At 62.0% G+C, this 112,771-nt stretch carries 104 protein-coding genes and 3 tRNA genes (2 of these 107 running past the window's edge); 39 read left to right on the top strand and 68 right to left on the bottom strand.

Going from position 1 to position 112,771, the window contains the following annotated elements:
* Positions 1 to 329, bottom strand: partial view of an HIT family protein gene (locus ACMGGN_RS02885; protein WP_237860880.1) — the 5' portion only. It extends 91 nt beyond the left edge of the window; the window shows 329 of its 420 coding nt (coding positions 1–329); its start codon is at positions 327 to 329; its stop codon lies off the left edge, out of view.
* 758 nt (positions 330 to 1,087) lie between these two features.
* Here ACMGGN_RS02885 and ACMGGN_RS02880 point away from each other — a divergent pair.
* From ACMGGN_RS02880 to ACMGGN_RS02870, 3 genes are all read left to right on the top strand, one after another.
* Positions 1,088 to 2,371, top strand: coding sequence for an OprD family porin (locus tag ACMGGN_RS02880; RefSeq protein WP_174142332.1), 1,284 nt, complete (start codon positions 1,088 to 1,090; stop codon positions 2,369 to 2,371).
* A 160-nt stretch (positions 2,372 to 2,531) separates the two neighbouring features.
* Positions 2,532 to 4,247 carry a proline--tRNA ligase gene (locus tag ACMGGN_RS02875; protein WP_046787972.1) on the top strand — a complete coding sequence of 572 codons (1,716 nt, stop codon included), beginning with the start codon at positions 2,532 to 2,534 and terminating at the stop codon, positions 4,245 to 4,247.
* Positions 4,248 to 4,267: 20 nt separating this feature from the next.
* Positions 4,268 to 5,221, top strand: a complete 954-nt coding sequence (locus ACMGGN_RS02870) for a hypothetical protein (RefSeq protein ID WP_115274059.1) — start codon at positions 4,268 to 4,270, stop codon at positions 5,219 to 5,221.
* Between the two features lie 30 nt (positions 5,222 to 5,251).
* On the opposite strand, the gene dinB is transcribed toward ACMGGN_RS02870, so the two are convergent.
* Positions 5,252 to 6,310: a DNA polymerase IV gene (dinB, locus tag ACMGGN_RS02865; RefSeq protein ID WP_161872653.1), complete on the bottom strand. Its 1,059-nt coding sequence runs from the start codon at positions 6,308 to 6,310 to the stop codon at positions 5,252 to 5,254.
* A gap of 220 nt (positions 6,311 to 6,530) precedes the next feature.
* Here dinB and ACMGGN_RS02860 point away from each other — a divergent pair.
* The 5 genes from ACMGGN_RS02860 to ACMGGN_RS02840 all read left to right on the top strand — a co-directional run bounded on the left by ACMGGN_RS02860 (position 6,531) and on the right by ACMGGN_RS02840 (position 11,216).
* Positions 6,531 to 6,607: transfer RNA gene (locus ACMGGN_RS02860), tRNA-Met, on the top strand.
* 136 nt (positions 6,608 to 6,743) lie between these two features.
* Positions 6,744 to 6,820 (top strand) — tRNA-Met (locus ACMGGN_RS02855).
* 138 nt (positions 6,821 to 6,958) lie between these two features.
* Positions 6,959 to 7,035: transfer RNA gene (locus ACMGGN_RS02850), tRNA-Met, on the top strand.
* Positions 7,036 to 7,281: 246 nt separating this feature from the next.
* Positions 7,282 to 9,924: a bifunctional lysylphosphatidylglycerol flippase/synthetase MprF gene (gene mprF, locus ACMGGN_RS02845; protein WP_414156451.1), complete on the top strand. Its 2,643-nt coding sequence runs from the start codon at positions 7,282 to 7,284 to the stop codon at positions 9,922 to 9,924.
* On the top strand, positions 9,924 to 11,216 hold the full coding sequence (locus ACMGGN_RS02840) for a virulence factor family protein (protein WP_414156450.1): 1,293 nt from the start codon (positions 9,924 to 9,926) through the stop codon (positions 11,214 to 11,216). The genes mprF and ACMGGN_RS02840 overlap by 1 nt, the downstream gene beginning before the upstream one ends.
* A gap of 38 nt (positions 11,217 to 11,254) precedes the next feature.
* Here ACMGGN_RS02840 and ACMGGN_RS02835 read toward each other — a convergent pair whose 3' ends face one another.
* Complete coding sequence (locus tag ACMGGN_RS02835; protein WP_414156449.1) at positions 11,255 to 13,153, bottom strand: potassium transporter Kup; 1,899 nt, start codon at positions 13,151 to 13,153, stop codon at positions 11,255 to 11,257.
* Between the two features lie 236 nt (positions 13,154 to 13,389).
* Between ACMGGN_RS02835 and rimO the strand changes: the two genes are divergently transcribed.
* The 5 genes from rimO (at position 13,390) to tsaA (ending at position 17,304) form a co-directional block, all read left to right on the top strand.
* Positions 13,390 to 14,721, top strand: coding sequence for a 30S ribosomal protein S12 methylthiotransferase RimO (rimO, locus tag ACMGGN_RS02830; protein WP_414156448.1), 1,332 nt, complete (start codon positions 13,390 to 13,392; stop codon positions 14,719 to 14,721).
* 84 nt (positions 14,722 to 14,805) lie between these two features.
* The gene (locus ACMGGN_RS02825; protein ID WP_046787965.1) at positions 14,806 to 15,261 is read left to right on the top strand and encodes a GNAT family N-acetyltransferase; all 456 of its coding nucleotides are present in this window, start codon (positions 14,806 to 14,808) and stop codon (positions 15,259 to 15,261) included.
* 121 nt (positions 15,262 to 15,382) lie between these two features.
* Positions 15,383 to 16,093, top strand: coding sequence for an rRNA pseudouridine synthase (locus tag ACMGGN_RS02820; RefSeq protein WP_046787964.1), 711 nt, complete (start codon positions 15,383 to 15,385; stop codon positions 16,091 to 16,093).
* Positions 16,094 to 16,140: 47 nt separating this feature from the next.
* The gene (locus ACMGGN_RS02815; protein WP_115274053.1) at positions 16,141 to 16,602 is read left to right on the top strand and encodes a DUF1456 family protein; all 462 of its coding nucleotides are present in this window, start codon (positions 16,141 to 16,143) and stop codon (positions 16,600 to 16,602) included.
* A gap of 6 nt (positions 16,603 to 16,608) precedes the next feature.
* Positions 16,609 to 17,304: a tRNA (N6-threonylcarbamoyladenosine(37)-N6)-methyltransferase TrmO gene (gene tsaA / locus ACMGGN_RS02810; protein ID WP_046787962.1), complete on the top strand. Its 696-nt coding sequence runs from the start codon at positions 16,609 to 16,611 to the stop codon at positions 17,302 to 17,304.
* A gap of 246 nt (positions 17,305 to 17,550) precedes the next feature.
* Here the strand turns inward: tsaA and fpr are convergent, their stop codons facing one another.
* Positions 17,551 to 18,330 (bottom strand): ferredoxin-NADP reductase, encoded by a 780-nt coding sequence (fpr, locus tag ACMGGN_RS02805; RefSeq protein WP_012315841.1) that lies wholly within the window; start codon positions 18,328 to 18,330, stop codon positions 17,551 to 17,553.
* A gap of 117 nt (positions 18,331 to 18,447) precedes the next feature.
* Between fpr and finR the strand changes: the two genes are divergently transcribed.
* Positions 18,448 to 19,374, top strand: coding sequence for a LysR family transcriptional regulator FinR (finR, locus tag ACMGGN_RS02800; protein ID WP_046787961.1), 927 nt, complete (start codon positions 18,448 to 18,450; stop codon positions 19,372 to 19,374).
* On the opposite strand, the gene ACMGGN_RS02795 is transcribed toward finR, so the two are convergent.
* From ACMGGN_RS02795 to ACMGGN_RS02780, 4 genes are all read right to left on the bottom strand, one after another.
* Positions 19,371 to 19,733 (bottom strand): diacylglycerol kinase, encoded by a 363-nt coding sequence (locus ACMGGN_RS02795; protein WP_046787960.1) that lies wholly within the window; start codon positions 19,731 to 19,733, stop codon positions 19,371 to 19,373. The two genes, finR and ACMGGN_RS02795, sit on opposite strands and share 4 nt — an antisense overlap.
* Before the next feature lie 73 nt (positions 19,734 to 19,806).
* On the bottom strand, positions 19,807 to 20,457 hold the full coding sequence (gene erdR / locus ACMGGN_RS02790; RefSeq protein WP_012315844.1) for a response regulator transcription factor ErdR: 651 nt from the start codon (positions 20,455 to 20,457) through the stop codon (positions 19,807 to 19,809).
* 178 nt (positions 20,458 to 20,635) lie between these two features.
* On the bottom strand, positions 20,636 to 21,346 hold the full coding sequence (locus ACMGGN_RS02785; protein WP_414156447.1) for a tRNA-uridine aminocarboxypropyltransferase: 711 nt from the start codon (positions 21,344 to 21,346) through the stop codon (positions 20,636 to 20,638).
* A gap of 81 nt (positions 21,347 to 21,427) precedes the next feature.
* Entirely contained in the window at positions 21,428 to 21,571 is a 144-nt protein-coding gene (locus ACMGGN_RS02780; protein ID WP_158621143.1) for a hypothetical protein, read from the bottom strand.
* Here ACMGGN_RS02780 and ACMGGN_RS02775 point away from each other — a divergent pair.
* Complete coding sequence (locus tag ACMGGN_RS02775; protein ID WP_414156446.1) at positions 21,570 to 21,989, top strand: quorum-sensing-regulated virulence factor family protein; 420 nt, start codon at positions 21,570 to 21,572, stop codon at positions 21,987 to 21,989. The genes ACMGGN_RS02780 and ACMGGN_RS02775 overlap by 2 nt on opposite strands.
* Here the strand turns inward: ACMGGN_RS02775 and ACMGGN_RS02770 are convergent, their stop codons facing one another.
* Positions 21,990 to 22,193, bottom strand: coding sequence for a hypothetical protein (locus tag ACMGGN_RS02770; protein WP_046787958.1), 204 nt, complete (start codon positions 22,191 to 22,193; stop codon positions 21,990 to 21,992).
* 302 nt (positions 22,194 to 22,495) lie between these two features.
* Here ACMGGN_RS02770 and ACMGGN_RS02765 point away from each other — a divergent pair, with 302 nt between their 5' ends.
* The gene (locus ACMGGN_RS02765) at positions 22,496 to 23,614 is read left to right on the top strand and encodes an LOG family protein (RefSeq protein WP_115274051.1); all 1,119 of its coding nucleotides are present in this window, start codon (positions 22,496 to 22,498) and stop codon (positions 23,612 to 23,614) included.
* A 25-nt stretch (positions 23,615 to 23,639) separates the two neighbouring features.
* Here ACMGGN_RS02765 and recX read toward each other — a convergent pair whose 3' ends face one another.
* The 5 genes from recX to ACMGGN_RS02740 form a co-directional block, all read right to left on the bottom strand.
* Complete coding sequence (gene recX, locus ACMGGN_RS02760) at positions 23,640 to 24,110, bottom strand: recombination regulator RecX (protein WP_046788328.1); 471 nt, start codon at positions 24,108 to 24,110, stop codon at positions 23,640 to 23,642.
* Between the two features lie 17 nt (positions 24,111 to 24,127).
* On the bottom strand, positions 24,128 to 25,195 hold the full coding sequence (recA, locus tag ACMGGN_RS02755) for a recombinase RecA (protein WP_046788327.1): 1,068 nt from the start codon (positions 25,193 to 25,195) through the stop codon (positions 24,128 to 24,130).
* Positions 25,196 to 25,298: 103 nt separating this feature from the next.
* On the bottom strand, positions 25,299 to 25,781 hold the full coding sequence (locus ACMGGN_RS02750; RefSeq protein ID WP_012315851.1) for a CinA family protein: 483 nt from the start codon (positions 25,779 to 25,781) through the stop codon (positions 25,299 to 25,301).
* Between the two features lie 106 nt (positions 25,782 to 25,887).
* Positions 25,888 to 26,223 carry a phage holin family protein gene (locus tag ACMGGN_RS02745; RefSeq protein ID WP_115274050.1) on the bottom strand — a complete coding sequence of 112 codons (336 nt, stop codon included), beginning with the start codon at positions 26,221 to 26,223 and terminating at the stop codon, positions 25,888 to 25,890.
* A 202-nt stretch (positions 26,224 to 26,425) separates the two neighbouring features.
* Positions 26,426 to 27,172 carry a S24 family peptidase gene (locus ACMGGN_RS02740; RefSeq protein WP_046788325.1) on the bottom strand — a complete coding sequence of 249 codons (747 nt, stop codon included), beginning with the start codon at positions 27,170 to 27,172 and terminating at the stop codon, positions 26,426 to 26,428.
* 139 nt (positions 27,173 to 27,311) lie between these two features.
* Here ACMGGN_RS02740 and mutS point away from each other — a divergent pair, with 139 nt between their 5' ends.
* Both mutS and fdxA read left to right on the top strand, forming a co-directional pair.
* Positions 27,312 to 29,885 (top strand): DNA mismatch repair protein MutS, encoded by a 2,574-nt coding sequence (gene mutS / locus ACMGGN_RS02735; protein WP_237860060.1) that lies wholly within the window; start codon positions 27,312 to 27,314, stop codon positions 29,883 to 29,885.
* Positions 29,886 to 30,025: 140 nt separating this feature from the next.
* Positions 30,026 to 30,349 (top strand): ferredoxin FdxA, encoded by a 324-nt coding sequence (gene fdxA / locus ACMGGN_RS02730; RefSeq protein WP_012315871.1) that lies wholly within the window; start codon positions 30,026 to 30,028, stop codon positions 30,347 to 30,349.
* A 498-nt stretch (positions 30,350 to 30,847) separates the two neighbouring features.
* Here the strand turns inward: fdxA and rpoS are convergent, their stop codons facing one another.
* The 8 genes from rpoS to ACMGGN_RS02690 all read right to left on the bottom strand — a co-directional run bounded on the left by rpoS (position 30,848) and on the right by ACMGGN_RS02690 (position 38,070).
* Positions 30,848 to 31,855 (bottom strand): RNA polymerase sigma factor RpoS, encoded by a 1,008-nt coding sequence (gene rpoS, locus ACMGGN_RS02725; protein ID WP_012315872.1) that lies wholly within the window; start codon positions 31,853 to 31,855, stop codon positions 30,848 to 30,850.
* Between the two features lie 108 nt (positions 31,856 to 31,963).
* Positions 31,964 to 32,821, bottom strand: coding sequence for a peptidoglycan DD-metalloendopeptidase family protein (locus ACMGGN_RS02720; protein ID WP_046788323.1), 858 nt, complete (start codon positions 32,819 to 32,821; stop codon positions 31,964 to 31,966).
* Between the two features lie 186 nt (positions 32,822 to 33,007).
* A complete protein-coding gene (locus tag ACMGGN_RS02715) occupies positions 33,008 to 33,646 on the bottom strand; it encodes a protein-L-isoaspartate(D-aspartate) O-methyltransferase (protein ID WP_182445319.1) in 639 nt (212 codons plus the stop codon).
* Positions 33,647 to 33,684: 38 nt separating this feature from the next.
* The gene (gene surE, locus ACMGGN_RS02710; protein ID WP_039601868.1) at positions 33,685 to 34,434 is read right to left on the bottom strand and encodes a 5'/3'-nucleotidase SurE; all 750 of its coding nucleotides are present in this window, start codon (positions 34,432 to 34,434) and stop codon (positions 33,685 to 33,687) included.
* Positions 34,422 to 35,480 carry a tRNA pseudouridine(13) synthase TruD gene (gene truD / locus ACMGGN_RS02705; protein ID WP_414156445.1) on the bottom strand — a complete coding sequence of 353 codons (1,059 nt, stop codon included), beginning with the start codon at positions 35,478 to 35,480 and terminating at the stop codon, positions 34,422 to 34,424. Before truD ends, surE begins: the two co-directional genes overlap by 13 nt.
* A complete protein-coding gene (gene ispF / locus ACMGGN_RS02700; RefSeq protein WP_046788321.1) occupies positions 35,477 to 35,950 on the bottom strand; it encodes a 2-C-methyl-D-erythritol 2,4-cyclodiphosphate synthase in 474 nt (157 codons plus the stop codon). Before ispF ends, truD begins: the two co-directional genes overlap by 4 nt.
* Before the next feature lie 144 nt (positions 35,951 to 36,094).
* Entirely contained in the window at positions 36,095 to 36,949 is an 855-nt protein-coding gene (fghA, locus tag ACMGGN_RS02695) for an S-formylglutathione hydrolase (protein ID WP_115274045.1), read from the bottom strand.
* Between the two features lie 8 nt (positions 36,950 to 36,957).
* The gene (locus ACMGGN_RS02690) at positions 36,958 to 38,070 is read right to left on the bottom strand and encodes an S-(hydroxymethyl)glutathione dehydrogenase/class III alcohol dehydrogenase (protein WP_046788319.1); all 1,113 of its coding nucleotides are present in this window, start codon (positions 38,068 to 38,070) and stop codon (positions 36,958 to 36,960) included.
* 107 nt (positions 38,071 to 38,177) lie between these two features.
* Between ACMGGN_RS02690 and ACMGGN_RS02685 the strand changes: the two genes are divergently transcribed.
* Complete coding sequence (locus tag ACMGGN_RS02685) at positions 38,178 to 39,074, top strand: LysR substrate-binding domain-containing protein (protein WP_115274044.1); 897 nt, start codon at positions 38,178 to 38,180, stop codon at positions 39,072 to 39,074.
* Positions 39,075 to 39,208: 134 nt separating this feature from the next.
* Here ACMGGN_RS02685 and ispD read toward each other — a convergent pair whose 3' ends face one another.
* The 22 genes from ispD to rpsB form a co-directional block, all read right to left on the bottom strand.
* Complete coding sequence (ispD, locus tag ACMGGN_RS02680; RefSeq protein WP_115274043.1) at positions 39,209 to 39,916, bottom strand: 2-C-methyl-D-erythritol 4-phosphate cytidylyltransferase; 708 nt, start codon at positions 39,914 to 39,916, stop codon at positions 39,209 to 39,211.
* Positions 39,913 to 40,194, bottom strand: coding sequence for a cell division protein FtsB (gene ftsB / locus ACMGGN_RS02675; RefSeq protein WP_012315882.1), 282 nt, complete (start codon positions 40,192 to 40,194; stop codon positions 39,913 to 39,915). Before ftsB ends, ispD begins: the two co-directional genes overlap by 4 nt.
* A 162-nt stretch (positions 40,195 to 40,356) precedes the next feature.
* Complete coding sequence (eno, locus tag ACMGGN_RS02670; RefSeq protein ID WP_012315883.1) at positions 40,357 to 41,646, bottom strand: phosphopyruvate hydratase; 1,290 nt, start codon at positions 41,644 to 41,646, stop codon at positions 40,357 to 40,359.
* A gap of 195 nt (positions 41,647 to 41,841) precedes the next feature.
* Positions 41,842 to 43,470 carry a CTP synthase gene (locus ACMGGN_RS02665; RefSeq protein ID WP_115274042.1) on the bottom strand — a complete coding sequence of 543 codons (1,629 nt, stop codon included), beginning with the start codon at positions 43,468 to 43,470 and terminating at the stop codon, positions 41,842 to 41,844.
* A 269-nt stretch (positions 43,471 to 43,739) separates the two neighbouring features.
* On the bottom strand, positions 43,740 to 45,020 hold the full coding sequence (tilS, locus tag ACMGGN_RS02660; RefSeq protein WP_237860063.1) for a tRNA lysidine(34) synthetase TilS: 1,281 nt from the start codon (positions 45,018 to 45,020) through the stop codon (positions 43,740 to 43,742).
* A 55-nt stretch (positions 45,021 to 45,075) separates the two neighbouring features.
* The gene (gene accA, locus ACMGGN_RS02655) at positions 45,076 to 46,023 is read right to left on the bottom strand and encodes an acetyl-CoA carboxylase carboxyl transferase subunit alpha (RefSeq protein WP_042111686.1); all 948 of its coding nucleotides are present in this window, start codon (positions 46,021 to 46,023) and stop codon (positions 45,076 to 45,078) included.
* 105 nt (positions 46,024 to 46,128) lie between these two features.
* Complete coding sequence (dnaE, locus tag ACMGGN_RS02650) at positions 46,129 to 49,653, bottom strand: DNA polymerase III subunit alpha (protein ID WP_174142342.1); 3,525 nt, start codon at positions 49,651 to 49,653, stop codon at positions 46,129 to 46,131.
* Positions 49,654 to 49,742: 89 nt separating this feature from the next.
* Positions 49,743 to 50,366, bottom strand: a complete 624-nt coding sequence (gene rnhB / locus ACMGGN_RS02645; RefSeq protein WP_046788313.1) for a ribonuclease HII — start codon at positions 50,364 to 50,366, stop codon at positions 49,743 to 49,745.
* 1 nt (position 50,367) lies between these two features.
* Positions 50,368 to 51,495, bottom strand: coding sequence for a lipid-A-disaccharide synthase (gene lpxB, locus ACMGGN_RS02640; protein WP_414156444.1), 1,128 nt, complete (start codon positions 51,493 to 51,495; stop codon positions 50,368 to 50,370).
* Between the two features lies 1 nt (position 51,496).
* Positions 51,497 to 52,273, bottom strand: coding sequence for an acyl-ACP--UDP-N-acetylglucosamine O-acyltransferase (lpxA, locus tag ACMGGN_RS02635; RefSeq protein ID WP_012315890.1), 777 nt, complete (start codon positions 52,271 to 52,273; stop codon positions 51,497 to 51,499).
* The gene (gene fabZ / locus ACMGGN_RS02630; protein ID WP_012315891.1) at positions 52,270 to 52,710 is read right to left on the bottom strand and encodes a 3-hydroxyacyl-ACP dehydratase FabZ; all 441 of its coding nucleotides are present in this window, start codon (positions 52,708 to 52,710) and stop codon (positions 52,270 to 52,272) included. Before fabZ ends, lpxA begins: the two co-directional genes overlap by 4 nt.
* A gap of 113 nt (positions 52,711 to 52,823) precedes the next feature.
* A complete protein-coding gene (gene lpxD, locus ACMGGN_RS02625; protein WP_012315892.1) occupies positions 52,824 to 53,879 on the bottom strand; it encodes a UDP-3-O-(3-hydroxymyristoyl)glucosamine N-acyltransferase in 1,056 nt (351 codons plus the stop codon).
* 1 nt (position 53,880) lies between these two features.
* Positions 53,881 to 54,384 carry an OmpH family outer membrane protein gene (locus ACMGGN_RS02620; RefSeq protein WP_012315893.1) on the bottom strand — a complete coding sequence of 168 codons (504 nt, stop codon included), beginning with the start codon at positions 54,382 to 54,384 and terminating at the stop codon, positions 53,881 to 53,883.
* Between the two features lie 44 nt (positions 54,385 to 54,428).
* Positions 54,429 to 56,774 carry an outer membrane protein assembly factor BamA gene (gene bamA / locus ACMGGN_RS02615; RefSeq protein ID WP_115274039.1) on the bottom strand — a complete coding sequence of 782 codons (2,346 nt, stop codon included), beginning with the start codon at positions 56,772 to 56,774 and terminating at the stop codon, positions 54,429 to 54,431.
* Positions 56,775 to 56,844: 70 nt separating this feature from the next.
* Positions 56,845 to 58,197 (bottom strand): RIP metalloprotease RseP, encoded by a 1,353-nt coding sequence (rseP, locus tag ACMGGN_RS02610; RefSeq protein WP_414156443.1) that lies wholly within the window; start codon positions 58,195 to 58,197, stop codon positions 56,845 to 56,847.
* A 61-nt stretch (positions 58,198 to 58,258) separates the two neighbouring features.
* The gene (gene ispC / locus ACMGGN_RS02605; protein WP_196996932.1) at positions 58,259 to 59,461 is read right to left on the bottom strand and encodes a 1-deoxy-D-xylulose-5-phosphate reductoisomerase; all 1,203 of its coding nucleotides are present in this window, start codon (positions 59,459 to 59,461) and stop codon (positions 58,259 to 58,261) included.
* Positions 59,446 to 60,261, bottom strand: a complete 816-nt coding sequence (locus ACMGGN_RS02600; protein WP_046784286.1) for a phosphatidate cytidylyltransferase — start codon at positions 60,259 to 60,261, stop codon at positions 59,446 to 59,448. Before ACMGGN_RS02600 ends, ispC begins: the two co-directional genes overlap by 16 nt.
* Positions 60,261 to 61,016 carry a polyprenyl diphosphate synthase gene (uppS, locus tag ACMGGN_RS02595; RefSeq protein WP_046784287.1) on the bottom strand — a complete coding sequence of 252 codons (756 nt, stop codon included), beginning with the start codon at positions 61,014 to 61,016 and terminating at the stop codon, positions 60,261 to 60,263. The genes ACMGGN_RS02600 and uppS overlap by 1 nt, the downstream gene beginning before the upstream one ends.
* Before the next feature lie 15 nt (positions 61,017 to 61,031).
* A complete protein-coding gene (frr, locus tag ACMGGN_RS02590; protein WP_008094910.1) occupies positions 61,032 to 61,589 on the bottom strand; it encodes a ribosome recycling factor in 558 nt (185 codons plus the stop codon).
* The gene (pyrH, locus tag ACMGGN_RS02585) at positions 61,586 to 62,329 is read right to left on the bottom strand and encodes a UMP kinase (protein WP_008094912.1); all 744 of its coding nucleotides are present in this window, start codon (positions 62,327 to 62,329) and stop codon (positions 61,586 to 61,588) included. Before pyrH ends, frr begins: the two co-directional genes overlap by 4 nt.
* A gap of 176 nt (positions 62,330 to 62,505) precedes the next feature.
* Entirely contained in the window at positions 62,506 to 63,369 is an 864-nt protein-coding gene (tsf, locus tag ACMGGN_RS02580) for a translation elongation factor Ts (protein ID WP_008094914.1), read from the bottom strand.
* A gap of 185 nt (positions 63,370 to 63,554) precedes the next feature.
* The gene (gene rpsB, locus ACMGGN_RS02575; RefSeq protein ID WP_012315900.1) at positions 63,555 to 64,292 is read right to left on the bottom strand and encodes a 30S ribosomal protein S2; all 738 of its coding nucleotides are present in this window, start codon (positions 64,290 to 64,292) and stop codon (positions 63,555 to 63,557) included.
* A 304-nt stretch (positions 64,293 to 64,596) separates the two neighbouring features.
* Between rpsB and map the strand changes: the two genes are divergently transcribed.
* From map to dapC, 3 genes are read left to right on the top strand one after another with little or no spacing between them, the layout of a single operon-like run.
* Complete coding sequence (gene map, locus ACMGGN_RS02570; protein ID WP_004375406.1) at positions 64,597 to 65,379, top strand: type I methionyl aminopeptidase; 783 nt, start codon at positions 64,597 to 64,599, stop codon at positions 65,377 to 65,379.
* 36 nt (positions 65,380 to 65,415) lie between these two features.
* The gene (locus ACMGGN_RS02565) at positions 65,416 to 68,118 is read left to right on the top strand and encodes a [protein-PII] uridylyltransferase (protein WP_039601208.1); all 2,703 of its coding nucleotides are present in this window, start codon (positions 65,416 to 65,418) and stop codon (positions 68,116 to 68,118) included.
* Between the two features lie 30 nt (positions 68,119 to 68,148).
* Complete coding sequence (dapC, locus tag ACMGGN_RS02560; protein WP_404601825.1) at positions 68,149 to 69,345, top strand: succinyldiaminopimelate transaminase; 1,197 nt, start codon at positions 68,149 to 68,151, stop codon at positions 69,343 to 69,345.
* Positions 69,346 to 69,405: 60 nt separating this feature from the next.
* Here the strand turns inward: dapC and ACMGGN_RS02555 are convergent, their stop codons facing one another.
* Positions 69,406 to 71,052 (bottom strand): Na+/H+ antiporter, encoded by a 1,647-nt coding sequence (locus tag ACMGGN_RS02555; RefSeq protein WP_115274034.1) that lies wholly within the window; start codon positions 71,050 to 71,052, stop codon positions 69,406 to 69,408.
* 316 nt (positions 71,053 to 71,368) lie between these two features.
* Between ACMGGN_RS02555 and ACMGGN_RS02550 the strand changes: the two genes are divergently transcribed.
* From ACMGGN_RS02550 to ACMGGN_RS02535, 4 genes are all read left to right on the top strand, one after another.
* Positions 71,369 to 71,716 carry an ArsC family reductase gene (locus ACMGGN_RS02550; RefSeq protein ID WP_075043977.1) on the top strand — a complete coding sequence of 116 codons (348 nt, stop codon included), beginning with the start codon at positions 71,369 to 71,371 and terminating at the stop codon, positions 71,714 to 71,716.
* A gap of 42 nt (positions 71,717 to 71,758) precedes the next feature.
* Positions 71,759 to 72,793: a 2,3,4,5-tetrahydropyridine-2,6-dicarboxylate N-succinyltransferase gene (gene dapD / locus ACMGGN_RS02545; protein WP_046784321.1), complete on the top strand. Its 1,035-nt coding sequence runs from the start codon at positions 71,759 to 71,761 to the stop codon at positions 72,791 to 72,793.
* A gap of 82 nt (positions 72,794 to 72,875) precedes the next feature.
* On the top strand, positions 72,876 to 74,081 hold the full coding sequence (locus ACMGGN_RS02540; protein WP_237860070.1) for a cysteine desulfurase: 1,206 nt from the start codon (positions 72,876 to 72,878) through the stop codon (positions 74,079 to 74,081).
* Entirely contained in the window at positions 74,078 to 74,488 is a 411-nt protein-coding gene (locus tag ACMGGN_RS02535; RefSeq protein WP_414156442.1) for a SufE family protein, read from the top strand. Before ACMGGN_RS02540 ends, ACMGGN_RS02535 begins: the two co-directional genes overlap by 4 nt.
* A 21-nt stretch (positions 74,489 to 74,509) precedes the next feature.
* On the opposite strand, the gene tcdA is transcribed toward ACMGGN_RS02535, so the two are convergent.
* A complete protein-coding gene (gene tcdA / locus ACMGGN_RS02530) occupies positions 74,510 to 75,319 on the bottom strand; it encodes a tRNA cyclic N6-threonylcarbamoyladenosine(37) synthase TcdA (protein ID WP_039601802.1) in 810 nt (269 codons plus the stop codon).
* A gap of 132 nt (positions 75,320 to 75,451) precedes the next feature.
* On the opposite strand from tcdA, the gene ACMGGN_RS02525 reads away from it, so the two are divergent.
* The 4 genes from ACMGGN_RS02525 (at position 75,452) to ACMGGN_RS02510 (ending at position 80,507) form a co-directional block, all read left to right on the top strand.
* The gene (locus ACMGGN_RS02525; RefSeq protein ID WP_046784325.1) at positions 75,452 to 78,043 is read left to right on the top strand and encodes a glycosyltransferase; all 2,592 of its coding nucleotides are present in this window, start codon (positions 75,452 to 75,454) and stop codon (positions 78,041 to 78,043) included.
* A 105-nt stretch (positions 78,044 to 78,148) separates the two neighbouring features.
* A complete protein-coding gene (gene dapE, locus ACMGGN_RS02520; RefSeq protein WP_115274031.1) occupies positions 78,149 to 79,300 on the top strand; it encodes a succinyl-diaminopimelate desuccinylase in 1,152 nt (383 codons plus the stop codon).
* A complete protein-coding gene (locus tag ACMGGN_RS02515; RefSeq protein ID WP_115274030.1) occupies positions 79,300 to 80,112 on the top strand; it encodes a putative RNA methyltransferase in 813 nt (270 codons plus the stop codon). Before dapE ends, ACMGGN_RS02515 begins: the two co-directional genes overlap by 1 nt.
* A gap of 17 nt (positions 80,113 to 80,129) precedes the next feature.
* Complete coding sequence (locus ACMGGN_RS02510; protein ID WP_115274029.1) at positions 80,130 to 80,507, top strand: hypothetical protein; 378 nt, start codon at positions 80,130 to 80,132, stop codon at positions 80,505 to 80,507.
* Positions 80,508 to 80,606: 99 nt separating this feature from the next.
* Here ACMGGN_RS02510 and ACMGGN_RS02505 read toward each other — a convergent pair whose 3' ends face one another.
* On the bottom strand, positions 80,607 to 80,816 hold the full coding sequence (locus ACMGGN_RS02505) for a cold-shock protein (RefSeq protein ID WP_012315914.1): 210 nt from the start codon (positions 80,814 to 80,816) through the stop codon (positions 80,607 to 80,609).
* Positions 80,817 to 81,047: 231 nt separating this feature from the next.
* Between ACMGGN_RS02505 and plsB the strand changes: the two genes are divergently transcribed.
* The 3 genes from plsB (at position 81,048) to ACMGGN_RS02490 (ending at position 84,731) form a co-directional block, all read left to right on the top strand.
* On the top strand, positions 81,048 to 83,534 hold the full coding sequence (plsB, locus tag ACMGGN_RS02500) for a glycerol-3-phosphate 1-O-acyltransferase PlsB (RefSeq protein WP_414156441.1): 2,487 nt from the start codon (positions 81,048 to 81,050) through the stop codon (positions 83,532 to 83,534).
* 75 nt (positions 83,535 to 83,609) lie between these two features.
* The gene (locus tag ACMGGN_RS02495; protein WP_046784329.1) at positions 83,610 to 84,008 is read left to right on the top strand and encodes a YbaY family lipoprotein; all 399 of its coding nucleotides are present in this window, start codon (positions 83,610 to 83,612) and stop codon (positions 84,006 to 84,008) included.
* A 33-nt stretch (positions 84,009 to 84,041) separates the two neighbouring features.
* Positions 84,042 to 84,731 carry a DUF4197 domain-containing protein gene (locus tag ACMGGN_RS02490; protein WP_046784330.1) on the top strand — a complete coding sequence of 230 codons (690 nt, stop codon included), beginning with the start codon at positions 84,042 to 84,044 and terminating at the stop codon, positions 84,729 to 84,731.
* Positions 84,732 to 84,767: 36 nt separating this feature from the next.
* Here ACMGGN_RS02490 and ACMGGN_RS02485 read toward each other — a convergent pair whose 3' ends face one another.
* Both ACMGGN_RS02485 and ACMGGN_RS02480 read right to left on the bottom strand, forming a co-directional pair.
* Positions 84,768 to 87,833, bottom strand: a complete 3,066-nt coding sequence (locus ACMGGN_RS02485) for an efflux RND transporter permease subunit (RefSeq protein WP_174142365.1) — start codon at positions 87,831 to 87,833, stop codon at positions 84,768 to 84,770.
* 6 nt (positions 87,834 to 87,839) lie between these two features.
* Positions 87,840 to 88,940 (bottom strand): efflux RND transporter periplasmic adaptor subunit, encoded by a 1,101-nt coding sequence (locus ACMGGN_RS02480; RefSeq protein ID WP_012315919.1) that lies wholly within the window; start codon positions 88,938 to 88,940, stop codon positions 87,840 to 87,842.
* 181 nt (positions 88,941 to 89,121) lie between these two features.
* On the opposite strand from ACMGGN_RS02480, the gene ACMGGN_RS02475 reads away from it, so the two are divergent.
* Entirely contained in the window at positions 89,122 to 89,751 is a 630-nt protein-coding gene (locus ACMGGN_RS02475; RefSeq protein WP_046784333.1) for a TetR/AcrR family transcriptional regulator, read from the top strand.
* Positions 89,752 to 89,864: 113 nt separating this feature from the next.
* A complete protein-coding gene (locus ACMGGN_RS02470; RefSeq protein ID WP_115274025.1) occupies positions 89,865 to 90,830 on the top strand; it encodes an RHS repeat-associated core domain-containing protein in 966 nt (321 codons plus the stop codon).
* Positions 90,831 to 90,869: 39 nt separating this feature from the next.
* Here the strand turns inward: ACMGGN_RS02470 and ACMGGN_RS02465 are convergent, their stop codons facing one another.
* Positions 90,870 to 91,646, bottom strand: coding sequence for a class I SAM-dependent methyltransferase (locus ACMGGN_RS02465; protein ID WP_046784334.1), 777 nt, complete (start codon positions 91,644 to 91,646; stop codon positions 90,870 to 90,872).
* Between the two features lie 104 nt (positions 91,647 to 91,750).
* On the opposite strand from ACMGGN_RS02465, the gene ACMGGN_RS02460 reads away from it, so the two are divergent.
* Positions 91,751 to 92,371 carry a hypothetical protein gene (locus ACMGGN_RS02460; protein WP_046784335.1) on the top strand — a complete coding sequence of 207 codons (621 nt, stop codon included), beginning with the start codon at positions 91,751 to 91,753 and terminating at the stop codon, positions 92,369 to 92,371.
* A gap of 2 nt (positions 92,372 to 92,373) precedes the next feature.
* Here ACMGGN_RS02460 and ACMGGN_RS02455 read toward each other — a convergent pair whose 3' ends face one another.
* From ACMGGN_RS02455 to ppc, 7 genes are all read right to left on the bottom strand, one after another.
* Positions 92,374 to 93,060, bottom strand: a complete 687-nt coding sequence (locus tag ACMGGN_RS02455; RefSeq protein WP_119687680.1) for an extensin family protein — start codon at positions 93,058 to 93,060, stop codon at positions 92,374 to 92,376.
* A 6-nt stretch (positions 93,061 to 93,066) separates the two neighbouring features.
* Positions 93,067 to 93,897, bottom strand: a complete 831-nt coding sequence (locus ACMGGN_RS02450) for an isocitrate lyase/PEP mutase family protein (protein WP_119687681.1) — start codon at positions 93,895 to 93,897, stop codon at positions 93,067 to 93,069.
* 29 nt (positions 93,898 to 93,926) lie between these two features.
* A complete protein-coding gene (locus tag ACMGGN_RS02445) occupies positions 93,927 to 94,796 on the bottom strand; it encodes a DUF72 domain-containing protein (protein ID WP_237860079.1) in 870 nt (289 codons plus the stop codon).
* 3 nt (positions 94,797 to 94,799) lie between these two features.
* Positions 94,800 to 95,087 (bottom strand): hypothetical protein, encoded by a 288-nt coding sequence (locus ACMGGN_RS02440; RefSeq protein WP_115274020.1) that lies wholly within the window; start codon positions 95,085 to 95,087, stop codon positions 94,800 to 94,802.
* Positions 95,088 to 95,216: 129 nt separating this feature from the next.
* On the bottom strand, positions 95,217 to 95,891 hold the full coding sequence (gene tsaB / locus ACMGGN_RS02435; RefSeq protein WP_046784340.1) for a tRNA (adenosine(37)-N6)-threonylcarbamoyltransferase complex dimerization subunit type 1 TsaB: 675 nt from the start codon (positions 95,889 to 95,891) through the stop codon (positions 95,217 to 95,219).
* 87 nt (positions 95,892 to 95,978) lie between these two features.
* Positions 95,979 to 96,629, bottom strand: a complete 651-nt coding sequence (gene adk, locus ACMGGN_RS02430) for an adenylate kinase (RefSeq protein ID WP_012270800.1) — start codon at positions 96,627 to 96,629, stop codon at positions 95,979 to 95,981.
* A gap of 257 nt (positions 96,630 to 96,886) precedes the next feature.
* Positions 96,887 to 99,514 carry a phosphoenolpyruvate carboxylase gene (ppc, locus tag ACMGGN_RS02425; RefSeq protein ID WP_404601794.1) on the bottom strand — a complete coding sequence of 876 codons (2,628 nt, stop codon included), beginning with the start codon at positions 99,512 to 99,514 and terminating at the stop codon, positions 96,887 to 96,889.
* 170 nt (positions 99,515 to 99,684) lie between these two features.
* On the opposite strand from ppc, the gene ACMGGN_RS02420 reads away from it, so the two are divergent.
* The 3 genes from ACMGGN_RS02420 to ACMGGN_RS02410 all read left to right on the top strand — a co-directional run bounded on the left by ACMGGN_RS02420 (position 99,685) and on the right by ACMGGN_RS02410 (position 101,553).
* The gene (locus ACMGGN_RS02420; protein WP_251961863.1) at positions 99,685 to 100,029 is read left to right on the top strand and encodes a pilin assembly protein; all 345 of its coding nucleotides are present in this window, start codon (positions 99,685 to 99,687) and stop codon (positions 100,027 to 100,029) included.
* Positions 100,030 to 100,300: 271 nt separating this feature from the next.
* Positions 100,301 to 100,714, top strand: coding sequence for a DUF4398 domain-containing protein (locus ACMGGN_RS02415; RefSeq protein WP_012315930.1), 414 nt, complete (start codon positions 100,301 to 100,303; stop codon positions 100,712 to 100,714).
* A gap of 50 nt (positions 100,715 to 100,764) precedes the next feature.
* Positions 100,765 to 101,553: an OmpA family protein gene (locus tag ACMGGN_RS02410; protein ID WP_115274017.1), complete on the top strand. Its 789-nt coding sequence runs from the start codon at positions 100,765 to 100,767 to the stop codon at positions 101,551 to 101,553.
* Between the two features lie 71 nt (positions 101,554 to 101,624).
* Here the strand turns inward: ACMGGN_RS02410 and ACMGGN_RS02405 are convergent, their stop codons facing one another.
* The 11 genes from ACMGGN_RS02405 to ACMGGN_RS02355 form a co-directional block, all read right to left on the bottom strand.
* A complete protein-coding gene (locus ACMGGN_RS02405) occupies positions 101,625 to 101,951 on the bottom strand; it encodes a hypothetical protein (RefSeq protein WP_323614760.1) in 327 nt (108 codons plus the stop codon).
* Positions 101,948 to 102,871: an alpha/beta hydrolase gene (locus ACMGGN_RS02400; protein ID WP_161872000.1), complete on the bottom strand. Its 924-nt coding sequence runs from the start codon at positions 102,869 to 102,871 to the stop codon at positions 101,948 to 101,950. Before ACMGGN_RS02400 ends, ACMGGN_RS02405 begins: the two co-directional genes overlap by 4 nt.
* Positions 102,843 to 104,120: a flavohemoglobin expression-modulating QEGLA motif protein gene (locus ACMGGN_RS02395; RefSeq protein ID WP_039602209.1), complete on the bottom strand. Its 1,278-nt coding sequence runs from the start codon at positions 104,118 to 104,120 to the stop codon at positions 102,843 to 102,845. The genes ACMGGN_RS02400 and ACMGGN_RS02395 overlap by 29 nt, the downstream gene beginning before the upstream one ends.
* A 71-nt stretch (positions 104,121 to 104,191) precedes the next feature.
* Positions 104,192 to 104,740, bottom strand: coding sequence for a hypothetical protein (locus tag ACMGGN_RS02390; protein ID WP_115274015.1), 549 nt, complete (start codon positions 104,738 to 104,740; stop codon positions 104,192 to 104,194).
* A gap of 29 nt (positions 104,741 to 104,769) precedes the next feature.
* Positions 104,770 to 105,474 (bottom strand): TetR/AcrR family transcriptional regulator, encoded by a 705-nt coding sequence (locus tag ACMGGN_RS02385; protein ID WP_046784346.1) that lies wholly within the window; start codon positions 105,472 to 105,474, stop codon positions 104,770 to 104,772.
* Between the two features lie 143 nt (positions 105,475 to 105,617).
* Entirely contained in the window at positions 105,618 to 107,120 is a 1,503-nt protein-coding gene (gene lysS / locus ACMGGN_RS02380; protein WP_046784347.1) for a lysine--tRNA ligase, read from the bottom strand.
* Between the two features lie 89 nt (positions 107,121 to 107,209).
* A protein-coding gene (prfB, locus tag ACMGGN_RS02375; RefSeq protein WP_115274014.1) for a peptide chain release factor 2 occupies positions 107,210 to 108,305 on the bottom strand; the annotation gives its coding sequence in 2 pieces (ribosomal slippage) (positions 107,210 to 108,232 and positions 108,234 to 108,305; 1,095 coding nt in all).
* A gap of 91 nt (positions 108,306 to 108,396) precedes the next feature.
* Positions 108,397 to 109,401 carry a Wsp signal transduction system regulator diguanylate cyclase WspR gene (wspR, locus tag ACMGGN_RS02370; protein WP_046784348.1) on the bottom strand — a complete coding sequence of 335 codons (1,005 nt, stop codon included), beginning with the start codon at positions 109,399 to 109,401 and terminating at the stop codon, positions 108,397 to 108,399.
* A 51-nt stretch (positions 109,402 to 109,452) separates the two neighbouring features.
* Positions 109,453 to 110,466, bottom strand: a complete 1,014-nt coding sequence (locus ACMGGN_RS02365) for a chemotaxis response regulator protein-glutamate methylesterase (protein WP_414156440.1) — start codon at positions 110,464 to 110,466, stop codon at positions 109,453 to 109,455.
* Positions 110,463 to 112,730, bottom strand: coding sequence for a hybrid sensor histidine kinase/response regulator (locus ACMGGN_RS02360; RefSeq protein ID WP_119687684.1), 2,268 nt, complete (start codon positions 112,728 to 112,730; stop codon positions 110,463 to 110,465). The genes ACMGGN_RS02365 and ACMGGN_RS02360 overlap by 4 nt, the downstream gene beginning before the upstream one ends.
* Positions 112,727 to 112,771, bottom strand: the 3' portion of a protein-coding gene (locus ACMGGN_RS02355; RefSeq protein ID WP_119687685.1) for a chemotaxis protein CheW. The gene runs 621 nt beyond the window's last position; 45 of the gene's 666 nt are visible here — the last part of the coding sequence; its start codon lies off the right edge, out of view; the stop codon is at positions 112,727 to 112,729. The genes ACMGGN_RS02360 and ACMGGN_RS02355 overlap by 4 nt, the downstream gene beginning before the upstream one ends.

Raw genomic sequence — 112,771 nt, 5'->3', positions numbered from 1 at the left:
TTGCCCCAGACCGGCGCCGGCCAGGCGGCATCCCCATGGCGACGGACAATCACGTGCATGTGCAGCTGGCCGACCACATTCCCCAGCGTGGCAACGTTCATCTTATCCGCCGCGAACTCGCCCTTGAGCGCTTCGGCCAGGCAGGTTGTTTCTTTCCACAGCTGCGCCTGATCGTCCTGGCTCAGGTCGAACAGTTCGCTCACGCCGGCACGCTTGGGCACCAGGATGAACCAAGGGTAATTGGCATCCTTGCTAAGCAGCAGACGGCACAGCGGAAAATCCCCAAGAATCAAAGAGTCCTGCTGCAAACGCGAATCCATCTCAAACACTGAAAACCTCCACCAACGAAAGGGCCCCGGCGTGCGGGTCAATGCCGCAAGGATACCCTGCTTCGTCTGCGCAAGCATGCTGCACGCCCTCTGGCTGCACCCTTATAGCTCAGGAATTGATCAGGCTGCACAGGGGCGGTAACACATCGCTACTTTTCGCACCAAAATGAGGCCGCAAACGAGTACACCACTACGCATCGACACACACAAATGACTCAACTTGAACAGTGGGCGGTAACACCTTGACTTGCAAGGCAGCTTTTTAGTTTGCAACCGGACTGCGGCCCGGCACACCGCCAGACGGGGGCCGGCCTGTATTTACGGGCACTTTCGAGCTGCGCCGGCGGAATTTGTGAAAATTTCATGAACCGTTGTTAATTTTGAGCACGCTTGTTGCATTCTCCCCACACCAAGTCGGCACGACATCTGCATAAAGCGATGGACGCAACAAATAACAACAGCCGCTTTGGATCCACCAGGGAGTTTCCCCAACCGAAATCGATAGTTACAGAATCGTTACGGTGACAGGAACAGCGCTGGCGTTGTACGGACCGATTAATCGGGGCGTGATTTGCGACATGGAACTACCTGAAAGCGACATGGCCGTAAACTTCTCGAAACGTTGTATATGCCCATATCGCCAACAACAGTCTGCGTGCTATACATTTCCGCCGACATAACAAGAAAGAGCTGCCCCATATAACTAAAAGACTTGGGCGCAGCGGTACTCTTCCTAAAAACCAAAGGAGCAAATCACGATGCGCGTGATGAAGTGGAGCATGATCGCCCTGGCCGTTTCGGCAGGGACCTCGCAGCTGGCCTTTGCCTCTGCACAGGACGAATCCAAGGGTTTCATCGAAGACAGCCAGCTGAACGTCAAGACTCGCATGCTGTACTTCAGCCGTGACGCTCGCAACAATGATCGGGACCCTATTACCGGCGATCGCCAGAGCCGCACGGAAGAAACCGGCCTCGGTTTCCTCGGCACCTTTGAATCGGGCTTCACCCAAGGCGCTGTAGGCTTCGGCGTCGATGCCATCGGCATGCTCGGCCTGAAACTGGACAGCGGCAAAGGCCGTGCCGGTACCGGCCTGTTCCCGGAAGGCTCCGACGGCCGCTCGCAAGACGACTACTCCGAAGCCGGCGGCGCTGTGAAAATGCGCTTCTCCAACACTGTGCTGAAGTACGGTAACCAGTTCACCGCCCTGCCGGTATTCGCTACCGACGACAGCCGACTGCTGCCGGAAGTTGCCGAAGGCACCTTGATCACCAGCGACGAGATCGAAGGCCTGACCCTGCACGCCGGCCACTTCACCGGCATGAACGCCCAGGCCCAGACCTACCGCGACAGCCTGCGCCTGACTGAAGCCAACATCGTCGGTGGTACCTATGCCCTGACCGACAGCCTCAGCACCAGCCTGTACTACTCCAAGGTCGAAGACTACTGGCGCAAGTACTACGGCAATGTCAACTGGGCACTGCCGATTTCGGACAAGCAAGGCCTGGTGTTCGACTTCAACATCTATGACACCAAGAGCGAAGGCAGCGCCCTGTACAAAGCGTACGACGGCGACAAGCTCGACAACACCGCTTTCAGCCTTTCGGCTGCGTGGAATATCGGCGCTCATACCTTCACCATCGTGCATCAGCGCGTTCACGGTGATGGTGACTACGGTTATGGCGTCGACGGCGGCGGCACGGTCTTCCTGGGTAACTCCGTTGCACGTTCCGACTTCAACGCTGAAGACGAGAAGTCCTGGCAAGCCCGCTACGACCTGAACTTCGCTGAGTTCGGCGTACCCGGCCTGACCTTCATGACCCGTTACGTGCGCGGTACCGACGCCAATGTCGAAGGCACCACCAACGGCAAAGAATGGGAACGCGACATCGACATCAAGTACGTGATGCAGGAAGGCCCCGCCAAGGACCTCAGCTTCCGCGTCCGTCAGGCCACCTACCGCTCCTCCGACGGCGTCTACTACGGCTCCCCGTCGCTGGACGAACTGCGCCTGATCGTCGAGTACCCGCTGAGCATCCTGTAAGCCACGCTTATAGTGCCCCGCACCTGAAAAAGCCCGGCACGCTTGCCGGGCTTTTTCTTGGCTGACATTTGCCACGCCCTGGGGCATCCTGTACGCCTTCGTTTCGCCCCCGTACAATGCGGGGTCATTTCAATGTCTTAGGCAATCGACACGGCTAACCATGCGCACCAGTCAATATTTGCTCGCCACCCAGAAAGAAACCCCTGCCGACGCAGTGGTCATCAGCCATCAGCTCATGCTGCGTGCCGGCATGATCCGCAAGCTGGCTTCCGGCCTGTACACCTGGCTGCCGATGGGCTTGCGGGTAATGCGCAAGGTCGAAGCCGTGGTGCGCGAGGAAATGAACGCCGCCGGCGCCCTGGAAGTGCTGATGCCCAGCATCCAGCCCGCCGAGCTGTGGCAGGAGTCCGGCCGCTGGGAACAGTACGGCCCTGAGCTGCTGCGCCTGAAAGACCGCCACCAGCGCGACTTCTGCGTCGGCCCGACCCACGAAGAGGTCATCACCGACCTGGCCCGCAATGAGCTGTCCAGCTATAAACAGCTGCCGCTCAACATGTACCAGATCCAGACCAAATTCCGTGATGAGATCCGCCCACGTTTCGGCCTGATGCGCGGCCGCGAATTCATCATGAAGGACGCCTATTCCTTCCATGCCGACCAGGCTTCCCTGCAGGAAACCTACGACCGCATGCACCAGGCGTACAGCAACATCTTCACCCGCCTGGGCCTGGACTTCCGCCCAGTGCAGGCCGACACCGGCTCCATCGGCGGCAGCTACTCGCATGAATTCCACGTATTGGCCGAGTCAGGCGAAGACGACGTGATCTTCAGCGACAGCTCCGATTATGCCGCCAACATCGAGAAGGCCGAGGCCATCCCGCGCGAAACCGCGCGCCCGGCCCCAACGGAAGAACTGCGACTGGTCGATACCCCGGACGCCAAGACCATCGCCCAGCTGGTCGAGAACTTCGGCCTGCCGATCGAAAAGACCGTCAAGACCCTGATCGTGCGCGGTGCCGAGGAAGGCAAGCTGGTCGCCCTGATCGTCCGCGGCGACCACGAGCTCAACGAGATCAAGGCCGCCAAGCTGGAACAGGTCGCCGACCCGCTGGTCATGGCCACCGATGCCGAGCTGCGCGAAGCCATTGGTGCCGGCGCCGGCTCCCTCGGCCCGCTGAACCTGCCGCTGGAATGCATCATCGACCGCTCGGTTGCCCTGATGAGCGACTTCGGCATCGGTGCGAACATCGATGACAAGCACTACTTCGGCGTCAACTGGGAACGCGACCTGCCGGTCCCACAGGTTGCCGACCTGCGTAACGTCGTCGAGGGCGACCCGAGCCCGGATGGCCAAGGTACCCTGGTGATCAAGCGCGGCATCGAAGTCGGCCACATCTTCCAGCTCGGCACCAAGTACAGCGAGGCACTCAAGTGCCAGGTACTGGGCGAGAACGGCAAGCCAGTGGTGCTGTCCATGGGTTGCTACGGCATTGGCGTATCCCGCGTGGTCGCCGCCGCCATCGAGCAGAGTTATGACGACAAAGGCATCATCTGGAATGACGCCCTGGCCCCGTTCCAGATCGCCCTGGTACCGCTGCGCTACGAAACCGACGTGGTTCGCGAGGCCACCGACAAGCTCTACGCCGAACTGACGGCCGCAGGCTTCGAAGTGCTGCTGGACGACCGTGACAAGAAGACCAGCCCAGGCATCAAGTTCGCCGATATGGAGCTGATCGGTATTCCGCACCGCATCGTCGTCAGCGACCGCGGCCTGGCCGACGGCAACCTGGAATACAAGCACCGCACCGAACAGGATGCTCAAGCGCTGCCACTCAATGAAGTGCTGACCTTCCTGCAGGCCCGCGTTCGCCGCTGATAATCAATGCACGAGTGATCATGTCCAAGCGAAGTACCTTTACCCTGGGGGGCGCCGCACTGTGCGGCGCCCTGCTCCTCAGCGGCTGCGCCAACCAGATGTCCCAGCGCAGCGAGCACGAAGAGCGCGTCGAGCGCAAGCTGCTCGAACACACACTGCAGATTGATGTCGGCGAGCCCAAGGTGATGGAGCTTCCGCAGCGACGTGTACGCGTCAATGAACAGAGGCGCTTCGAGGTCACCGAGTTCGAAGTTACCCGCCGCTATGACCGGTATACGCCCTACCAACCCTGGCGGGAAGTCTACGAAATCCCGCTGGGCGCGGTGGCGGTGGTGGCCGGCGTAGGCGCCAACGTGGTCAACGTGTTTGCATTGGGCAACCTGCCGCAGAGCATCACGCACGACTGGCTCAGTTATGGCGTGGCCGGGCTCAACCCGTTCATGAACGTGCAGTCCAACGGTCGCGCCCAGCAGAACCTGGCAGGGATCAGTGAGCTGCAAAAGGACAAGCGCGAGGAGTTCACCAGCCTGCCCTGGAGCGAACGCCTGGTCGAGGTAAAGGCCGGCAAGATGACCCACGCGCTGACCACCGACAGAAACGGCGTGCTACGCCTGAACCTGCTGGACAGCCCATTCTCGGAGCAGCACCTGAACCACGTCGGCACCCTGCACCTGCAAGTGGTCGATGAAGACAACGCAGTGCGGGGCGACGCCAGCCTGCTGGTCAGCGCCACCCTGCGCAACAAGCTGCGTGAAGCCCATGAGTTGATTTTCGATGACCTGGAAGACGACGATGTCGGCCAGTGGGTTCACCGGGTCAAGCGCCTATCGGAGCTAGGCCTGGAAGAGGAAGCCAGTGAGATGGAGCAGAGCCTGATCGAGCTGACCCGCAACGATCCGGAGCTGCAGCAGGAGTTTCTGCAGGCACTGACCAAGGCTACCGGCCGGTTGGTGGCTGACCCAGGCGCACATTAATGAAAGAGGGGCTGCAATGCAGCCCCTCTTTCATTTGTCCGCGAACAACTCTAATTGCTCGTGAGCCCCACGCAAGTCGCGCAACCTCACCCCTACCCCTAGCAATCTCACCGGCTTGCCACCCCGGGCGAATGCTTGCCGTAGCAACTGCCGGTAGCTGTCCAGATCCCTACCCGCCCCTGCCTGCTCCAGGGTGGTCTGGCTGAAGTCATGGAATTTGACCTTGACGAAAGGTTTGTCCGGCCGATAGCTACTGTCCATACGAGCGATCCGCTCATTCAGGCTGTTCAGCAGTTCAGGCAAGCGCTCCAGACAACTGGCCAGATCCGGCAGATCCGTATCGTACGTATTCTCCACGCTTACAGACTGCCTACGGCTATCGTTGTGCACGGCGCGATCATCGATACCCCGCGCCAACCCCCAGAGGCGTTCACCGAAACTGCCGAATTCACGCATCAGCGCCAACCGCGACCAGTCACGCATGTCCAGGCAGGTGTCGATACCCAGCCGGGCAAGCTTGTCTGCGGTAACCTTTCCGACACCATGCAGCCTGGCGACAGGCAATGCGGCGACAAAGGCCTCCACCTGATCAGGCGTAATCACGAAAAGACCGTTGGGCTTGCGCCAGTCACTGGCGATCTTGGCCAGGAACTTGTTGGGCGCCACCCCAGCCGAGACAGTAATGTGCAGGGTGCGCGCAACACGCCTGCGAATATCTTCGGCGATGCGCGTGGCGCTGCCGGCGAACCATTGGCTGTCGCTCACATCCAGATAGGCCTCATCCAGTGACAATGGCTCGATCAGTTCGGTGTAGTCGCGGAAGATGCCGTGGATCTCGCGCGATGCTTCGCGGTAGGCCTCGAAACGCGGTTTGACGATCAGCAAGTCAGGGCAAAGCTTCAGTGCATGGCGGGAGGACATGGCCGAGCGCACCCCATAGGCACGCGCTTCATAATTGCAGGTGGCAATCACCCCTCGATGATCCGGCGAACCACCCACAGCCATGGGGCGGCCGACCAGGCGCGGGTCATCACGCATCTCGATCGCGGCGTAGAAACAATCGCAGTCGATGTGAATGATCTTGCGCAAAGACATGGATGACCGTTAGCACTGTAAATTCATACAGATAGTACCGCATGCTCTGTCAGCGAGACAGCCAGCGCAGGAGCGCGCGCGACAATTGGCCTGAAAGCCCCGGTGCTCCTGACCTGCCTGCCTTATTGAAAGGCTAAGGGTTTGAACGAAAACGGTTTTTTTAAACTAAATGCTTGACAGGGGCGGTTAAATCCGTAGAATTCGATCTCACAGGCGCGGGATGGAGCAGCCTGGTAGCTCGTCGGGCTCATAACCCGAAGGTCGTCGGTTCAAATCCGGCTCCCGCAACCAGATTCGAGAAAAGGCCACTGTTAACGCAGTGGCCTTTTTCTTTTGCCTGAAAAATAGTCGGCGATTGAAAACTCAAGAAAATCAATAAGTAACGCTTGACACTCCGCGCTTTCACTGTAGAATTCGTTTCCACAGGCGCGGGATGGAGCAGCCTGGTAGCTCGTCGGGCTCATAACCCGAAGGTCGTCGGTTCAAATCCGGCTCCCGCAACCAGATTCGAGAAAAGGCCACTGTTAACGCAGTGGCCTTTTTCTTTTGCCCTCGAAAAGCGGGCAACGCGTTAATAATTACTGGTCAATCAAAAGTAATGCTTGACCATCCTCTTCAAAGCTGTAGAATGCGCACCTCTGACGCGGGATGGAGCAGTCTGGTAGCTCGTCGGGCTCATAACCCGAAGGTCGTCGGTTCAAATCCGGCTCCCGCAACCATATTCGTCAGAACAAACCCCGCCTGTGTAACAGCAGCGCGGGGTTTGTTGTTTTTCCCCGCCTGAAAATCTGGATTCATTCAGCCAAGCCCCGGCCTTGTGAGGCCGCTTTCTGGATGAACTATCTTTAACCCTGCCAAAGGACTGAAAGTCACGTTGCCCGGAGTAATATCTGGATACGTTTCCATAGGGACTTTCACTTGGCCGCCCCCTCCCCCTACCTCGCGCTGCTTGCCCGGGGTAACTCATGACCGACCGTAACCCAGAACACCAGGCACCCATAGCCTCAACCCTGCCCACAGCTGCCCAGCGCTTGCCGTGGCTGGAGCGAGTGAGCCGCTATCGCCAGCCCATCACCCTGGCAGTTACCTTGGCGCTGTTCGCAATGGCACTGATAGCCTGCCGCCACTTGCTCAGTGAACTGGATATCCATGCTCTGCACGATGCGATACTCAGCGTGCCCACCCGCTCGTTGGCCGGCGCGCTACTCGCTGCGGTTATCGGGTTCTTGATCCTGCTGGGATATGAATGGTCGGCCTGCCGTTATGCCGCCGTGAAGTTGCCTGGGCGTACGCTTCTGTTAGGCGGTTTCAGCGCATTTGCCATTGGTAACGCCATTGGCTTGTCGATGCTCTCGGGCGGTTCGGTGCGCTATCGCCTGTATGCTCGAGAAGGCCTGGGCGCTGCCGAAGTCGCGCGCATGACAGTGTTTGCCAGCCTTTCTTTGGGCTGCGCCCTGCCCCCTCTGGCGGCACTGGCCACGTTGAGCAACTTGCCAGCTGCGGCTACCGCCCTGCACCTGCCCACCCCTGTACTGGCCACAGTCGCTATCGGCGTGCTTGCACTGACCGCCGTCCTGGTGACTGGCCTGTATCGCCGACGCCTGGCAGAGCAGCCGCTACCAGACAGCCTGCTGGTGCAACTGGGGCGCCGGACGCTGCGCCTGCCCGGCGCACGGCTGGCTGCACTGCAACTGGCAATCACCGCGCTGGATATAGCCGCCGCCGCGACCGTCCTTTACCTGCTGCTCCCGCAAGCCCCTCCGTTTGGCACATTCGTCCTGGTCTACCTGCTGGCACTTGCAGCCGGTGTACTTAGCCATGTGCCTGGCGGCGTCGGGGTGTTCGAGGCGATTCTGCTCGCAGCCTTCGCCAATCAGCTCGGCGCCGCGCCACTGGCCGCCGCACTGCTACTGTACCGCTTGATCTATGTGGTACTGCCATTGCTGCTGGCCTGTGGGCTGCTGCTGGCCAATGAAGCCAAGCGCCTGCTGTTTGCGCAGCAGGCGCTCAAGGCCGCCTCCGGGCTGGCTGCACCGGTGCTGGCGATACTCGTGTTTCTCTCCGGTGTGGTGCTGTTGTTCTCCGGCGCAACACCGGAAATCGACACCCGCCTGGAACACATGGGCTTTCTGGTACCGCACCGCCTCATCGATGCCTCGCATTTCGGTGCCAGCCTGATTGGCGTGCTGTGCCTGTTGCTGGCCCAGGGCTTGCGCCGACGCCTGTCTGCCGCCTGGCTACTGACTACCGTACTGCTCCTGGTTGGCGCGCTGCTGTCGCTGCTCAAAGGCTTCGACTGGGAAGAGGCCTGCCTGCTGACCTTCACCGCTGCCCTGCTCGCGTTGTTCCGCCGTTCGTTCTACCGCCCAAGCAGGCTGCTGGAGCTGCCGTTTTCCCCGGTGTACCTGGCAGCGAGTGCCTGCGTGGTCGGTGCTTCAGTGTGGTTACTGCTGTTTGCCTACCAGGACGTGCCCTACAGCCATCAGCTGTGGTGGCAATTCACCCTTGACGCCGATGCCCCACGCGGCCTGCGCGCCGCCATGGGCAGCGCAGTACTGTTGCTGGTCGTGGCCCTGACCTGGCTGCTGCGCACTGCCCGGCCAGTCATCCACCTGCCAGACGACGAGGAGATACAGCGCGCCAACCGTATCCTGCAGGTTTCCGACCAACCTGACGGCGGCCTGGCGTTGACCGGTGACAAAGCCCTGCTGTTCCACCCCAATGGCAACGCTTTCTTGATGTACGCGCGCCGGGGCCGCAGCCTGGTGGCCCTGTACGACCCGATCGGCCCGGCCCAGGAACGTGCCGAGATGATCTGGCAATTCCGCGATCTATGCGACCTGCACCACGCCCGCCCGGTGTTCTACCAGGTGCGTGCCGAGAATCTGCCGTTCTACATGGACATCGGCCTGACCGCGCTCAAGCTCGGCGAAGAAGCCCGAGTCGACTTGCGCCGCTTCGACATCGAAGCCAAAGGCAAGGAAATGAAAGACCTGCGCTACACCTGGAACCGCGGCGGCCGCGATGGCCTGAGCCTGGAGATCCATGAACCGGGCCAGGCCCCCATGGTTGAACTCAAAGAGATCTCGGATGCCTGGCTCGGCGGCAAGAACGTGCGCGAAAAAGGCTTCTCGCTCGGGCGCTTCAGCCCTGAGTACCTGCAGCATTTTCGCATCGCCCTGATTCGCTACCAGGGCCGGCCAGTGGCGTTTGCCAACCTGCTTGAAACTCACAGTAACGAACTGGCCAGCCTCGATCTGATGCGTGCCCACCCCCAGGCGCCGAAGCTGACCATGGAATTCATGATGATCGGCCTGATCCTGCACTACAAAAGCCATGGTTACGGCCGTTTCAGCCTGGGCATGGTACCGCTTTCCGGCTTGCAGCCACGGCGCGGCGCCCCGTTGGCCCAGCGCCTGGGCTCGATGGTGTTCCGTCGCGGCGAACAGCTTTACAACTTCCAGGGGCTACGCCGCTTCAAGGACAAGTTCCAACCGGACTGGGAACCCCGCTATATGGCCGTGCCGGCCGGGCTCGACCCGCTGGTGGCACTGGCCGACACTGCCGCCCTGATTGCGGGCGGCCTGACTGGATTGGTGAAACGTTGATGATCCGACGCTACTGGCTGTACCTACTGATACCCCTGCTCTTGGCCGCATTGGCTGGGGCCACTGCCTTCTGGTTGGGGGCCCGACCGGCCCCAGAAGCACGCCTTGAGCAACTGACCGTCAATGACACCCGCATCACCCGCGTCATCCCGGGCGTGCATGCCAAAGCCTGGGTGGCCATCGGCGTACCCCAGGATCAGGCGCTGACCGACAAACAGTTGCTTGACTTGAGCAAGGCCGGTGAGGCTCAGCTGGTGCAAGTCATCCTGCCGCCGGGGGCCTGCAGTAACCAGCAGCAATCGATGGATAAGGCCATGACCCTTCTGGCCGAAAAACCGACCCTGGTGGCCGGTATCGGCCCTGGTGCAAGCCAGGCCTGGCGTTGGCTGGCCACACAGAATGACGACAAGGCCCGCGCCATCTCCGTGAATTTCAACATGGAGCAGCCCAGCTGCGCTGCAGCCTTGCCCAAGTCCGCCCCTCATGGTCACTGGAGCGTCGCCTGGAACGACAACCCGGATGACGCCAGCGCCGCCTTCGTGCGCGAACAGCGCAATGCCGACACCAGCATCAGCGACTACGACATCCACCTGCCACAACTACTCAAGGCGCAACTGACCCAGGCCTTGGTCGGCCACGATGGCAACGCGCTGGCAATCCCGGTCGTGGAAGTGCCTGCCGGGCAAACCACCGGCACCGTTACCCTGTTCCTCTCAGGCGATGGTGGCTGGCGCGACCTGGACCGCGATGTGGCCGGTGAAATGGCCAAGCTTGGTTACCCGGTGGTCGGCATAGACACCCTGCGTTACTACTGGCAGCACAAGACACCCGAGCAAAGCGCTGCCGACCTGTCGGCACTGATGCAGCACTATCGTCAGAAATGGGGTACCAAGCGTTTTGTGCTGACCGGCTATTCGTTCGGTGCCGACGTGCTGCCGGCGATCTACAACCGCCTGCCTGCCGAGGACCAGCAACGTATCGATGCGGTGATGCTGCTGGCCTTCGCCCGCAGTGGCAGCTTTGAGATCGAGGTCGAGGGCTGGTTGGGCAAGGAAGGTCAGGAGGCGCCTACCGGGCCGGAGATGGCCAAACTGCCGGCGCCCAAAGTGGTATGCATATACGGTGTGGAAGAGGCCGATGAAAGCGGTTGCACCGACAAGACTGCAGTGGGCGAGCGCATTAAGCTGCCCGGTGGGCATCACTTCGACGAGAACTATCCGGCGTTGGCCAAGCGCTTGATCGATGAAATTGAAATACGCCAGGGCAAGTCCAGCGTGGCAGAACAGAACTGAGGCGTAGCGAGGGGCCGCGTTGCGGCCCCTCGCTTTGATCAGATCTCGACCTGTGTACCCAACTCGATCACCCGGTTGAGCGGCAGGTTGAAGAAACGCAGGTTACCGTTGGCGTTCTTGAGCAGAAACGCAAACAGGTTGCCCCGCCAGCGCGACATCCCCTCAAGACGCGACGCGATCACCGTTTCGCGGCTTAGGAAATAAGTCGTACGCATGGGGCTGAAGTCCAGGCCGTCCAGGTGGCATAGCTTCAGTGCCGCCGGCACATCCGGCTCATCCATGAAACCGAAGTGCAACAGCACCCGGTAGAAGCCATCACCATAGGCCTCCACTTCAAAGCGCTCCTGCTCGGGCACCCGTGGCCGGTCTTCAATCACAACCGTCAGCAGTACCACCTGGCTGTGCAGCACCTGGTTATGCAACATGTTGTGCAACAGCGCATGCGGGACGGCATCGGGCCGCGCAGTGAGGAACACGGCAGTACCTTCTACGCGGTGCGGTGGCTGTACGCGAATGCTGCTGATGAACACCGGCAACGGCAGCCCACCCTCATCAATTCGCTCGACCAGAATCTGCTTGCCGCGCTTCCAGGTGCTCATCAGCAGGAACAGCACACCCCCGGCCAGTAACGGGAAGGCGCCGCCCTGGACAATCTTCGGCACGTTGGCGGCGAAGAACAGCCCGTCGACCAGCAGGAAACCAATCAGAATCGGTACCGCCAGCACCGGCGGCCACTTCCACAACAACAGCATCACCGCCGACACCAGGATGGTGGTCATCAGCATCGTGCCGGTCACCGCCACGCCGTAAGCGGCCGCCAGCGCACCGGATGATTCGAAGCCGATCACCAGCAGCACAACGCCTGCCATCAGCGTCCAGTTCACTGCTGCGATGTAGATCTGCCCCTGCTCGTCGCTGGAGGTGTGCTGGATATGCATACGCGGGATATAACCCAGCTGGATAGCCTGGCGGGTCAGGGAGAAAGCACCCGAGATCACCGCCTGCGAAGCAATTACCGTGGCCATGGTCGCCAGCCCCACCAGCGGCAGCAACGCCCACGTCGGCGCCAGCAGGTAGAACGGGTTGCGCGCAGCGTCAGGGTTTTGCAGCAGCATCGCGCCCTGGCCGAAATAGTTGAGCACCAATGCTGGCAGCACCAGGGCGAACCAGGCACGGGCAATCGGCTTGCGACCGAAATGGCCCATGTCGGCGTACAGCGCCTCGGCACCGGTCAGGGCCAGCACCACAGCACCGAGAATGGCCACACCCATGCCCGGGTGCACGATGAAGAAGTTCACCGCCCAGCCCGGGTTGAACGCCTTGAGCACCTCGGGGCTCTGCGAGATGCCATGCACCCCCAGCGCCGCCAGCACCACGAACCAGGTGACCATGATCGGGCCGAACAGCTTGCCGATCTTCTCGGTGCCATGCTTTTGCACCAGGAACAGCGCCACCAGCACCACCAGCGAAATCGGCACCACCCAATGGTCGATACCGTCGAATGCCAGGCCCATGCCCTCTACTGCCGACAGCACCGACACCGCCGGGGTGATCATGCTGTCGCCGTAGAACAGCGAGGCGCCGATCAGGCCACAGATGACCATCAGCGTGCGCAGGCGCGGGTAGGCCGCCGTAGCCCGCCGCGCCAGCGCGGTCAGGGCCATGGTACCGCCCTCTCCCTGGTTGTCGGCGCGCAGGATGAACATCACGTACTTGAACGACACCACCCACAGCAGCGACCAGAGGATCAGCGACAGGATCCCCAGCACACCATCATGATTGACCGGCACCCCGTAACCGCCGGTGAAGACTTCCTTGAGGGTATACAACGGGCTGGTACCGATATCGCCGTAGACCACCCCAACAGCTGCCACCAACAGGCTCAGCGACCGCGTCGCCCCCTGCCCGCCCTCGGCGTGACTGCTTGCCTGAACCATCGACCACTCCCGCAAACGGCCATCTAGACCGGTAGAATTCTGCCTCGCGCCAGGGGATCGCACATGCCCCGACGCAACGGCGCGAAGCATAGCGCAGCGTTCGTCGCATTTGTGCTGGTCAAGCGACCTTGCGCTCGCTAGAATTGCGCACTTTTTGATCAGAGGCGCCCAGAAGCGCCCGTCAGGATCGCCGCCGTTTCCGGCCGGGCGACCTGTATTCAATACCGAGGTTAGTCATGTCCACCACTCCCGCCACCCCCAAGGTAGGGTTCGTCAGCCTGGGTTGCCCAAAAGCCCTGGTAGATTCCGAGCGCATTCTGACCCAGTTGCGTATGGAAGGTTATGAAGTCGTGCCCACCTACGAGGATGCCGACGTAGTGGTGGTCAACACCTGCGGCTTCATCGACAGCGCCAAGGCCGAGTCGCTGGAAGTGATCGGCGAAGCGATCAAGGAAAACGGCAAGGTCATCGTCACCGGCTGCATGGGTGTCGAGGAAGGCAGCATCCGTGACGTGCACCCCAGCGTGCTGTCGGTCACTGGCCCGCAGCAGTACGAGCAGGTAGTCAATGCCGTGCACGAAGTGGTACCGCCACGCCAGGACCACAACCCGCTGATCGACCTGGTACCGCCGCAGGGCGTCAAGCTGACCCCGCGCCACTACGCCTACCTGAAGATCTCCGAAGGCTGCAACCATAGCTGCAGCTTCTGCATCATCCCGTCGATGCGCGGCAAGCTGGTCAGCCGCCCGGTCGGCGAAGTGCTGAGCGAAGCCGAACGCCTGGTCAAGGCCGGCGTCAAGGAGATCCTGGTGATTTCCCAGGACACCAGCGCCTACGGCGTGGACGTCAAGTACAAGACCGATTTCTGGAACGGCCGCCCGGTCAAGACCCGCATGCTCGAGCTGTGCGAAGCGCTGAGCAGCCTGGGCGCCTGGGTGCGGCTGCACTACGTCTACCCGTACCCGAACGTCGACGACGTGATCCCGCTGATGGCCGCCGGCAAGATCCTGCCGTACCTGGACATCCCGTTCCAGCACGCCAGCCCGAAAGTGCTCAAGTCGATGAAGCGCCCCGCCTTCGAAGACCGCACCCTGGCGCGCATCAAGAACTGGCGCGAACAGTGCCCGGAACTGGTGATCCGCTCGACCTTCATCGTCGGTTTCCCGGGTGAGACCGAAGAAGACTTCCAGTACCTGCTGGACTGGCTGACCGAAGCCCAGCTCGACCGCGTCGGCTGCTTCCAGTACTCGCCGGTCGAAGGTGCGCCTGCCAACGACCTGGGCCTGGAAGAAGTGCCGGATGACGTCAAGCAGGAGCGCTGGGATCGCTTCATGGCCCACCAGCAGGCCATCAGCAGCGCACGCCTGCAATTGCGCATCGGCAAGGAAATCGAAGTGCTGATCGACGAAGTCGAAGAGCAAGGCTCGGTCGGCCGCAGCTTCTTCGATGCACCTGAGATCGATGGCAGCGTGTTCATCGATGGCGACCATGGCTTCAAGCCGGGCGACAAGGTCCGTTGCCGGGTGGTCGATGCCGACGAGTACGACATGTGGGTCGAGCCTGTTTGAGGCTGCGCACGTAGAAGGAGCCCCGCCCACTGGCGGGGCTTTTTGCATCTATGGTTTCCTCAATGACCACCGAGGAACACCGGCATGCATTTGGCATTGACGCTGCAAACACCCCACCTGTGTGATTACCCGGAACTGGTTCAGGTCTGGGAGAACTCGGTGCGCGCAACCCACGACTTTCTGCCTGACGCTTATATCCTGCTACTGCGCGACCATGTGCTACGCAAGTACCTGGACGCCGTCATGCTGGTCTGCTGCAAGGACCGTCAGCGCATCTGCGGCTTTGCCGGTGTCGCCAATGGGCGTGTGGACATGCTGTTCGTCGCACCCCAATACCGTGGCCGAGGCGTGGGCAGGCGCTTGCTGCGCTATGCCATCAGCGAACTGAACGCGCAATGCCTGGATGTCAACGAACAGAACCCCCAAGCCTTGGGCTTCTACCTGCACGAGGGCTTCGAAGTGATCGGGCGCTCCGAAACAGATGGCCTGGGGCAGCCCTATCCATTGCTTCATATGAAGCTGATTCGTACAGCGTCCTAGGACTTTGTCGCAGGATGCCGTGCAATACTTCCGAAATGGTGCATTCGGCACAGATTCCCGTCATCAACCGCAAATGGGCAGGTACAATGTAAGACTTTCCCTGCCTTGCGAATTGCCTGCCATGTCCGAACCCGTCCGCCTGTCCAAACGCCTCATCGAGCAGCTCGGCTGCTCACGCCGAGAGGCAGAGCTGTATATCGAAGGAGGCTGGGTCACGGTCGATGGCGTTGTAGTCGAGCAGCCTCAGTTCAAGGTCGAACACCAGGCTGTCGAGCTGTTGCCGGGCGCCAATGCCGAGGCGCTTGACCCGGTTACCCTGCTGCTCAACCAGCCTGCGGGTGTCGATATCGATACGGCCCGCGCCAGCATGAACATGGCCAGCCTCAGCGAAGCACATCGCGAAGGCGTGCGGCCGCTGCACGGGCACTTCACCCGGCTGACCTGTTCGGCGCCCCTGGAGCGCGGTGCCAGTGGCCTGCAGGTGTTCACCCAGGATTGGAAGGTTACCCGCAAGATCGAGGCCGACCTGCGTCGCCTGGAACAGGAATACATCATTGAAGTGCGCGGCGAGACCACGCCACAGGCGCTGGAGCGCCTGGCGCGCGGCGCGACGCGCAATGATCGGGAACTGCCCAAGGCCAAGGCCAGCTGGCAAAACGAGACCCACCTGCGCCTGGCCCTGAAGAACCCACAACCCGGGCAGATCTCCGAGATCTGCGCCTACCTGCGCCTGGAAATACTCAGTATGCGCCGTATTCGCCTGGGCGGTGTATCCATGGGCAAGCTGCCTGTGGGCAACTGGCGTTACCTGGCCGGCACTGAACGTTTCTAAGCGATGCGCCACGCCCAGGCGTGGCATCTGAACAGGATTTTGCAGCAATGAACCACAACGATGTACTGCGCAGCCTGCGCTACATGCTCAAGGTGAACGACGCCAAGATGGCCGAGATCATCGCGCTCTCGGGCCTGGAGGTTAATCCGGTGGTGCTCGCCACCTACCTGAAGAAAGAGGACGAGCCCGGTTTTGTGCGCTGCCCCGAGCGGGTCATGGCGCACTTTCTCGACGGTCTGGTCTTCCACCGCCGCGGCAAGGACGATAGCCGTCCGCCACAGCCTGTAGAGCTGCCGGTGACCAACAACACCATCCTCAAGAAGCTGCGCGTAGCCTTTGAGCTCAAGGAAGACGACCTGCATGTGATCCTCAAGTCGGTCAACTTCCCGGTTTCCAAGCCCGAACTCAGCGCGCTGTTCCGCAAGGTGGGCCATGAGAACTATCGGCCTTGCGGCGACCAGTTGCTGCGCAACTTCCTCAAGGGCCTGACCCTGCGCGTGCGCGGCTGACTCGCCATGCAACATACGGTTTCGCCTGTCGGCATCGTGCGCTCCTGTTTCAAGGAGAAGTTCGCAATCCCGCGGCAGCCACAGCTGGCGCCGGCTGCACGCGGGGTACTTGAGTTGCTGCCGCCGTTCGACCAAGGCGAGGCCGTGGCGGGCCTGGAGCAGGTCAGCCATGTGTGGCTGTTGTTCCTGTTCCATCAGGCCCTGGAAGACAAGCCACGCCTTAAAGTGCGCCCACCACGCTTGGGCGGCAACAAAAGCATGGGCGTGTTCGCTACGCGAGCGACCCATCGGCCCAATGGCATCGGCCAGTCGGTGGTACGCCTGGAGGCTGTGGAGCCGGGTCGGCTGCTGCTGTCCGGCATCGATCTGCTCGATGGCACGCCGGTGCTGGATATCAAGCCGTATGTTCCCTATGCCGACAGCATCGCCGGGGCGAGCAACCTGATGGCCAGCGATGCGCCTGCCGCGATTGCCGTGCACTGGGGCGATAGCGCCCTGCCCCAGGCCCGCGAACACGCCCTGCGCCTGGGCGAACCACTGGTGGAGCTTATCGAACAGTGCCTGGCACAGGACCCACGACCGGCCTATCAGGTGCCGCCGCCAGAGCGGGTGTATGGGGTGAAGTTCTGGGATGTGCAGGTCAGGTGGCACTACCCGCAGCCGGATGTAATTCGCGTGCTTGAGGTCGTGCCGGAAAACTGAAAGCACTGGCAACCTCAGTCGCACAGGCATAAAAAACGCAGGCCTTACCTTAATGCCAGTCAGTTAGCGTTGTCAGGGCTGCTACGCAGCACATCGCCGGCAAGCCGGCTCCTACCGGGACCGCACAGTTCTTGAGGTCTGCGCTGTACCTGTGGGAGCCGGCTTGCCGGCGATGGGCCGCAAAGCGGCCCCAAAACGCTTAACTGACTGGCATCAGGCCAAGCCTGCGCCTTCATTGCCGGTCGATTACTTCTCGACGAAAGCACGCTCGATCAGGTAGTCACCCGGCTCACGCATGCGCGGGGAGATCTTCAGGCCGAAGCTGTCGAGAACTTCGCTGGTCTCGTCGAGCATGCTCGGGCTACCACAGATCATGGCGCGGTCGTCCTGCGGGTTGATCGGTGGCAGGCCGATATCGCTGAACAGCTTGCCGCTGCGCATCAGGTCAGTCAGGCGGCCCTGGTTTTCGAACGGCTCGCGGGTAACGGTCGGGTAGTAGATCAGCTTGTCACGCACCGCCTCACCAAAGAACTCGTTCTGTGGCAGGTGTTCGGTGATGAACTCGCGATAGGCCACTTCGTTCACGTAGCGCACACCGTGCACCAGGATCACTTTCTCGAAGCGCTCGTAGGTTTCCGGGTCCTGAATGACGCTCATGAACGGCGCCAGGCCAGTGCCGGTGCTCAGCAGGTACAGGTGCTTGCCCGGGTTCAGGTCGTCGAGGACCAGCGTACCGGTAGGCTTCTTGCTGATGATGATCTCGTCGCCTTCCTTCAGGTGCTGCAGCTGGGAGGTCAGCGGGCCGTCAGGCACCTTGATGCTGAAGAATTCCAGGTGCTCTTCCCAGTTGGGCGAAGCGATGGAGTAGGCGCGCATGAGCGGACGGCCGCTGTCCTGCTGCAGGCCGATCATCACGAACTGACCGTTCTCGAAGCGCAGGCCCGGGTCGCGGGTGCACTTGAAGCTGAACAGGGTGTCGTTCCAGTGATGCACACTGAGGACACGTTCGTGGTTCATGTTGCTCATCGATGGGGCTCCTGAAGAAAACGCAGCGCGCACAGCGCACAGTTGCGCGATAGTTTAGGGGCAGCGACAATATCTGTTAACTGAATTATCAAGATATGTGTTATCGGTTATATAGATATGCGATTCACACTTCGTCAGCTACAGGTATTCGTCGCCGTGGCCCAGCATCAGAGCGTCTCTCGAGCCGCCAGTGTGCTGGCCCTGTCGCAGTCGGCTGCCAGCACGTCCATCACTGAACTGGAGCGGCAATCGAGCTGCCAGTTGTTCGACCGTGCAGGTAAACGCCTGGCCCTCAACGCCTTGGGGCATCAGCTGCTGCCGCAAGCGGTTGCGCTGCTCGACCAGGCCAAGGAGATCGAAGACCTGCTCAACGGCAAGTCCGGTTTTGGCTCACTGGCAGTCGGCGCCACACTGACCATTGGCAACTACCTGGCCACCTTGCTGATCGGTAGCTTCATGCAGGTACACCCGGAAAGCCAGGTCAAGCTGCACGTGCAGAACACAGCCCATATCGTGCACCAGGTTGCACAATACGAAATTGATCTGGGTCTGATCGAAGGCGACTGCAACCATCCGGACCTGGAGGTACAGCCTTGGGTTGAGGACGAACTGGTAGTGTTCTGCGCGCCGCAACACCCGCTGGCCAAGGTGGGCCGCGCAGATATCGAAAGCCTGTCCCAGGAAGCCTGGATTCTTCGCGAGCAAGGCTCCGGCACCCGCCTGACATTCGATCAGGCCATGCGGCATCATCGCGCCAACCTGAACATACGCCTGGAGCTGGAGCATACCGAAGCGATCAAGCGTGCCGTGGAATCAGGCCTGGGTATTGGCTGCATATCGCGCCTGGCCCTGCGCGATGCCTTCCGGCGTGGCAGCCTGGTGCCGGTCGAAACCCCGGAGCTGGACCTGATGCGCCAGTTCTACTTCATCTGGCACAAACAAAAATACCAGACCTCGGCCATGCGCGAGTTTCTCGAGTTGTGCCGCAACTTCACCGCAGGGTTTACGCGCAGTGACGAGATCGTCTTGCCACCGATCGCTTAGAGCAGGATAACGCCCCAGACCAACGCCACCATGGTCAGTGCTACGAATTGCGCAGCACTGCCCATGTCTTTGGCGTTTTTCGAAAGCGGATGACGCTCCAGCGAAATGCGGTCGATGGCCGCCTCCACCGCCGAGTTGAACAGTTCGACGATCAGCCCGAGCAGGCACACGGCGATCATGATGGCCCGCTCGGCGCGGCTTACCGGCAGCCAAAAGGCAATCGGGATGAGCAGCACATTGAGCAGTACCAGTTGACGGAAAGCAGCCTCGCCCTTGAAGGCGGCGCGCAGGCCGTCCAGCGAATAGCCGGCGGCGTTGAAGATACGTTTGAGGCCGGTCTGGCCTTTGAATGGCGACATGTGCGTCACTTCACCGATGAAAGGCCAGCAGACTAGTTCAAAATGAGTCAAAAAAGCGTGAAGCGGCAAGCATTTAGCTGCTCGCAACGGATTCAAGTTGTTGCAGCAACAAGGCCGCCTGGGTCCGAGTGCGCACACCCAGCTTGCGGAAAATGGCCGTCACATGGGCCTTGATGGTCGCTTCCGACACATTCAGCTCATAGGCGATCTGTTTGTTCAGCAAGCCTTCACAGACCATGGTCAACACGCGAAACTGCTGTGGCGTGAGGCTGGCCAGGCCTTCGCTGGCGGCTTTGGCCTCGGCCGAGACATCGACCCTTTCAAATGCCTGAGGCGGCCACCAGACGTCGCCATCGAGCACCTTCCTCACTGCATCCTGAATCACTTCCAGCCCACTGGACTTTGGAATGAAACCACTGGCCCCAAACTCGCGGGACTTGACTACAACGGCAGCCTCTTCCTGGGCCGAGACCATCACCACCGGGATCTGAGGGTACTGGCCACGCAGCAGGACCAGCCCGGAGAAACCATAGGCGCCCGGCATGTTCAGGTCCAGCAGGACCAGGTCCCAGTCGGCTTTTTCGCTCAGCCGGCTTTCCAGCTCGGCGATGCTCGCCACCTCGACCAGGCGCACATCCGCGCCCAGGCCGAGGGTGACGGCCTGGCGCAGAGCGCTACGAAACAGCGGGTGGTCATCGGCAATCAGGATTTCGTACATGGCCATCGATCTAAGGATCCTGTTCTGTGCCAGGCGCAGCGGCGGAGGAATAGCGCCCGGCGGGGAATCGGCGCCAAGGTGCCGAGCACGGCCGGGCAGGTCAAACCACTCGCCCTGCCGCCTCGCTTCATCCTGGCCGCCAGCCCCGTCATTATGAACCAAAGTGGGGCTTGTGCCCCTTGGACTATAGGAAGGTATGCAAACGCTGGTGGGTAGCGTCCTGCTCGTCCAGAGGCAGGCGACGCTTGCCACTGAGGTAGTGCAGGCTGAACACATCCAGATACGCATCCAGGGCTTGGGAGGCTTGGTCGTCACCCGCAAGGTCCAGGCACATGGCAGCAACTTCCGCAGTGCAGAAATGATCATCGCGCTTGGAGCGGCGCAGGCGATAGCGCGACAACTGCTCAGCTTGCAGGCTCAGCACCGGGAAACGGTCAAGATAAGGGCTCTTGCGGAACATCTTGCGGGCTTCGGTCCAGGTGGCATCCAGCAGGATGAACAGCGGGCGTTTGCCCGGCTCACGCACGACCTCGCTGACCACCCGCTCCTGGGCGACGAATTCGCCAGGGAAGACGATGTACGGCTGCCACTGTGGGTCTGCCAGCAAGGTCAACAAGCGTTCGTCCACCGACGTTCGCAACCAGCCGAAGGCAGAGGTATCTTCGATGAGGTCGGCGATCAGCCAGCCGGTGTTGGTCGGCTTCAATGGCTCGGTATCATGCATCAACAGGCATACCCCAGAGTCGGCGTGCACCTTTGGCTTCCAGGCACACAGGCAATGGGTGGCGATAACCCGACAGTCAGGGCAGCGTTCGGCACGTGAACCACGAGCAATGAACGGCTTGATGCTGCGGGCCAGCCGTTCGGCGCGCAGGCGCGCTACCGCATGGCTCATGCTGGCAAGCCTCGGGACAGGTTGTGACTGGACACTGCGATAACTCGATGAAAACAAAGCGCCAGTCTACCAGAGCGGGCGTCATTTGCCGTGCAGCTGGACCGGCTGGTCCTTTATAATCAGCGTTTTGGTGGCCGCGAGCCTGCCCGCGATTCTGCGGGTTTCATGGAACACCAGCCGTCTGCGCATGTCGAAGCGCCAGTCACCGAACCAGGAGAGATTCATGCTGCGTCTTATCGTCCCGACCCTGAGCCTGTTGCTCACCCTGCCACTGGCAGCCCAGGCGGCCTCCAAGCAGGAGTTCGAGCTGAACAAGATGCTGGAAAAGGTCGCCAAGGAAAGCAGCGTCGGCACCCCGCGAGCCATCAACGAAGATATCCTCGACCAGGGTTATACCGTTGAAGGCAAGGCACTGGTGAACCACCTGAGCGTGCGCGCCGAGCAAGCCGCACGCATGCAGCAAAACGCAGAGCAGGTGCGCAGCCAGCTAGGTGACAGCGTCTGCCGGAACAGCGGTTACCGCAACCTGATGTCAAAAGGCGCCGTGATGGTCTATCGCTTCACCGTCTACAAGACCAATCAACCGGTCATGGACCAGGCCTTTGACGCTGCCAGCTGCACTGCCGGAAACAAGAAGAAGTAATCAACTGACCCGCTCATCCTCCGCGCGCCGCGGCTCTTCCTCGGCGCGCATCTCTGCCAGAAGCGCCTGCAGGTAAGGTGACTGGCATTCCAACGCAGCCAACCGCCGCAGGCACTCCGCCTCCAGGCTCACATGATGAACCTGTGCCGCATGTTCCAGCTGCTGATAGAGCTGCCGGTCTACCTCGATGACCAAGCGATGCATACCGCCACCTCCTGCATCGACACGTTTCGCTTCTCCAGTTAACCAAACCCTTGCCATCAATGGCCGCGTACCGACGAGTGGCCTTGGTGATAGTGCCTGCATGAAGTGGCGCGAGGGTCTAGATTGATAGCGAAGCGCACAAAAACGACAAGATGAATTACGCACCTGCATCAGGGCCTTGAAGGCCTACTGCAATGCTCGGGACGCACACTCGAGCCAGAGCAGCCAGCGACGCACGTAGTGTCGCGGCCGAGCCCAGCCATCAGCTCGGTCAGAGGTTTTGCTGCAGAAGGAGACGTTGAATGCCTTACCAACCCAATGAGTATCTGTTCAATCACTTCAGGGACAGTGGTATCGACCTGAGTAAACTCGATGAACAACTGCAACTGGTCGCACCGGACAGCCCCAACCTGCCACTGTACCGCGACATGATGCTGACCATCTTGCGCATGGCCCACGACGACACCGATCGCTGGAGTGCCAAGATCACCTTGCAGGCCCTTCGCGAGCTGGACCACTCCTTCCGCAGCCTGCAACGCTACAAGGGCCGGCGCAAGGTCACTGTTTTCGGCTCGGCCCGCACACCGCTGGAACACCCGATGTATGCCTTGGCTCGCGAGCTGGGTGCCACACTGGCCCGCTCCGACCTCATGGTCATTACCGGCGCAGGCGGCGGCATCATGGCCGCAGCGCACGAAGGCGCGGGTAGCGATCATAGCCTGGGCTTCAACATCACCCTTCCTTTCGAACAGCACGCCAACCCGACAGTGGATGGCACTGACAAGCTGCTGCCCTTCCACTTTTTCTTCATTCGCAAGCTGTTCTTCGTCAAGGAAGCCGACGCCCTGGTCCTTTGCCCGGGAGGTTTCGGCACGCTCGATGAGGCACTGGAAGTACTGACGCTGATTCAGACTGGCAAGAGCCCACTGGTGCCGGTGGTCCTGCTGGACTCACCAGGTGGCAGCTTTTGGCGTGACTGCCTGGACTTCATCAGCAGGCAACTGGAAGAAAACCGCTACATCCTGCCCAGTGACCTCAAGCTGGTGCGCCTGGTACACAGTGCCGACGAGGCAGTGGAGGAAATCAACCAGTTCTACAGCAACTACCACTCCAGCCGCTGGCTGAAGAACCAGTTTGTGATCCGCATGCACCATCGGCTCAGCGACGCGGCACTGCATGAGATTCAGGAAGCCTTTGCCGATTTACGACTGAGCGGGAAGTACCATCAACATGCCGACAGTGGCGTAGAGCATGAAGTAGGCAACTACAACCATCTGACCCGCCTGACCTTTGCCTTCAATGGGCGTAATCAAGGGCGTCTGCGTGAGCTGGTGGATTTCATCAACCTGTCGGAGAACTGGGCAAAGCCACAGCCGATGCATACCACGCAGCGGGCGCGGGAGGCGTTGAAGGTCAGCTGAGTGCGCCTGCGATGTAGCTGTTAGATCAGTAGTCGTCCAAGTCTCGGCCGCTGAGCAGGCGGCCGATCATGTCCAAGGGAAACCCACGGTAAGCGAGAAACCGGGTTTGCTGGGCACGGCTGCGGGGGTCATGCGGACGTAGCCCGGCATATTTGCGCTGCCAGGCATCCTGTAGCCGCTCTGCCCAGTTCACACCACAGTCACGCAGTGCCTGGTCAATATCGCCTCGGTTCAGGCCACGCTGGCCCAGCTCCTCGCGAATACGCGCTGGGCCATAGCCGGCATTGGAACGGTACCTGATGAAGCTTTCAAGGTAGCGGGCCTCACTGAGCAGCCCTTCTTCGGCGAGCCGGTCGAGAGCGGGCTCAATCAGCTCATCCGTAGCGCCGCGCTGGCGCAGTTTGCGCGTCAGCTCGACGCGACCATGCTCGCGGCGCGCAAGCAGGTCCATGGCTGTCCGCCGAACGGCGACGGGGGTGTCGAGTACGACGGACATGATCGGCCAAGCAGCTATCAATAACCGGCGTCGGCGTCAGCCACGTCGTCGGCTTTGGCATCGGCTGCAGCAGCCTTGCCCGCTTCGGCAACAACACCCGCCTTGAGCAGCTTCTCGCGAATCTGCTTCTCGATCTCGGCACCAATGGCCGGGTTTTCTTGCAGGTACTTGGCTGCGTTAGCCTTGCCTTGGCCGATCTTGTTGCCCTGGTAGGCGTACCAGGCACCCGACTTCTCGACCAACCCTTGAGCAACGCCCAGGTCAATGATTTCGCCGTTACGGTAGATACCCTTACCGTAAAGAATCTGGAACTCAGCCTGACGGAACGGCGGCGAGACCTTGTTCTTGACGATTTTGACGCGGGTTTCGCTGCCGACGACTTCGTCGCCTTCCTTGACTGCACCAGTACGACGGATGTCCAGGCGCACCGAGGCGTAGAACTTCAGGGCGTTACCACCGGTGGTGGTTTCCGGGCTGCCGAACATCACACCGATCTTCATACGGATCTGGTTGATGAAGATGACCAGGCAGTTGGCGTTCTTGATGTTACCGGTGATCTTGCGCAGCGCCTGGGACATCAGACGGGCCTGGAGGCCAACGTGCATGTCACCCATCTCGCCTTCGATTTCTGCCTTGGGCACCAGGGCGGCCACGGAGTCGACGATGATTACGTCAACGGCGTTGGAACGCACCAGCATGTCGGTGATTTCCAGCGCCTGCTCGCCGGTATCCGGCTGCGAAACCAGCAGGTCGTCGACGTTGACGCCCAGTTTGCCGGCGTACTCTGGGTCGAGAGCGTGCTCGGCGTCGACGAAGGCGCAGGTGGCGCCGCTTTTCTGGGCTTCGGCGATGACCGACAGGGTCAGTGTGGTTTTACCCGAAGACTCCGGGCCATAGATCTCGACGATACGGCCTTTTGGCAGGCCGCCGATGCCCAGAGCGATGTCCAGGCCCAGGGAGCCGGTAGAAATGGCCGGAATGCCGGTGCGCTCGTGATCGCCCATGCGCATGACCGCGCCTTTGCCGAATTGGCGTTCGATCTGACCCAGGGCCGCAGCCAAGGCGCGCTTCTTGTTGTCGTCCATTGAAATCCTCACGTGTTCGACTTGGCCCTGATGGCCGGAATACCTGTATAAGTAGCCAGTATTATTCCACAGGGAAGCGTTTGAGCAAACCCCTGTCGTCGATTTACTCGGCACCAAGCTGTAACAAGCCGTCTAACGCGGCGATCACCGTCTGTCGGCGCACTGCTTCACGGTCGCCGTCGAAGTGGCGACGCTCACTGCTCACGTGACTGCCATCGGCCCATGCCAGCCACACGGTACCGACCGGTTTGGCCGGCGAGCCACCGTCGGGCCCGGCCACGCCACTGACTGCCACGGCAAAACGCGCACCGCTGGCCGCCTGGGCGCCGCGAACCATGGCTTCGACCACTTCCTGGCTGACTGCACCGACTTGGGCGAACAACGGTTCTGGGACCCCAAGCTGGCGAGTCTTCTGGGCGTTGGAGTAGGTGACATAGCCTGCCTCGAACCAGGCGGAGCTGCCAGGTACGCGGGTGATGGCTTCGGCGATGCCGCCGCCGGTGCAAGATTCGGCGGTGGTGACCTGGGCGCTGAAGCGGCGCAGGTGTTCGCCCAGCCGGGCGGAGAGAACGGTGATCGGGTCCATGGGCAACTCCTGGAAGAGGCTGAGCGACACCCTAGCATTTGAGGGGGCTGATCGGGACAGGCATTGTTCTACCCATGCTCAAACCTTCGCACGCACATCCTCCTGGTCATTCATCGCTCGAGGCGGTGCCACGCAAGCCCAGCCGCCTGATCGCCCAGCACTCATAAAGGCGCATGGCTACATCGGCCCCACCTACCGCAGTCAGGCAACCAAATGCGCTGGCCGCCCAGATCGACAGGCCGCTGGCATACAGCAACATCACCGTCGAAACTCCGCAGACGATACAGGCGCCGGAGCGCAGCGCCAGCCGTCGCAGCAGCGACCAACCGGTGGCGCCCGCCTTGTCGGCCCGCCACATTTCGCCGCTGAGGCCGCCCAGCGATGCCAGGACGATTACCAGCCAGAGCGGCATCTCCAGTAACACTTGTTGCTCGTTCGTCACTGTCCTGTCTCCTGTGTAACAAAGGCTCAGTCCGCCTCGAGATACAAGCTATGCGTTAACGCATATCCAGTCAATGCATTTATTCATTTAACTGTAGGCATGACTTTGCTGATACGCATGAGTGCTTTTGCTCATCAGGCTGTAGGGCTTTTCTCCAGACGAAAAAAAACCGCCGAAGCGGGTTTTCTTGAAAAAGGCCTGGTCAGCGGGCGTACATGCCCCACCAGAACACATGCCCGAGCAAGCTGATCTGCTCCTCCTGCAACTGCTGAAAGCTGTAGTCTTCATCAGGGTGTTCGTCGCGATTGAAGCTGCGCAGGCGAATACCGGTGGGCAGCCGATACACCTGCTTCACGCGCAATTGACCATTGTGGTTGATGGCGTAGAGATCACCATCGATGATGTCACCGATCGAACACTTGCCGGTGTTGACCCCGACCGTCGCCCCGTCGCGCAGTACCGGCAGCATGCTGTTACCGCGCACGGTCACGCATTTGGCCTGGTCGAACTGCACGCCGTTATGGCGCAGGCTGCGCTTGCCAAAGCGCAGGCGGGCACGCTCGCTTTCCTCGATGACGAACCTTCCTGATCCTGCTGCCAATTCGACCTCACGAAGAAAGGGTACTGACACCTCGTCGTCCTCGACGGGCGTTTCATCGTCCCACAGGCTGATGTCGCTGAGGTCCGCATGGCCGCGGGCCGGCAATGCGGCTTCGCGTGAGGCGCCAAGCTCGGCGCGGCCGCGCAGCTGTTCGGTGTTGACGCCGAAATAGTCGGCAATTTTCGACACGTGCCTATCCGATGGATCGACGATCTTCTCGCTGAGGATCCGCGACAGGGTGGATTGAGGCACGCCCGTGCGCCGGTGCAGCTCTGTGGGGGACAGGCCGTGGCGGGCGAGCAACTCTCTGAGTACGGTGGCTACATTGCGTTTTTGCATAGCATGCATAATGCAGCGCCGCCACAGGAAATGCAATTCATGCAGCCGGGGCGCGAGGGCACTTGCCCGCCGCCTGCATCTCGGCCAAAAAGCCTGTACCATTGCCGGTTTTACAATCGCCAACCAGATCCCCGCTGTAAGGCCCTGAATGTCTGATCTTTCCGCACACACCCCAATGATGCAGCAGTACTGGAAGCTGAAAAACCAGCACCCGGACCAGCTGATGTTCTACCGCATGGGCGACTTTTACGAAATCTTCTACGAAGATGCGAAAAAAGCCGCAAAACTGCTGGATATCACCCTGACAGCCCGTGGCCAGTCAGCCGGCCAGTCGATCCCCATGTGCGGAATTCCGTTCCACTCGCTGGAAGGCTACCTGGCCAAGCTGGTCAAGCTCGGCGAGTCGGTGGTGATCTGCGAGCAGATCGGTGACCCCGCCACCAGCAAGGGCCCGGTAGAGCGTCAGGTGGTGCGCATCATCACCCCGGGCACGGTCAGCGACGAAGCGTTGCTCGACGAGCGCCGCGACAACCTGATTGCCGCACTGCTGGGGGATGAGCGCCTGTTTGGCCTGGCGGTGCTGGATATCACCAGCGGCAATTTCAGCGTGCAAGAAATCAAGGGCTGGGAAAACCTGCTGGCCGAGCTTGAACGCATCAACCCTGTCGAGCTGCTGATCCCCGACGACTGGCCACGCGACCTGCCGGCCGAGAAGCGTCCGGGCGCACGCCGACGAGCCCCTTGGGACTTCGACCGCGACTCGGCACGCAAGGCTCTGTGCCAGCAGTTCGCAACCAAAGACCTCAAGGGCTTTGGTTGCGACAAGCTGACCCTGGCCATCGGCGCCGCCGGCTGCCTGCTGACCTACGCCAAGGAAACCCAACGCACCGCCCTGCCCCACCTGCGCAGCTTGCGCCATGAGCGCCTGGACGACACCGTGATCCTCGACGGGGCCAGCCGCCGCAACCTGGAGCTGGACATCAACCTGGCAGGTGGTCGCGACAATACCTTGCAGTCGGTGATCGATCGCTGCCAGACCGCAATGGCCAGCCGCCTGCTGACCCGGTGGCTGAACCGCCCGCTGCGCGACCTCAAGGTCTTGCAGGCGCGCCAGGATTCGATTCGCTGCCTGCTCGATGGCTACCGCTTCGAGAAACTGCAGCCGCAGCTCAAGGAAATTGGCGATATCGAGCGGATCCTCGCCCGTATCGGCCTGCGCAATGCCCGCCCGCGCGACCTGGCGCGCCTGCGTGATGCCCTCGGCGCCCTGCCCGAACTGCAGAACGCCATGGCTGAGCTGGAAGCCCCACACCTGGCGCGCCTGGCGGCCATCACCGGCACCTACCCGGAGCTGGCCAGCCTGCTGGAGCGGGCGATCATCGACAACCCGCCAGCAGTGATCCGCGACGGCGGCGTACTCAAGGCCGGCTATGACAACGAGCTGGACGATCTGCTGGCGATCAGCGAGAACGCCGGCCAGTTCCTGATCGACCTTGAAGCCCGCGAGAAGGCCCGCACCGGTCTTGCCAACCTGAAAGTCGGCTACAACCGCGTGCATGGCTACTTCATCGAGCTGCCGACCAAGCAAGCCGAACAGGCCCCGGGCGACTACATTCGTCGCCAGACCCTCAAAGGGGCCGAGCGTTTCATCACGCCGGAGCTCAAGGCTTTCGAGGACAAGGCGCTGTCGGCCAAGAGCCGCGCCCTGGCCCGCGAAAAAATGCTGTACGACGCGTTGCTCGAGACCCTCATCAGCCACCTTGCACCGCTGCAGGACAGCGCCGCTGCGCTGGCCGAGCTGGACGTGCTGAGCAACCTTGCCGAGCGGGCGCTCAACCTGGACCTTAACTGCCCCCGTTTCGTCGACGAACCTTGCCTGCGCATCGATCAGGGGCGTCACCCGGTGGTCGAACAGGTACTGACCACGCCGTTCGTAGCCAACGACCTGGGCCTGGACAACAGCACCCGGATGCTGATCATCACCGGCCCGAACATGGGTGGTAAATCCACCTACATGCGCCAGACCGCACTGATCGTGCTGATGGCGCACATCGGCAGTTTCGTTCCGGCGGCCAGTTGCGAACTGTCGTTGGTCGATCGCATCTTCACCCGTATCGGCTCCAGCGACGATCTGGCTGGCGGTCGTTCGACGTTCATGGTCGAGATGAGCGAAACCGCCAACATTCTGCACAACGCCACTGACCGCAGCCTGGTACTGATGGACGAAGTCGGCCGTGGCACCAGCACCTTCGACGGCTTGTCGCTGGCCTGGGCGGCTGCAGAGCGCCTGGCGCAGCTGCGTGCATACACGCTGTTCGCCACACACTACTTCGAGCTGACCGTACTGCCGGAAAGCGAACCACTGGTGGCGAACGTGCACCTGAACGCTACCGAACACAACGAGCGCATCGTGTTCCTGCACCATGTGCTGCCTGGCCCCGCCAGCCAGAGCTACGGCCTGGCCGTGGCGCAACTGGCAGGCGTGCCGTCGCCGGTCATCCAGCGGGCGCGCGAGCACCTGGGCCGGCTGGAGACCAGCAGCCTGCCCCACGAACAACCCGTGTCGAACAAAGCCAAGGGCGAGCCACAAGCACCGCACCAGAGCGACCTGTTCGCCAGCCTGCCACACCCGGCCCTCGAGAAGCTGGGCAAGCTGGAGCTGGACGACATGACCCCGCGTCAAGCTATCGAAATGCTATATCAACTAAAGAACCTGTTATAACGGCGGGCACTACAAGCTGGTAGAATCCGCCGCGGTTTGCTGGTGCTGCAGGTTATTAGCCTGGCCTGCAGCCACATGCCCGTAAACCGCGCGGCCCTGAGAGGAAGGGCCGCCGCCGTTGCCTGAGGAGAGAACTAGAAATGACCTTCGTCGTCACCGACAACTGCATCAAATGCAAATACACCGACTGCGTGGAAGTCTGTCCGGTGGACTGCTTCTACGAAGGCCCGAACTTCCTGGTCATTCACCCGGACGAGTGCATCGACTGCGCACTGTGCGAGCCTGAATGCCCGGCCCAGGCCATCTTCTCGGAAGACGAAGTGCCTGCGGGCATGGAGAACTTCCTTGAGCTCAATGCCGAGCTGGCGGAGATCTGGCCGAACATCACCGAGCGTAAGGATGCCCTGCCTGACGCCGAAGAGTGGGATGGCAAGCCTGGCAAGATCGCCGATCTGGAACGTTAATCGCCCAGATACGAAAAAGGCCCGCAACGGGCCTTTTTCATTTTCTGCGGGCAAAAAAAGGGGCGGTTTGACCCGCCCACATTTTTTCCGTAGTCCCTGCTTGTCCTAAACATCGTCCTGATGAATCGCGTCTTGCGATGTCCTTGGCGTTCTTCCTGAACGCCTGTGCATGTCCGTGTGCACAGTTCGAATACTAGCGACTTCCGCAGCGCAGGCAACCGCGAACCCTCACAAGACATTACCGGGGACACATTTCCACAAATCTGAAAAGTTCAATTATTTCAGTTAGTTGAGAAAAAACAGATCTGGAAACGACAATGATTTACTGGCCTTTACGTGTATGGCTTACACAACAAGTAAGCAAAGGCTTACACGCAGTGCATCAGGGGTAGCAAGTTACACATTGATCACCCCCAGATAATTGCCAGCCGCTCTGGCCTGCGCATAAAAAAACGCCCCGAGGTCATCAGGGCGTTTTTGCATACCGGCATGCAGTGCTTACTGGAACAGCGACTCACTGGACAGGCCATTCTTCTCCAGGATCTCACGCAGGCGCTTGAGCCCCTCTACCTGAATCTGCCGCACTCGCTCGCGGGTAAGGCCGATTTCCAGGCCTACATCCTCCAAGGTGCTGCTTTCATGCCCGCGCAGACCAAAACGGCGTACCACCACTTCGCGCTGCTTGTCGGTGAGCTCGCCCAGCCACTGGTCGATGCTCTGTGACAGGTCGTCATCCTGCAGCAGCTCGCACGGGTCGGTAGGACGATCGTCGGTGAGTGTATCGAGCAGGGTCTTGTCCGAATCTGGCCCGAGCGAAACATCCACCGACGATACCCGCTCGTTAAGACCAAGCATGCGCTTGACCTCGGCAACGGGTTTTTCCAGCAGGGTGGCGATCTCTTCAGGGGAAGGTTCGTGGTCGAGCTTTTGGGTCAACTCCCGCGCGGCACGCAGGTAGACGTTGAGCTCCTTGACCACGTGGATCGGCAGACGAATGGTGCGGGTCTGGTTCATGATCGCCCGCTCGATGGTCTGGCGGATCCACCACGTCGCATAGGTCGAGAAACGGAAACCGCGCTCCGGGTCGAACTTCTCGACTGCACGAATCAAACCCAGGTTCCCCTCCTCGATGAGATCGAGCAAGGACAGGCCGCGGTTCACGTAACGACGGGCGATTTTCACAACCAGGCGCAGGTTGCTTTCGATCATGCGCTTGCGCCCGGCTGGGTCACCCTTCTGCGACAGCCGCGCGAAGTGCACTTCCTCTTCCGGTGAAAGCAGAGGCGAGAAACCGATCTCGTTGAGGTACAACTGGGTGGCATCGAGCGCCCGGCTGTAATCGATGTATTTATGCTGCTTGAGCGTAGAGCCTGACTTGGCCCTGGTCCGAACCGACGGTACAGCAGGTTCGTCTGACACCACATCCGTTTCCAAAACGATGCCCGTCTCCATCAGGAGAACGTCATCGTCGATGTCAAACTCCGGCGCTTCTTTATTGAGAGCCATTGTTATAGTCCTTTGCTGAGTTCGAACTCAGACTCGAGCGGCGCCTGCATCCCTGGCATCGCTGGAGCCTCTCCCCTCTACTTCAGAGGAACAGGCCGGGGACAACAATCAACGCCGTGGCAGGAACTGGAGAGGATCGACGGGTTTGCCCTGGCGGCGAATCTCGAAATGCAGCTTCACCCGATCAGTGCCCGTGGACCCCATTTCAGCAATCGACTGCCCTGCCTTGACCTTCTGCCCCTCCCGAACCAACAGCCTGCGGTTGTGACCGTAGGCACTGACGTAGGTATCGCTGTGCTTGATGATGATCAGTTCGCCGTAGCCCCGCAAGCCACTCCCGGCGTAGACCACCGCACCATCAGACGCAGCAAAAACAGGCTGTCCCAAATCACCGGCGATATCAATGCCTTTATTCAAACTACCGTTTGAAGCGAATTTTCCAATCAGCACGCCATTTGCAGGCCAGGTCCAACCGCCCACCGCGCGCTCTGCGGCGGGCACCGTGGTAACGACCGGCGTAGGCGTGGTTCGCGTTGTTGGCGTCGTTTTCCCGCCGCTGGCGGGCGCCGTGATAGGTTTTCCAACGGGGCGACGAATGACCGTCGTCCTGCTCGAAGAAGAGGGGCTGGACACCACCGTGGTACTGCCGGTAGCGCCGCTACTGAAGCGGATCGCCTGGCCCGGCCGGATGGTGTACGGGGCAGCGATGCCATTGCGGGCGGCGAGCTCCTTGTAGTCCCAGCCGTAGCGAAACGCAATGGAGAACAGCGTATCGCCAGGTTTGACCACATACTGCCCGGAGGTCACGGTCGGCCGCTTGGGCGCCGCATTGCTGCGGTCGACCACGCGTGCGCCGCCCGAGCCGGTGCTGGAGCAACCCGTCAGCAGGGCGCCCATGGCCAGTGCAATCACCAGAAGCTTGAAACCCAACCAATCCTTGCGCTGCCGAATGACTGTGTGCCCCACCCGCGCTCCCCTCATGGTGCCGAAAATCGAAAATACGGAAAGAAATGCAATAATGTTGCAATTATAACCGAGCGCCACTGCATTGGCAGGCTCGGTGCACAGGCTCAGTAAAGAGCCGGGATGCCCCGCCAGATAGACAGGGCGATGCGGCAAGAATTCGTCACCACCTCAAATATTCCCAGCAGCTCAAGCCACCGGGCCATTGAGCAGCGGTACAAAGCGCACAGCGCCCAGTACACGGCGAGAGAAGCCCTGCTCCTCACGCACGATAAGCATCAACTGCTGGGCTTCACCAGCAGGGCCTACCGGGATGACCATTCGCCCACCAAGAGCCAGCTGGTCGAGCAGTGCCTGCGGCACTTCCGGCGCCACGGCGGTAACGATGATGCCGTTGTAGGGGGCCAGCGCCTGCCAGCCGTCGCACCCATCCCCCCAGCGGAACACCACGTTGCGCAGGTTCAATTCGACCAGGCGCTCCTTGGCTCGGTCCTGCAGGACCTTGATGCGCTCCACCGAGAACACCCGCTCTACCAGTTGGGCAAGGATGGCCGTCTGGTAACCGGAGCCGGTACCGATCTCCAGCACCTTGTCCAGCGGCCCTGCCTCCAGTAGCAGCTCACTCATGTGTGCGACCATGAATGGCTGGGAGATGGTCTGGTTGTGCCCGATCGGCAGCGCGGTGTCTTCGTAGGCGCGGTGGGCCAGGGCCTCATCGACGAACAGATGGCGCGGCGTACGGCGGATGGCATCGAGCACCTTGGGGTTCGATACACCCTCTTCGCACAAGCGCTGGATCAGGCGCTCGCGGGTACGCTGGGAGGTCATGCCGATACCTCGGCGCTGCAGATCGTCCTGTTCGCGCATCAGAGCACGCCCTCCAGCCAACCGTGGAGCTGCTCGAAGGCATCGTTGAAGGTGCGGTCCAGTTGCAGCGGGGTGATCGACACGTAACCTTGCATCACCGCGTGGAAGTCGGTACCCGGCCCACCGTCCTCGGCATCACCGGCCACGGCGATCCAGTAGCCTTCCTTGCCGCGCGGGTTGACCACCTTGGTCGGTGCCGCCGCCCGCGCCCGGTGACCGAGACGGGTGACCTGTATGCCACGGATGTGCTCCAGCGGCAGGTTGGGAATATTGACGTTGAGGACCGTACGCGGCGGCAGTTCCAGGCGTGACTGCGCCTCAACCAGCCGGCGGGCGATGAACGCTGCAGTCGGCAGGTTGTCGGGCAGACGCGACAGTAACGAGAATGCCAACGACGTACCGCCGAGGAAGCGCCCCTCCAGCGCGGCAGCGACCGTGCCGGAATAGATCACGTCATCCCCCAGGTTGGCACCGAGGTTGATCCCAGAGACAACCATGTCCGGTGTTTCCGGCAACAGGCCATTGAGCCCCAGGTGCACGCAATCGGTGGGCGTGCCATTGAGGCTGATGAAACCGTTGGCCAGGGTTTGCGGGTGCAACGGCCGGTCCAGCGTCAGCGAACTGCCGGCGCCGCTCTTGTCTTGATCCGGGGCGATCACCACGCACTCGGCATAATCCACCAGCGCACCGTGGAGCGCGGCGAGGCCAGGTGCCGTAACACCGTCGTCATTCGAAATCAGAATACGCATGGGCTGTCCGTCTGCCCTGCCGGCACCAGATCGACGAGTTCGCGCACCACCACGGTGGCGAAGCATCCGGCCGGAAGGACGAATTCCAGTTGCAGGATATCAGGCTCGGGATAATGCCACGTCAGGCCGCCAATAGGGAGCCGCAGGATGCGCCGTTCGTGACTCATGCCTGCATTGGCCAACCATTGGCACAGCAATGCATGCTGCTCGCCTATCGTCGTCTCCAGCGTCGCGGCCGCGCCGGCCGCAGGAGAAGGGCCTTCGCCCCACATCGGGCCGGTAGGATGCAAGTCCAGAATGGCCAGGCGAGGGTCTGAACATTCCTGTTCACCCGCCGAAAAAAAACTGCGGCTATCGGTGAATGCCAACAGGTCACCGATTTGGGCCCGCTGCCAGCTGCCGTCGGCAACGCGGGCAGCCAGTACCTGGTTGAACAGGTAGCTGCGGGCAGCCGAGAGCAGCCGCGAACGCACGTTGCGCTGCTCGGGCAGGGCCTTGCGGGCAGCCCAGTGCTGGGCATCCTGGACATTGCCGCCGCCATGCCCGAAACGCTGGCCGCCGAAGTAGTTTGGCACACCCTGCTGTTTGAGCGCCTGCAGGCGGGCATCGAGGGCAGCATGATCAGCCGCCAGCGCCGTTAGGCGCAGGGTGAAGCCATTGGCCGAATGGGCGCCGCGCTGCAGTTTGCGCTGGTGACGCACCTGCTTGAGCACACGCAGGGTGGCATCTTCGGCACGCGACAGGTCGGGGTCTGCCTTGCCAGGCAGGTGCAGGCTGAACCACTGGCGCGTCAGGGCCTGGCGGTCCTTGAGGCCGGCGTAGCTGATCGAGCGCACCGGCACACCAGCGGCTCGCGCCAGGCGGCAGGCAGCTTCCTCAGTGTTGAGGTCGCGCTTCTCAACCCACAACCATAGATGCTCGCCCTGGCCCGAAAGCGGAATGTCCAGCACCTCATCGACCTGGAAGTCTTCGGCCACAGCCTTGAGTATCGCAGTGCCCAGGGGTTGGCCCGATGCGCGCGGGCCCAGCAGTTCCAGTTCGGTCATGCTGGCAGCAGCAGGGCGACCGCGTGCACGGCGATACCCTCCTCGCGGCCGGTGAAACCGAGTTTCTCGGTGGTAGTGGCCTTGACGTTGACCTGGTCGAGTTCGACCTGCAGGTCCTCGGCGATCCGTTGGCGCATGGTTTCGATATGCGGAGCCATTTTCGGCGCCTGGGCAACGATGGTGGCGTCGACATTACCGACTTTCCAGCCTTTGGCCTGGACAATGCCGACCACATGGCGCAGCAGCACGCGGCTGTCGGCGCCCTTGAATTGCGGGTCGGTATCGGGGAAGTGCTTGCCGATGTCCCCGAGCCCCGCCGCGCCAAGCAAGGCATCGCTCAGGGCATGCAGCAGCACGTCACCGTCGGAATGGGCCAGGAGGCCGTATTTGTGGGGGATACGCACCCCACCCAGGGTAATGAAATCACCGTCGCAAAAACGGTGCACATCGTAGCCGTGGCCAATACGCATAGAAAAACGCCCTGATTGAGTCAGGGCGTGATTCTACCTTCATTTGGAGCTGCAAGCTGCAAGCTGCAAGCCACAAGCAAAAAGCAGGCGTTGTGCTGCCCGCACTTTCTTGCGGCTTGAAGCTTGCAGCGTGTAGCTGCAGCCCTACCCCCGGCCAAGTGCCACTGCGTGATGGCGCAGGTGCTCATCGATGAAGCTGGCGATGAAGTAATAGCTATGGTCATAGCCAGGTTGCAGGCGCAGGCTCAGCGCATGCCCCCCTTTGCGGGCCGCCTGCTCCAGCGCTTCAGGCTTGAGCTGCTTGGCAAGGAAGTCGTCACGGTCGCCCTGATCCACCAGCAACGGCGGGCATTCGCCCGCTGGCGTCTCGGCAAGCAGCACACTGGCATCCCACTCGCGCCAGCGCGCCCGGTCTTCACCCAGATAACGGCTGAAGGCCTTTTCACCCCAAGGGCAATCCATCGGATTGCTGATCGGCGAGAACGCCGACACAGAGCGGTAGCGCCCCGGGTTGCGCAGGGCGCAGACCAGCGCGCCGTGCCCACCCATGGAGTGGCCACTGATGCTGCGCTGATCCGAGGCCGGGAAGTGCGCTTCGATCAGCTCTGGCAGCTCCTGGACCACATAGTCGTGCATGCGGTAGTGCTTCGCCCAAGGCTGCTGGGTGGCATTGAGGTAGAAGCCGGCGCCCAGGCCGAAGTCCCAGGCGCCGTCAGGGTCGCCCGGCACCTGCTCGCCACGCGGGCTGGTATCGGGCGCGACGATGATCAGGCCAAGCTCGGCGGCCAGGCGCTGGGCGCCGGCCTTCTGCATGAAGTTCTCGTCGGTGCACGTCAGGCCGCTGAGCCAGTACAGCACTGGCAGCTTTTCGCCCTGTTCGGCCTGCGGCGGCAGGTAAACGGCGAACACCATGTCGCAACCCAGCACCTTGGAGTGATGCCGGTAGCGCTTGTGCCAGCCGCCGAAGCTTTTCTGGCAGGAGATGTTATCCAGGCTCATGGCTCACCTCAGAAGTGGATCACGCTGCGGATGCTCTTGCCTTCATGCATCAGGTCGAACGCCTTGTTGATATCTTCAAGGCCCATGGTATGCGTGATGAAGGTGTCCAGCGGAATCTCGCCCTTCTCGGACATTTCCACGTAGCTTGGCAGTTCGGTACGGCCGCGCACGCCACCGAAGGCAGAACCGCGCCAGACGCGACCGGTCACCAGCTGGAACGGGCGAGTGGCGATTTCCTGGCCGGCACCGGCGACACCGATGATCACCGACTCACCCCAACCCTTGTGGCAGCACTCCAGGGCCGCGCGCATCAGTTGCACGTTGCCGATACATTCGAACGAAAAGTCCACGCCGCCATCGGTAAGGTCGACGATCACTTCCTGGATCGGGCGATCGTAATCCTTCGGGTTGATGCAGTCGGTGGCGCCCAGTTGACGGGCGATCTCGAACTTGGCCGGGTTGATGTCGATGGCGATAATGCGCGATGCCTTGGCTTTGACTGCGCCTATGACCGCCGACAGGCCGATACCGCCCAGGCCGAAGATGGCCACTGTGTCACCCGGCTTGACCTTGGCAGTGTTGAGCACCGCACCGATACCGGTGGTCACGCCGCAACCGAGCAGGCAGACCTTTTCCAGCGGCGCTTGCTTCTGGATCTTGGCGACGGAGATTTCCGGCAGCACGGTGTACTCGGAGAACGTCGAGGTGCCCATGTAGTGGAACAGCTGCTGGCCCTTGTACGAGAAACGAGTGGTGCCGTCCGGCATCAACCCCTTGCCCTGGGTGGCACGTATGGCCTGGCACAGGTTGGTCTTGCCCGAGCGGCAGAATTTGCACTGACCACACTCAGGGGTATACAGCGGAATCACGTGATCGCCGACCGCCACGGAGGTGACGCCCTCACCTACCGCCTCGACGATCGCGCCACCTTCATGGCCCAGAATCGACGGGAAGATACCTTCCGGGTCGGCACCCGAGAGGGTATAGGCGTCAGTGTGGCAAACACCGCTGGCCACAACACGCAGCAGAACTTCGCCAGCCTTGGGCATGGCCACGTCCACTTCGACGATTTCCAGAGGTTTCTTGGCCTCGAAGGCTACAGCGGCACGGGACTTGATCATCAAAGGTCTCCAGAGAAAGGGTCAGTTCAGACATGCAGTGTAATTCAGCTTGTTTTGATGAATAATCGCGACGAAGACAAAACATTATTGCCGTACAGGGACAATCAATGAGCAGCCGCTGGGAGGGTATCGATGAATTCGTAGCCGTGGCCGAATCGGGCCAATTCACGGCCGCTGCCGAGCGCATGGGCGTATCGTCGTCGCATATAAGCCGGCAGATCGCCCGCCTTGAGGAGCGCTTGCAAACCCGCCTGCTGTATCGCAGTACGCGTCGCGTGACCCTGAGTGAGGCCGGGCAGACATTCCTGCAACATTGCCAACGCCTGCAGGATGGCCGTGAAGAAGCACTGCGTGCCATGGGCGACTTGGCCAGCGAACCCAAGGGGCTATTGCGCATGACCTGTGCTGTGGCTTATGGCGAGCGCTTCATCGTGCCGCTGGTGACGCGCTTCATGGCGCTGTATCCACAGTTGCGGGTCGAAGTGGAGTTGAGCAACCGAACGCTGGACCTGCTGCACGAAGGCATGGACCTGGCGATTCGCCTGGGGCGGCTTGCCGATTCGAGGTTGGTGGCGACGCGCCTGGCGCCACGGCGCATGTACCTGTGCGCGTCGCCCGCTTATCTGGAACGCTATGGCCGCCCGCACAGCCTGTCGGAACTGGCCCGGCACAACTGCCTGGTGGGCAGCACGGACCTGTGGGCGTTGCAACAGGACGGGCGCGAGATCAGCCAGCGGGTGCAGGGCAACTGGCGGTGCAACAGTGGCCAGGCGGTGCTGGATGCCGCTTTGCTGGGAATGGGGCTGTGCCAGTTGCCGGATTACTACGTACTGGAACACCTCAACAGCGGCGCGCTGGTGTCGCTGCTGGAGGCGCATCAGCCGCCCAATACGGCGGTGTGGGCGCTGTATCCGCAGCAGCGGCACTTGTCGCCCAAGGTTCGGCGGCTGGTGGATTATCTGAAGGAGGGGTTGGCGGGGATGCCGGAGTACCGAATGGTCTGACAGTTTAGCGGGTCCGCTTTGCGGCCCAATCGCCGGCAAGCCGGCTCCCACTGGGTTTGCGCTGAACTTGAGAGCAGCTGGGTAACCTGTGGCCGGCTTGCCGGCGATTGGGCCGCGAGACGGACCCGGCAATCTCAGCGGCGCCCTGACCAACGCTGGCGCAGCCACTCCAGGTCTTCCGGGCGGGTCACCTTGATGTTGTCGCTGCGCCCTTCGATCAGCCGCGGCGCCTGGCCGGACCATTCGATGGCCGAAGCTTCATCGGTGACCACCACATCGGACACCAGGCACTCGGCCAAGGCCCGATGCAAAGCCCCCAGGCGGAACATTTGAGGCGTAAAGGCCTGCCAGATGGTGCTGCGATCCACGGTGGCGCTGACCCGGCCATTGGCATCGGCGCGCTTTAGCGTGTCACGCGCAGGCACCGCCAGCAGCCCTCCTACAGGGTCATCAGCCAACTGCGACAACAAACGGTCAAGATCCGTGCGTGCCAAGTTTGGCCGCGCCGCATCGTGCACCAACACCCAGTCAGTGTCCGCCGCACCTTGGGCATGCAACAGCAACAAGGCATTGAGCACCGAGTCGGCGCGCTCACGCCCACCTGACGCACGCTGGATGCGGGGGTCGCTGGCGCAGCGCAAGCCAGGCCAGTAAGGATCATCCGCAGCAATGCTGACCACCACGCCCTTGAGCGCCGGATGGCCAAGAAAACAGTCGAGGCTATGCTCGAGAAGGGTCTGCCCACCCAATTGCAAATACTGCTTCGGGCGGTCGGCAGCCATGCGGGCACCAACACCCGCAGCAGGAATCACGGCCCAGAAGGCCGGTAGGGTTTCGATCATTTTTGCGGCAGCTGGAAGAGGGTTTCACCCTCTTTGACCATCCCCAATTCGTGACGAGCCCGTTCTTCAACGGTCTCCATACCTTTTTTCAATTCCAGGACCTCGGCATAGAGCACGCGGTTACGCTCCAGCAGCCGCTCGTTCTCGGCATGCTGCTCGTCGATCTGCTGCTTGAGCTCAGCCACTTGCGCCAGGCTGCCGTTACCCACCCACAGGCGGTACTGCAGGCCACCAAGCAGCAGGAGCAGGACAAGGAACAACCAATAGGGACTGCGCATCAAGGTATCCAGGTTAAAAAGACCGCCGCGAACAGGCAGACCTCAAATAGCACGAAGCCTGGCCGAGGCCAGGCTTCGTCGACAGAAACCCGCATCATGTGTCAGAAATTTCAGTAAGAAAGTTCCGACAGCTTCGGCTGCTGTCTTTTTACCATCTCTTGCTTAGCCGCGAAACTCGGCACGACCGCGGTAAACCGCTTTGGCGCCCAGTTGTTCTTCGATGCGCAGCAACTGGTTGTACTTGGAGACGCGGTCGGAACGGCACAGCGAGCCGGTCTTGATCTGGCCAGCGGCGGTACCCACAGCCAGGTCGGCAATGGTCGAGTCTTCGGTTTCACCGGAGCGATGCGAGATCACAGCGGTGTAGCCTGCGGCCTTGGCCATCTGGATGGCTTCCAGGGTTTCGGTCAGCGAGCCGATCTGGTTGAACTTGATCAGGATCGAGTTACCGATGCCCTTCTCGATGCCTTCCTTGAGGATCTTGGTGTTGGTCACGAACAGGTCGTCACCGACCAGTTGCACCTTCTCGCCGATCTTGTCGGTGAGGATCTTCCAGCCAGCCCAGTCGGACTCATCCAGACCGTCTTCGATCGAGATGATCGGGAAGCGCTCGGTGAGGCCTTTCAGGTAGTCGGCAAAGCCTTCGGCGTCGAACGACTTGCCTTCGCCGGACAGGTTGTACTTGCCGTCTTCGTAGAATTCGGAGGCCGCGCAGTCGAGGGCCAGGGTCACGTCGGTGCCCAGTTTGTAGCCGGCTTTTTCCACGGCTTCAGCGATGGCGCCCAGGGCGTCTTCGTTGGAAGCCAGGTTCGGCGCGAAGCCACCTTCGTCACCCACTGCGGTGTTCAGGCCACGGGCCTTGAGCACAGCCTTGAGGTGATGGAAGATCTCGGTGCCCATGCGCAGGCCATCGGAGAAGGTCTTGGCGCCAACCGGCTGCACCATGAACTCCTGGATGTCGACGTTGTTGTCGGCGTGCTCGCCACCGTTGATGATGTTCATCATCGGAACCGGCATCGAATACTGGCCTGGGGTGCCGTTGAGGTTGGCGATGTGCGCGTACAGCGGCAGGTCCTGGTCCTGGGCAGCAGCCTTGGCAGCAGCCAGGGAAACAGCCAGGATGGCGTTGGCGCCCAGCTTGGCCTTGTTCTCGGTACCGTCCAGTTCGATCATGGCGCGGTCCAGAGCCTTCTGGTCGGAAGGGTCCTTGCCCAGCAGCAGGTCACGGATCGGGCCGTTGATGTTGCCAACAGCTTTCAGCACGCCCTTGCCCATGTAACGGCTCTTGTCGCCATCACGCAGCTCCAGCGCTTCGCGCGAGCCGGTGGAAGCACCGGACGGCGCGCAAGCGCTGCCGATGATGCCGTTGTCGAGCAGTACATCGGCTTCCACGGTGGGGTTGCCACGCGAATCGAGAACTTCACGACCTTTGATGTCGACGATTTTTGCCATTGTTGTAAGCACTCCAGAATTGACGAAAACAACGCAGCTTTAGGAAATTCTTGCCTTGCACCAGGCGTAGATGCAGCAGGCAGGCCTGGCAGAAGCAGCCCCTGACCGGCGGGTCAGGGGCAGAACGGACGGTACTTTACCCGAGAAATGAGCTTTGCGCGGTTTATACCGTCGGAAAACTCACAAAGCCTGGGCTCAGGCCTTGTTCTTCTGCGCCAGAGCAGCCTTGACGAAGCCGCTGAACAGCGGGTGGCCATCACGCGGGGTCGAGGTGAACTCAGGGTGGAACTGGCAGGCGACGAACCACGGGTGGTCCTTGGACTCGACCACTTCAACTAGCGCACCGTCTTCGGAACGACCGGATACCACCAGGCCAGCATCGACCAGTTGCGGCAGCAGGTTGTTGTTCACTTCGTAGCGGTGGCGATGGCGCTCGGTGATCACGTCCTTGCCATAGCAGTCATGCACCTTGGAGCCGGCAGCCAGTTGGCAATCCTGCGCACCCAGGCGCATGGTGCCACCCAGGTCGGAGGCTTCGGTACGGGTCTCGACAGCGCCAGTGGCATCGGCCCACTCGGTGATCAGGCCAACGACCGGGTGGCCGCTGTTGCGATCGAACTCGGTGGAGTTGGCGTCTTTCCAGCCCATCACATTGCGGGCGAATTCGATCACGGCAACTTGCATGCCCAGGCAGATACCCAGGTATGGCACCTTGTTCTCACGGGCATACTGCACCGCGGTGATCTTGCCTTCCACGCCACGCAGGCCGAAACCGCCCGGTACCAGAATGGCGTCTGCGCCTTCGAGCAGGCTGGTGCCCTGGTTTTCGATATCTTCGGAATCGATGTAACGCAGGTTGACCTTGGTGCGGTTGGTGATGCCGGCGTGGCTCATCGCTTCGATCAGCGACTTGTACGCGTCCAGCAGCTCCATGTATTTGCCGACCATGGCGATGGTCACTTCGTGCTCAGGGTTGAGCTTAGCGTCGACTACCTTGTCCCACTCGGACAGGTCGGCGCTGCTGCACTGCAGGCCGAAGCGTTCGACGACGAAATCGTCCAGGCCCTGGGCATGCAGAATGCCCGGGATCTTGTAGATGGTGTCGGCGTCTTCAAGGGCAATCACCGCACGCTCTTCAACGTTGGTGAACTGGGCGATCTTGCGGCGCGACGAGCTGTCGATCGGGTGGTCGGAGCGGCAGACCAGCACGTCAGGCTGCAGGCCGATGGAGCGCAGTTCCTTGACCGAGTGCTGAGTCGGCTTGGTCTTGGTCTCACCAGCGGTGGCGATGTACGGCACCAGCGTCAGGTGCATCAGCATCGCGCGCTTGGCGCCGACTTCGAAGCGCAACTGGCGGATCGCCTCGAGGAACGGCTGCGACTCGATGTCGCCCACGGTACCACCGATTTCCACCAGGGCCACATCGGCATCGCCGGCACCCTTGATGATGCGACGCTTGATCTCGTCGGTGATGTGCGGGATGACCTGGATGGTCGCGCCCAGGTAATCACCACGACGCTCTTTGCGCAGCACGTGCTCGTAGATGCGGCCGGTGGTGAAGTTGTTGTTCTGGGTCATGGTCGTGCGGATGAACCGCTCGTAGTGGCCCAGGTCGAGGTCGGTCTCGGCGCCGTCGTGGGTGACGAATACTTCACCGTGCTGGAACGGACTCATGGTGCCAGGATCGACGTTGATGTACGGATCCAGCTTGAGCATGGTGACCTTTAGCCCCCGCGCTTCCAGGATGGCCGCCAGGGAAGCCGAGGCAATGCCTTTCCCCAATGAAGAAACAACACCGCCCGTGACGAATATGTAGCGCGTCATGAAAAACCCTAGAAGTCTGCGTTAAGGCGGCCAGCGCCGCCGGAGAAAGCGAAGGAAGGCCGAAGCCCCCGATCACCTGCGTCAATCACAGTGCATCTCGAAAAACTGCCGCGTCTGTACAGACCAGGGTTATCCCCGGCATGGAGCTCGCTCGTCATTTCCAGAATCAGCCCAGCAAAAAACTGCGTGGTAATCGGCAACTGCCGTGTTTCCGAGGAACGCACAGAAGTTGTATCAAGAAGGGAGGGTAGTCTACCGGAATGTACCCTTCAGCTCAAACCTTGCGCGTTCGTCGGAGGCTGCCAGTGGAGCTGGCAATCGGCCTGCGCCAATCGCGGCAGATTGGCCACTGCCAGCAAGCGCTCGCCACGATACAGCAGCGGTAGGCGCGGTCGCACGAAGTGCGGGACTTGCAACTCGTTGAGCAGGCGTTTGAGGTCGCGCTTGCCACGGCCTGGTATGTCCAGCACTTCCCCGCCCTTGCGGTAGGCGATGCGCAAATCGCCTACCGGGGCGCCCTGCTGGCTGACGCTGCCATTCCCGGGCAATGGCAACGGGCTACCGGGCGTCTCCCAGCGCAGCGTCCCGCCGACAGGCTGCAGCCAGTCACCACACAACCACCAGATCCGCCCGTGGCTGCGCTCAAGCTTGCCGTCGGTCAGCTGCCAGGCAGGTTGGGAATCGACTGCCGCATCTCGCAGTGCCGTCCAACCGGCCCAATGACGGGTGTCGGGCAGACGGGTGCGCAGGCTCAACCAATATTGCAGGGCATTGCGCTGGCGGGCTGGCGACAGCGCCACCAGGCTCGCGAGGTCAAGGGAGTCCAACCCTGACCAAATCGCAGGCGCCCCCTTCCGGGCTACGGCCAGGTCAGCCTGAGCCAGCTCATCGAGCAGACCGAGCGCCTCCCCCAGATGATCGGCACCACGAGCCAGGGCCTGGCTGGCCTTCGGCCAACGCTTCTGCAATAGCGGGAACACTTCTGCGCGCAAAAAATTGCGGGCAAATGCCGTATCTGCGTTGGACGGATCTTCGGCCCAGATCAGCCCATGGGTTTGAGCATATTCATGCAACTGCGCGCGAGACACGTTAAGCAGCGGCCTGACCACGTGGCCGCGACCCAACGGACGCTGCTGCGGCATCGCGGCCAGGCCACGCAGGCCGGCACCGCGCAGAAGCCGGAACAGCAAGGTTTCGGCCTGGTCATCACAGTGCTGCCCCGTAAAAAGGACGTCGCCCGCGCCAAGAACGGTCTCGAATGCCGCATACCGAGCATCGCGCGCAGCCTGCTCCAGGCTCGCCCCGGCAGGGACCTGAACGTGGATGACGGTGAGTTCGATGCCCAGCCGCTCACACACCGCGGTGCAATGGCCTGGCCAGGCATCGGCGGCAGGTTGCAGGCCGTGGTGGATGTGGATGGCATGGAGCGGCGGCGTTGCGTGGATGCGGGCGTAGTCGGCCAGCCAGTGCAGGAGGACGGTGGAGTCGAGGCCACCGGAGAAGGCGATGTACCAGGCAGGGGCATTGAGCCAAGGGGTGAGGTTGATCATTGGAGCCTCACGCGGCTTGAAAGCGTTGGGGGCGCTTTGCGCCCCCAGCGGTGCATCAGAGACCGTAGCTCATCAAGCGCTCATAACGACGGGCCAGCAGCGTGTCGTTGTCGAGCTTGCCGAGCATGTCCAGCTGCTGAACCAGGTCAGCGCGAATGCTTTCGGACATCTGCGCCGGGTCACGATGGGCGCCGCCCAGCGGTTCCTGGATGACCTTGTCGACGATGTTCAGGCTTTTCAGGCGCTCGGCGGTGATGCCCATGGCCTCGGCAGCGTCCGCGGCCTTGTCTGCGGTCTTCCACAGGATCGAGGCGCAACCTTCCGGCGAGATCACCGAGTAAGTGGAGTATTGCAGCATGTTCAGCTGGTCACACACACCGATGGCCAGTGCACCGCCGGAACCACCTTCACCGATGACGGTGGCGATGATCGGGGTCTTCAGGCGTGCCATGACACGCAGGTTCCAGGCGATCGCCTCGCTCTGGTTGCGTTCTTCTGCGTCGATGCCTGGGTATGCACCCGGGGTGTCGATGAAGGTCAGGATAGGCATCTTGAAGCGCTCGGCCATTTCCATCAGGCGGCAAGCCTTGCGGTAGCCTTCAGGGCGCGGCATGCCGAAGTTGCGGCGAACCTTTTCGCGCACTTCACGGCCCTTCTGGTGGCCGATGACCATGACCGGCTTGCCATCCAGGCGCGCGGTACCACCGACGATGGCAGCATCATCTGAGAAGTGACGGTCGCCGTGCAGCTCTTCGAACTCGGTGAAGATGTGCTCCAGGTAGTCCAGGGTGTAAGGACGACGCGGGTGACGGGCCAGGCGGGCGATCTGCCAGCTGGTCAGGTTGCCGAAGATGCTTTCGGTCAGAGTGTTGCTCTTGTCTTGCAGACGGGCAATTTCATCGCTGATGTTCAGCGAGTTGTCGTTACCCACCAAACGCAGCCCTTCGATCTTGGCTTGCAGGTCGGCAATCGGCTGTTCGAAATCGAGAAAATTCGGGTTCATAGTCATCCGTCTTGGGTCTACGGCCAGGCGGCCGGCCGGTTGATCCGTTTGGCGCCCTACCTTAAGGGATCAGGCGCATTCAGGTCGAGATTAAATTTCGTCGGTTCAACGATATTGCAGGAAGACGTTCTCACGCCCGAACTGGTCACGCAGCGCCTGAATCAAGCCATCGGCCGGGTCGATCGACCATTGGTCGCCGAACTGCAGCATCGCCTTGGCGTCGCTGCCGGTGTATTCGAGGGTGATCGGGCAACCACCGCGATGGCGGGTGATCAGCTCGCCCAGCCAGTTCAGGCGGTCGCCCTTGAGGGCATCGTGGGTGATCTTCAGGCGCAGGCTCTCGGCCAGCTTGGTACGGGCATCTTCCATGGTCATCACCTGCTTGACGCGCAGGCGCAGGCCACCGGAGAAGTCGTCATTGCTGACCTCACCTTCAACCACGACCATGGCATCGTTCTGCAACAACGCCTGAGCCCCCATGAAGGCATCGGCGAACAGCGACGCTTCGATGCGCCCGGAGCGGTCATCAAGGGTGACAAAGCCCATCTTGTCGCCCTTCTTGTTCTTCATCACGCGCATGGCAATGATCATGCCGGCGATAGTCTGCGTCTCGCGGGAGGGCTTCAGATCGATGATGCGCTGGCGGGCGAAACGGCGGATCTCCCCTTCATATTCATCGATCGGGTGGCCGGTGAGGTATACGCCAAGGGTATCCTTCTCGCCCTTCAGGCGCTCCTTGAGCGTCAGTTCACGCACCTTGCGGTGGTTGGCATAGACATCGGAGTCCTCCTCGACGAACAGCCCGCCGAACAGGTCGACGTGACCGCTGTCTGCGGTGCGAGCGGTCTGCTCAGCGGCCTTGATCGCCTCTTCGAGGGCAGACAGCAAGGTCGCGCGATTGATGTCGATACTGGCGTGGTAGGCCTTGATCTCATCATGAAAGTGCGGGCCCAGCCGGTCCAGTGCGCCACTGCGGATCAGCGCATCGAGTGTGCGTTTGTTCACCCGCTTGAGGTCGACCCGCTCACAGAAGTCGAAAAGATCCTTGAATGGGCCACCCTGGTCGCGTGCCTCGACAATGGCCTCCACCGGGCCTTCACCCACGCCTTTGATGGCCCCCAGGCCATAGATGATGCGGCCGTCGTCATTGACCGTGAACTTGAACTCCGAGGCATTCACGTCGGGCGCATCGAGGCGCAGCTTCATGCTGCGCACTTCTTCGATCAGCACCACCACCTTGTCGGTGTTGTGCATGTCCGCCGACAGGACCGCGGCCATGAACGGCGCCGGATAATGAGTCTTGAGCCAGGCGGTCTGGTAAGACACCAGACCGTAGGCCGCCGAGTGGGACTTGTTGAAGCCGTAACCGGCAAACTTTTCCACCAGGTCGAAGATGTTGCCGGCGAGGTCTGCATCGATGTTGTTGGCGACGCAACCTTCGATGAAGCCACCGCGCTGCTTGGCCATTTCCTCAGGCTTTTTCTTACCCATGGCGCGGCGCAGCATGTCGGCGCCGCCGAGGGTGTACCCCGCCATGACCTGGGCAATCTGCATCACCTGTTCCTGATACAGGATGATGCCGTAGGTCGGCGCAAGAACGGGCTTGAGGCCTTCGTACTGGTAATCCGAGTGCGGGTAGGCGAGTTCGGCGCGGCCGTGCTTGCGGTTGATGAAGTCGTCCACCATGCCCGATTGCAGGGGGCCTGGGCGGAACAATGCCACCAGTGCGATAAGATCTTCCAGGCAGTCGGGCTTGAGCTTTTTGATCAGCTCCTTCATGCCGCGCGATTCGAGCTGGAATACCGCCGTGGTTTCGGCCTTCTGCAGCAACTCGTAGGTCTTGCGATCGTCCAGCGGGATGAAGTCGATGTTGACGTCGGGCAGGTTGTTCTTGGCCTGCTCGCGGTTGATCGTCTCCATCGCCCACTTGATGATGGTCAGGGTACGCAGGCCAAGGAAGTCGAACTTGACCAGACCGGCGGCCTCGACATCGTCCTTGTCGAACTGGGTCACCAGGCCGCCGCCCTCTTCATCACAGGCGATCGGCGAGAAATCGGTGAGCTTGGTCGGGGCGATTACCACACCACCGGCGTGCTTGCCGGTACCCCGGGTGACACCTTCGAGCTTGAGCGCCATCTCCCAGATTTCGCGGGCGTCTTCGTCGCCCTTGAGGAAGTCGCGCAGGATTTCTTCCTGCTCATACGCCTTCTCCAGGGTCATGCCCACTTCGAACGGGATCATCTTCGACAAACGGTCGGCCAGGCCATAGGACTTGCCCTGCACCCGCGCCACGTCGCGTACCACCGCCTTGGCGGCCATGGTACCGAAGGTGATGATCTGGCTGACCGCATTGCGCCCGTAGGCGTCGGCCACGTAGTCGATCACCCGGTCGCGGCCATCCATGCAGAAGTCGACGTCGAAGTCGGGCATGGAAACACGTTCGGGGTTGAGGAAACGTTCGAACAGCAGGTCGTAGGCCAGAGGATCGAGGTCGGTGATCTTCAGTACGTAGGCCACCAGCGAGCCGGCACCCGAACCACGGCCCGGGCCTACCGGCACGCCGTTGTTCTTGGCCCACTTGATGAAGTCCATCACGATCAGGAAGTAACCCGGGAAACCCATCTGGATGATGATGTCCAGTTCGAACTTCAGGCGGTCCAGGTAGAGCTGGCGCTTCTCTTCGTAATTGGGCGTGGTCTCCTTGGGCCAGAGCACCGCCAGGCGCTCCTCCAGGCCTTCGTGCGAAACATGGCGCAAGTAGTCGTCGATGCCCATGCCATTGGGCGTCGGGAAGTCGGGCAGGAAGTACTTGCCCAGCTGGACCTGGATGTTGCAGCGTTTGGCGATTTCGACGGTGTTGGCAATCGCGTCGGGCAGGTCACTGAACAGCTCGGCCATTTCATCCGCGCTTTTGAGGTACTGCTGGTCGCTGTACATGCGCGGGCGACGCGGGTCGTCCAGGGTCCAGCCTTCACCGATGCACACGCGGCTTTCGTGGGCGTCGAAGTCCGACTGCTTGATAAAACGCACATCATTGGTGGCCACCAGCGGCGCGCCGACCTTGTCGGCCAGCGCCACGGCAGCGTGCACGTATTCTTCATCACCGGCACGATTGGTACGCTGCACCTCGACGTAAAAACGTTCGGGGAACATGCCCATCCAGTCGTGCAGCAGCGCCTCGGCCTCAGTGGTACGGCCGGCCATCAGGGCCATACCGATATCGCCCTCTTTGCCGGCGGACAGGGCAATCAGACCTTCGCTGGCCGGGGCGATCCACTCACGCTGCAGAATGACCAGGCCATTGCGCTGGCCGTCAGTCCAGCCTCGGGAGATCAGCTCGGTAAGGTTGCGGTAACCCTTGGGGTTCATCGCCAGGAAGCAGATGCGCGACAGCGGCGCTTCAGGGTCGGCACCGGCCAGCCACAGGTCAGCACCGCAGATCGGCTTGATGCCCGCGCCCATGGCGGCCTTGTAGAACTTCACCAACGCGCACATGTTGCTCTGGTCGGTGATCGCCACCGCGGGCATGTTCATCCCGGCCAGCGCCTTGGCCAGCGGTTTGATCCGCACCAGACCGTCGACCAGCGAAAATTCGGAGTGGACGCGCAGGTGAACGAAGGGAACCGACATGGAAGATCCTGTAGCAGTGCTGAACGACAAGGGCGGGATTGTAGCGTAAAAGCGAGGGGGTTTTGGGGACGCAAGACGCCCCCAACAGGCTAGATCAGAGAATCGGTAATGCCTTCGCGGGCTTCCCAAGCGGCCCGTACCGGCGCAAAGGAGCGCCGATGAATGGGCGTGGGCCCTAGCCGGGCCAAGGCTTGCAGGTGTACCGGCGTCGGATACCCCTTGTGCCCGCCAATCCCATAGCCCGGATAGATCAGCTCGAATGCGCTCATCTCGCGATCGCGGGTCACTTTGGCCAGGATCGACGCTGCAGCGATGGCCGGCACCTGGCTATCACCCTTGATAACCGGCGCAGCCGGCACCGACAGTTTGGGGCAGCGGTTACCGTCGATCAGTGCGAGCCTGGGTGTGACACTCAAGCCCTCCACTGCACGCTGCATGGCCAGCATGGTGGCCTGAAGAATGTTCAGCCGATCGATTTCCTCGACCTCGGCGCGCGCGATGCAAAAGCTCAGGGCTTTGGCACAGATCTCGTCGAACAGCGCTTCGCGCTTGGCTTCGGTGAGTTTCTTCGAGTCGTTGAGGCCGAGGATCGGCCGCGCCGGGTCAAGAATCACCGCCGCTGTGACGACCGCCCCGCACAGCGGGCCGCGCCCGACTTCGTCGACCCCGGCAACCAGGTCCTCGACCAGGTTGAAATCCAGTCCTATCTGCATGTCAGCGGTCCTTGAGCAAGGCCAGCACCGCGTCGGCTGCCTGGTTGGAGGCGTCGCGGCGCAGGGTGCGGTGAATCTCGTCGAAGCGCTCGGTCTGCTGGCTGCCATCGGCCACCAGGGGGGCCAGGGTTTGCGCCAGGGCCTCGCTGGTGGCGGCATCCTGCAGCAACTCTGGCACCAACTCGCGCTGGGCGAGCAAGTTGGGCAACGACACGTAGGGGCTTTTCACCAGACGCTTGAGAATCCAGTAGGTCAGTGGCGCGAGGCGATAGGCAACGACCATGGGGCGCTTGTACAGCATGGCCTCCAGGGTGGCGGTACCCGACGCGATCAGCACCGCATCACAGGCTGCCAGGGCCTGATGCGACTGGCCATCGAGCAGCGTCAGCGGCAAGTCGCGACCTTCAAGCATCTGTTCGAGCTGTGCACGCCGTGCCCCATTGGCGCATGGCACTACAAAGTGCACGCCGGGTATCAGCTCGCCCAAGCGCTGCGCCGCATCCAGGAACAACGCCCCCAGGCGCCCGACTTCCCCGCCACGGCTGCCAGGCATCAGGGCAACCACCGGCCCTGCACCCAGCCCCAGCGCCGTGCGCGCAGCCTGCCGATCCGCAGCCAACGGTATGGTATCGGCCAACGGATGGCCGACGAACCTAACCGGCACGCCCTGCTCTTCATAGAAGCGCGCTTCGAATGGCAGCAGCGTCAGCATCAGATCGCAACCTTCACGAATCTTCAGCACACGCTTCTGCCGCCATGCCCAGACCGAAGGGCTGACGTAGTGCACGGTCTTGATACCGGCCTGGCGTAGCTTCAGTTCGATATTGAGGGTGAAGTCAGGTGCATCGATGCCAATGAACACATCGGGCTTTTCGGCAATCAGGGTCTGGATCAGTACCTTGCGCCGCTTGAGCAGCTCGCGCAGGCGCCCCAGCACTTCTACCAGGCCCATGACCGCCAGACGTTCCATGGGGAAATACGACTGCATGCCCTCGGCTTCCATCAGCGGGCCGCCGACGCCGATGAAACGCACCAGGGGATGGCGCGCCTTCAAGGCGCGCATCAGACCGGAACCGAGAATATCGCCGCTGGCCTCACCCGCAACCAGGGCTACGCAAAGTTGCGCCATGTCAGCGGGTAATGCCGCGGGCAGAATTCACGATCGACTGACGGAACAAGTCGACCTCTGGGTGTTTGCCTGCCAGCTCATCCAGTTCCTTGACCGCTTCTTCAACGGTCAGGCCCTGGCGGTAGACGATCTTGTAGGAACGACGCAGGGCATGGATGACCTCGTCGCTGAACCCGCGACGGCGCATGCCTTCGAAATTCATGCTGCGGGCTTCGGCGGGGCTGCCGAATACCGTGACGAAAGCCGGAACGTCCTTGCCGATCGCCGTGCCCATGCCGGAGAAGGCATGCGCGCCGATGTGGCAGTACTGGTGCACCAGAGTGAAACCGGACAGGATCGCCCAGTCACCCACATGCACATGCCCGGCCAGCGCAGTGTTGTTGACCAGGATGCAATGGTTGCCGATCACACTGTCATGGCCGATGTGGGCATAGGCCATGATCAGGTTGTGGTCACCCAGCGTGGTTTCAGCGCGATCCTGAACCGTGCCACGGTGAATGGTCACACCCTCGCGAATCACGTTGTGATCACCGATCACCAGGCGCGTTGGCTCCCCTTTGTACTTCAGGTCCGGGGTGTCTTCGCCGATCGAGGAAAACTGGTAGATGCGATTGTGCTTGCCGATCCGGGTCGGCCCCTTGAGCACCACGTGAGGACCAATGACGGTACCCTCCCCGATTTCGACATCAGGGCCAACGATCGACCACGGGCCGACCTCGACACCATCGGCCAATTTGGCCGACGGATCGATGATCGCCCGCGGATCAATCGAATTCATAGCTCACGTTCCGCACAGGTGATCTCAGCCGAGCACACTGGCTTGCCATCGACCAGTGCCCGGCACTCGAACTTCCAGATGGTCTTCTTACGGCCGATGAACTTGGCCTCCAGCACCAGCTGGTCGCCCGGCAGGACGGGCTGACGGAAACGCAGCTTGTCGGAACCGACGAAGTAATAGAGCGTGCCGTCGGCCGGCTTGGCGTCGAGCATCTTGAAACCGAGAATGCCTGCAGCCTGTGCCATGGCCTCGATGATCAGCACGCCTGGCATTACCGGGTGTTCCGGGAAATGCCCGTTGAAGAACGGCTCGTTGATGCTGACATTCTTGTAGGCACGAATGCTCTGGGCCTCGAAGTCCAGATCCGTTACACGATCCACCAACAGGAACGGGTAACGGTGAGGCAGGTATTCGCGAATCTCGTTGATGTCCATCATTTCGGGGGGAAGCCTGTAATAAGAATAGGGAGCGCAGGTGCTGACCACACGCTCCTTTTGCAATCCAAAGAGGAGCCAGCTAGCGACAGTTCACTCTTGCTCAGGAAATGGTATCAGCCTTCTGATGTCGGCTGGCCACCTGAGGTCACGGTATCGACACGTTTTTCCAGCTGCTGGAGACGTTTGGACATGTCATCCAGCTGGCGGATACGCGCAGCGCTCTTGCGCCAGTCAGCCAGTGGCTGCATGGCAGTGCCGGAAGAATACGCACCCGGTTCGGTGATCGAACGGGTGACCATGGTCATCCCGGAAACGAATACGTTGTCGCAGACATCAATGTGCCCCACCATGCCGACGCCACCGGCAATGGTGCAGTGCTTGCCAATGCGCGTGCTGCCGGAAATCCCAACGCAGGCAGCCATGGCCGTGTGCTCGCCGATCTGCACGTTGTGAGCGATCTGGATCTGGTTGTCGAGCTTGACGCCGTCGGCGATCCGCGTGTCGGACAACGCGCCCCGGTCGACAGCGGTGTTCACGCCGATTTCGACGTCATCACCTATGGTGACACCGCCGATCTGGGCGATCTTGCGCCATACGCCCTTCTCGTTGGCAAAGCCGAAGCCCTCACCACCGATCACCGCGCCAGACTGGATGACCACGCGCTTGCCTATGGTCACGTCGTGATACAGCGTGACCCGCGGTGCCAGCCAGCCACCCTCGCCAACCACACAACGGGCACCGATCACGCAATGCGCACCGATGCTGACGTTGGCGCCAATGCGTGCGCCGCTCTCGATGACCACGAACGGCCCGATGCTGGCACTGGCATCCACCTGCGCATCCTCGGCAACCACGGCGCTGGGATGAATTCCCGCTACAGCCTTGGGTTTGGGATCGAACAGGTGGGAAATGCGCGCGTAGGCCAGGTACGGGTCCGCCACGATCAGCGCATTGCCGGCAAAGCCTTCAGCATCTGCGGCCTGCAGCAACACCGCTGCTGCCTGGCAGTTATCCAGGTATTTGCGGTACTGCTTGTTGGCGAGAAAGCTCAACTGACCGGGGCCGGCCTCCTGCAAGGTGGCCAGCCCGGTGATCTGCAGCGCCTCGGAGCCTTTGAGAGTGGCCCCGAGGGCCTCGGCCAACTGGCCGAGCGTCATGGTCACGGTCATATCAACGGGCTTGGTTCATGCGCTCGATGACTTGGCGGGTGATGTCGTACTGAGGCTTGACATCAATGACCGCGCCACGCTCGAGGACCAGGTCGTAACCGCCTTTCTTGATCACTTCCTCGACAGCGCCGTCGAGCTTGGGCTTGAGCTGCTTGAGCATGTCGCGGTCAGCAACCGCCTTGGCTTCATTCAGTTCCTTGGACTGGAACTGGAAGTCACGGGCCTTTTGCTTGAACTCAAGCTCCAGGCGCTCACGCTCCGGCTGGGCCATCTTGTCGCCGCCTTTGATCAAGCGGTCCTGAATGCCTTTGGCGCTGCTTTCCAGGGTCTTGAGCTTGGTCAGCTGCGGGCCGAACTTCTTCTCGGCATCCACCGCGTATTTCTTGGCGGCATCAGATTCGAGCAACGCCATCTGATAGTTCAGCACGGCAACCTTCATTTCGGCGAAAGCCGGGGTGGCGACCAGCGCCGCGGCCAGTAAGGCCAGTTGAGTCAACTTACGCACGATGCACTCCTGGATAAACCGTTGTCGTTAAGCAAGGGCCGACCTTAGAAGGTCTGGCCCAGAGAGAATTGGAACACCTGGGTATCGGCATCGTCCGGCTTCTTCACCGGCATTGCCAGGCTGAAGCTCAACGGACCCAGCGCGGTGATCCAGGTCACACCCAGGCCCACGGAGCTGGCCATGTCCGAGAAACCGACCTTGGCGCAGTCAGGCTTGGAACCGCAATTGGTGTCGAACACGTTACCCACATCCCAGAACACGGAGGTGCGCAGCGAACGCTGGTCCTTCACGAACGGCAGCGGGAACAACAGCTCTACGCCACCTTGCACCAGTACGTTGCCACCGAACGGCAGTGGGTCTTGGTCCGGGTCACGCTCGGTACCGTTGTTCCCGGTACTCGGTGTACTACGTGGACCCAAGCTGCTGTCCTTGAAGCCGCGAACGGAGTTGAAGCCGCCCGCATAGTAGTTCTCGTAGAACGGCAGGCCCGAAGTGCCACCGAAACCATCACCATAGCCCAATTCGGTATGCAAGCGCAGGGTGTACTCGTTGTTGATCGGCTTGAACAGCTGGCCGCGGTAATCAAGCTTGTAGAACGACAGATCGCTGCCTGGAATGGTGGTTTCCAGGGTAAGGCTCTGGGAGTGACCACGGGTTGCCAGCACGCCTTTGTTCAAGGTCGACTCGGACCAGCCGACGGACGCCTTGAAGTTCAGGAAGCTGTCGCCCTCCTCCTTAAGGAAGTCGAAGATCTCGTCAACGGTATAGCGACCGGTCTTGATCTTGTCCTGCTGCACGCTGAGGCCGTAGGTCAGACGCGAGGTTTCACTGATCGGGTAGCCAAGGCTGACGCCTGCACCCAGGCTGTCGACCGCATAGCTGGCCACGTCAACGTCAAGGTCGTCGTAGTCGGTGCTGCGGTAGAACGCGTTGTAACCCAGGCTGACGCCGTCGGCAGTGAAGTAGGGGTCAACGAAACCGAAGTTGTAGCGGGTCTGGTATTCCGAACGGGTCAGGCCGATGGACACCTTGTTACCAGTACCGAGGAAGTTGGTCTGGCTGATCGAGCCGCCCAGGATCAGGCCGGCGCTCTGGGCGAAGCCCACGCTGGCGGTGATCGAGCCGGATGCCTGCTCTTCGACGCTGTAGTTGACGTCGACCTGGTCGTCGGTGCCCGGCACTGGCGGGGTCTCGACGTTGACTTCCTTGAAGAAGCCCAGGCGCTCCAGGCGGGTCTTGGACTGGTCGATCAGGTAGGTCGAAGCCCAGCCGCCTTCCATCTGGCGCATTTCGCGGCGCAGCACTTCGTCTTCGGTCTTGGTGTTGCCGCGGTAGTTGATGCGGTTGACGTAGGCACGCTTGCCCGGGTCGACCACGAACATGATGTCGACGGTATGGTCTTCGTCATTGGGCTGTGGCACGCCGTTGACGTTGGCGAAGGTATAGCCTTCGTTACCAAGGCGGCGGGTGATCAGCTCGGACGTGGTGGTCATCACCTTGCGCGAGAACACCTGGCCCGGCTGCACCAGCAGCAGCGACTTGACCTGGTCTTCCGGCACCTTCAGGTCGCCCGACAGCTTCACGTCACGAACGGTGTACTTCTCGCCTTCGTTGACGTTGACGGTGATGTAGACGTGCTTCTTGTCCGGGGTGATCGACACCTGGGTGGAAGCGATGTCCATGTTGATGTAGCCGCGGTCCAGGTAGTAGGAACGCAGGCGCTCCAGGTCACCGGAGAGTTTTTCGCGGGCGTACTTGTCGTCATTCTTGAAGAACGACAGCCAGTTGGTGGTCTTGAGCTCGAACAGCTGCGCCAGTTCTTCATCGTCGAACACGGTGTTGCCGACGACGTTGATGTGCTGGATGGCAGCGACGGTGCCTTCGTTGATCTTGATCTTCAGGGCAACCCGGTTGCGCGGCTGCGGCACCACCTCGGCGTCGACCTCGGCCGAGTAGCGGCCCTGGGCCACGTACTGGCGCTGCAGTTCGTTACGCACGCCTTCGAGGGTGGCACGCTGGAAAATCTCGCCTTCGGCCAGGCCCGACTGTTTCAGGCCCTTCATCAGGTCTTCGGTGCTGATCGCCTTGTTGCCTTCGATCTCGATGCTCGACACCGACGGGCGCTCGACCACGTTGATGATCAGGACATCGCCGTCGCGGTTCAGCTGGATATCCTGGAAGAAGCCGGTCTTGAACAGCGAACGGGTCGACTCCACCAGGCGCCGGTCATCGGCCTGATCGCCCACGTTCAGGGGCAAGGCACCGAAAACGCTGCCGGCGGATACCCGCTGCAGGCCGTTGACACGAATATCGGAGATGGTGAAGGACTCGGCGTGAACTTCAGCGATCATCAATGCGGAGAGGACCGCAGTTAGCAGCAGACGTTTCATGAAGTCCTTTTATTCCAACTGGCAATAAACAACCTGCCGCAAATGGCGGCAGGTTTGCAATGCGAAGCTTTTATAGTCGACCCAGATCGTTGATCAGGGCGAGCAACATCACCCCTATGACCAAACTGATACCGATCTGGACCCCCCAACCTTGAACCCGATCCGACAATGGACGACCGCGCGCCCACTCGACCAGGTAAAACAGCAAATGCCCCCCATCCAGCACTGGAATGGGCAGCAGGTTAAGAACCCCCAGGCTAATGCTCAGGTAGGCGAGGAAATTCAGGAAATCCCCCACGCCGGACTGGGCTGAAGCGCCCGCCACTTTAGCAATGGTTATCGGTCCGCTCAAGTTTTTTACCGAGAGCTCACCGAACAGCATTTTCTTCAGGGATTCGAGGGTCAGGACGCTCATGTTCCACGTCCGGGAAAGGCCCTCGCCTACCGCATCCAGCGGACCGTAGCTGACCTCACGAAGCATGTCGGCAGGCCATTCGCCACTTTTCACCCCGGCACCCAGGTAACCACCGGCAGCCTCGCCCTCACCTTTTCGTGCCAGTGTCACCGGCACATCCAGCGCTGCACGGTCGCGCTCGACACGCACCACCACCTTGGCTTCAGGGCGGGCGCGCACGCTATCGACAACCTGCTGCCAGTCAGTCAAGGCCACCCCATCGAGACTCAGCAGCCGGTCACCGGTTTTCAGACCGGCAGCCGCCGCTGGCCCTTTTGGATCGATCTCGGCCAGCACGGGCGCAACCACAGGGCGCCATGGCCGCAGCCCGAGCGACTGAATCGGATCAGGCTCGTCCGCACCCTTGAGCCAGCTGTCGAGCTTGACCTGCAACTGACGCTCGGCACTGGAGCCCTCATCGCGCACGCCAACCTGCAATGTTCCGCTTTCGCCCAGGCGACGCACCAACTGCAGGTTGACGGCCGACCAGCCACTGGTCGCCTTGCCATCGATGGACACAATTTCCTGGCCGGCAACCAGGCCCGCCGATGCTGCCAGGCTGCCTGGCTCTACCGCACCGATGACCGGACGGATCTGCTGGGTACCGAGCATCGCCAGCAACCAGAAGAAAACGATGGCCAGCAGGAAGTTGGCAATCGGACCGGCGGCGACGATGGCGATGCGCTGGCGAACCGATTTGCGATTGAATGACTGCTCGGCCAGCGCTGGCGGCACTTCGCCTTCACGCTCGTCGAGCATCTTGACGTACCCACCCAAAGGAATGGCCGCCACCACGAACTCGGTACCGTGGCGGTCATGCCAGCGCAATAGCCCGGGGCCGAAGCCCACGGAAAAGCGCAGCACCTTGACCCCGCAACGCCGGGCCACCCAGAAGTGGCCGAATTCGTGGAAAGTGACCAGTACACCCAGGGCCACCAGGGTGCCGATAATCATGTACAGCGCAGTCATGTCTTTCTCCGAATGACGTTCAGCGGAACGACTTTTCGCACATCCTCTGGGCCGGGCAGCATCAGCGGCCGTGGCGCCTCAACCACTCGCGGGACAACTCTCGGGCGCGCTGATCGGCAGCAAATACCGCATCCAGCGAAGGCACAGGCACCACGGGTTCCTGAGCCAGTACCTGTTCGATCATACCCGCGATCTCCGGGAAGCGGATACGCCGCTCAAGAAATGCATCGACCGCAACTTCGTTGGCCGCATTGAGTACCGCTGGCGCGCTGTTGCCCGCCTCGGCAGCCTGCCGTGCCAGGCGCAGGCACGGAAAGCGCAGTTCGTCGGGGGCCTGGAAATCCAGGCGAGCAATGGCGAACAGATCCAGCGGGGCCACACCAGAATCGATCCGCTCCGGCCAGGCAAGGGCGTTGGCAATGGGCGTGCGCATATCCGGGTTACCCAACTGGGCCAGCACCGAACCGTCAACGTAGTCCACCAGGGAATGGATAACGCTCTGCGGGTGCACCACCACTTCGACCTTGTCCGGCGCCGCATCGAACAACCAGCAAGCCTCGATCAGTTCCAGGCCCTTGTTCATCATGCTTGCCGAGTCCACCGAAATCTTGCGCCCCATGGACCAGTTCGGGTGGGCACAAGCCTGCTCTGGCGTGACGTCGGCCAAGTCTGCCTGAGGCGTCTCGCGAAACGGCCCGCCCGAGGCTGTCAGCAGAATGCGACGCACGCCCACCTGGCTCAGACCACGGTCATAGTCACCCGGCAGGCACTGGAAGATGGCATTGTGCTCGCTGTCGATCGGCAGCAGCACTGCACCACTGCGGCGCACAGCTTCCATGAACAGCGCGCCGGACATCACCAGCGCCTCCTTGTTGGCCAGCAGCACCTTCTTGCCCGCCTCGACGGCGGCCAGTGTCGGGCGCAAGCCAGCAGCGCCGACGATGGCAGCCATCACCGCATCCACTTCAGGGGCGGCCGCAACCTCACACAGGCCCGCCTCCCCTTCGAGCACCTCGGTGGCGCAGCCCGCAGCCGCCAGGCCTTCACGCAAGCGCACGGCTGCTTCGCCGTTGGGCACCACGGCATAGGCCGGGCGATGCAGCACGCACAGCGCCAGCAGTTGATCGATGCGCGAATAGCCGCTCAATGCAAATACCTGGTAGCGCTCGGGATGGCGGGCAATCACATCCAGGGTACTGAGGCCGATGGAGCCGGTGGCGCCCAGGACCGTAATGCGCTGTAGCGCTGTCACATCACACCCCATTCAGCAGCCCACAGCAATACCGCGAAAACCGGGATGGCCGCAGTCAGGCTGTCGATGCGGTCAAGCACCCCGCCATGGCCAGGCAGCAGGTTGCTGCTGTCCTTGATACCGGAGCGGCGCTTGAACATGCTCTCGGTCAGGTCACCAATCACCGATGACATGACCACCAGCGCAGCCCCCACGAGCCCCAGCAGAATCTGGCCGACGCCCCAATCGCGAGTGATACCGACCGCAAGCGTAATCACCAGGCTGACCGCCAGGCCGCCATAGACGCCTTCCCAGCTTTTACCCGGGCTGACTTGGGCAGCCAGCTTGCGCTTGCCGAAAGCACGGCCAGAGAAGTACGCGCCGATATCGGCCGCCCACACCAGCACCATGACAGACAGGATAAGCCAGTTACCCAGCGGCCAGTGCTTGAGCAGCACCAGCCCTTGCCAGGCAGGCAGCAGGATCAGCAGACCGATCAGCAGACGGCAGGCAGCACTGGCCCACAGCTCACTACTGCGCGGATAAGTCAGCACCAACCAGGTGGCCATACCCCACCAGATGACCGACGCACCAAGCACCCAGGGCGCCAGGTCAGGCATCAGGTAGAGCAGCATCAGCACACCGGCGACGACAGCGGCATAGGCAATGCGCAGTGGCTGGGCCATCAGCCCGGCCAGGCGCGCCCACTCCCAGGCCGCCAGGGTCACCACCAAGCCGATGAACAGAGCGAAATCCCCGCCGTTGAGCAGGAAGAAACCACCCAGCGCGACCGGCAGCAGGATCAGCGCGGTAATGATGCGTTGTTTAAGCATTAAGCACGAGCTCCAGCCTCGACCTGCTCGCTGGTCTTACCGAAGCGGCGCTGGCGCGAAGCGAAATCGGCCAGAGCATTGCGCATGGCCTCGTGTTTGAAGTCCGGCCAGTACAGGTCGGAGAAATACAGTTCGGCATAGGCCAACTGCCACAGCAGGAAGTTGCTGATGCGGTGCTCACCACCGGTGCGGATGCACAGGTCCGGCAACGGCAATTCGCCCGTCGCCAAGCAGGCTTGCAAAAGCCCTGGAGTGATGTCGTCCGGACGCAGATGGCCGGCCTGAACCTCACGCGCCAGGCGCTGGGCGGCCTGGGCAATATCCCACTGGCCACCGTAGTTGGCGGCGATCTGCAGGATGAAGCGATTATTGCCGGCGGTCTGCGCCTCGGCCTCACGCATGGCGGCCTGCAGCTCTGGATGGAAACGCGAACGGTCGCCAATGATGCGCAGGCTGATATTGTTCTCGTTCAGGCGTTTGGCCTCACGGCGCAGCGCCGAGAAGAACAGCTCCATCAACGCCCCCACTTCCTCGGCAGGGCGCTGCCAGTTCTCACTGGAGAAGGCGAACAGGGTCAGCACCTCGACCCCGGACTTGGCGCATACCTCGATAACCGCACGTACGGCATCGACGCCGGCCTTGTGCCCGGCTACGCCGGGCAACAGGCGCTTCTTCGCCCAGCGATTATTGCCATCCATGATGATCGCGACGTGTCGCGGCACCGAAGACGGTGCCGCCAGCTTGGTCTTTTCCATTAAAAAACCTCGGCCTTAGACGGCCAACAGGTCCTTTTCCTTGGCTTTGAACGCAGCGTCGATTTCGGCGACGAACTTGTCGGTCAGCTTCTGGATCTCGTCAGCAGCACGACGCTCTTCGTCTTCGCTGATTTCCTTGTCCTTGGTCAGCTTCTTCAGGTCGGCCAGGGCATCACGACGCACGTTGCGCACGGCAACCTTGGCGTCTTCGGCAACGGCGCTGGCCTGTTTGGTGTAACCCTTGCGGGTTTCCTCGGTCAGGGCCGGCATCGGTACACGGATGGTGGTGCCGGCGCTGGACGGGTTCAGGCCCAGATCGGAAGTCAGGATGGCCTTCTCGATGGCAGCGCTGAGGTTCTTGTCGTGGGCGACGATCTTCAAGGTGCGCGCATCTTCAACAGAGACTGCAGCGACCTGGTTCAGCGGCATTTCGCTGCCCCACGCCGGGACCTTGACGCTGTCCAGGATGCTTGGGTGGGCGCGACCGGTGCGGATTGACGCCAGGTTGCGGCCCAAAGCCTCGATGGACTTGCCCATGCGATCCTGAGCGTCTTTCTTGATGTCGTTGATCATTTTTGAACTTCCTCGATCAGAGTTCCTTCCGCGCCGCCATGCACGATGTTCAGCAAGGCGCCGGGTTTGTTCATGTTGAAGACGCGCAGCGGCATCTTGTGGTCGCGGCAAAGGCAGATTGCCGTGAGATCCATTACACCCAGCTTGCGATCCAGCACTTCATCGTAGGTCAGATGATCGAACTTCTCGGCATGCGGGTCCTTGAATGGATCTGCAGTGTATACACCATCGACCTTGGTTGCCTTCAATACCACGTCGGCATCGATTTCGATGGCACGCAGGCATGCGGCGGAGTCGGTGGTGAAGAACGGGTTGCCAGTACCGGCAGCGAAGATTACGACTTCTTTGGCGTTCAGGTGACGCATGGCTTTGCGGCGGTCATAGTGATCGGTCACGCCCACCATGGAAATGGCCGACATGACGATGGCGGTAATGTTCGCCCGCTCCAGCGCATCGCGCATGGCCAGGCCATTCATTACGGTCGCCAGCATGCCCATGTGGTCGCCGGTAACACGGTCCATGCCGGCTGCACTGAGCGCCGCGCCACGGAACAGGTTGCCACCGCCAATCACCAGGCCGACCTGGACACCGATGCCGACCAACTGGCCGACTTCCAGGGCCATGCGATCCAGGACCTTGGGGTCGATCCCGAACTCTTCCGAGCCCATCAGGGCCTCGCCGCTAAGTTTGAGTAGAATGCGTTTATAGCGAGCCTGATAACCACTGCCCTGCTGAGCCATTGCGAATCTCTCCTGCGGCGTTTGTAAAATTCTGGCGGGCTGCTTGAGCCTGCGTGTAACTCTAACGTGACGCAGCGACTGCGTCAGCGAGCACGGCCTTGAAAACCGCTCCCGCTTTGACAAAGAGGCTGCGCGCGTGAGCGGGCAGCCTCTTTGGGGCGACAGACGAGTCTGTCTTACTGCTTGGCGGCAGCTACCTGAGCGGCAACTTCAGCAGCGAAGTCGTCGACCGGCTTCTCGATGCCTTCGCCTACTTTGAAGTAGGTGAAGGAAACGATTTCAGCACCGGCCTTCTTGGCCAGCTCGCCGACTTTGACTTCCGGGTTCATGACGAAGGCTTGCTCTTTCAGCGAGGCTTCGGCCTTGAACTTGGTGATACGGCCGTTGATCATGTTCTCAACGATGTTTTCCGGCTTGCCGGCGATCTTGTCGGCGTTCAGCTGCAGGAAGACGTTCTTCTCGCGCTCGATGGCCTCGGCGGAGATTTCCGACGCATCCAGGAACTCTGGGTTCGAAGCTGCAACGTGCATGGCAATGTTCTTGGCCAGCTCGACGTCGCCACCCTTGAGGACGACAACAGCACCGATCTTGTTACCGTGCAGGTAAGCACCGACAACGTCACCCTCAACGCGCACCAGGCGACGGATGTTGACGTTCTCGCCGCACTTGGCGACCAGGGCTTCACGAGCAGCTTCGCGCGAGGCGATCAGCGGAGCGGCATCGGTCAGCTTCTGGGCGAAAGCTTCTTCGAGGCTTTCAGCGACGAAGTTCTTGAAGTCGTCTTGCAGAGCCAGGAAGTCGGTCTGCGAGTTGACTTCCAGCAGGACGGCGGATTTACCGTCGGTCTTGACGGCGATCGCGCCTTCGGCAGCGACGTTGCCAGCCTTTTTGGCGGCCTTGATGGCGCCCGAGGCACGCATGTCGTCAATGGCTTTTTCGATGTCGCCGCCGGCCTTTTCCAGGGCCTTTTTGCAATCCATCATGCCTTCGCCGGTACGCTCGCGCAGTTCTTTGACCAGCGCTGCAGTAATTGCTGCCATTTCAAAATCCTCTTGGAAAGTTTTTCAACCATTCCACCCGCTCATCACGGGCGTTCAATTCTGCAAATCCGCTGTTTCAACCTCAGCCGGCCCATAATGCGGGGCGCTTGCTGACAGCAGGATTTCAAGGTGGCAAAAAGGGGGCCAAGCCCCCTTTTTGCGTGCCAAGCAGACGCTAGCGTCTATTACTCGGCAGCAGGTGCAGCCGCTTCTTCAGCGTAGACTTCGGTGCCGCCAGCAACGTTGTTGCGGCCGCGGATGACGGCGTCAGCCATCGAAGTCATGTACAGCTCGATAGCGCGAATGGCGTCATCGTTACCTGGGATGATGTAGTCAACACCTTCTGGGCTGCTGTTGGTATCGACAACGCCGATAACCGGGATACCCAGCTTGTTGGCTTCGGTGATGGCAATGCGCTCGTGGTCAACGTCGATCACGAACAGGGCATCAGGCAGGCCGCCCATGTCCTTGATACCACCCAGGCTGCGGTCCAGCTTTTCCAGATCGCGCGAACGCATCAGGGCTTCTTTCTTGGTCAGCTTGGCAAAAGTGCCGTCTTCGGCCTGGGTTTCCAGGTCGCGCAGACGCTTGATCGAAGCGCGGATGGTTTTGTAGTTGGTCAGCATGCCGCCCAACCAGCGGTGGTCAACGTATGGCGAACCGCAACGAGCAGCTTGCTCGGCGACGATCTTGCCGGCGGAACGCTTGGTGCCGACGAACATGATCTTGTTCTTGCCCTGGGCCAGGCGTTCTACGAACGACAGAGCGTCGTTGAACATTGGCAGGGTTTTTTCCAGGTTGATGATGTGGATCTTGTTACGCGCGCCGAAAATGTACTTGCCCATTTTCGGGTTCCAGTAACGGGTCTGGTGGCCGAAGTGCACACCGGCCTTCAGCATATCGCGCATGTTGACTTGGGACATGATAGTTCCTTGATAAGTCGGGTTGGGCCTCCACGTATCCCAATGACCAACCCACGCACCTGAACAAGAACTTCGAGAATGCGGGGCACCCAGGTCATCGTGTCGACACGTGTGTGGGTTTGAGCTGACGGGGTCGTCCCCGAAAGCGGCGCATGTTATACCACAGACCGCCAACGAACGGAACCCGCAGAAGTGAACTGTGAATCCAGCCTCAAGCTTGATGCTGGGTTCGCAGCCGCCCTCTGATAGAATAAGGGCCTTTTCCGTTTGTTCGCGCCGCCTGCGGCGCCGTAGAGAGCCAGTAATGACCGTTACCATCAAGACCGCAGAAGACATCGAGAAGATGCGCATCGCCGGCCGCCTGGCCGCCGAAGTGCTGGAAATGATCGAAGAACACGTCAAGCCCGGTGTCACCACCGAAGAGCTCGACCGCCTGTGCCACGACTACATCGTCAACGTGCAGCAGGCCATTCCGGCACCGCTCAACTACAAGGGCTACCCCAAGTCGATCTGCACCTCGATCAACCACGTGGTGTGCCACGGCATCCCCAACGACAAGCCGCTCAAGGACGGGGACACGCTGAACATCGATGTCACCGTGATCAAGGACGGCTACCACGGCGACACCAGCCGCATGTTCCACGTCGGTACCGTGCCGGTATGGGCCGAGCGCCTGTCCAAAGTCACTCAGGAGTGCATGTACAAGGCCATCGAGCTGGTCAAGCCTGGCTGCCGCCTGGGCGATATCGGCGAAGTGATCCAGAAGCACGCTGAGAAGAACGGCTTTTCGGTGGTGCGTGAATTCTGCGGCCACGGCATCGGCAAGGTGTTCCACGAAGAACCGCAGATCCTCCACTACGGCCGCGCCGGCACCGGCATGGAGCTCAAAGAGGGCATGACCTTCACCATCGAACCGATGATCAACCAGGGCAAGGCCGACACCAAGGTGCTGGGCGACGGCTGGACCGCCATCACCAAGGACCGCAAGCTCTCGGCGCAGTGGGAGCACACCCTGGTGGTGACCGCCACCGGCTACGAGATCTTCACCCTGCGCAAGGACGACACCATCCCGCGCACTTCGGCCTGAGTTCACGCCAAAGCCTCTACGACAGGAACGCGATGCATGCCCCAGGTGGATCCCGAGCTGTTCGACCGCGGCCAGTTCCAGGCGGAACTGGCCCTCAAGGCGAGCCCCATCGCCGCTTTCAAGAAGGCCATCCGCCAGGCCGGCGAGGTGCTCGACAGGCGTTTCCGTGACGGCCGCGACATCCGTCGGCTGATCGAGGACCGCGCCTGGCTCGTCGACAACATCCTGCAACAGGCCTGGAAGCAGTTCGACTGGGGCGACGCTGACGGTATCGCCCTGGTAGCGGTCGGGGGCTATGGGCGCGGTGAACTTCACCCGCACTCGGACATCGACCTGCTGATCCTGCTGCGCGACGCCGAACACGAGCAGTACCGCGACGCCATCGAGCGCTTCCTGACACTGCTGTGGGACATTGGCCTTGAAGTGGGCCAGAGCGTGCGTACCGTGGACGAGTGTGCCGAACAGGCCCGCGCCGACCTGACGGTCATCACCAACATGATGGAAAGCCGCACCATCGCCGGCCCCGAAGCCCTGCGCCAGCGCATGCTCGAAGTCACCAGCACCGCGCACATGTGGCCGAGCAAGGAGTTCTTCCTGGCCAAGCGCGCAGAGCTCAAGGCCCGCCACCACAAGTACAACGACACCGAGTACAACCTCGAGCCCAATGTAAAAGGCTCGCCCGGTGGCCTTCGCGACATCCAGACAGTCCTTTGGGTAGCCCGTCGCCAGTACGGCACCCTGAACCTGCACGCCCTCGCTGGCGAAGGCTTCCTGCTGGAAAGCGAAAACGAACTGCTGGCCTCCTCCCAGGACTTTTTGTGGAAGGTGCGCTACGCCCTGCACATGCTCGCCGGCCGCGCCGAAGATCGCCTGCTGTTCGACCACCAGCGCAGCATCGCCGCACTGCTGGGCTACAGCGACGAAAACCCCAAACGCGCCATCGAACAGTTCATGCAGCAGTACTACCGGGTGGTGATGAGCATCAGCCAGTTGTGCGACCTGATCATCCAGCACTTCGAGGAAGTCATCCTCGCCGACGATGACAGTGGCACCACCCAGCCGCTGAATGCGCGTTTCCGCCTGCACGACGGCTATATCGAAGCGGTCAACGCGAACGTTTTCAAGCGCACGCCGTTCGCCATGCTGGAGATCTTCGTGCTGATGGCGCAGCACCCGGAAATCAAGGGCGTGCGCGCTGACACCGTGCGCCTGCTGCGCGAGCACCGGCACCTGATCGACGACACCTTCCGCAACGATATCCGCAACACCAGCCTGTTCATCGAGCTGTTCAAGTGCGAAATCGGCATCCATCGCAACCTGCGGCGAATGAACCGCTACGGCATCCTCGGCCGCTACCTGCCAGAGTTCGGCCTGATCGTCGGGCAGATGCAGCACGACCTGTTCCACATCTATACGGTCGATGCGCACACCCTCAACCTCATCAAGCACCTGCGCAAGCTGCAGTACACGCCGGTGTCCGAAAAATTCCCGCTGGCCAGCAAGCTCATGGGCCGCCTGCCCAAGCCTGAGCTCATCTACCTGGCCGGGCTGTACCACGACATCGGCAAAGGCCGTCAGGGCGACCACTCCGAACTGGGCGCTGTGGACGCGAAGAAGTTCTGCGAGCGCCATCAATTGCCCGCCTGGGATAGCCGCCTGATCGTCTGGCTGGTGCAGAACCACCTGGTGATGTCCACCACCGCCCAACGCAAGGACCTGTCCGACCCGCAGGTGATCAACGACTTCGCCCTGCATGTCGGCGACGAGACGCGCCTGGACTACCTCTACGTGCTGACCGTGGCCGACATCAACGCCACCAATCCCAGCCTGTGGAACTCCTGGCGCGCCAGCCTGCTGCGCCAGCTGTACAGCGAGACCAAACGCGCCTTGCGGCGCGGCCTGGAAAACCCGCTGGACCGCGAGGAGCAGATCCGCCAGACACAGAGTGCTGCGCTGGATATCCTCGTGCGCGAGGGCACCGACCCGGACGACGTCGAGCAACTCTGGTCGCAACTGGGTGACGACTACTTCCTCAAGCACAACGCCGCCGATGTGGCCTGGCACAGTGATGCGATCCTGCAGCAGCCCGCCGACGGCGGGCCGCTGGTACTGATCAAGGAAACCACACAGCGGGAGTTCGAGGGCGGCACGCAAATCTTCATCTACGCCCCCGACCAGCACGATTTCTTCGCCGTGACCGTGGCGGCCATGTCGCAGCTCAACCTGAACATCCATGACGCGCGCATCATCACCTCGAGCAGCCAGTTCACGCTCGACACCTACATCGTGCTCGACAATGACGGCGGCTCCATCGGCGATAACCCGCAACGGGTCAAGCAGATCCGCGACGGCCTGACCGAGGCGCTGCGCAACCCCGAGGACTACCCGACCATCATCCAGCGACGGGTACCGCGCCAACTCAAGCATTTCAACTTCCCGCCGCAGGTGACCATCCTCAACGATGCACAGCGGGCGGTGACCATCCTTGAGATCACCGCGCCGGACCGCCCCGGGCTGCTGGCGCGGATCGGGCGGATCTTCCTGGAGTTCGACCTGTCACTGCAGAACGCCAAGATCGCCACCCTTGGCGAACGCGTGGAAGACGTATTCTTCATTACCGATGCCGACAACCAGCCGCTGTCCGACCCGCAGCTGTGCAGCCGCCTGCAGGAAGCGATCGTGCAGCAGCTGCAGGCCGGCCAGGCCAGCGATGCCAGCCCGACTCGCGTGACCTTTTAACGATTAGACGATTGACGAGACCTTGCGCCGATGAACCATGCCTTGACCCAGCTTCAGCCCTACCCGTTCGAGAAACTCCGCGCCCTGCTGGGCAGCGTGAAGCCCGCGGCGGACAAGCGCGCCATTGCCCTGTCGATCGGTGAGCCGAAGCACGCATCCCCGGCGTTCGTCGCCCAGGCCATGGCCGACAACCTCGACAAGCTGGCGGTCTACCCCAGCACCATCGGCCTGCCAGAGCTGCGCCAGGCCATCGGCCAATGGTGCGAACGCCGGTTCGGCGTGCCGAGCGGCTGGCTGGACGCGGACCGCCATGTGCTGCCGGTCAACGGCACCCGTGAAGCGCTGTTCGCCTTCACCCAGGCCGTGGTCAACCGCGCCGATGATGGCCTGGTGGTCAGCCCCAACCCGTTCTACCAGATCTACGAAGGCGCGGCCCTGCTCGCCGGCGCCACCCCGCATTACCTGCCGTGCCTGGAAAACAACGGTTTCAACCCGGACTTCGATGCCGTACCCGCCGAGGTATGGAAACGCTGCCAGATCCTGTTCCTGTGCTCACCGGGCAACCCCACCGGCGCACTGGTACCGATGGACACCCTGAAGAAGCTGATCGCACTGGCCGACGAGCATGATTTCGTGATCGCCGCCGATGAATGCTACAGCGAGCTGTACTTCGACGAAGACGCGCCACCACCGGGCCTGCTCAGTGCCTGTGCCGAACTGGGCCGCAGTGATTTCAAGCGTTGCGTGGTATTCCACAGCCTGTCCAAGCGCTCCAACCTGCCGGGCCTGCGTTCGGGCTTCGTTGCCGGCGACGCGGCCATCATCAAGCCGTTCCTGCTGTACCGCACCTACCATGGCTGCGCCATGCCGGTGCAGACCCAGCTGGCCAGCATCGCCGCCTGGCAGGATGAAGCGCATGTGCGCGAAAACCGCGACCTATACCGCGCCAAATACGATGCCGTGCTGGATATCCTGCAGCCCGTGCTGGACGTACAGCGGCCCGATGGCAGTTTCTACCTGTGGGCCAAGGTACCGGGGTGCGATGCCGACTTCACGCGTGACCTGTTCCAAGCCCAGCATGTGACGGTGGTACCTGGTTCGTACCTGTCGCGCGAAGTGGATGGCGTGAACCCGGGGGCCGGGCGGATACGCATGGCACTGGTCGCACCATTGGCCGAGTGCATCGAGGCGGCTGAGCGGATTCGTGCGTTTGTGCAAAACCGTTGATTGACCGAGTGCCGCACTGTAGCCCAAACGCCGACTCGCCGGCGCTTGAGCTACAGCGGCTCATTTGACTGCCCCCAGGTTCGCCTCGCTCAAGTCCAGCTCCCCCAACACTTGCCGCACCACCTCATCACCAACCAGATGCTGGCGATGCAGGTTATATAACTCCAACCGCTGCGCCCGAAGCGCCCGCAGGCGCAGACGTCGTTCCAGCAAGTCCATCTGCTCCGCCAAGGCCCTCGCCTCGGCCGTGTCGTTGTAACTGTCCAGCTCATCGCGGTATTCGGCCATCAACCTCGCCTTGAGCTCGGTGGCCAGGGTCGCCTGCGCCGCATCCTGAGGTGCGCTGGCATCAACCACGTCCTCGGCCTCCAAGGCATGAATCGCAGCCTCGGCCGTGCGCCGCCAGGCTTCCTGCACCTCCTGATGCAGCCGCTCGTCCGGGCTTCGGGTGACACCTCTCAAGAGAAAGGGCAACGCCACGCAGGCGCTGACCAGCGACAGCAAGATGACGCCGGCAGCGATGAAAATCAGCAGGTCGCGCTCCGGGAAAGCCTGGCCTGCCCCGATCAGCAGCGGTATCGACATCACACCCGCCAGCGTCACCGCACCCCGCACCCCGCCAAGGGTCAGCAACCAGCATGAGCGCGCCGTGGGCATCAGCACCAGTGCCGGCTTGCCGCGCCAGCGACGCACTACCCCGACCGCCCGCCAGATGCTTTGTACCCAGATGAAACGCAGCAGGATCAGCGCCGCAAAGATCGCCAGCACATCCAGGCAACGCCATGCCAGTGTCGGCCAGAGGGTAGGTTCGTGGCTGACCACCGCCTTGATGATGTCCGGCAATTGCAGGCCCAACAGCAGGAAGATCAGGCCATTGAAGGCGAATTCCAGTAGCGACCAGACGCTACGGTTGAGCAGGCGGGTGCTGGTCTGGCGCGGCAGCAGGTCGAGCCAGCTCTGCATCATGCCGGCGGCCACCGCCGAGAGGATGCCCGACACCCCAAGGCGCTCGGCCAGCACATAGGCGGCAAACGGCAGCAGCAGCATGAAGACCACGTGGGTGGCCGGGTCATCCCAGCCACGTGCGATCATCCAGGCGCGCAGCCTGCCAATCAGCCAGCTCAGGGCAACACCAACCGCCAGCCCGCCGATGGCAACCAGGACAAAGCTGAAGCTGGCATCGGCCAAAGAAAATACGCCGGTGATCGCCGCTGCCAGCGCGAACTTGAAGGTCACCAGGCCAGAGGCGTCATTCATCAGCGCCTCCCCCTGAAGCATGCGCATCAGCGGAGTGGGAAGGCGGTCCTGGGTGATGGCCGACACTGCCACGGCGTCGGTAGGCGACAACACGGCCGCCAGGGCAAAGGCCACCGCCAGTGGGATGCTAGGCAGCAGCCAATGGATGAAGTAGCCGGCGCCGACCACCGTGAACAGCACCAGCCCCACGGCAAGTGCCACCACCGGCCCGCGGATGCGCCACAGTTCGCGTTTGGGGATGCGCCAGCCGTCGGCAAACAGCAACGGCGGCAGGAACAGGAAAAGGAACAGCTCAGGATCCAGGGCCACATGCAGCCCCAGGGTCGGCCAGGCCAACAGCGCACCGGCACCGATCTGCACCAGCGGCAACGGCAAGGGGATCACCCGCCCGACCAGTTTCGACACGCTTACCAGCGTCAGCAGGATGAGGACGGTATAGGCTGACTGCATCCGTTAAAGCTTCCTTTGTGAACCGAAGTCAATCCAGGGCGAAAAATCGCCACAGAAGCACTATGTTAGCGGGGTGGGGCAATCATGGGCCGCTGCACCAAAGTCGCAGGAGGCGGATGAATATGTAACATGATGATACTGGAGTTGGGCTGGCAGGGCATGGCGTGAGCCTTAACAGGGCCACTGGGACGCCCCCTCCCCCCGAGTGCGCCCATTTAGCCCCACCCGTGGCGCTCAAAGAGTCGTTCCCGCATAATCGCGCGACTGACATTCGGCAATGGAGAGATTGGGGCAGCCTGTGGCCCCAATGCACACAATGACCTACACGCTCTACGGCATCAAAGCCTGCGACACCATGAAAAAAGCGCGCACCTGGCTCGAAGATCAAGCCATCGCCTACGAATTCCACGACTACAAGACTCAAGGCATCGACCGTGACAGCCTGAACCGCTGGTGCGACGAGCACGGCTGGGAGGTGATCCTCAACCGTGCCGGCACCACGTTCCGCAAGCTCGACGATGCCAGCAAGGCCGACCTCGACCAGGCCAAGGCCGTCGAGCTGATGCTGGCCCAGCCGTCGATGATCAAACGCCCGGTGCTCGACCTTGGCGCACGCACCCTGGTCGGTTTCAAACCTGACCTGTACGCCGCTGCGCTGGCCTGAGTCCATCTACGCATCGCACCCTATTTCGCACGAGGTAATCACATGTCCAATACCCTGTTCAGCCTGGCCTTTGGTGTCGGCTCCCAGAACCGCCAGGGCACCTGGCTGGAAGTGTTCTACGCACAGCCACTGCTCAAGCCGAGCGCCGAGCTGGTCGCCGCCGTCGCGCCGATCCTCGGTTATGAAGGTGGCAACCAGGCCATCACCTTCAGCAATGCCCAGGCCGCGCAACTGGCCGAAGCCGTCAAAGGCATCGATGCCGCCCAGGCTGCCCTGCTGACCCGCCTGGCCGAAAGCCACAAGCCGCTGGTCGCCACCCTGCTGGCCGAAGACGCTGCCCTGGCTTCGACCCCAGAGGCCTACCTCAAGCTGCACCTGCTGTCGCACCGCCTGGTCAAGCCGCACGGCGTGAGCCTGGCAGGCATCTTCCCGCTGCTGCCGAACGTCGCCTGGACCAACCGGGGCGCCGTCGACCTGGCCGAGCTGGCCGAGCTGCAACTGGAAGCGCGCCTCAAAGGCGAGCTGCTGGAAGTGTTCTCGGTGGACAAGTTCCCGAAGATGACCGACTACGTGGTCCCGGCCGGCGTGCGTATCGCCGACACCGCCCGCGTGCGCCTGGGCGCCTACATCGGCGAAGGCACCACCATCATGCACGAAGGCTTCGTCAACTTTAATGCCGGCACCGAAGGCCCGGGCATGATCGAAGGCCGTGTCTCGGCCGGCGTATTCGTTGGCAAGGGCTCGGACCTGGGTGGCGGCTGCTCGACCATGGGCACCCTGTCCGGTGGCGGCAATATCGTCATCAAGGTCGGTGAAGGCTGCCTGATCGGCGCCAACGCCGGCATCGGTATCCCGCTGGGCGACCGCAACACCGTCGAAGCCGGCCTGTACATCACTGCCGGCACCAAGGTCAACCTGCTCGACGAGAACAATGAGCTGGTCAAAGTGGTCAAGGCGCGCGACCTGGCTGGCCAGACCGACCTGCTGTTCCGCCGCAACTCGCTCAACGGCGCCGTAGAGTGCAAGACGCACAAATCGGCGATCGAACTGAACGAGGCGCTGCACGCCCACAACTGAGAACTCCCGAAGGGTTCGAAGTGTTAAGATCGGGTCTGGCGCACTCACGCCAGACCCGATTTTCATTCCAGGCCCCGTGATCATGTTCCAGCCCTCCCCCTGGCGTGCCGATTTCCCCGCCATCGCCGCCCTGCAACGGCAGCACCAGACCTACCTGGACAGCGCCGCCACCACCCAGAAGCCCCAGGCCCTGCTCGATGCCCTGAGCCACTATTACGGCCACGGCGCAGCCAACGTGCACCGTGCCCAGCACCTGCCCGGCGCGCTGGCGACACAAGCGTTTGAAACCAGCCGCGACAAGGTCGCCGCCTGGCTCAACGCCGCCGAATCGCGGCAGGTCATCTTTACCCACGGCGCCACCTCGGCCCTGAACCTGTTGGCCTATGGCCTGGAACACCGCTTCGAGGCAGGCGACGAAATCGCCGTGAGCGCGCTGGAGCACCACGCCAACCTGCTGCCCTGGCAACAACTGGCGCGGCGGCGCAACCTGCGCCTGGTGGTACTGCCACTGGATGAGCATGGCCGCATCGACCTTGACCAGGCGCTGCAGTTGGTTGGCCCACGTACACGCGTACTTGCGGTCAGCCAGTTGTCCAATGTGCTCGGCACCTGGCAGCCGCTGCCAGCGTTACTCGCCCATGCCCGCGCCCAAGGGGCGCTGACTGTGGTCGATGGCGCTCAGGGCGTGGTGCATGGCCGCCACGATGTGCAGCAGCTGGGCTGTGATTTTTATGTATTCTCCAGCCACAAGCTGTATGGCCCGGAAGGCGTCGGCGTACTGTATGGCCGTGCGCAGGCGCTGGAACTGCTGCGCCACTGGCAGTTCGGCGGTGAAATGGTGCAACTGGCTGACTACCAGAGTGCCAGCTTCCGCCCGGCACCGCTGGGCTTCGAGGCAGGCACACCACCGATCGCCGGGGTGATCGGCCTGGGGGCAACGCTCGATTACCTGGCCAGCCTCGATGGCCAGGCCGTCGAGCACCACGAGACCCACCTTCACCATCACCTGCTGCGCGGGCTTGCCGACCGTGAGGGGGTGCGGGTACTGGGCACACCACAGGCTGCCTTGGCCAGCTTTGTCATCGAAGGCGTGCACAATGCCGACATCGCCCACATGCTGACAGAGCAGGGCATTGCCGTACGTGCCGGCCATCACTGCGCCATGCCACTGCTCAAAGGGCTGGGGCTCGAAGGTTCTATTCGGGTATCACTGGGCCTGTATAACGACAGCGATGACCTGCAACGCTTCTTCGATGCCCTCGATCAAGGCCTGGAGCTGCTGCGATGAACCTGCCAGCACCCGCCCAGGAAGCATTGGAGCGCTTCGGGCACGCCCGCGGCTGGGAGCAGCGTGCACGGCTTCTGATGCAGATGGGTGAGCAACTGGAACCGCTGAGCGATACGCAGAAGTGCGAGCACAACCGCGTTCACGGCTGTGAAAGCCTGGTATGGCTGGTAGCTGAACAGCACGACGGCCGATGGCAGTTCAAGGCAAGCAGTGATGCGCGGTTGTTGCGTGGCCTGCTGGCATTGCTGCTGGTGCGGGTGCAAGGGCTCGACAGCCGCGAGCTGGCGGCGCTTGACCTGCGCGAGTGGTTTACCCGGTTGGGGTTGGAGCGGCAATTGTCGCCCTCGCGCAGCAATGGCTTGCATGCGGTGCTACTGCGGATGACCGAGCTGGTTTCAGCCAACTGAACCCAGCACCGACCGCGCGCCTTACTCGGCCTTGACCCGCTCCGACGGCCGCCGGGCGCCAGCCACCAGCTTTTCCACCGCCTTGCTCGCTGCCACCATGCCAAAGGTCGCGGTCACCATCATCACCGCGCCAAAGCCCCCGGCGCAGTCCAGGCGCACACCCTCACCGACAAAGCTCTTCTGCAGGCACACACTGCCATCGCCCTTGGGGTAGCGCAGTTGTTCGCTGGAGAACACGCATGGCACCCCATAATTGCGGCTGACGTTGCGCGAGAAGTTGTAGTCGCGCCGCAGGGTTGAACGCACCCGCGATGCCAACGGGTCGTTGAAGGTTTTGTTAAGGTCGCCGATCTGAATCTGTGTGGGGTCGATTTGCCCACCTGCTCCGCCGGTAGTAACGATCGCGATCTTGCGCCGCCGGCACCAGGCAATGAGCGCCGCCTTGGCCATCACGCTGTCAATGCAGTCGACAACGCAATCGAGCTGCTCGGTGATGTACTCAGCCATGGTGTCGCGGGTGACGAAGTCAGCCACCGCATGCACCGTACAGGCCGGGTTGATCGCCCGCAGGCGCTCGGCCATCACCTCGACCTTGGGGCGCCCCACCTGCCCTTCCAAGGCATGGGCCTGGCGGTTGGTGTTGCTGACACAGACATCATCCAGGTCGAACAAGGTGATCTCACCCACGCCACTGCGCGCCAGCGCCTCGGCCACCCAGGAGCCCACCCCGCCGATACCGACGACCGCCACATGGGCCTGGTTAAGGCGTTGCAGCCCTTCGTCGCCGTACAGCCGGGCAACGCCTGCAAAGCGTGGATCTTCTGTGCTCATGTTCGTACCCCGAGGCTCATACCGCTAAAACGGCGCGCATTATAGGCCAGCAGCGCGGATGACCTCCATCGTTAGGAAAACACCTACTGATCCTGCTTTAATGTCCTACTACTTCGACAGATATGGACGACAATGTCATCTCGCAAATTCGGCTTGAACCTGGTGATTGTCCTGGCCATCGCCGCACTGTTCACCGGGTTCTGGGCGCTGATCAATCGGCCGGTTTCCGCGCCAGCCTGGCCTGAACAGATATCAGGTTTCTCGTACTCGCCATTCCGTCTGGGGGAGAGCCCGCAAAAAGGCCAATACCCAAGCGACGCCGAGATGCGCCAAGACCTGGAGCAGATGAACAAGCTGACCGACAGCATCCGTATCTACACCGTCGAAGGCACCCAGGCCGATATCCCGCGGCTGGCAGAGGAGCTTGGGCTTCGCGTCACCCTGGGCATCTGGATCAGCCCGGACCTGGAGCGCAACGAGCGTGAGATCGCCACGGCCATCGAACTGGCCAACACCTCGCGCAGCGTGGTTCGCGTGGTGGTCGGCAACGAAGCGCTGTTCCGCGAAGAGGTCACGCCCGAAGCACTGATCCAGTACCTTGACCGGGTGCGAGCCGCAGTCAAGGTGCCGGTAACCACCAGTGAACAGTGGCACATCTGGAAGGAACACCCGGAACTGGCCAAGCATGTCGACCTGATTGCCGCGCACATCCTGCCCTACTGGGAATTCGTGCCCATGAAGGATTCCGTGGAGTTCGTCCTCGATCGGGCCCGTGAGCTGAAACAGCAGTTCCCGCGCAAGCCATTGCTGCTCTCGGAAGTCGGCTGGCCGAGCAACGGCCGCATGCGCGGCGGCGCCGACGCCACCCAGGCCGACCAGGCCATCTACCTGCGCACGCTGGTCAACACCCTCAACCGCCGTGGCTACAACTATTTCGTCATCGAAGCCTACGACCAACCCTGGAAAGCCAGTGACGAGGGCTCGGTAGGCGCCTACTGGGGCGTATTCAATGCCGAACGCCAGCAGAAATTCAATTTTGAAGGGCCGGTGGTGGCGATACCGCAATGGCGTGCGCTGGCGGTCGCCTCGGTGGTATTGGCAATGCTCGCCCTCACCGTACTGCTGATCGACGGCTCAGCCTTGCGCCAACGCGGCCGGACGTTCCTCACCTTCATTACCTTCCTCTGTGGGTCAGTGCTGGTGTGGATCGGTTACGACTACAGCCAGCAGTACAGCACCTGGTTCAGCCTGACTGTCGGCGTACTGCTGGCACTGGGCGCACTCGGCGTGTTCATCGTGCTATTGACCGAAGCGCACGAGTTGGCCGAGGCGGTGTGGATTCACAAACGCCGCCGGGAGTTTCTGCCGGTGCAGGGCGACAGTGCCTACCGGCCCAAGGTCTCGGTGCATGTACCCTGCTACAACGAACCGCCAGAGATGGTCAAACAGACTCTCGACGCCCTGGCCGCGCTGGACTACCCGGACTACGAAGTGCTGGTGATCGATAACAACACCAAGGACCCAGCCGTGTGGGAGCCGCTCAAGGCCCACTGCGAAAAGCTCGGCGAGCGCTTCAAGTTCTTCCACGTCGCGCCATTGGCCGGGTTCAAGGGCGGCGCGCTGAACTACCTGCTGCCGCACACCGCCAAGGATGCCGAAGTGATCGCAGTGATCGACTCGGACTACTGCGTGGACCGCAACTGGCTCAAGCACATGGTGCCGCACTTCGCCGACCCGAAGATCGCCGTGGTGCAATCGCCGCAGGACTACCGCGACCAGCACGAGAGCGCCTTCAAGAAGCTCTGCTACAGCGAGTACAAAGGCTTCTTCCACATCGGCATGGTCACCCGCAACGACCGTGACGCGATCATTCAGCACGGCACCATGACCATGACCCGGCGCAGCGTGCTAGAAGAACTGGGCTGGGCCGAATGGTGCATCTGCGAAGATGCCGAACTGGGCTTGCGGGTGTTCGAAAAAGGCCTGTCGGCCGCCTACGCCCACAACAGCTATGGCAAGGGCCTGATGCCCGACACCTTCATCGACTTCAAGAAGCAGCGTTTCCGCTGGGCCTATGGCGCCATCCAGATCATCAAGCACCACGCCGCCGCCCTGCTGCGCGGCAAGGGCAGCGAGCTGACCCGTGGCCAGCGCTATCATTTCCTGGCTGGCTGGCTGCCATGGGTCGCCGATGGCATGAACATCTTTTTCACTGTCGGCGCCCTGCTCTGGTCGGCGGCGATGATCATCGTGCCGCATCGGGTCGATCCACCCCTGATGATCTTCGCCATCCCGCCCCTGGCGCTGTTCTTCTTCAAGGTAGCCAAGATCATCTTCCTTTATCGCCGAGCGGTCGGGGTCAACCTCAAGGACGCATTCGCAGCGGCGCTGGCCGGGCTTGCGCTGTCGCACACCATCGCCAAGGCGGTGCTGTACGGGTTCTTCACCAGCAGCATGCCGTTCTTCCGCACGCCGAAAAATGCCGATAGCCATGGATTGCTGGTAGCGATTGCCGAAGCGCGCGAAGAACTGTTCATCATGTTGCTGCTGTGGGGCGCGGCAGCCGGGATCTACCTGGTGCAAGGGTTGCCGAGCTCGGACATGCGGTTCTGGGTCGCGATGCTGCTGGTGCAGTCACTGCCATACCTGGCGGCGCTGGTAATGGCACTGTTGTCGTCGTTGCCCAAGCCCGAACACAAGATGGCCGAGCCTCAGGAGGCTTGAGGATGCCGGGGCCGCACAGCGGCCCAATGCCCCGTGCCGACAACCCTTGTTTGATATAAGATAACGCCCCTCGTTTTTCCGCCTTGCCTTGCCCCGGAGTTCCCCATGACGGCCCCAGCCGAGCTCTCGCCTACCCTTCAACTGGCCTGCGACCTGATCCGTCGCCCCTCGGTCACCCCTGTCGACGCCGACTGCCAGGCGCAGATGATGAAGCGCCTGGGCGCCGTGGGCTTTCAGCTCGAACCGATGCGCATCGAGGACGTCGACAACTTCTGGGCCACCCATGGTAACCAGGACGGTCCGGTGCTGTGCTTCGCCGGCCACACCGATGTGGTCCCCACCGGCCCGGTGCAGCAGTGGCAGCATGAGCCGTTCGAGGCGCTGATCGATGCCGACGGCATGCTCTGCGGTCGCGGCGCCGCCGACATGAAGGGCAGCCTGGCCTCCATGGTGGTCGCCAGTGAGCGTTTCGTGCAGGACTACCCGAACCACCGCGGCAGGGTCGCCTTCCTGATCACCAGCGATGAAGAAGGCCCGGCCCATCACGGTACCAAGGCTGTGGTCGAGCGCCTGGTCGCGCGCAACGAGCGCCTGGACTGGTGCATCGTCGGCGAGCCGTCGAGCACTACCCTGCTCGGTGACGTGGTCAAGAACGGCCGCCGTGGCTCGCTCGGCGCCAAACTGACCGTGCGCGGCAAACAAGGCCATGTGGCCTACCCGCACCTGGCGCGCAACCCGATCCACCTGGCCGCGCCGGCGCTGGCAGAGCTGGCCGCCGAGCACTGGGATGAAGGCAACGCGTTCTTCCCACCGACCAGCTTCCAGATTTCCAACCTCAACTCCGGTACTGGCGCCACCAATGTGGTACCTGGCGATCTGACCGCGGTGTTCAATTTCCGCTTCTCCACCGAGTCGACGGTCGAAGGCCTGCAAGCGCGAGTATCGGCAATCCTCGACAAGCATGAACTGGACTGGTCGATCGACTGGGCGCTTTCGGGCCTGCCGTTCCTGACCGAACCCGGTGAACTGCTCGATGCCGTGTCGGCCAGCATCAAGGGCGTCACCGGCCGTGATACCCAGCCGTCCACCAGCGGTGGTACGTCCGATGGCCGGTTCATCGCCACCATGGGCACCCAGGTCGTTGAACTGGGCCCGGTCAATGCAACGATCCACCAGGTCGACGAGCGCATCCTGGCCAGCGACCTCGACCTGCTGACCGAGATCTACTACCAGACCCTGGTGCGGTTGCTCGCCTGATGCTCGCCTGCCCTATTTGCCATGCGGCCCTGACGCGGCTCGACAACGGCGTGGTGTGCCCGGCCGGCCACCGCTTCGACCGTGCCCGCCAGGGTTACCTGAACCTGCTGCCTGTGCAGCACAAGAACAGCCGTGACCCTGGCGACAATCAGGCCATGGTCGAAGCACGCCGGGATTTCCTCGATGCCGGCCATTACGCGCCCGTGGCCCGCCGCCTGGCCGAGCTGGCCACTGAGCGCCAGCCCGGCGCCTGGCTCGACATCGGCTGCGGCGAAGGCTACTACACCGCGCAGCTCGCCCAGGCCCTGCCACAGGCTGACGGCTACGCCCTGGACATCTCGCGCGAAGCCGTCAAACGCGCCTGCCGCCGCGAGCCTTCGGTCACCTGGATGGTCGCCAGCATGGCCCGCGTACCCTTGGCCGATGCCAGTTGCCAGTTCATCGCCAGCGTCTTCAGCCCGCTGGACTGGGCCGAGGCCCAGCGCCTGCTGAGCCCGGGTGGCGGCCTGATGCGGGTGGGCCCGACCAGCGGCCACCTGATGGAGTTGCGCGAAGTGCTCTACGATGAAGTTCGCCCTTATGCCGACGACAAACACCTGGCCCTGGTACCGCAGGGCATGGCCCATGCCCACAGCGAAACCCTGGAGTTCCGGCTGAGCCTGGCTGTACCCAAAGCCCGCGCCGACCTGCTGGCCATGACCCCGCACGGCTGGCGCGCCAGTGCCGAGAAACGCGCGCGGGTGATCGACCAGGCCGAGCCCTTCGACGTCACGGTTTCCATGCGTTATGACTATTTCGTGCGCCAAGACTGAGCACACCCGGAGCCCTTATGCGCCAACCTGATATCGAGATCTACCTGAAGGACGCTGACGTCGACCACAAGCAGATTGCCAAATGGCTCGGCGAAGCGATCGGCCCCTGCAGCGAATGGCAGCAGAAAGGCCAGACCTTCAAATGCAAGGCCGGTAACATTCCGGTCACCTGGTTACCCAAGGCTGTAGGGAAATGGAACAGCCTTTACCTGGAAAGCGACCAGACCCCATGGGACGATGACGTCGCCTGCGCCCGCGCCGCATTCACCGCACTGGGCGTGGAAGTGCGCTGCGCGCCGGGTGGCTGGGTCGAGGAAGATGGCGAGGAAGATGCCGATCGCTGGATCCGCATCAGCGCTGACGGTGAAGAGGAAATCACCTGGCGTACCTCGTGAGCGGCAAGCTTTAAGCGGCAAGCTGCAAGAGGGTTCGCATCAGGCTGCAAGTTACACGGTCAACTTGCAGCTTGAGGCTTGAGGCTTGAGGTTTGGGACTTAGAGCCCTACCACGTCCTCGGCTTGCAGGCCTTTCTGGCCCTGCACGCAGGAGTACTCGACCCGCTGCCCTTCGACCAGGGTACGATGCCCCTCACCGCGGATCGCCCGATAATGGACGAACACATCCGCACCACCTTCGCGCTGAATGAAGCCAAAGCCCTTGGCATCGTTGAACCACTTTACATTCCCAGTCTCACGAGACGACATCTGAACTACTCCGGATTTTTATTGTGAAGATCGCCTTGTAGACACAGGGTTTCCTCCCCGTGCCGACGCCGCTTGCCGAAATATCCTGCAAGTGGCAGGCCGAGTATATGACACAGAACAAATAATTTTCATGACCGCCGCGCCCTTTGCAGGATTTTGCTGAACTTACGCCGATACGGCAGACTAACTGATTGCACACTTACTAAAAATCACACCCAGGGCACACACCCCATGACCCGTTCTCCCCTGCGCCGCCTGATCTTCGGCGCTCTGCGTCGCCTGTTGTACCTGTGGGTGCGCTCCGAGACCATCAATCAGTCCGCCATGAGCCTGCAACTCGACCGCAGCCGCCCGGTGTTCTATGCCCTGCCCTCGCCATCGCTCACCGACCTGGCCGTACTCGACCACGAGTGCACCAAGGCGGGGCTGCCGCGCCCGGTACTGCCGGTAGCTGTGGGCACACTGCACGAGCCGGCCGGTTTCTTCTACCTCACCCCCGACCCGGACTGGCTCGGCCGCCAAGACAAGCGCGGCGCGCCTCCTGCCCTTGAGCGTGTGATTGCAGCAGTCAGCCAGCATGCCGAGGAAGATGCACAGATCATCCCGGTCAGTGTGTTCTGGGGCCAGACGCCTGCAAGCGAATCGAGCCCGTGGAAATTGCTGTTCGCCGACAGCTGGGCGGTAACCGGGCGCCTGCGCCGGCTACTGACCATCCTGATACTGGGGCGCAAGACCCGCGTGCAGTTCTCGGCGCCGATCCAGGTGCGTGACCTGGTGCAGCACAACAAAGGCCATGAGCGCACCGTGCGCATGGCCCAACGCCTGATGCGCGTACACTTTCGCAACCTCAAGACTGCAGTGATCGGCCCGGACATCTCGCACCGGCGCAATCTGGTGAAAGGCCTGGTGCACGCACCACTGGTTCGCCAGGCCATCGGCGAACAAGCCCAACGGGAAAGCATTCCCGTGGCCAAAGCTGAAGCACAGGCCCTGCGCTACGGCAACGAGATCGCCTCGGACTACACCTACACCGCGATCCGCTTCCTGGAAGTGGTACTCAGCTGGTTCTGGAACAAGATCTACGACGGTATCAAGGTCAACCACATCGAGCAGGTGCAAGGCATCGCGCCGGGCCACGAAGTTATCTACGTACCGTGCCATCGCAGCCACATCGACTACCTGCTGCTGTCGTACCTATTGTTCCGCAACGGCCTGACGCCACCGCACATTGCCGCCGGCATCAACCTCAACATGCCAGTGATCGGCGGCCTGCTGCGCCGCGGCGGCGCTTTCTTCATGCGCCGCACGTTCAAGGGCAACCCGCTGTACACCGCAGTGTTCAACGAATACCTGCACACCCTGTTCACCAAGGGGTTCCCGGTCGAGTACTTCGTCGAGGGCGGGCGCTCGCGCACCGGGCGCATGCTGCAACCGCGCACGGGGATGCTGGCGATCACCCTGCGCAGCTTCCTGCGCTCATCGCGCACACCGATCGTCTTCGTGCCGGTGTACATCGGCTACGAACGGGTACTGGAAGGCCGCACCTACCTGGGTGAACTGCGTGGCGCCAGCAAGAAGAAAGAGTCGATCTTCGACATATTCAAGGTCATCGGCGCGCTGAAGCAACGCTTCGGCCAGGTCTACGTCAACTTCGGCGAACCGATCCGCCTGGCAGGCTTTCTCGACCAACAGCAACCCGGCTGGCGCGAACAGGCACTTGGCCCGCAGTTCCGTCCGGCCTGGCTGAACGAGACCACCACCCGCCTGGGTGAAACCGTAGCCCGTCACCTCAACGAAGCCGCAGCGGTCAACCCGGTCAACCTGGTAGCCCTGGCACTGCTCTCCACCAGCCGCCTGGCCCTGGACGAAAGTGCCCTGACCCGGGTACTGGACCTGTACCTGGCCCTTTTGCGCAAGGTCCCCTATTCGCAGCACACCACCCTGCCCGAAGGTGACGGCCAGGCGCTGATCGAACATGTCAGGGGCATGAACCTGCTGGCGGAACAAAAAGACGCCCTTGGCCGCATTCTCTACCTGGATGAAGCCAATGCAGTGCTGATGACCTATTACCGCAACAACGTCCTGCACATCTTTGCCTTGCCGGCGTTACTGGCGAGCTTCTTCCACAGCAGCTCACGGATGAGCCGTGACCTGCTCGGGCAGTATGTACACGCGTTGTACCCGTACCTGCAGGCCGAACTGTTCCTGCGCTGGGCACCCGAGCAACTGGACGAGGTGATCGATCAGTGGCTGGCGGCACTGGTCGAACAGGGCCTGCTGCGCCGCGAAAACGATGTGTACGTGCGCCCGGCCCCCAGTTCGCGCCAGTTCGTTTTGCTGACGCTGCTGGCCCGCACCATCACCCAGACTCTGCAGCGCTTCTACATGGCCACCTCGCTGTTGCTCAACAGCGGCCAGAACACCCTCAGCGCCGAAGCACTGGAAGACCTCTGCGTGATGATGGCCCAGCGCCTGTCGATACTGCATGGCCTGAACGCCCCCGAGTTCTTTGACAAGACGCTGTTCCGCCACTTCATCCAGACCTTGGTCGAGCAAGGTGTGCTGCGCCCGGATGGCAACGGCAAACTGGGCTACCACGACAAACTTGGCGAACTCGCCGAAGGGGTGGCCAAGCGTGTGTTGTCGGCAGAGCTGCGCCTTTCGATCCGGCAGGTGGCGCTGCACCGTGAACATGCGCTGGAAGCATCGATCCTCTAAAGCATCATCAACCGGAAAAATCCGTTAAAGTCCTTGGGCTTGGCCACAAGCCAGCCCAAGGACAACGGAGAATCCATGAAAAAGCTCGTTATGCTGTGTTGCGCCTCCCTGCTCGCAGCCTGTTCCAGCCACACCCCATCGCCACAGGCCAGCCTGGACGGTGAAGTCTTCTACCTGCAGCGCATTGCCCTGCCGCCCAGCGCCACCTTGAGTGTCGAACTGCAAGACGTGTCGCTGATGGACGCCCCTGCGGTGACCCTGGCCCGCCAGGCCGGCCCGGTCAAAGGCAACGTGCCGCTGCCGTTCCACCTCACGTATGACCCAGCCCAGGTCAAGCCTGGCCACCGCTACGCGGTGAGCGCCCGCATCGAGCTGAACGGCAAGCTGCTGTTCATCAACACCGAGCATCATGGGGTCAAACTCGACGGCAGCGATGAGCAGCCAGTACGGATCAAAGTCGATCCGGTGCGCTGATCCCCGCCTACTTCTGTTCAAAAGGAAAGCTTCATGATTCGCTCCTCCCTGCGCTTGACCACCCTGTGCGCCGGCCTGCTGCTGTCGGCCAGCGCGCTGGCCCTGTCACTTGGCGACCTGAGCCAGAAAGACGCCACCGGCGGCCTGAAGGATGCCCTGACCCAAGGGGCGCAGCTCGCCGTCAAGCAACTGAGCACCCCAGGCGGGTTCAGCAATAACCCCGATGTACGCATCGAGTTGCCAGGCAACCTCGGCAAAGCCGCCAAAGCCATGAAGATGTTTGGCAAAGGTGATGAGGTTACCGCCCTGGAAGACAGTATGAACAAGGCCGCTGAAGCGGCGGTGCCGCAGGCCCAGGCGATCCTGGTGGACGCGGTGAAGAACATGAGTGTGACCGACGCCAAGGGCATTCTCAGCGGCGGTGACGACTCGGCCACCCAGTACCTGAACAAGAGCAGCCGGGAGCAGATCCGCGCCAAGTTCCTGCCCATCGTCAAGGCGGCGACCGATAAGGTTGGCGTGGTTCAACAATACAACAGCTTTGCCGGCCAGGCGTCAGCCCTGGGCCTGGGCGATGCCAAGAGTGCCAATGTCGAGAGCTATGTGACCGAAAAAGCCCTCGACGGCCTGTTTGAAATGATCGCCAAACAAGAACAGAGCATTCGTCAGAACCCTGCACAGGCGGCTACCAGCCTGGCCAAGAAGGTATTTGGCGCCCTGTGACCCGCGAAGGGAGGGCGACGCCCTCCCCCGCAGCCTTCAGCCCTTCTTCACCCTGAACCACGCCGCATACAATGCCGGCAGGAACAACAGGGTCAGCGCCGTGGCAACGATCAACCCGCCCATGATCGCCACCGCCATCGGCCCATAGAACACGCTTCTGGACAACGGAATCATCGCCAGCACCGCCGCCAGTGCGGTCAGCACGATCGGCCTGAAGCGTCGCACGGTAGCCTCGATGATCGCCTGCCAACGGTCCAGCCCCGAGGCGATATCCTGCTCGATCTGATCCACCAGGATCACCGAGTTGCGCATGATCATCCCCGCCAGGGCAATGGTGCCAAGCATGGCGACGAAGCCGAACGGCTGGCGGAACACCAACAGGAACAAGGTCACGCCGATCAGCCCCAGTGGCGCCGTGAGGAACACCATCACCGTGCGCGAGAAGCTGCGCAGCTGGATCATCAGCAAGCTGAGCACCACTACGATGAACAACGGCATACCGGCGTTCACCGACTTCTGCCCACGCTCGGAGTCCTCGACTGTGCCGCCCACTTCCAGCAGGTAGCCATCAGGCAGCTTGTCCTTGACCTCCTGCAAGGTCGGGGCAATCTGCCTGACCAGGGTCGCCGGCTGCTGCTTGTCATAGATGTCGGCGCGTACGGTCACCGTCGGCAAGCGGTTACGGTGCCAGATGATGCCTTCCTCGAAGCCATAGTCCAGGGTCGCTACCTGCGATAGCGCAACGCTCTGGCCGTTGTCGGTGGGCAACGCCAGGCTGCCAAGGTTGCCCAGCTCGCCACGTTCTTTCTGCGTGCCGCGCAAAAGAATCTCGATCAGCTCGTTGTCCTCCCGGTACTGGCTCACCGTGGTACCGGTGAGCGAGCTTCGCAGGAAGCTCGACAGGTGCGCGGTGCTTACGCCAAGTGCGCGCGCACGGTCCTGGTCGATCGCCAGGAACACCGCCTTGCTCGGCTCTTCCCAGTCAAGGTGCACGTTCACCACATGCGGGTTCTCGCGCACCTTGTCCGCGACTTCGCGGGCCAGGGCGCGCACCTTCTCGATATGCTCGCCCGTGACCCGGAACTGCACCGGGTAGCCCACGGGCGGGCCGTTTTCCAGGCGGGTGACGCGGGCACGCAGGTCGGGGAATTGCTGGTCCACAGTGTTGATCAGCCAACTGCGCAAGCGCTCGCGCTCCTCCATGGACGTGGCCAGCACGACGAACTGGGCAAAGCTGGCGGCGGGCAGTTGCTGGTCCAATGGCAGATAGAAACGCGGCGACCCCGTGCCCACGTAGGCCACATAGTTGTCGATGCCATCCTGCTGCTTGAGCAGGGCCTCCAGTTGCTTGACCCGCTCGGTGGTATTGCCCAGCGACGCACCCTCGGCCAGTTTCAGGTCGACCATCAGCTCTGGGCGACCAGACGCCGGGAAGAACTGCTGCGGCACGAAGCGGAACAACGCAATGCTGCCGACAAAGGCTGCGATGGTCAGCAGGATGACCGTCTTGCGCCGCCGCACGCACCACTCCACCACACGTCGCACACGCTGGTAGAAAGGTGTGGCATAGGGGTCTGGCGCATGCCCACTACCGTCATGACGGGCGGCATGCAGCTTGGCCAGGTCCGGCAGCAACCGTTCACCCAGGTAAGGTACGAACACCACGGCCACCACCCATGAGGTGATCAGCGCGATGGTCACCACCTGGAAGATCGAGCGGGTGTACTCACCCGTACTCGACGCTGCCGTGGCAATCGGCAGGAAGCCGGCAGCGGTAATCAGCGTACCGGTCAGCATCGGGAAGGCCGTACTGGTCCAGGCGTAACTGGCAGCCTTGAACCGATCGAAGCCCTGCTCCATCTTGATCGCCATCATTTCCACGGCAATGATCGCGTCGTCCACCAGCAGGCCCAAGGCCAATACCAGCGCGCCCAGCGAGATCTTGTGCAGGCCGATGCCGAAATAGTGCATGGCGGCAAAGGTCATCGCCAGTACCAGGGGTATCGCCAGGGCCACCACCAAACCGGTACGCAGGCCAAGTGAGAAGAAGCTCACCAACAGCACGATGACCAGCGCCTCGACCAGCACCTGGACGAACTCACCCACGCCCGCCTTGACCGCCGCCGGCTGGTCGGAGACTTTGCGCAGCTGCATGCCGGCCGGCAGGTTGCGCGCCAAGCGTTCGAACTCACCTTCCAGTGCCTTGCCCAGTACCAGGATGTCGCCGCCATCTTTCATCGACACGGCCAGGCCGATCGCGTCTTCGCCCATGAAGCGCATGCGCGGCGCAGGCGGGTCGTTGAAGCCACGGTACACCTCGGCGACATCGCCGATACGGAAGGTACGGTCCCCTACCCGAATGGGAAACTGACGAATCTGCTCGACACTGTCGAACTGCCCGCTGACGCGCAGTTGCAAGCGCTCGCTGGGGGTTTCGAAAAAGCCGGCGGTACTCACCGCGTTCTGCTCCCGCAGCGCTTGCTGCACGGCCTCCAGCGGCACGCCCAGGGTGGCCAGCTTGAGGTTGGACAGCTCGATCCAGATTTTTTCGTCCTGCAGGCCGATCAGTTCGACCTTGCCCACGTCCTTGACCCGTTGCAGCTGGATCTGGATGCGGTCGGCGTAGTCCTTCAGTACCGCATAGTCGAAGCCGGTGCCGGTGAGCGCATAAATGTTGCCGAAGGTGGTGCCGAACTCATCATTGAAGAACGGCCCCTGGATTTCCGGGGGCAGGGTGTGGCGGATATCCGCGACCTTCTTGCGGATCTGGTACCACAGCTCGGGGATGTCCTTGGAATGCAGCGAATCCCGGGCCATGAAGGTCACCTGCGATTCGCCGGGGCGCGAGAACGAGACGATCTTTTCGTACTCGCCGGTTTCCATCAGCTTCTTCTCGATGCGCTCGGTGACCTGGCGCGACACTTCCTCGGCCGTGGCCCCCGGCCACAGGGTACGGATGACCATGGCCTTGAAGGTAAAGGGTGGATCCTCGCTCTGCCCCAGCTTGGTGTAGGACATGGCGCCAATGGCAGCCAGCAGGATCATCAGGAACAGTACGATCTGGCGATTGCGCAGCGCCCAGGCGGAAAGGTTGAAACCCATCGGGACTTACTCCTTGGCCGTCAGGTTCACCACACGGTTGGTACGGTCCACCGGCCGCACCTCCTGCCCTTCGCGCAGCACGTGGCCGCCGGCGGCAACCACCCAGTCGCCAGGGTTCAGGCCCTCAAGTACGGGGACAGTGTCACTGCCATAAGGCCCCAGGCGCACGGCAGCACGCTCCAGTCGACGGTCCTGGTTGACTCGCCAGACGTACGCCTGGCCGTTTTCAGCGGTAATCGCCGAGAGAGGTACAGCCAGCGGGATCAGCCCGTCATGGGCGATGAATACCCGAGCGCTCTGCCCAAGATCGGCGGGCACCTTGGCCGAGTTGAACGCGATACGTGCGGCGAAGGTACGGGAACGGGGGTCGGCTGCGGGCGACAACTCACGGATACGGCCCTGGAAGCGCTCATTGCGCCGCGACCACAGCTCGACACTGACCTGCTGGCCAACGGCGAAGCGGGCGAACTGCTGCTCCGGCAGTCCGATGACGACTTCGCGCTCACCGTCGGCCGCCAGCGTGAACACCGTTTGCCCGGCAGCCACCACCTGGCCGACCTCGACCTGACGCTTGGCGATCACGCCGGCCTGGGGCGCACGCAACACGGCGTAACCGGCCTGGTTGCCAGCCACGTCGAACTCGGCTTTGGCCTGCTTGAGGCGCGCGAGCCCGGCCCGGTAGAGATTTTCGGCATTGTCGTACAGAGAGTGGCTGACCATCTGCCGATCCAGCAGCTTGCGGTAGCGGTCACGCTCGGCGCGCACCAGCGCCAGGTTGGCCTCGGCGGCCGCCAATTGGGCGCGGTTGGCCTCGAGTTGCAGGCGCACGTCCTGGGGGTCGAGCTCTGCCAGTGGCTGATCGGCCTGGACCCGCTGCCCCTCCTCGACCAGGCGTTTGCTGACCTTGCCAGCGATGCGGAACGCCAGCTCCGGCTCGAAACGCGCTCGCACCTCGCCAGGGTAGCTGTCGGCTGAGGCTTGGGCCGGTTGCGGCTGGACCACCAGCGCCGGGCGCGGAGCAGTGGGCGGGGCGGCTTCCTGCCCGCAGGCCGCCAGCAACAAGGCGGCAGCGGCAGGCAGAGCGAGGCACAAGGCATGACGCAACATGATGAATCCTTTCGCGACGAGCGCATCGAATATTTATACTGTCGAGTATATTAAATCAGGGAACCGAAGCCGGGAAGCCAGCGTCGGAAAGAAAATCAACGTTAACGATGGGCCATTCCCTGAAGCCGGAAGGCAACCGAGCCGGTAAGATGGGGGCCCCTTCAACCAGACACGGATTCCAATGCCCAACGACGCACCCATCGGCCCAGGTCGCCCCAAGGACCTGGCCAAGCGCGAGGCGATCCTCGAAGCGGCCAAGACGCTGTTCCTCAGCCTCGGCTATGCCAACACCAGCATGGATGCGGTCGCTGCGGCGGCAGGTGTTTCAAAACTCACGGTCTATAGCCACTTCAACGACAAGCAGACGCTGTTTGGCTCTGCGGTCATGGCTACCTGCCAGAATCAGCTACCCGACCTGATGTTCGAGTACCCCGAGGGCGCGGCCGTCGAACAGGTGTTGCTGAACATTGCCCGGGGCTTCCAGGCGTTGATCAGCAGTGATGAGGCGGTCAAGTTGAGCCGCCTGATCATGGCCCAGGGCAGTCAGGACCCAAGCTTTGGCGAGTTCTTTTACGAAGCCGGGCCGAAACGGGTGCTGGCGGGCATGGAAGGGCTGTTGCGTGGAGTCGCCGAGCGCGGCCTGTTGCGCATCGACAACCCGTTGCACGCGGCCGAGCACTTCTTCTGCCTGGTCAAAGGAGCGCCCGATTACCGGTTGCTGCTGGGGTGTGCAGGGCCATTGGAGGGAGATGAGGCCGAGGCGCATGTGCGCGAGGTGGTGGGGGTGTTCTTGCGGGCGTTCCAACTCTAAACAAATCCGCCAGAGCCTGTTTAACCAACATGACTACCTGGCATTTTTGTCAGTAGTCAACCATGCAATTCTTCAGCAAGCTCGTATTGAATCTGCGAATATGAGCTCGCCCCATGACAGCGCCAAAACTGAAGATTTTTTACAAAGGCAATAAGCTTTCGACGTTATATACAAGCAGTGCTCACCAGACAGTGCTCAGCGCCAATGACCAGAACCTATGCGAAACGACAGGCCTGCCTTCGCAAACAAGCCTCTTGGCCACTGATGCACAAGAGTCAACAGTCAACATTCTCTCAGAAAGCCAGACGACCATCGCCTACGCTCCCTACGGTAATGACAGTCGCCCGTCTGCCAGCCCATTGTTATCTCGATTCACAGGCCAGAGCTGGTTGCCCTCTGCCATAGGCTACATGCTGGGTAATGGTCACCGCCTTTTCAATCCAGGACTGATGCGCTTTCACAGTGCAGATAGCTTGTCGCCATTTGAAAGGGGGGGGATCAATGCTTACGCTTACTGCATGAATGATCCTATTAACAGATCGGATCCTAGCGGCATGTTTTCGATAGTAAAATTCATGACCGGAGGATACAGCGCAAATAAAATCTCTCGTCGCCTGAATCAGCAAAACCCCAACCTCACACGCCGAGAATACAAAATACTTGAAAAACGCATTGCGAGCCAAAAAGTGAAAGGGATGAAGGAGACAAAAGCCCACCAGAGCGAATTTGGAAAAAAAGGTGAGCAAAGAATCCTCAACGCCACCCTCCAAGAAGCCATATTAATGAGTCTTACCCCTGTAACAATCAAGGGCAAAACTCGATACGTCCGCCCGGCAAACCACAGGGAGTCAATCGCCTCGATAAACTCAACATCCTGGGAAGATATAGAAAACAGGTTTGAAAAAATCAAAGCTGCAAGCAGGAGCGACGTTGCCCCTACCTCAGCTACTCTCTCCAGCATGCCAGGTCAGCCGTCGAATACGTGGCCGCGAATCAGGCCAGCATCGCAAAATTTCCTTGATTTCACCGGTAATTACATCGACAAGGAAGTAGATAGACTCCGCAATATCGTGAGTTAGCCTTGAGGCAAGACTCACAAGATGGTTTCGCAGTTGCGATCAAACTTTTAACGTCTTCTTCGGATAAATGTCATACCGGCTCGACTTGCCTTCCAGGCTATGGCTCGGCTTTGGTCCATCAATGATCGGTGCCTTGCGCGGCCGCTTCACCACCACCCGGTGGCTGGCCAGCGCCAGCGCGGCTTCGAGCAAAGCCGGGGCATCCAGGTCATCGCCGACCAATGGCCGGAATACGCGCATTTCCTTTTTCACCAGGGCGCTCTTGTCCCGGTGCGGGAACATGGGGTCAAGGTAGATCACCTGCGGTGCCTCCCCCTCCCAGTTGCGCATACGCTCGATGGCGTTGCCTGTCAGCAACCGCATGCGGCCGACGATAGGCCCTACCTCGTCATCCGACCGGGCTCGCGTCAGGCCGTCTTCCAGCAAGGCGGCTATCAGCGGCTGGCGCTCGATCAGGGTCATCTGGCAACCCAGGCTGGCCAGCACGAACGCGTCCTTGCCCAAACCCGCCGTGGCATCTAGCACTTGTGGCCGCACGCCTTGGGCGATGCCCACGGCCTTGGCGATCATCTGCCCGTTGCCACCGCCAAACTGGCGCCGATGGGCTGCCTGGCCTTCGACGAAGTCCACCCGCACTGGCCCGGGTGCCTGCGGGCCCAACTGCTGGATCTGCAAGCCATCGGCGCCCACCTGCACAGCGAAACCGGCGGCATCGTCCTGCAGCGGCAGGCCCAGGCGCTCGGCCCATGCCGTAGCCTGTTGCGCATATTCAGCCGACATCGCTTCGACTCTGATACCCGTGCCTTGCTCTTCCATCATCCACACCTGAAAATTCGAACCAAGCCCTTAATGAATCGGCACCATCGGCCGATACAGGCAATATCCCGCTATTCTGCCAGAGCACAACGCGCACGACTGCCATGACAGATACTCTTCCCATCGGCTTGACCTACCTGTCGCCCGTCGGCAACTACGGTCGGCAGAATACCCAGGCACTGGGGGGCGTCAGCCACCTGTGGCAGGATTTCTTTGCCCGCGCCATGGCCGAGCAGCAAGGGGATGAGGCAGACAGCACCCATCAGGCGCTGGCGCAGTACGACAAAATCAGCGGCGAGCCGATTGGCGGGGCCAGGGCCCTGGCCCTGATCGATGCCCAACGCGCCTGCCCCGTGCACGACACCATCGTTGCACCACCCGAGCCTCTGTTCCTGCCCAAGGCTGAGCTGGAAGCCAACCTGCTGGAGCCAGCGCCGGAGCCATTCAGCGCCGCCGAGATGATTCAGCAGCAGCGCCAACTGGACATCAGCAACAGTTGGCTGCGCCCAGTGGTCATGAGCCAGGGTCAGCCGCTTGCCGAGCCAGGCCCTGCGCCCTCCCCGCGCCCGTTGCACCTGCCTATCGCCGAGTTTGAGACGGGCCTGCTCGACCCCGCGCCGGAGCCATTCGACGCAGCGACCATGGCCAAGCAGCAGAACGATCTGGAATTCGACATCCACTGGGCGCGCCCGGTAGTGCTGAACAACGTTCGCATCCACGCCTGAGCTTAACGGCAGATCTGCCACAGCCCCATGTCCAGGTGAAAGTGATTGCGGTGGGCGGCATTGTATTCCGGCCCCAGCACCGTACTGAAGCTCTTACAGGCCGCTTGCTGCACTTGCCGCAGGAATGCCGCCTTTTGCCCGCCTGCCTGCCAGTCCCGCGCCAGCACGATCCGCTGCCCGTCCTGCAGGCGAAAGCCGCTGATATCCAGCGCATTGGCCGTGGCATGCTGACTGAGCCGGCCCTGCTTGCGGTTATAGACGTTGCGGCAGGCGAAGCTGCCCAGATGATCGACCTGCGCCACCGGCTGGCCAAACACCTGCTGCGCTGCAGGTTGCAAGCCATGCTTTTCGAACAGCGCATAGGCCACCGCCAACGGGCAACTGGCCAGGAAGCTGCTACTCAACCGCGCCTGGCCTTGTTCTATACGCCAGACGTTTTGCAACGGGCAATTGGCCGATGCCGGGCTATCGGCCTGCGCCCGATAGCGCAGGCTCGTGGTCGCCAACGCTTGGCGGCACAACTGCGGATCATCACGCAGACGCGAAAGCTTATAGGGCGTCAGCAGGTTCGGCGGCTGACGAACGTCCAGTGCTGCCCACGGATCCCAGGCCTGCGGCAGGCGCCAACCCCACTGCCAGAAAAGGCCTGCTACCAGCAGCAGCCCGCACAGCAGCACCAATGCGCGCACCGCGCTTCAGCGCCGGAACAGGTCGTTGAGCTGGGCGAACGGCAACGCCTGCTCACCATAGCTGAACGTACCCTGGTCACGAACTTCCAATGCCGCGCGCTGAAACGCACCGAGCGCCGCACGGGCCAGCGAAGAGCCCACGCTGATGCGGCGTACGCCCAAGTCCTGCAACTGATTGACGCTCAATGGCACACCCGCCAGCCCCATCAGCACATTGACAGGTTTCGGCGCCACCGCCTGTACCACCGCGCGAATCTCTTCGACAGTGCGCAAACCCGGCGCATAGAGCACGTCGGCGCCCGCTTCGGCATAAGCCTGCAGACGCAGGATGGTGTCATCCAGGTCCATTTGCCCGTGCAGCAGGTTTTCCGCGCGGGCGCAGAGCATGAAAGGAAATGGCAGGCTGCGCGCCGCCTGCACTGCAGCCCTCACCCGCTCTACGGCCAGGCCCAGGTCATAGATCGGCGCGTCGCTGCGCCCACTGGCATCTTCGATCGAGCCGCCGACCAACCCTGCTTCAGCGGCACGCAGGATGGCGTGGGCACAGTCTTCAGGCAGGTCACCAAAACCATTTTCCAGGTCGGCGGCAACGGGCAAGGCAGTGGCATCGACGATCATCCCGGCGTTGTCGAGTGTCTCGTCCAGGCTCAGCGCCGCTTCGGCATCCGCTCGCCCAAGGCTGAAGGCAAGGCCTGCACTGGTGGTAGCCAGCGCCTCGAAGCCGAGGCTTGCCAGGAGCTTGGCGGAACCGGCATCCCACGGGTTGGGGATGACGAACGCGCCATCGCGCTCGTGCAGGGCTTTGAAGGCTTCGGCACGCAGGGTTTGTACATCCATGATCACAACCTCCGGCTGGTCGGTAAGGGTCAAAGTAGCCCCAGTTGTTCGACCTCAGGGGCGCGTGGCAATTCCGGCAAAGCTGCCAACCCCGGCAAGCGCGCCATCAGCCGCTGATGAAAACGCTGAGCCAACGCGGCGGCCAGGCGGTTGTCCGAGGTGTGCAGGAAGATGTACGGGCTACGGCCTTCCTCGATCCAGCTGGCGACCTTTTCAACCCACGGCGAAAGGAACGCTTCATTGGCGTCGAGCTCGGGATGGCCGATAAAACGGACCTGGGGGTGCTGGCTGAAAGCTGCGGGGCGCAGCGCAACCCTGGGCTTCTTGGCTTGCGCGTCGAGCACGGCGGCCTCACGCGAGGTACAGCTGAACAATGCACGCGAGTCCAGGCAGATACGTTCAACACCGCGCTCGTGCAGCAAACGGTTGAGCAGGCGCTCCTCCTCACCCTTGGAGAAAAAAGCCTGGTTACGCACTTCCACCGCCACAGGCACACCGATTTCATCGAGAAAATGCCCCAGCTCAGCCAGGCGAGCCGGGCCGAACTGAGCCGGCAATTGCAACCAGTACGGTGACACCCGCTGGCCAAGGGGCGCCATCAGCCGGGTGAAGTCCAGCGCGGCTTCCAGCCGCTCGCGCAGGTCGCCTTCATGGCTGACATCACGGGGGAACTTGGCAGTAAAACGAAAGTGCGCAGGCATGACCTGCGCCCACCGCTCGACAGTGCTCGGCGCCGGGCGGGCATAGAAGGTGGTGTTGCCCTCGACGGCATTCAGCACCTGGCTGTAAAGGCCAAGAAATTCGCCGGTGCGGGCGTCAGCGGGATACAGGTAGTCGCGCCAGGCGCTTTCGCTCCATGACGGGCAACCCAGGAAATAAGGCAGGTGGGATGAACTCATCCCTCAAATGTACAGGTCCAGCCCCAGCACTTCCATGTCCCAATCGGTAAAACCGGCAGTACTGAGGTAGCTGGCCAGCGCAGTGGCCGTGCGGCGGTCACGGGCACGTGGGAAAACCATGTCTTGCTGGCGGGCCGGCAAGCCACCGGGACGGCGGCGCGGCGCCGCTTCCGGAGCAGCCTCGCCCTCTTCGACGAGCTCGGCATCGTCGATGCTCTCATCGCGCACCGCCGCTTTGCGCGGCGCGCGCTTTACCGGATAGGACTGCGGTGAGAAACCGTCGATACGCATGATGAGCACTCAGGACCAATGATGGCAATTTAGCAGCATCAGGGTTCCATCGCTAATGCTCTAGTGATAACTGGACCACAGTTTGCGACAAAGGTTTTATCGACAGCCGCGATAACCGACGAACAGCCGTCAGCGGGCTTTGGGCGTAGCTACGTTATCGCGCAGGTAAACCGGTTGCGCCTGATCGGCAACGATTGCCTCGCCGCGTGCCCAGGCGAAGCTGGCCAAGCTGAGGATGTCCAGCGCATTGGGCAGCGCCGCAGGGTTGCTGGCACTGGCCTGCACGGCCAGACGCTCGGCGTAGCCCCAGCCGGTGCCGGCCCCGTACCAATCGCCGCTGCTGCCATCAGGCAACGCCACGCGCTCCGGTGGCAGCACCGCTTCCAGGCCTTGCAGGCGCATTTCGCCCTCCACCGCCTTGTAGCAACCCCAGTACACCTCGTCCATGCGTGCATCGATGGCAGCCGCTACCTGCTGCGCGCCATGCTCGCGCAACGCACCCTGGGCCAGCGCGGCCAGGTTGGACACTGGCAGTACCGGGCGCTCCAGGGCGAAAGCCAGGCCTTGCACCACGCCGATGGCGATGCGCACGCCGGTGAAGGCGCCGGGGCCACGGCCGAAGGCAATGGCATCGAGGGCATTGAGCGCCACGCCGGAGTCGCCCAGCAGCTGCTTGATCATCGGCAGCAGCTTCTGCGCATGCATGCGCGGGATCACCTCGTAATGGCTGGTTACCTTGCCATCATGCAGCAGCGCGACGGAACAGGCTTCGGTGGCGGTATCCAGGGCCAGCAGGGTGGTCATCGAACGGGTATCCAGGAGCAAGTGAAAAGAGCGGCAGTATAAACGACAACGGCCCGCAAGCGGGCCGTCGTGACACACGGTGATGGATCAGCTCAGGGCTGCCAGCACTTTGGCGGTGATTGCATCTACCGAACCCACGCCTTCGATGTGGCTGTACTTCGGCTTGCCAGCGTTGGCGGCCGACAGCTTCTGGTAGAAGTCCACCAGCGGCTTGGTCTGGGTGTGGTAGACCGACAGGCGATGACGCACGGTTTCTTCCTTGTCGTCGTCGCGCTGAATCAGGTCTTCGCCAGTAACGTCGTCCTTGCCTTCCACTTTCGGCGGGTTGTACTGAATGTGGTAGGTACGGCCCGAGGCCAGGTGCACGCGGCGGCCCGCCATGCGGCCGACGATCTCTTCGTCGTCGACGGCGATCTCGACCACTGCATCGATGTCGACACCGGCAGCGACCATGGCTTCAGCCTGCGGAATGGTGCGTGGGAAACCGTCGAACAGGCAGCCGTTGGCGCAGTCTGGCTGGGCGATGCGCTCCTTGACCAGGCTGATGATCAGCTCGTCGGAGACCAGCTGGCCGGCATCCATGACTTTCTTGAGCTCCAGGCCCAGCGGGGTACCGGCCTTGACGGCAGCACGCAGCATGTCACCGGTGGAGATCTGTGGGATACCGAACTTCTCGGTGATGAATTTTGCCTGAGTACCTTTACCGGCCCCGGGAGCTCCCAGCAGAATTACGCGCATCTCGTGCTCCTCAAATTTTTTTATGAAATTCAATGGATTCGGCAACCAGGGCCAAGTCCGGAAAATCGGGTATGACCATAAATCGGTCAGAAGGCTGCTCAAGATACACAGCGCCCGTCAGCCAGACAAGCTTCCCAAAGTTGCAGGAATGGGCCATCTGTAGCCAAGGCTGCAGGCGGTTGCGCCCAGCGCAACCACCTTCCCTGCCCTGGTTTGGCCCGCAGGGCGGCCCTGCGCGCGGGCAGCCAGCCGTGGCCTCAGCCTGTGTTGCGCAGGCCTGCGGCAATCCCTGCCACTGTCACCAGCAGGGCCTGCTCCAGCGGGCTGTCCAGAGCGGCTTCACGGCGGCGTGAGCGCGCCAGCAGCTCGGCCTGAAGCTGATGCAGCGGGTCCAGGTAGGTGTTGCGCAGGCTGATGAATTCCAGCGTTTCCGGGCTGTGCGCCAGTAGCACCTGCTGCCCGGTCAGGCCCAATACCACCTGACAGGACTGCGACAATAGGTCGCGCAGATGTGCACCTAAAGGAAGCAACTGCGGTTGCACCAGACGTTCGTCGTAGGCCTCGGCAATCTGCGCATCAGCTTTGGCCAAGACCATCTCCAGCATGTCGATGCGGGTACGGAAGAACGGCCACTGCTCACGCATCTGCGCCAGCAACTCACCCTGCCCCCGTGCCAGTGCATTGCTCAGCGCGGTCTCCCACCCCAACCAGGCTGGCAGCATCAGGCGCGTCTGGGTCCAGCCGAAGATCCATGGAATGGCCCGCAGGCTTTCGATGCCACCGGCACGACGCTTGGCCGGGCGGCTGCCCAGCGGCAGGCGCCCCAGCTCCTGCTCGGGTGTGGACTGGCGGAAATACTCGACGAAATCCGGGTTCTCCCGCACCACGCTGCGGTAAGCCTTGACGCCATCGGCGGCCAGTTGGTCCATCAAGGCGCGCCAGGCCGGCTCAGGGGGTGGCGGCGGCAGCAAGGTCGCTTCCAGCACCGCCGCCAGGTACAGGTTGAGGTTCTGCTCGGCGATACCTGGCAAACCAAACTTGAAGCGGATCATCTCACCTTGCTCGGTGGTGCGAAACCGCCCTGCCACTGACCCCGGTGGTTGCGAGAGGATCGCCGCGTGGGCCGGGCCACCGCCGCGGCCGACAGTGCCGCCACGGCCATGGAACAGCAGCAGTTCGACCTGATGCTCACGGCAGATGCGTACCAGATTTTCCTGCGCCCGATATTGGGCCCAGGCCGCGGCGGTGGTCCCGGCATCCTTGGCCGAATCGGAGTAGCCGATCATCACTTCCTGCGGCCCACGCAAGCCCGCACGATAGCCCGGCAGGCCGAGCAGCCGCTCCATCACAGGGCCCGCGTTGTCCAGATCGGCCAGGGTTTCGAACAGCGGCACCACGCGCATCGGCCTGGTCAGGCCGGCTTCCTTGAGCAGCAACTGCACAGCCAGTACATCCGATGCAGCGCCCGCCATGGAGATGACATACGAACCGAGCGATGCGCCCGGCGCCGCAGCGATCTCGCGACAGGTGGCAAGCACTTCGGCAGTGTCCGCCTGGGGCATGAAGTGGGCCGGCAGCAATGGCCGGCGGTTTTTCAATTCGGCCTGCAGGAACGCGATACGCTTGTCTTCATCCCAGTGCGCATAGCTGCCCATGCCCAGATAATCGGTGATCTCCGACAGCGCGTCACGGTGTCGGGCGGCATCCTGGCGCACGTCCAGGCGCCCCAGAAACAGGCCAAAAGTCACCGCACGGCGCAGACTGTCGAGCAATGGCCCATCGGCAATCACGCCCATGCCACATTCGTGCAAGGACTGGTAGCACAGCTCCAGCGGCGCGATCAGGTCACGGTTGTCCACCAGCACATCGGCACTGGCCGGCTGGGTAGCGGTGAGCGACGCATGGGCCCAGGCGCGCGTCGCCCGCAAGCGGTCACGCAATTGCTTGAGCACGGCGCGGTAGGGCTCTGGGGTGTCCCCCACCCGCTCGCGCACAGCGCTGTTGGCCTGCTGCATCGACAACTCTGCCGCCAGCGCGTCGACATCGCGCAAAAACAGGTCGGCCGCCATCCAGCGTGCCAGCAGCAACACTTCGCGTGTCACCGCGGCGGTCACGTTGGGGTTGCCATCACGATCGCCGCCCATCCACGAGGCAAAGCGCACAGGTGCCGCTTCCAGCGGCAGGCGCAGGCCAGTGGCGTCGAACAGCGCCTTGTCCACCTTGCGCAGGTGGCTGGGGATGGCATGCCACAGGGAATGCTCGATCACCGCGAAGCCCCATTTGGCTTCGTCTACAGGCGTTGGCCGGGTGCGCCGGATTTCTTCTGTGTGCCAGGCCTCAGCGATCAACCGGCGCAGGCGCTCGCGCACTTGCTGGCGTTCGACCGGGGTCAAATCACGATGGTCTTGCACGGCCAACTGGCCAGCAATGGCATCGTACTTCTGGATCAATGTGCGGCGTGCCACTTCGGTGGGATGCGCGGTGAGCACCAGCTGGATATCGAGCTTGGCCAATTGCCTGGCCAAAGCATCATCCTTGTGCCCGGCCTGCTTCAGACGCGCCAGCAGCTCAGGCAGCACCCGCGCCTCGAAAGGCTCTGGCTGCTCGGCATCACGGCGCCGGATCAACTGGTACTGCTCGGCCATGTTGGCCAGGTTGAGGAACTGGTTGAAGGCACGTGCCACCGGCAACAAGTCTTCTTCAGCCAGGTTCGCCAAGGTAGAACTCAGCTGTTCGCCAGCGCTGCGCCGGTCCGCCTTGGCGCTATGGCGAATGTCCTCGATTTTCTGCAGGAACGCGTCACCGTGCTGCTGGCGAATGGTTTCGCCAAGCAACTCCCCCAACACATGGACATCTTCACGCAAGCGCACATCGATATCAGTCATTGGCCCTCTCTTCGGCGCGGCTCGCCCGCGCTCTGCTCAGGAAACAGCACTGGCCCAAGAGTGCCCACAGCGGGGCCGCCATGGCAAGCCACGACCGGTAAAGCAAACTAAAGTAAAAGTCCAGAAGTCCGATGCAATGCAGCCCTTCCGAGGCGTTTACAGAGGTCATCATGAAAATCCGCGAACTCGCCCAGCACTGGGAACAGAACGCCGCAGGCACCCTGAGCCCGACCGGCCATACCTTGCACCTGGACCTGGAGTCGGAGGCGCGCCTGGCGGCGCTCATCGACATGTACCCCAAGCGCACCGCCGAGGAACTGCTCGGTGAGCTGGTCGCAGCCGCGCTCGAGGAGCTTGAAGCCAGCTTCCCCTACGTGCAGGGCAACAAGGTCATTTCCACCGATGAAGAAGGCGATCCGCTGTACGAAGACATAGGCTCTACACCGCGCTTTCTCGCGCTTTCAAGGCGCCATCTGCACACCCTCAGCAACCCCGGCGACGGCAGCGGAAGCTGACGCGCCTGCCTTCCGTTCCGGGCTGCCCTCCAGCCCGGAATACCGCTTCTGACAGTGGAAGTTCCGCTCACACACCACTGACCGATCAGTCAGAAATAGTTGGCATTTTTTTCTGAACTATTCAAAAAACGACCCAGTCACAGCCAATAGCCATCACGCTAAAACCCTGCACACTGTCGTCGTGCACCGTTGAGCTGAAGCACACGGCGATGCCAGGGATTGAGCGATGGGATGGACTGCTACGGACATCGTCGTTATCAGGAGTGATCCAATGGAGCTGACCACCATGAAGACCCGCACTTCGAAACTTTCCTCCACTCATGTGCGCGGGTTCAAGCTGGCCGCGCTGGCCCTGGGCAGTAGCCTGGTCCTGGCCGGCTGTGCGGGCAACCCGCCCACCGAGCAGTATGCCGTCACCCAGTCCGCCGTGAACTCCGCCGTCAGCGCTGGCGGTACCGAGTTCGCCGCCGTTGAAATGAAAGCGGCGCAGGACAAGTTCAAGCAGGCCGAAATCGCCATGCACGACAAGAACTACGAGGACGCCAAGCGTCTGGCCGAGCAGGCCGAATGGGACGCTCGCCTCGCCGAACGCAAGGCCCAGGCGGCCAAGGCCCAGAAGGCCGTGCAGGACGCCCGCCAGGGCGTTCAGGACGTACGTCAGGAAGGCCTGCGTAGCGCTCAGTGAGCGCCGCCCAGCCTGCCTTAGCCTTCGCACTCGATCAAAGGATGAACACTATGCGCAAACACGTCATGATTCCCGCCCTGCTGGCCCTGAGCGTCGGTCTCGCTGCCTGCTCGCACGACCCGAACGCCAACCTGGAGTCGGCCCGCACCAACTTCTCGTCGCTGCAGAGCGACCCGCAGGCGAGCAAAATCGCAGCCCTTGAAACCAAGGACGCACAAGACTGGCTGAACAAGGCCGACAAGGCCTACATGGAGCGTGAGGACAGCAAGAAAGTCGACCAGTTGGCCTACCTGACCAACCAGCGCGTTGAAGTGGCCAAGCAGACCATTGCCCTGCGCTCGGCCGAAAACGAGCTGAAAAACGCCTCGGCCCAACGTGCCCAGGCCAAGCTCGATGCCCGTGACGCGCAGATCGCCAAGCTTCAGGACAGCCTGAACGCCAAGCAGACCGACCGCGGTACGCTGGTGACCTTCGGCGATGTACTGTTCGACTTCAACAAGGCCGAACTCAAGAGCAGCGCCTTGCCCAACGTGACCAAGCTGGCCCAGTTCCTTCAGGAAAACCCTGAGCGCAAGGTCATCGTCGAGGGTTACACCGACAGCGTCGGTTCGGCCAACTACAACCAGACCCTGTCCGAGCGTCGCGCCGGTGCCGTGCGCATGGCGCTGGTACGTGCAGGCGTGGACCCTGCGCGCATCGTCGCTCAAGGCTACGGCAAGGAATACCCGGTTGCTGACAACAGCAGCAACTCGGGCCGTGCGCAAAACCGCCGGGTGGAGGTGACCATCTCCAACGACAACCAGCCGGTAGCGCCGCGTTCGGTGAGCCAGGTGCAGTAAGGCTCACAAGTCGATAAAAGAACCCCGCCTTCATGGCGGGGTTCTTCTTTTTCATCGTTGGTTCGAGCGGGTCATTGCACTTTTTGCGGGGTCTGCTCACCCATGCAACGCACCGCACGCTTGCGGTTGTCGACCAGTACCCCGGTAAGGCCCTTTTGCGCTGTGTCGAACAGCACCAGCACACCGTCCACACACTGCGCCACCTGCGGCGCTGGGTCGAGGGAAACCTTGTAGTCCTCACCAGGCACGGTCTTGAGCATGGTGAAATCCTGCAGCAACAACGCATCCTCCGGCTTGGCGAAATGCAGGTAGCCGTAATACCACAGAGCCCCCACCGTCACGATGATGCTGCCGACACCGGTCAGGATCAGCGGGATGGCGTTGCGTTCTTCACTCATTGCTTGTTCTTCTCGTCAGGATAGTTGGGCACTTCGGCCAGCCGCCGCAGGCCGTTGAAATGGCGGGGGTCATCAAGGAAACGCAGCATCACCTGGCGCCAGACCGGGTCGGCAAAGGTCTGTACATGGCCGCCGCGGGTCAGTTGCAGCACCCGTGGTGGCGGTGCGTGCTGGTACAGGCGAATGCCGTTGTTCATCGGCACCAGGTTGTCGTCGATGCTATGGAAGAACAGCTTGGGCGGGCCGCTCAGGCGCTCGACCGAACGGATCGCGCTGTCACCATCGGGTACCAGCCAGGACAACGGCACCTGCAAGGGCCAGGTCAACCACGATGTGCTCAGCGCAAAGCGCCCGACATCACGGTAACTGGCCGGCACGCCATCGAACACCAGTGCGCTGAAGCGCAGGCATTGCTCGGGGTGGGCTGCCAGGTAGTGGATGGCCATTGCCCCGCCCAGGCTCTGCCCCAGCAATACCAAGGGTTTGCCCTTGACCTCGGGGGCCTGGTCGAGCCATGCCATGGCCGCTGCGATGTCATTGTAGACCTGTGGCAAGCCGGGCTTGCCCTGGGACAGGCCATAGCCCCGGTAATCGATCATCAGCACCTGATAGCCCTGCTCCGGCAGCCAGTAGCTACCGCCCAGGTGCCCAGCCAGATTGCCGCCATTGCCGTGCAAGTGCAGCACCGTGCCCTTGACCTCGACACCCGCCTTGGCCGGCAGCCACCAGCCATGCAGGCGGACGCCGTCGGCGGTGGTCAGGGTGACATCGCGGTACTGCAGCTTGGCACGCTCGGGCGTGAACGGCTGGCCCGGTTCCGGGTAGAACAACAGGCTGCTGCACCCGCCCAGGCCCAACAGCGCCAAACCCAGGACCAGGCAGCGGCAGCGCTCAAAGAATGTTCGCGTAGTCGGCTTCAATGCGATCAAGGCTCAGGTGGTTGAGGAAGTTGGAGAAGCACATCCAGGCCGACAGCGCATTGAGGTCGCGAAACTGCTCCGGCAGGTACTTGGGCGGTTCCACCAGGCCTTCTTCGACCAGCTGACGCAAGGTACGCATGTCTTCGAGGGTAGTCTTGCCGCAGAACAGCAGCGGAATCTGCTCGAGTTTGCCCTTTCTCACGGCCAACTGAATGTAGTTGTAAACCATGATGAAACCCTTGAGGTAGGACAAATCCTTGGTAAATGGCAGACCATTGGGCACCGAGCCGCGGAACACCCGGCTTGCATTGCTGTAGCTCTGCGCCATTTCAAAGCCCTGGGCGCGGAAAAACTCGAACACCTGGAGGAAATCGGCGCCCTCCTCGACCATGTGGATGGCGCGCGTGCGGTTGGTGAGCTTGCGCAGACGGCTGGGGTAAGAGGCGAAGGCGATCACCTCCATGAGAATCGCCAAACCCTCCTGAGTCACCGTCGACGAAGGCGGGCCCTTCGACAGGAAGGTGCAGATCGGCTGGTTGAGGCCGTTGAGCGTGGTGCCCACATGCACCAGCCCCTCGTGCACTTCCAGCGCGCGCACATCACGGCTGTTGAACATGGCGTCAGCGCGCACCTTGATGTAGTCGGCCCCTGCCGCCGCATCGGCGACGATGCCGTCGGACTCGAACACCCGGATGGTTTCCTCGGCCTCGCCGAACACCTTGTTCAGGCGGCGCTGGAGGATGTCCACGGCCTCCTTGGCAGTCAGGTTTTTCGGCTCGTCCTTGAGGTCACCACGGCCGTCGATGTTGTTCAGGTAATCGGAAAGCATCAGGCCAAGGTCGGCCAGCGTCGGGTCGCCAGCGTGGAAGGCATCGGACGCCGCGCCATAGAGTTCCTGGGAGATCAGGCCGAAATCCTCGGTGCCGCGTGCTTCGAGCATGCGCACCACCATGCGGTACTCCTTGCACATGCGCCGCATGATCTGCCCCACCGGGTTGAACTGCCCCAATTGTCGGGTGATGTCGCGCTCGATGCTCTGGAACTCGGCCTTGACCGCACTTGAGTCGAACGACAGCGGCCGCGACTGGTAATAGGCGCGGTCCACTGCAGGCGGCTCTTTGCCCTTGGCCTTCAGAAAGCCCTGGCGGATGTTGTCATCCCACTTGACCGCATCGAGCACACGTATAGGGGTTTGCGCGGTGACGATGCGATCGGACAGTGCGCGTATGGTCTGCTGGTACTCGTCCACCGGGAACTCCTTTCTAGAACAAGGCACCTGTACAGGCCCCTCGCCGGCACGCCGGCGAGGGGCCTGTACGGTCATTTGCCGCTGCGCTGGAAGCGCGCCACCTCGACGAACAGGTCGGAGTTGGCCGGGTCATCCAGATAGGCCAGCACCCGCTCCGACGGGCTGTCGATCAGCACGCCCTCACCGTTGTCCTCCGGTACCTCGGTGTTGCGCCCGGTCAGCTCTTTTTTCTCGACCGCCTGCTGCACCTGTTCCACATCAAGGTTGTAGATCACCAGTTCCTTGCCATCGACGATATCGAAACCGCCAATCAGGAAATGGCCGCCCAGGCGCTTGGGTACACCGGCAGAGAGGTACCAGCGGTTGCCGTGGCGTGACACGGTGAAGACGTACTCTTCGGGTTTCTTGCCCTTGGCCGTGGCCACGGCCTTGTAGGCATCGGCGCCGCTGCGGCTGATGGCTAGCTTCAGTGGCTCGCCCCAGGCGTCCTTGCTGCTCCACTTGCCCAGCAGGGCCTTGGGCGCCGCCTGATTGCTCGGCAACGGCTCATGGAAGGTCACCAGACAACCGCCCAGCAGGAGGAATGACAACGTCAACAACACCACACGCCAGGCTTTCATCAGGTTCTCCTTGAAAGTTCGTTCTCGGCTCAGGCCGATGCCAACACCAGGTGCAGGTAACGGGTAAGCATAGCGAGCATCTGCCCATCGGCTTGCGCATCGGCATCCTTGAGCAGGCCCTGATATTCCATCTGCTCGATAATCGCCGTCAACATCTGGGCGTCCTGTTCCGGTTGCTGCGAGCCGACCACCTGTAACAGCTGGCGCGTGCCATGCAGCAGAATCTGCTCGTGGGCGCACACCAGCTCGGCCAGGCGCGGGCACAGCAGCGCTTCCTGGCGGAAGGCTTGCTCGGCCATCAGGAAGTCGCGGCGGTTGACCAACTGACGGGAAACGTAGTCGGCAGTCATCTGCGCCACTTCGTCAGCCAGACGCGCCCTTGATTGCGCACTGCCATCACCCTGGGCAAGCAGCTGGCGCAGCACCACTTCGGTGTTGGCCCACAGCTTGGCCATGTAGGCGGCGCTGCGTTCGACGTATTGGGCGAAGGTATCGGTGAGCAGGTCCTCGATATCCTTGAAGTAGTAGGTCGTGGCCGACAGCGGCACACCGGCCTCGGCGGCGACCGCACGGTGGCGCACGCCACGCACGCCATCACGCACGACAATCCGCATGGCGGCGTCGAGGATCAACTGGCGGCGCTGTTCGCTGCCTTGGCGGGCGGTCTTGCGACCCTGGTATTGCACGCTTTCGGCGACGGCGGTGGCAATGCCGGCGGCGCCTTGCTGGGCCATTGCGGGTGTCACGGGTGTACCTCATTGATCTTGGGGTGACTGCACCGGCCCTTTCGCCGGCTTGCCGGCGATAGGGCCCTGACAAACAACATAAGGCTTCAGGCAAGAAAAAGCCGCCCCGAAAGGCGGCTTGTTCAATTCACTCAGGCCTGTGGGCGCATGTGCGGGAACAGGATCACGTCGCGAATCGAAGGCGAGTTGGTCAGCAGCATCACCAGGCGGTCGATGCCGATGCCTTCACCAGCAGTCGGTGGCATGCCGTACTCCAGGGCGCGAACGAAGTCGGCATCGTAGTGCATGGCTTCGTCGTCACCGGCGTCCTTCTCGGCCACCTGGGCCAGGAAGCGCTCTGCCTGGTCTTCGGCGTCGTTGAGCTCGGAGTAGGCGTTGGCGATCTCGCGGCCACCGATGAACAGCTCGAAGCGGTCGGTCACGGCCGGGTTGTCGTCGTTGCGGCGGGCCAGCGGCGAAACTTCGAACGGGTATTCGGTAATGAAGTGCGGCTGCTCCAGCTTGTGCTCGACCAGTTCTTCGAAAATCATCACCTGCAGCTTGCCCAGGCCCTCGTGGCCCAGCACCTTGGCACCGGCTTTCTTGGCGATGTCACGGGCACGCTCGACATCCTGCAGGTCGGCCGCAGTCAGTTCAGGGTTGTACTTGAGGATCGAGTCGAACACCGACAGGCGCACGAACGGCTCACCAAAGTGGAACACCTTGTCGCCATACGGTACATCGGTGCTGCCCAGGACCAGCTGGGCTAGCTCGCGGAACAGTTCCTCGGTGAGGTCCATGTTGTCACGGTAGTCAGCGTAGGCCTGGTAGAACTCGAGCATGGTGAACTCGGGGTTGTGCCGGGTCGAAACGCCTTCGTTACGGAAGTTGCGGTTGATCTCGAACACTTTCTCGAAACCACCGACCACCAGGCGCTTGAGGTACAGCTCCGGCGCGATACGCAGGAACATGGCCATGTCCAGGGCGTTGTGGTGGGTTTCGAACGGTTTGGCCGCGGCACCGCCAGGAATGGTCTGCAGCATCGGCGTTTCGACTTCCAGGAAGTCGCGGTCGATGAGGAACTTGCGGATATGCGAGATCACCTGCGAACGCACACGGAAGGTGTGGCGGGTTTCTTCGTTGACCATCAGGTCGACATAACGCTGGCGGTAGCGCTGCTCGGTATCGGTCAGGCCGTGGTGCTTGTCCGGCAGCGGGCGCAGCGACTTGGTCAGCAGGCGTACGTTGGTCATTTCAACGTACAGGTCGCCCTTGCCGGAGCGGGCCAGGGTGCCTTCGGCGGCGATGATGTCGCCCAGGTCCCAGGTCTTGACCGCGGCCAGGGTTTCTTCCGGCAGGGTCTTGCGGTTGACGTAGACCTGGATGCGCCCGGTCATGTCCTGGATCACCATGAACGAGCCACGGTTGAGCATGATGCGACCGGCTACCTTGACCGGGATCGCTGCAGCTTCCAGCTCTTCCTTGGTCTTGTCGACGTATTGCTTCTGCAGGTCGTTGCAGTAGCTGTCGCGGCGGAAGTCGTTGGGGAAGGCCTGACCCTTCTCGCGCTCGGCGGCAAGCTTTTCCTTGCGCAGGGCGATCAGGGTGTTTTCTTCCTGTTGCAGGTCTTGCGATTCGGTCTTGAGGTCGCTCATGTCGTCATTCTTTCCATCAGGTATTCGTTGCCCTTTTCGGGCAGGGCACGCGATGCCGGCGTGCGGGCATCGCGGCGGTGGTGTGCGGCTTACAGCCCCTGCTTGAGGCTCGCTTCCAGATACTGGTCGATGTCGCCATCCAGCACCTTGTTGCAGTCGCTGCGCTCGACGCCGGTACGCAGGTCCTTGATACGCGAGTCATCCAGCACGTAGGAGCGGATCTGGTGGCCCCAGCCGATGTCCGACTTGCTGTCTTCCAGCGCCTGGGACGCGGCGTTGCGCTTTTGCATTTCCAGCTCGTACAACTTGGCCCGCAGCATTTTCATGGCGGTGTCCTTGTTGGCATGCTGGGAGCGTTCGTTCTGGCACGCCACCACGGTGTTGGTCGGCACGTGGGTGATACGTACCGCCGAATCGGTGGTGTTCACGTGCTGACCACCGGCACCGGAGGAACGGTAAGTGTCGATGCGCAGGTCGGACGGGTTGATGTCGATCTCGACCTTGTCGTCGATCTCGGGCGACACGAACACCGCCGAGAACGAGGTGTGGCGACGGGCACCGGAGTCGAACGGGCTCTTGCGTACCAGGCGGTGCACGCCGATTTCGGTGCGCAGCCAGCCGAAGGCGTACTCGCCCTTGATGTGCACGGTGGCGCCCTTGATGCCGGCGACTTCGCCCTCGGAAAGCTCGATGATGGTGGCGTCGAAACCGCGCTTGTCGGCCCAGCGCAGGTACATGCGCAGCAGGATGTTGGCCCAGTCCTGCGCTTCGGTACCGCCAGAGCCGGCCTGGATATCCAGGTAGGCGTTGTTCATGTCCATCTCGCCGCTGAACATGCGACGGAACTCAAGCTGGGCCAGTTTTTCTTCCAGGCCTTGCAGCTCGGTCACGACGTCGCTCACGGCGCTTTCGTCATTTTCCTCGACGGCCATGTCGAGCAGATCCTGGCAGTCGGCCAGGCCGCCGGACATCTTGTCCAGGGTCTCGACGACCTGCGCCAGCATGGCACGTTCGCGGCCCAGGGCCTGGGCGTACTCGGGCTTGTTCCAGACGGCCGGGTCTTCCAGCTCGCGGTTGACTTCGATCAGGCGGTCAGCTTTTTGATCGTAGTCAAAGATACCCCCGAATGGACTGGGAACGCTCGGTGAGGTCCTTGATGGTGTTCAGGATCGGTTGGATTTCCATGGCGCGCGGCTCTCGTACGAATTCGGTGAAAAGCCCGCGAGTATAACCGATCCAGGGAGCTGCGGCAGCCCGTTGGGCAGCCGCTTGAACCTCAGGCGATACCGACCTGGTTACGCCCGCTGTTCTTGGCCTGGTACAACCCCTTGTCGGCTGCCGAGATCAATTGCCGACAATGGCTGCCGATCGCCGGCGTCTGGGTCGCCAGGCCGATGCTCACGGTCAGGCGCGAATCGTCTTGCGATGCCGTATGCGGGATATTCAGACCATGTACGGTCTGGCGCAGCTTCTCCGCCACCAGCCGCGCACCGCCCGGGGAGGTGTTGGGCAATACCAGCGCGAACTCCTCGCCCCCGTAGCGCGCCGGCAGGTCGGTAGGCCGTGAGCAGGAGCCGCGGATGGCCTCTGCAACCTGGCGCAGCGCTTCATCACCTGCCAGGTGGCCGAAGCTGTCGTTGTAGACCTTGAAGTAGTCGACATCGATCATCAGCAGCGACAACTGCTGCTGCTCACGCATGGCCCTGCGCCATTCCAGTTCCAGGTACTCATCGAAATGGCGGCGGTTGGACAGACCGGTGAGGCCATCGGAGTTCATCAGCCGCTGCAGCATCAGGTTGGTGTCAAGCAGTTGCTGCTGGCTCACGCGCAGCGCCCGGTAGGCCTCGTCACGCTGCAGCAGGGTCAGGTACGAGCGGGAGTGGTAGCGGATGCGAGCCACCAGTTCGATGGTATCCGGCAGCTTGACCAGGTAGTCGTTGGCCCCGGCAGCGAAGGCCGCACTTTTGACCAAAGGGTCTTCCTTGGTCGACAGAACGATGATCGGGATGTCCCGGGTAGCCGGATTGTTACGGTATTCGCGCACCAGGGTCAGGCCGTCGAGGCCCGGCATGATCAGGTCCTGGAGGATCACCGTAGGTTTGATGCGCATGGCCTGAGCCACCGCCTGATGGGGGTCGGCGCAGAAATGGAAATCGATGTTTTCCTCATGGGCCAGGCCACGACGCACCGCTTCGCCGATCATCGCCTGATCGTCGACCAGCAAGACCATCGCCGAATTTTCATTGGCGGTCGCAAACCCTTCGATCGGTAGATCAATCATCCCTATTCACCTGATCACGGCCGCAGGGGCGGTGTGATTCAATACATATCGTCATTGTGCAAAGATTTCCATCAGGCGCCCGGCGATTCGCTCCAGCGGACGGATTTCCACCGCTGCATCGATTGCCGCGGCGGCTTTGGGCATACCGTAGACTGCGCTGCTGGACTGGTCCTGAGCAATGGTCAGGAAGCCTTGCTGGCGCATCAGTTTCAGGCCTTGGGCACCATCGCGGCCCATGCCGGTGAGCAGCACGCCCACCGCCTGCCCGCGCCAATAGCGCGCCACACTTTCGAAGAACACATCGATCGAGGGCCGGTAGATTTCGTTGACAGGTTCGGCAGTGTAGGCCAACTGGCCGTTGTTCAGCAGGCGTATGTGGTGATTGGTGCCCGCCAGCAGGACCTGCCCAGGCTGCGGCGGCTCCCCTTCACGGGCCAGGCGCACCGGCATGCCGCAGGCACTGCCAAGCCATTCTGCCATGCCGGCAGCGAACACCTGGTCAACATGCTGGACCAGCACGATGGATGCCGGGAACGCTTTGGGCAAGCCCTTTAGCAGCACCTCGAGGGCCGCAGGCCCGCCAGCCGATGAGCCGATCGCCACCAGGCCGCGGCGCTGGGCGGCATAGCGTAACGGCGCGGCGACCGGTTTGGTCGCGCTGGGCCGCTGTTGGCCGATCAACCAGCTGATGTTGAGGATCTTGCGCAGCAACGGCGCCGCCGCTTCCCGCGCATCACCCGCGCCCAGCGCCGGGGTGTCGACCACATCCAGGGCCCCATGGCCCATGGCCTCGAACACGCGGTGCACGTTCTGCTTGCGGTCGACGGTGACGATGACGATGGCACACGGCGTCTCGGCCATGATCCGCCGGGTCGCCTCCACACCATCCATCACCGGCATGATGAGGTCCATGAGAATCAGGTCGGGCGTTGCCTGGGCACACTGGCGCACGGCCTCGGCGCCATTGCTGGCCACCCAGATCACCTCATGCGCAGGCTCCAGGGCCAGGGCCCGGCGCAACGCCTCTACCGCCATGGGCATATCGTTGACGATGGCGATCTTCATCCTTGAGCACCTCCGATCAGTTCAACCACGGCGTCGAGCAACGCATCGTCGTGGAAGCTGGCTTTTGCCAAATAGTAGTCGGCGCCAGCGTCCAGGCCTCGCCGTCGATCTTCTTCGCGGTCCTTGTACGACACCACCATCACGGGCAGCGACTGCAGGCGCTGGTCGCGGCGCACCAAGGTGACCAGCTCGATACCGTCCATTCGCGGCATGTCGATGTCGGTGATCAGCAGGTCGAAATCCTCGCTACGCAGTGCATTCCAACCGTCCATGCCATCGACTGCCACGGCCACCTCGAAACCGCGGTTGCTCAGCAGCTTGCGTTGCAGCTCGCGTACGGTGAGCGAGTCGTCGACAACCAGAATGCGCTTGCGGCTGGCGCCACGGCCGGCCTGCACGCCGCGCTCGATGCGCTCCAGGCGGCCGGTGCTGAGCAGTTTCTCGACCGAGCGCAGCAAGTCTTCGACATCGACGATCAACACCACCGAACCATCGTCCAGCAGCGCCCCGGCGGAAATGTCCTGGACCTTGCCCAGCCGTGCATCGAGCGGCATCACGACCAACACCCGCTCACCGATCAGCCGCTCCACGGCCACACCGTAAAGCTGTTCACGTTCGCGGATCACCACGACCCGCAAAGCGCTTTCATCACCTTGCGCGGCGGGCCGGTTGAGCAACTGGCTGGCCGCCACCAGACCGATATGCCGGCCCTCGTGCCAAAAATGCTGACGCCCCTCGATTTGCACGATCTGCTCGGCCGTCACCTCCAAGGTGCGCTCGATATGCGCCAGCGGGAACGCATAAGCCTCCCCGCCGACTTCCACCACAAGGCTGCGTACCACCGAAAGGGTCAACGGCACTTCCAGATGGAAGCGGCAGCCCTGGCCGGCCTGCTGGGTCAGCTCGATCGAGCCGCGCAGGTCCCGCACCAGATGCTGCACCGCGTCCAGGCCAACACCGCGGCCGGAGACTTCGGTCACTTTGTCGCGCATGCTGAAGCCCGGCAGGAACAGGAAGGTCAGCAGCTCCGCCTCACTCATCTGCGCCACGGTGTCCGCCGGGGACAAGCCGCGCTGAACGATACTGCGCTGCAGCCGTTGCAGGTCGATGCCGGCGCCGTCATCGCTCAGTTCAAGGATCAACAGGCCGGCCTGATGGGAGGCTCGCAGGCGAATTGCACCTTCTTCCGGTTTGCCCGCCAACAGCCGCTGCTCGGGCAATTCAATACCATGGTCGACTGCATTGCGCAGCAGATGGGTCAACGGCGCTTCGAGCTTTTCCAGCACATCGCGGTCGACCTGGGTCTTTTCACCGTCTATCTGCAGACGCACCTGCTTGCCCAGCGAGCGGCCCAGGTCTCGCACCATACGGCTCTGGCCGGTAAGCACATCGGCAAACGGGCGCATGCGGCAGGCCAGGGCTGTGTCGTACAGCAACTGCGCCCGCTGGCTGGCCTGCCAGCCGAATTCGTCAAGGTCGGCGGTTTGCTGTTGCAGGATGTGCTGGGTTTCCATCAGCAGCCGTTGCGCCTGGGCCAGTGCTTCCAACACCGGCAGGCTCTGGCCGCTGCCTTCCAACTGGGCTTTCAGGCCATCGAGGGCGCGCATGCCTTGGCCGTGCATGCGCTTGAGGCGCTGCAGGGTGGCCAGATAGGGTTTGAGGCGCTGGGTCTCGACCAGCGACTTGCTCGACAAGTCGAGCAGGCTGTTGAGCCGATCGGCAGTTACCCGCAACACCCGCTCGCCACCTTGGGCGCCGCGCTTGGATGCCCTGCGCGGCACGGGAGGCTCTGCTTCGGGCTCAAGCTCGGGGGTAACCAGCTCGACCGTGGGCAATGGTGTCTGGGCCGGCACGCTGGAAGGCACAGGTGCACCGGGAGGGTCCAGCAAGCCAGCCATCTGGGCCAGAAAACCGGGTACCGCGCCCTCACCGGCAGGGTCCCCGGGCGTTGCGACATGCAACAGCAGGTCGGTACCGCGCAGCAAGGCATCGATATGTTCAGCGCGCAGCAGCAGCCGGCCTTCCTGGGCCGCTACCAGGCAATCTTCCATCACATGGGCCACGCTGACCCCGGCGTCGATGCCCACGATGCGTGCAGCACCCTTCAAAGAGTGCGCAGCACGCATGCAGGCTTCCAATTGAGCGGCCTGGGTCGGGTTGCGCTCCAGCGCCATCAGCCCTGTGATGAGCACCTGGGTCTGAGCTTCGGCTTCCAGGCTGAACAGCTCGAGCAACGATGCGTCGCGCATTTGCTCAGGGGTCATGACAGGCTCCGCTGCACGGCAGACAGTAGTTGTTGTTCGTC

This window comes from Pseudomonas sp. BNK-30 (assembly GCF_047456185.1).
Taxonomy (GTDB): Bacteria; Pseudomonadota; Gammaproteobacteria; order Pseudomonadales; family Pseudomonadaceae; genus Aquipseudomonas; species Aquipseudomonas putida_E.
Note: the sequence above shows the minus strand (reverse complement) of the source record. Positions and strands in the feature narration are given on the sequence as shown.

What these genes read in the sequence shown, in the direction of transcription:
- ACMGGN_RS02880 (WP_174142332.1), top strand. Translation starts at nt 1,088, where the DNA reads ATGCGCGTGATGAAGTGGAGCATGATCGCCCTGGCCGTTTCGGCAGGG.
- ACMGGN_RS02875 (WP_046787972.1), top strand. Translation starts at nt 2,532, where the DNA reads ATGCGCACCAGTCAATATTTGCTCGCCACCCAGAAAGAAACCCCTGCC.
- ACMGGN_RS02870 (WP_115274059.1), top strand. Translation starts at nt 4,268, where the DNA reads ATGTCCAAGCGAAGTACCTTTACCCTGGGGGGCGCCGCACTGTGCGGC.
- mprF (WP_414156451.1), top strand. Translation starts at nt 7,282, where the DNA reads ATGACCGACCGTAACCCAGAACACCAGGCACCCATAGCCTCAACCCTG.
- ACMGGN_RS02840 (WP_414156450.1), top strand. Translation starts at nt 9,924, where the DNA reads ATGATCCGACGCTACTGGCTGTACCTACTGATACCCCTGCTCTTGGCC.
- ACMGGN_RS02835 (WP_414156449.1), bottom strand. Translation starts at nt 13,153, where the DNA reads ATGGTTCAGGCAAGCAGTCACGCCGAGGGCGGGCAGGGGGCGACGCGG.
- rimO (WP_414156448.1), top strand. Translation starts at nt 13,390, where the DNA reads ATGTCCACCACTCCCGCCACCCCCAAGGTAGGGTTCGTCAGCCTGGGT.
- ACMGGN_RS02825 (WP_046787965.1), top strand. Translation starts at nt 14,806, where the DNA reads ATGCATTTGGCATTGACGCTGCAAACACCCCACCTGTGTGATTACCCG.
- ACMGGN_RS02820 (WP_046787964.1), top strand. Translation starts at nt 15,383, where the DNA reads ATGTCCGAACCCGTCCGCCTGTCCAAACGCCTCATCGAGCAGCTCGGC.
- ACMGGN_RS02815 (WP_115274053.1), top strand. Translation starts at nt 16,141, where the DNA reads ATGAACCACAACGATGTACTGCGCAGCCTGCGCTACATGCTCAAGGTG.
- tsaA (WP_046787962.1), top strand. Translation starts at nt 16,609, where the DNA reads ATGCAACATACGGTTTCGCCTGTCGGCATCGTGCGCTCCTGTTTCAAG.
- fpr (WP_012315841.1), bottom strand. Translation starts at nt 18,330, where the DNA reads ATGAGCAACATGAACCACGAACGTGTCCTCAGTGTGCATCACTGGAAC.
- finR (WP_046787961.1), top strand. Translation starts at nt 18,448, where the DNA reads ATGCGATTCACACTTCGTCAGCTACAGGTATTCGTCGCCGTGGCCCAG.
- ACMGGN_RS02795 (WP_046787960.1), bottom strand. Translation starts at nt 19,733, where the DNA reads ATGTCGCCATTCAAAGGCCAGACCGGCCTCAAACGTATCTTCAACGCC.
- erdR (WP_012315844.1), bottom strand. Translation starts at nt 20,457, where the DNA reads ATGGCCATGTACGAAATCCTGATTGCCGATGACCACCCGCTGTTTCGT.
- ACMGGN_RS02785 (WP_414156447.1), bottom strand. Translation starts at nt 21,346, where the DNA reads ATGAGCCATGCGGTAGCGCGCCTGCGCGCCGAACGGCTGGCCCGCAGC.
- ACMGGN_RS02775 (WP_414156446.1), top strand. Translation starts at nt 21,570, where the DNA reads ATGCTGCGTCTTATCGTCCCGACCCTGAGCCTGTTGCTCACCCTGCCA.
- ACMGGN_RS02780 (WP_158621143.1), bottom strand. Translation starts at nt 21,571, where the DNA reads ATGAATCTCTCCTGGTTCGGTGACTGGCGCTTCGACATGCGCAGACGG.
- ACMGGN_RS02770 (WP_046787958.1), bottom strand. Translation starts at nt 22,193, where the DNA reads ATGCATCGCTTGGTCATCGAGGTAGACCGGCAGCTCTATCAGCAGCTG.
- ACMGGN_RS02765 (WP_115274051.1), top strand. Translation starts at nt 22,496, where the DNA reads ATGCCTTACCAACCCAATGAGTATCTGTTCAATCACTTCAGGGACAGT.
- recX (WP_046788328.1), bottom strand. Translation starts at nt 24,110, where the DNA reads ATGTCCGTCGTACTCGACACCCCCGTCGCCGTTCGGCGGACAGCCATG.
- recA (WP_046788327.1), bottom strand. Translation starts at nt 25,195, where the DNA reads ATGGACGACAACAAGAAGCGCGCCTTGGCTGCGGCCCTGGGTCAGATC.
- ACMGGN_RS02750 (WP_012315851.1), bottom strand. Translation starts at nt 25,781, where the DNA reads ATGGACCCGATCACCGTTCTCTCCGCCCGGCTGGGCGAACACCTGCGC.
- ACMGGN_RS02740 (WP_046788325.1), bottom strand. Translation starts at nt 27,172, where the DNA reads ATGCATGCTATGCAAAAACGCAATGTAGCCACCGTACTCAGAGAGTTG.
- mutS (WP_237860060.1), top strand. Translation starts at nt 27,312, where the DNA reads ATGTCTGATCTTTCCGCACACACCCCAATGATGCAGCAGTACTGGAAG.
- fdxA (WP_012315871.1), top strand. Translation starts at nt 30,026, where the DNA reads ATGACCTTCGTCGTCACCGACAACTGCATCAAATGCAAATACACCGAC.
- rpoS (WP_012315872.1), bottom strand. Translation starts at nt 31,855, where the DNA reads ATGGCTCTCAATAAAGAAGCGCCGGAGTTTGACATCGACGATGACGTT.
- ACMGGN_RS02715 (WP_182445319.1), bottom strand. Translation starts at nt 33,646, where the DNA reads ATGACCTCCCAGCGTACCCGCGAGCGCCTGATCCAGCGCTTGTGCGAA.
- surE (WP_039601868.1), bottom strand. Translation starts at nt 34,434, where the DNA reads ATGCGTATTCTGATTTCGAATGACGACGGTGTTACGGCACCTGGCCTC.
- truD (WP_414156445.1), bottom strand. Translation starts at nt 35,480, where the DNA reads ATGACCGAACTGGAACTGCTGGGCCCGCGCGCATCGGGCCAACCCCTG.
- ispF (WP_046788321.1), bottom strand. Translation starts at nt 35,950, where the DNA reads ATGCGTATTGGCCACGGCTACGATGTGCACCGTTTTTGCGACGGTGAT.
- fghA (WP_115274045.1), bottom strand. Translation starts at nt 36,949, where the DNA reads ATGAGCCTGGATAACATCTCCTGCCAGAAAAGCTTCGGCGGCTGGCAC.
- ACMGGN_RS02690 (WP_046788319.1), bottom strand. Translation starts at nt 38,070, where the DNA reads ATGATCAAGTCCCGTGCCGCTGTAGCCTTCGAGGCCAAGAAACCTCTG.
- ACMGGN_RS02685 (WP_115274044.1), top strand. Translation starts at nt 38,178, where the DNA reads ATGAGCAGCCGCTGGGAGGGTATCGATGAATTCGTAGCCGTGGCCGAA.
- ispD (WP_115274043.1), bottom strand. Translation starts at nt 39,916, where the DNA reads ATGATCGAAACCCTACCGGCCTTCTGGGCCGTGATTCCTGCTGCGGGT.
- ftsB (WP_012315882.1), bottom strand. Translation starts at nt 40,194, where the DNA reads ATGCGCAGTCCCTATTGGTTGTTCCTTGTCCTGCTCCTGCTGCTTGGT.
- eno (WP_012315883.1), bottom strand. Translation starts at nt 41,646, where the DNA reads ATGGCAAAAATCGTCGACATCAAAGGTCGTGAAGTTCTCGATTCGCGT.
- ACMGGN_RS02665 (WP_115274042.1), bottom strand. Translation starts at nt 43,470, where the DNA reads ATGACGCGCTACATATTCGTCACGGGCGGTGTTGTTTCTTCATTGGGG.
- tilS (WP_237860063.1), bottom strand. Translation starts at nt 45,020, where the DNA reads ATGATCAACCTCACCCCTTGGCTCAATGCCCCTGCCTGGTACATCGCC.
- accA (WP_042111686.1), bottom strand. Translation starts at nt 46,023, where the DNA reads ATGAACCCGAATTTTCTCGATTTCGAACAGCCGATTGCCGACCTGCAA.
- dnaE (WP_174142342.1), bottom strand. Translation starts at nt 49,653, where the DNA reads ATGTCGGTTCCCTTCGTTCACCTGCGCGTCCACTCCGAATTTTCGCTG.
- rnhB (WP_046788313.1), bottom strand. Translation starts at nt 50,366, where the DNA reads ATGCAGATAGGACTGGATTTCAACCTGGTCGAGGACCTGGTTGCCGGG.
- lpxB (WP_414156444.1), bottom strand. Translation starts at nt 51,495, where the DNA reads ATGGCGCAACTTTGCGTAGCCCTGGTTGCGGGTGAGGCCAGCGGCGAT.
- lpxA (WP_012315890.1), bottom strand. Translation starts at nt 52,273, where the DNA reads ATGAATTCGATTGATCCGCGGGCGATCATCGATCCGTCGGCCAAATTG.
- fabZ (WP_012315891.1), bottom strand. Translation starts at nt 52,710, where the DNA reads ATGATGGACATCAACGAGATTCGCGAATACCTGCCTCACCGTTACCCG.
- lpxD (WP_012315892.1), bottom strand. Translation starts at nt 53,879, where the DNA reads ATGACCGTGACCATGACGCTCGGCCAGTTGGCCGAGGCCCTCGGGGCC.
- bamA (WP_115274039.1), bottom strand. Translation starts at nt 56,774, where the DNA reads ATGAAACGTCTGCTGCTAACTGCGGTCCTCTCCGCATTGATGATCGCT.
- rseP (WP_414156443.1), bottom strand. Translation starts at nt 58,197, where the DNA reads ATGACTGCGCTGTACATGATTATCGGCACCCTGGTGGCCCTGGGTGTA.
- ispC (WP_196996932.1), bottom strand. Translation starts at nt 59,461, where the DNA reads ATGGGGTGTGATGTGACAGCGCTACAGCGCATTACGGTCCTGGGCGCC.
- ACMGGN_RS02600 (WP_046784286.1), bottom strand. Translation starts at nt 60,261, where the DNA reads ATGCTTAAACAACGCATCATTACCGCGCTGATCCTGCTGCCGGTCGCG.
- uppS (WP_046784287.1), bottom strand. Translation starts at nt 61,016, where the DNA reads ATGGAAAAGACCAAGCTGGCGGCACCGTCTTCGGTGCCGCGACACGTC.
- frr (WP_008094910.1), bottom strand. Translation starts at nt 61,589, where the DNA reads ATGATCAACGACATCAAGAAAGACGCTCAGGATCGCATGGGCAAGTCC.
- pyrH (WP_008094912.1), bottom strand. Translation starts at nt 62,329, where the DNA reads ATGGCTCAGCAGGGCAGTGGTTATCAGGCTCGCTATAAACGCATTCTA.
- tsf (WP_008094914.1), bottom strand. Translation starts at nt 63,369, where the DNA reads ATGGCAGCAATTACTGCAGCGCTGGTCAAAGAACTGCGCGAGCGTACC.
- rpsB (WP_012315900.1), bottom strand. Translation starts at nt 64,292, where the DNA reads ATGTCCCAAGTCAACATGCGCGATATGCTGAAGGCCGGTGTGCACTTC.
- map (WP_004375406.1), top strand. Translation starts at nt 64,597, where the DNA reads ATGACCGTTACCATCAAGACCGCAGAAGACATCGAGAAGATGCGCATC.
- ACMGGN_RS02565 (WP_039601208.1), top strand. Translation starts at nt 65,416, where the DNA reads ATGCCCCAGGTGGATCCCGAGCTGTTCGACCGCGGCCAGTTCCAGGCG.
- dapC (WP_404601825.1), top strand. Translation starts at nt 68,149, where the DNA reads ATGAACCATGCCTTGACCCAGCTTCAGCCCTACCCGTTCGAGAAACTC.
- ACMGGN_RS02555 (WP_115274034.1), bottom strand. Translation starts at nt 71,052, where the DNA reads ATGCAGTCAGCCTATACCGTCCTCATCCTGCTGACGCTGGTAAGCGTG.
- ACMGGN_RS02550 (WP_075043977.1), top strand. Translation starts at nt 71,369, where the DNA reads ATGACCTACACGCTCTACGGCATCAAAGCCTGCGACACCATGAAAAAA.
- dapD (WP_046784321.1), top strand. Translation starts at nt 71,759, where the DNA reads ATGTCCAATACCCTGTTCAGCCTGGCCTTTGGTGTCGGCTCCCAGAAC.
- ACMGGN_RS02540 (WP_237860070.1), top strand. Translation starts at nt 72,876, where the DNA reads ATGTTCCAGCCCTCCCCCTGGCGTGCCGATTTCCCCGCCATCGCCGCC.
- ACMGGN_RS02535 (WP_414156442.1), top strand. Translation starts at nt 74,078, where the DNA reads ATGAACCTGCCAGCACCCGCCCAGGAAGCATTGGAGCGCTTCGGGCAC.
- tcdA (WP_039601802.1), bottom strand. Translation starts at nt 75,319, where the DNA reads ATGAGCACAGAAGATCCACGCTTTGCAGGCGTTGCCCGGCTGTACGGC.
- ACMGGN_RS02525 (WP_046784325.1), top strand. Translation starts at nt 75,452, where the DNA reads ATGTCATCTCGCAAATTCGGCTTGAACCTGGTGATTGTCCTGGCCATC.
- dapE (WP_115274031.1), top strand. Translation starts at nt 78,149, where the DNA reads ATGACGGCCCCAGCCGAGCTCTCGCCTACCCTTCAACTGGCCTGCGAC.
- ACMGGN_RS02515 (WP_115274030.1), top strand. Translation starts at nt 79,300, where the DNA reads ATGCTCGCCTGCCCTATTTGCCATGCGGCCCTGACGCGGCTCGACAAC.
- ACMGGN_RS02510 (WP_115274029.1), top strand. Translation starts at nt 80,130, where the DNA reads ATGCGCCAACCTGATATCGAGATCTACCTGAAGGACGCTGACGTCGAC.
- ACMGGN_RS02505 (WP_012315914.1), bottom strand. Translation starts at nt 80,816, where the DNA reads ATGTCGTCTCGTGAGACTGGGAATGTAAAGTGGTTCAACGATGCCAAG.
- plsB (WP_414156441.1), top strand. Translation starts at nt 81,048, where the DNA reads ATGACCCGTTCTCCCCTGCGCCGCCTGATCTTCGGCGCTCTGCGTCGC.
- ACMGGN_RS02495 (WP_046784329.1), top strand. Translation starts at nt 83,610, where the DNA reads ATGAAAAAGCTCGTTATGCTGTGTTGCGCCTCCCTGCTCGCAGCCTGT.
- ACMGGN_RS02490 (WP_046784330.1), top strand. Translation starts at nt 84,042, where the DNA reads ATGATTCGCTCCTCCCTGCGCTTGACCACCCTGTGCGCCGGCCTGCTG.
- ACMGGN_RS02485 (WP_174142365.1), bottom strand. Translation starts at nt 87,833, where the DNA reads ATGGGTTTCAACCTTTCCGCCTGGGCGCTGCGCAATCGCCAGATCGTA.
- ACMGGN_RS02480 (WP_012315919.1), bottom strand. Translation starts at nt 88,940, where the DNA reads ATGTTGCGTCATGCCTTGTGCCTCGCTCTGCCTGCCGCTGCCGCCTTG.
- ACMGGN_RS02475 (WP_046784333.1), top strand. Translation starts at nt 89,122, where the DNA reads ATGCCCAACGACGCACCCATCGGCCCAGGTCGCCCCAAGGACCTGGCC.
- ACMGGN_RS02470 (WP_115274025.1), top strand. Translation starts at nt 89,865, where the DNA reads ATGACAGCGCCAAAACTGAAGATTTTTTACAAAGGCAATAAGCTTTCG.
- ACMGGN_RS02465 (WP_046784334.1), bottom strand. Translation starts at nt 91,646, where the DNA reads ATGGAAGAGCAAGGCACGGGTATCAGAGTCGAAGCGATGTCGGCTGAA.
- ACMGGN_RS02460 (WP_046784335.1), top strand. Translation starts at nt 91,751, where the DNA reads ATGACAGATACTCTTCCCATCGGCTTGACCTACCTGTCGCCCGTCGGC.
- ACMGGN_RS02450 (WP_119687681.1), bottom strand. Translation starts at nt 93,897, where the DNA reads ATGGATGTACAAACCCTGCGTGCCGAAGCCTTCAAAGCCCTGCACGAG.
- ACMGGN_RS02445 (WP_237860079.1), bottom strand. Translation starts at nt 94,796, where the DNA reads ATGAGTTCATCCCACCTGCCTTATTTCCTGGGTTGCCCGTCATGGAGC.
- ACMGGN_RS02440 (WP_115274020.1), bottom strand. Translation starts at nt 95,087, where the DNA reads ATGCGTATCGACGGTTTCTCACCGCAGTCCTATCCGGTAAAGCGCGCG.
- tsaB (WP_046784340.1), bottom strand. Translation starts at nt 95,891, where the DNA reads ATGACCACCCTGCTGGCCCTGGATACCGCCACCGAAGCCTGTTCCGTC.
- adk (WP_012270800.1), bottom strand. Translation starts at nt 96,629, where the DNA reads ATGCGCGTAATTCTGCTGGGAGCTCCCGGGGCCGGTAAAGGTACTCAG.
- ppc (WP_404601794.1), bottom strand. Translation starts at nt 99,514, where the DNA reads ATGACTGATATCGATGTGCGCTTGCGTGAAGATGTCCATGTGTTGGGG.
- ACMGGN_RS02420 (WP_251961863.1), top strand. Translation starts at nt 99,685, where the DNA reads ATGAAAATCCGCGAACTCGCCCAGCACTGGGAACAGAACGCCGCAGGC.
- ACMGGN_RS02415 (WP_012315930.1), top strand. Translation starts at nt 100,301, where the DNA reads ATGGAGCTGACCACCATGAAGACCCGCACTTCGAAACTTTCCTCCACT.
- ACMGGN_RS02410 (WP_115274017.1), top strand. Translation starts at nt 100,765, where the DNA reads ATGCGCAAACACGTCATGATTCCCGCCCTGCTGGCCCTGAGCGTCGGT.
- ACMGGN_RS02405 (WP_323614760.1), bottom strand. Translation starts at nt 101,951, where the DNA reads ATGAGTGAAGAACGCAACGCCATCCCGCTGATCCTGACCGGTGTCGGC.
- ACMGGN_RS02390 (WP_115274015.1), bottom strand. Translation starts at nt 104,740, where the DNA reads ATGAAAGCCTGGCGTGTGGTGTTGTTGACGTTGTCATTCCTCCTGCTG.
- ACMGGN_RS02385 (WP_046784346.1), bottom strand. Translation starts at nt 105,474, where the DNA reads ATGGCCCAGCAAGGCGCCGCCGGCATTGCCACCGCCGTCGCCGAAAGC.
- lysS (WP_046784347.1), bottom strand. Translation starts at nt 107,120, where the DNA reads ATGAGCGACCTCAAGACCGAATCGCAAGACCTGCAACAGGAAGAAAAC.
- wspR (WP_046784348.1), bottom strand. Translation starts at nt 109,401, where the DNA reads ATGATTGATCTACCGATCGAAGGGTTTGCGACCGCCAATGAAAATTCG.
- ACMGGN_RS02365 (WP_414156440.1), bottom strand. Translation starts at nt 110,466, where the DNA reads ATGAAGATCGCCATCGTCAACGATATGCCCATGGCGGTAGAGGCGTTG.
- ACMGGN_RS02360 (WP_119687684.1), bottom strand. Translation starts at nt 112,730, where the DNA reads ATGACCCCTGAGCAAATGCGCGACGCATCGTTGCTCGAGCTGTTCAGC.